The 115,343-nt window shown below is 42.1% G+C and carries 82 protein-coding genes, 1 tRNA gene and 4 pseudogenes (2 of these 87 cut by a window edge); 46 read left to right on the top strand and 41 right to left on the bottom strand.

Features of this window, described 5'->3' with window-relative positions:
• From IPJ09_18665 to IPJ09_18640, 6 genes and pseudogenes are all read right to left on the bottom strand, one after another.
• Positions 1–70 carry the 5' portion of an ABC transporter permease gene (locus tag IPJ09_18665; protein MBK7373417.1) on the bottom strand. The gene continues 1,040 nt to the left of window position 1, outside the view, so the window shows 70 of its 1,110 coding nt (coding positions 1–70); the start codon lies at positions 68–70; the stop codon falls past the left edge of the window.
• Positions 71–364: 294 nt separating this feature from the next.
• Complete coding sequence (locus IPJ09_18660; GenBank protein MBK7373416.1) at positions 365–1,099, bottom strand: ABC transporter ATP-binding protein; 735 nt, start codon at positions 1,097–1,099, stop codon at positions 365–367.
• A pseudogene (locus IPJ09_18655) lies at positions 1,096–2,010 on the bottom strand (ABC transporter ATP-binding protein). Before IPJ09_18655 ends, IPJ09_18660 begins: the two are co-directional and overlap by 4 nt.
• Complete coding sequence (locus tag IPJ09_18650) at positions 2,010–3,002, bottom strand: HlyD family efflux transporter periplasmic adaptor subunit (protein MBK7373415.1); 993 nt, start codon at positions 3,000–3,002, stop codon at positions 2,010–2,012. The pseudogene IPJ09_18655 and the gene IPJ09_18650 overlap by 1 nt, the downstream one beginning before the upstream one ends.
• 44 nt (positions 3,003–3,046) lie before the next feature.
• Positions 3,047–4,315, bottom strand: a complete 1,269-nt coding sequence (locus tag IPJ09_18645) for a TolC family protein (GenBank protein ID MBK7373414.1) — start codon at positions 4,313–4,315, stop codon at positions 3,047–3,049.
• 11 nt (positions 4,316–4,326) lie between these two features.
• On the bottom strand, positions 4,327–4,938 hold the full coding sequence (locus tag IPJ09_18640) for a TetR/AcrR family transcriptional regulator (GenBank protein MBK7373413.1): 612 nt from the start codon (positions 4,936–4,938) through the stop codon (positions 4,327–4,329).
• Positions 4,939–5,139: 201 nt separating this feature from the next.
• On the opposite strand from IPJ09_18640, the gene IPJ09_18635 reads away from it, so the two are divergent.
• From IPJ09_18635 to IPJ09_18625, 3 genes are all read left to right on the top strand, one after another.
• On the top strand, positions 5,140–5,436 hold the full coding sequence (locus IPJ09_18635) for a helix-turn-helix transcriptional regulator (protein ID MBK7373412.1): 297 nt from the start codon (positions 5,140–5,142) through the stop codon (positions 5,434–5,436).
• Between the two features lie 4 nt (positions 5,437–5,440).
• A complete protein-coding gene (locus IPJ09_18630) occupies positions 5,441–5,728 on the top strand; it encodes a hypothetical protein (GenBank protein ID MBK7373411.1) in 288 nt (95 codons plus the stop codon).
• A gap of 66 nt (positions 5,729–5,794) precedes the next feature.
• Complete coding sequence (locus tag IPJ09_18625; protein MBK7373410.1) at positions 5,795–6,373, top strand: YdeI/OmpD-associated family protein; 579 nt, start codon at positions 5,795–5,797, stop codon at positions 6,371–6,373.
• A 127-nt stretch (positions 6,374–6,500) separates the two neighbouring features.
• Here the strand turns inward: IPJ09_18625 and IPJ09_18620 are convergent, their stop codons facing one another.
• Together IPJ09_18620 and IPJ09_18615 are read right to left on the bottom strand one after the other, a co-directional pair.
• Positions 6,501–7,406 (bottom strand): TIM barrel protein, encoded by a 906-nt coding sequence (locus tag IPJ09_18620; protein ID MBK7373409.1) that lies wholly within the window; start codon positions 7,404–7,406, stop codon positions 6,501–6,503.
• A 186-nt stretch (positions 7,407–7,592) separates the two neighbouring features.
• Entirely contained in the window at positions 7,593–9,761 is a 2,169-nt protein-coding gene (locus IPJ09_18615) for a carbohydrate binding family 9 domain-containing protein (protein ID MBK7373408.1), read from the bottom strand.
• A gap of 252 nt (positions 9,762–10,013) precedes the next feature.
• On the opposite strand from IPJ09_18615, the gene IPJ09_18610 reads away from it, so the two are divergent.
• On the top strand, positions 10,014–11,339 hold the full coding sequence (locus IPJ09_18610; GenBank protein MBK7373407.1) for an amino acid permease: 1,326 nt from the start codon (positions 10,014–10,016) through the stop codon (positions 11,337–11,339).
• 48 nt (positions 11,340–11,387) lie between these two features.
• Positions 11,388–12,095 (top strand): annotated as a pseudogene (locus IPJ09_18605) (class I SAM-dependent methyltransferase).
• Between the two features lie 87 nt (positions 12,096–12,182).
• Here the strand turns inward: IPJ09_18605 and IPJ09_18600 are convergent.
• Both IPJ09_18600 and IPJ09_18595 read right to left on the bottom strand, forming a co-directional pair.
• The gene (locus IPJ09_18600; GenBank protein ID MBK7373406.1) at positions 12,183–12,686 is read right to left on the bottom strand and encodes a GNAT family N-acetyltransferase; all 504 of its coding nucleotides are present in this window, start codon (positions 12,684–12,686) and stop codon (positions 12,183–12,185) included.
• Positions 12,687–12,774: 88 nt separating this feature from the next.
• Positions 12,775–14,004: an alanine dehydrogenase gene (locus IPJ09_18595; protein ID MBK7373405.1), complete on the bottom strand. Its 1,230-nt coding sequence runs from the start codon at positions 14,002–14,004 to the stop codon at positions 12,775–12,777.
• 302 nt (positions 14,005–14,306) lie between these two features.
• On the opposite strand from IPJ09_18595, the gene IPJ09_18590 reads away from it, so the two are divergent.
• The 3 genes from IPJ09_18590 (at position 14,307) to IPJ09_18580 (ending at position 19,516) form a co-directional block, all read left to right on the top strand.
• A complete protein-coding gene (locus tag IPJ09_18590; GenBank protein ID MBK7373404.1) occupies positions 14,307–14,900 on the top strand; it encodes a sigma-70 family RNA polymerase sigma factor in 594 nt (197 codons plus the stop codon).
• Positions 14,881–16,299: a hypothetical protein gene (locus IPJ09_18585; protein MBK7373403.1), complete on the top strand. Its 1,419-nt coding sequence runs from the start codon at positions 14,881–14,883 to the stop codon at positions 16,297–16,299. Before IPJ09_18590 ends, IPJ09_18585 begins: the two co-directional genes overlap by 20 nt.
• Before the next feature lie 238 nt (positions 16,300–16,537).
• Positions 16,538–19,516: a serine hydrolase gene (locus IPJ09_18580; protein MBK7373402.1), complete on the top strand. Its 2,979-nt coding sequence runs from the start codon at positions 16,538–16,540 to the stop codon at positions 19,514–19,516.
• Positions 19,517–19,533: 17 nt separating this feature from the next.
• On the opposite strand, the gene IPJ09_18575 is transcribed toward IPJ09_18580, so the two are convergent.
• The 5 genes from IPJ09_18575 to IPJ09_18555 form a co-directional block, all read right to left on the bottom strand.
• Positions 19,534–20,085, bottom strand: coding sequence for an energy transducer TonB (locus IPJ09_18575; protein MBK7373401.1), 552 nt, complete (start codon positions 20,083–20,085; stop codon positions 19,534–19,536).
• An 83-nt stretch (positions 20,086–20,168) separates the two neighbouring features.
• Entirely contained in the window at positions 20,169–21,092 is a 924-nt protein-coding gene (locus IPJ09_18570; protein ID MBK7373400.1) for an energy transducer TonB, read from the bottom strand.
• Positions 21,089–21,409 carry a VanZ family protein gene (gene vanZ, locus IPJ09_18565; protein ID MBK7373399.1) on the bottom strand — a complete coding sequence of 107 codons (321 nt, stop codon included), beginning with the start codon at positions 21,407–21,409 and terminating at the stop codon, positions 21,089–21,091. The genes IPJ09_18570 and vanZ overlap by 4 nt, the downstream gene beginning before the upstream one ends.
• Before the next feature lie 78 nt (positions 21,410–21,487).
• Complete coding sequence (gcvH, locus tag IPJ09_18560; protein ID MBK7373398.1) at positions 21,488–21,883, bottom strand: glycine cleavage system protein GcvH; 396 nt, start codon at positions 21,881–21,883, stop codon at positions 21,488–21,490.
• Between the two features lie 22 nt (positions 21,884–21,905).
• Positions 21,906–23,228: a citrate (Si)-synthase gene (locus tag IPJ09_18555; protein MBK7373397.1), complete on the bottom strand. Its 1,323-nt coding sequence runs from the start codon at positions 23,226–23,228 to the stop codon at positions 21,906–21,908.
• Between the two features lie 185 nt (positions 23,229–23,413).
• On the opposite strand from IPJ09_18555, the gene IPJ09_18550 reads away from it, so the two are divergent.
• The 5 genes from IPJ09_18550 (at position 23,414) to IPJ09_18530 (ending at position 28,508) form a co-directional block, all read left to right on the top strand.
• Positions 23,414–23,992, top strand: coding sequence for a DUF3109 family protein (locus IPJ09_18550; protein ID MBK7373396.1), 579 nt, complete (start codon positions 23,414–23,416; stop codon positions 23,990–23,992).
• A gap of 25 nt (positions 23,993–24,017) precedes the next feature.
• On the top strand, positions 24,018–24,857 hold the full coding sequence (locus tag IPJ09_18545; GenBank protein MBK7373395.1) for a fumarylacetoacetate hydrolase family protein: 840 nt from the start codon (positions 24,018–24,020) through the stop codon (positions 24,855–24,857).
• A gap of 115 nt (positions 24,858–24,972) precedes the next feature.
• Positions 24,973–26,457 carry an IMP dehydrogenase gene (guaB, locus tag IPJ09_18540; GenBank protein MBK7373394.1) on the top strand — a complete coding sequence of 495 codons (1,485 nt, stop codon included), beginning with the start codon at positions 24,973–24,975 and terminating at the stop codon, positions 26,455–26,457.
• Between the two features lie 82 nt (positions 26,458–26,539).
• Positions 26,540–27,415: a carbon-nitrogen hydrolase gene (locus IPJ09_18535; GenBank protein ID MBK7373393.1), complete on the top strand. Its 876-nt coding sequence runs from the start codon at positions 26,540–26,542 to the stop codon at positions 27,413–27,415.
• A complete protein-coding gene (locus tag IPJ09_18530; GenBank protein ID MBK7373392.1) occupies positions 27,405–28,508 on the top strand; it encodes an agmatine deiminase family protein in 1,104 nt (367 codons plus the stop codon). The genes IPJ09_18535 and IPJ09_18530 overlap by 11 nt, the downstream gene beginning before the upstream one ends.
• Here IPJ09_18530 and IPJ09_18525 read toward each other — a convergent pair whose 3' ends face one another.
• Positions 28,509–28,943, bottom strand: coding sequence for a DUF1761 domain-containing protein (locus tag IPJ09_18525; GenBank protein ID MBK7373391.1), 435 nt, complete (start codon positions 28,941–28,943; stop codon positions 28,509–28,511).
• 344 nt (positions 28,944–29,287) lie between these two features.
• Here IPJ09_18525 and IPJ09_18520 point away from each other — a divergent pair.
• The 3 genes from IPJ09_18520 (at position 29,288) to IPJ09_18510 (ending at position 30,035) form a co-directional block, all read left to right on the top strand.
• Positions 29,288–29,360, top strand: a tRNA-Phe gene (locus IPJ09_18520).
• A 51-nt stretch (positions 29,361–29,411) separates the two neighbouring features.
• Positions 29,412–29,696, top strand: coding sequence for a GIY-YIG nuclease family protein (locus IPJ09_18515; GenBank protein MBK7373390.1), 285 nt, complete (start codon positions 29,412–29,414; stop codon positions 29,694–29,696).
• A gap of 177 nt (positions 29,697–29,873) precedes the next feature.
• On the top strand, positions 29,874–30,035 hold the full coding sequence (locus IPJ09_18510; protein ID MBK7373389.1) for a GIY-YIG nuclease family protein: 162 nt from the start codon (positions 29,874–29,876) through the stop codon (positions 30,033–30,035).
• A gap of 255 nt (positions 30,036–30,290) precedes the next feature.
• Here the strand turns inward: IPJ09_18510 and IPJ09_18505 are convergent, their stop codons facing one another.
• Positions 30,291–31,196, bottom strand: coding sequence for a tetratricopeptide repeat protein (locus IPJ09_18505; GenBank protein ID MBK7373388.1), 906 nt, complete (start codon positions 31,194–31,196; stop codon positions 30,291–30,293).
• A gap of 248 nt (positions 31,197–31,444) precedes the next feature.
• Between IPJ09_18505 and IPJ09_18500 the strand changes: the two genes are divergently transcribed.
• The 6 genes from IPJ09_18500 (at position 31,445) to IPJ09_18475 (ending at position 43,903) form a co-directional block, all read left to right on the top strand.
• Positions 31,445–35,539: a tetratricopeptide repeat protein gene (locus tag IPJ09_18500; GenBank protein MBK7373387.1), complete on the top strand. Its 4,095-nt coding sequence runs from the start codon at positions 31,445–31,447 to the stop codon at positions 35,537–35,539.
• Positions 35,540–35,545: 6 nt separating this feature from the next.
• Positions 35,546–36,268, top strand: coding sequence for a tetratricopeptide repeat protein (locus IPJ09_18495; protein ID MBK7373386.1), 723 nt, complete (start codon positions 35,546–35,548; stop codon positions 36,266–36,268).
• Positions 36,265–38,481, top strand: a complete 2,217-nt coding sequence (locus tag IPJ09_18490) for an adenylate/guanylate cyclase domain-containing protein (protein ID MBK7373385.1) — start codon at positions 36,265–36,267, stop codon at positions 38,479–38,481. Before IPJ09_18495 ends, IPJ09_18490 begins: the two co-directional genes overlap by 4 nt.
• 250 nt (positions 38,482–38,731) lie before the next feature.
• On the top strand, positions 38,732–41,848 hold the full coding sequence (locus IPJ09_18485; GenBank protein ID MBK7373384.1) for a SusC/RagA family TonB-linked outer membrane protein: 3,117 nt from the start codon (positions 38,732–38,734) through the stop codon (positions 41,846–41,848).
• A gap of 36 nt (positions 41,849–41,884) precedes the next feature.
• Positions 41,885–43,396, top strand: coding sequence for a SusD/RagB family nutrient-binding outer membrane lipoprotein (locus IPJ09_18480; protein MBK7373383.1), 1,512 nt, complete (start codon positions 41,885–41,887; stop codon positions 43,394–43,396).
• A 105-nt stretch (positions 43,397–43,501) separates the two neighbouring features.
• On the top strand, positions 43,502–43,903 hold the full coding sequence (locus tag IPJ09_18475; GenBank protein ID MBK7373382.1) for an SRPBCC family protein: 402 nt from the start codon (positions 43,502–43,504) through the stop codon (positions 43,901–43,903).
• A gap of 40 nt (positions 43,904–43,943) precedes the next feature.
• On the opposite strand, the gene IPJ09_18470 is transcribed toward IPJ09_18475, so the two are convergent.
• Positions 43,944–45,290 (bottom strand): FAD-binding protein, encoded by a 1,347-nt coding sequence (locus tag IPJ09_18470; protein ID MBK7373381.1) that lies wholly within the window; start codon positions 45,288–45,290, stop codon positions 43,944–43,946.
• A 200-nt stretch (positions 45,291–45,490) separates the two neighbouring features.
• Between IPJ09_18470 and polA the strand changes: the two genes are divergently transcribed.
• Positions 45,491–48,277 (top strand): DNA polymerase I, encoded by a 2,787-nt coding sequence (gene polA, locus IPJ09_18465; protein ID MBK7373380.1) that lies wholly within the window; start codon positions 45,491–45,493, stop codon positions 48,275–48,277.
• Between the two features lie 341 nt (positions 48,278–48,618).
• On the top strand, positions 48,619–49,902 hold the full coding sequence (locus IPJ09_18460) for a sulfatase-like hydrolase/transferase (GenBank protein MBK7373379.1): 1,284 nt from the start codon (positions 48,619–48,621) through the stop codon (positions 49,900–49,902).
• Between the two features lie 49 nt (positions 49,903–49,951).
• On the opposite strand, the gene IPJ09_18455 is transcribed toward IPJ09_18460, so the two are convergent.
• From IPJ09_18455 to IPJ09_18440, 4 genes are all read right to left on the bottom strand, one after another.
• On the bottom strand, positions 49,952–50,599 hold the full coding sequence (locus IPJ09_18455) for a hypothetical protein (protein ID MBK7373378.1): 648 nt from the start codon (positions 50,597–50,599) through the stop codon (positions 49,952–49,954).
• 153 nt (positions 50,600–50,752) lie between these two features.
• The gene (locus tag IPJ09_18450; protein MBK7373377.1) at positions 50,753–51,184 is read right to left on the bottom strand and encodes a VOC family protein; all 432 of its coding nucleotides are present in this window, start codon (positions 51,182–51,184) and stop codon (positions 50,753–50,755) included.
• A gap of 10 nt (positions 51,185–51,194) precedes the next feature.
• Positions 51,195–52,070: an alpha/beta hydrolase gene (locus tag IPJ09_18445; GenBank protein ID MBK7373376.1), complete on the bottom strand. Its 876-nt coding sequence runs from the start codon at positions 52,068–52,070 to the stop codon at positions 51,195–51,197.
• Positions 52,051–53,190, bottom strand: coding sequence for a galactose mutarotase (locus IPJ09_18440; GenBank protein MBK7373375.1), 1,140 nt, complete (start codon positions 53,188–53,190; stop codon positions 52,051–52,053). The genes IPJ09_18445 and IPJ09_18440 overlap by 20 nt, the downstream gene beginning before the upstream one ends.
• A 132-nt stretch (positions 53,191–53,322) precedes the next feature.
• Here IPJ09_18440 and IPJ09_18435 point away from each other — a divergent pair, with 132 nt between their 5' ends.
• A complete protein-coding gene (locus IPJ09_18435; protein MBK7373374.1) occupies positions 53,323–54,555 on the top strand; it encodes an MFS transporter in 1,233 nt (410 codons plus the stop codon).
• Positions 54,556–54,946: 391 nt separating this feature from the next.
• Here IPJ09_18435 and ligA read toward each other — a convergent pair whose 3' ends face one another.
• The gene (gene ligA / locus IPJ09_18430; protein MBK7373373.1) at positions 54,947–57,076 is read right to left on the bottom strand and encodes an NAD-dependent DNA ligase LigA; all 2,130 of its coding nucleotides are present in this window, start codon (positions 57,074–57,076) and stop codon (positions 54,947–54,949) included.
• Positions 57,077–57,324: 248 nt separating this feature from the next.
• Here ligA and IPJ09_18425 point away from each other — a divergent pair, with 248 nt between their 5' ends.
• On the top strand, positions 57,325–58,695 hold the full coding sequence (locus IPJ09_18425; protein ID MBK7373372.1) for a DUF5005 domain-containing protein: 1,371 nt from the start codon (positions 57,325–57,327) through the stop codon (positions 58,693–58,695).
• A gap of 33 nt (positions 58,696–58,728) precedes the next feature.
• On the opposite strand, the gene IPJ09_18420 is transcribed toward IPJ09_18425, so the two are convergent.
• Positions 58,729–59,274 (bottom strand): 1-acyl-sn-glycerol-3-phosphate acyltransferase, encoded by a 546-nt coding sequence (locus tag IPJ09_18420; GenBank protein MBK7373371.1) that lies wholly within the window; start codon positions 59,272–59,274, stop codon positions 58,729–58,731.
• 113 nt (positions 59,275–59,387) lie between these two features.
• Here IPJ09_18420 and IPJ09_18415 point away from each other — a divergent pair, with 113 nt between their 5' ends.
• From IPJ09_18415 to IPJ09_18400, 4 genes are all read left to right on the top strand, one after another.
• Positions 59,388–59,933 carry an RNA polymerase sigma factor gene (locus IPJ09_18415; protein ID MBK7373370.1) on the top strand — a complete coding sequence of 182 codons (546 nt, stop codon included), beginning with the start codon at positions 59,388–59,390 and terminating at the stop codon, positions 59,931–59,933.
• A gap of 11 nt (positions 59,934–59,944) precedes the next feature.
• Entirely contained in the window at positions 59,945–60,439 is a 495-nt protein-coding gene (locus IPJ09_18410) for a hypothetical protein (GenBank protein ID MBK7373369.1), read from the top strand.
• A 35-nt stretch (positions 60,440–60,474) separates the two neighbouring features.
• On the top strand, positions 60,475–60,918 hold the full coding sequence (locus IPJ09_18405) for a sensor of ECF-type sigma factor (protein MBK7373368.1): 444 nt from the start codon (positions 60,475–60,477) through the stop codon (positions 60,916–60,918).
• 324 nt (positions 60,919–61,242) lie between these two features.
• On the top strand, positions 61,243–62,655 hold the full coding sequence (locus IPJ09_18400) for a tetratricopeptide repeat protein (GenBank protein MBK7373367.1): 1,413 nt from the start codon (positions 61,243–61,245) through the stop codon (positions 62,653–62,655).
• 5 nt (positions 62,656–62,660) lie between these two features.
• Here the strand turns inward: IPJ09_18400 and IPJ09_18395 are convergent, their stop codons facing one another.
• The gene (locus IPJ09_18395) at positions 62,661–63,374 is read right to left on the bottom strand and encodes a UMP kinase (GenBank protein MBK7373366.1); all 714 of its coding nucleotides are present in this window, start codon (positions 63,372–63,374) and stop codon (positions 62,661–62,663) included.
• 106 nt (positions 63,375–63,480) lie between these two features.
• Here IPJ09_18395 and IPJ09_18390 point away from each other — a divergent pair, with 106 nt between their 5' ends.
• From IPJ09_18390 to IPJ09_18380, 3 genes are all read left to right on the top strand, one after another.
• Positions 63,481–64,557: an OmpA family protein gene (locus IPJ09_18390; protein ID MBK7373365.1), complete on the top strand. Its 1,077-nt coding sequence runs from the start codon at positions 63,481–63,483 to the stop codon at positions 64,555–64,557.
• A 144-nt stretch (positions 64,558–64,701) separates the two neighbouring features.
• Positions 64,702–65,400, top strand: a complete 699-nt coding sequence (locus IPJ09_18385; GenBank protein MBK7373364.1) for a hypothetical protein — start codon at positions 64,702–64,704, stop codon at positions 65,398–65,400.
• A complete protein-coding gene (locus IPJ09_18380) occupies positions 65,400–66,491 on the top strand; it encodes a beta-lactamase family protein (GenBank protein MBK7373363.1) in 1,092 nt (363 codons plus the stop codon). The genes IPJ09_18385 and IPJ09_18380 overlap by 1 nt, the downstream gene beginning before the upstream one ends.
• A 34-nt stretch (positions 66,492–66,525) precedes the next feature.
• Here the strand turns inward: IPJ09_18380 and IPJ09_18375 are convergent, their stop codons facing one another.
• From IPJ09_18375 to IPJ09_18350, 6 genes are all read right to left on the bottom strand, one after another.
• Entirely contained in the window at positions 66,526–68,973 is a 2,448-nt protein-coding gene (locus IPJ09_18375) for a T9SS type A sorting domain-containing protein (GenBank protein MBK7373362.1), read from the bottom strand.
• 50 nt (positions 68,974–69,023) lie between these two features.
• Complete coding sequence (locus IPJ09_18370) at positions 69,024–69,953, bottom strand: UDP-3-O-(3-hydroxymyristoyl)glucosamine N-acyltransferase (protein MBK7373361.1); 930 nt, start codon at positions 69,951–69,953, stop codon at positions 69,024–69,026.
• Positions 69,954–70,075: 122 nt separating this feature from the next.
• Positions 70,076–70,543, bottom strand: coding sequence for a hypothetical protein (locus tag IPJ09_18365; protein MBK7373360.1), 468 nt, complete (start codon positions 70,541–70,543; stop codon positions 70,076–70,078).
• Positions 70,540–70,827 carry a nucleotidyltransferase domain-containing protein gene (locus tag IPJ09_18360; GenBank protein MBK7373359.1) on the bottom strand — a complete coding sequence of 96 codons (288 nt, stop codon included), beginning with the start codon at positions 70,825–70,827 and terminating at the stop codon, positions 70,540–70,542. Before IPJ09_18360 ends, IPJ09_18365 begins: the two co-directional genes overlap by 4 nt.
• Positions 70,828–70,843: 16 nt before the next feature.
• Positions 70,844–71,662 (bottom strand): alpha/beta hydrolase, encoded by an 819-nt coding sequence (locus tag IPJ09_18355; GenBank protein ID MBK7373358.1) that lies wholly within the window; start codon positions 71,660–71,662, stop codon positions 70,844–70,846.
• On the bottom strand, positions 71,652–72,521 hold the full coding sequence (locus tag IPJ09_18350; protein ID MBK7373357.1) for an alpha/beta hydrolase: 870 nt from the start codon (positions 72,519–72,521) through the stop codon (positions 71,652–71,654). Before IPJ09_18350 ends, IPJ09_18355 begins: the two co-directional genes overlap by 11 nt.
• 47 nt (positions 72,522–72,568) lie before the next feature.
• On the opposite strand from IPJ09_18350, the gene IPJ09_18345 reads away from it, so the two are divergent.
• From IPJ09_18345 to IPJ09_18320, 6 genes are all read left to right on the top strand, one after another.
• Positions 72,569–73,045, top strand: coding sequence for a GNAT family N-acetyltransferase (locus tag IPJ09_18345; protein ID MBK7373356.1), 477 nt, complete (start codon positions 72,569–72,571; stop codon positions 73,043–73,045).
• Positions 73,046–73,326: 281 nt separating this feature from the next.
• Entirely contained in the window at positions 73,327–73,722 is a 396-nt protein-coding gene (locus tag IPJ09_18340) for a hypothetical protein (GenBank protein MBK7373355.1), read from the top strand.
• 36 nt (positions 73,723–73,758) lie between these two features.
• Positions 73,759–74,190, top strand: a complete 432-nt coding sequence (locus tag IPJ09_18335) for a hypothetical protein (GenBank protein MBK7373354.1) — start codon at positions 73,759–73,761, stop codon at positions 74,188–74,190.
• A gap of 292 nt (positions 74,191–74,482) precedes the next feature.
• Positions 74,483–74,716, top strand: coding sequence for a hypothetical protein (locus IPJ09_18330; protein MBK7373353.1), 234 nt, complete (start codon positions 74,483–74,485; stop codon positions 74,714–74,716).
• Positions 74,717–75,105: 389 nt separating this feature from the next.
• Positions 75,106–76,437, top strand: coding sequence for a M6 family metalloprotease domain-containing protein (locus tag IPJ09_18325; protein MBK7373352.1), 1,332 nt, complete (start codon positions 75,106–75,108; stop codon positions 76,435–76,437).
• Between the two features lie 80 nt (positions 76,438–76,517).
• Complete coding sequence (locus IPJ09_18320) at positions 76,518–76,796, top strand: hypothetical protein (protein MBK7373351.1); 279 nt, start codon at positions 76,518–76,520, stop codon at positions 76,794–76,796.
• Positions 76,797–76,872: 76 nt separating this feature from the next.
• Here IPJ09_18320 and IPJ09_18315 read toward each other — a convergent pair.
• Positions 76,873–77,751: pseudogene (locus IPJ09_18315) on the bottom strand (esterase family protein).
• Between the two features lie 77 nt (positions 77,752–77,828).
• Between IPJ09_18315 and IPJ09_18310 the strand changes: the two are divergent.
• From IPJ09_18310 to aroC, 3 genes and pseudogenes are all read left to right on the top strand, one after another.
• Positions 77,829–78,518: an outer membrane lipoprotein carrier protein LolA gene (locus IPJ09_18310; GenBank protein MBK7373350.1), complete on the top strand. Its 690-nt coding sequence runs from the start codon at positions 77,829–77,831 to the stop codon at positions 78,516–78,518.
• A gap of 225 nt (positions 78,519–78,743) precedes the next feature.
• Positions 78,744–81,007, top strand: a pseudogene (locus IPJ09_18305) (NADP-dependent malic enzyme).
• A 38-nt stretch (positions 81,008–81,045) separates the two neighbouring features.
• On the top strand, positions 81,046–82,125 hold the full coding sequence (gene aroC / locus IPJ09_18300) for a chorismate synthase (GenBank protein ID MBK7373349.1): 1,080 nt from the start codon (positions 81,046–81,048) through the stop codon (positions 82,123–82,125).
• A 164-nt stretch (positions 82,126–82,289) separates the two neighbouring features.
• Here the strand turns inward: aroC and lysM are convergent, their stop codons facing one another.
• Entirely contained in the window at positions 82,290–82,766 is a 477-nt protein-coding gene (lysM, locus tag IPJ09_18295; GenBank protein MBK7373348.1) for a peptidoglycan-binding protein LysM, read from the bottom strand.
• A gap of 180 nt (positions 82,767–82,946) precedes the next feature.
• Here lysM and IPJ09_18290 point away from each other — a divergent pair, with 180 nt between their 5' ends.
• From IPJ09_18290 to IPJ09_18275, 4 genes are read left to right on the top strand one after another with little or no spacing between them, the layout of a single operon-like run.
• Complete coding sequence (locus tag IPJ09_18290; GenBank protein ID MBK7373347.1) at positions 82,947–83,285, top strand: STAS domain-containing protein; 339 nt, start codon at positions 82,947–82,949, stop codon at positions 83,283–83,285.
• A gap of 21 nt (positions 83,286–83,306) precedes the next feature.
• The gene (locus IPJ09_18285) at positions 83,307–83,714 is read left to right on the top strand and encodes an ATP-binding protein (protein MBK7373346.1); all 408 of its coding nucleotides are present in this window, start codon (positions 83,307–83,309) and stop codon (positions 83,712–83,714) included.
• A gap of 39 nt (positions 83,715–83,753) precedes the next feature.
• Positions 83,754–85,478 (top strand): hypothetical protein, encoded by a 1,725-nt coding sequence (locus IPJ09_18280; protein MBK7373345.1) that lies wholly within the window; start codon positions 83,754–83,756, stop codon positions 85,476–85,478.
• A 20-nt stretch (positions 85,479–85,498) separates the two neighbouring features.
• Complete coding sequence (locus IPJ09_18275) at positions 85,499–87,340, top strand: SpoIIE family protein phosphatase (protein ID MBK7373344.1); 1,842 nt, start codon at positions 85,499–85,501, stop codon at positions 87,338–87,340.
• Between the two features lie 45 nt (positions 87,341–87,385).
• Here IPJ09_18275 and IPJ09_18270 read toward each other — a convergent pair whose 3' ends face one another.
• The 8 genes from IPJ09_18270 to IPJ09_18235 form a co-directional block, all read right to left on the bottom strand.
• Positions 87,386–88,336 (bottom strand): MBL fold metallo-hydrolase, encoded by a 951-nt coding sequence (locus IPJ09_18270; protein ID MBK7373343.1) that lies wholly within the window; start codon positions 88,334–88,336, stop codon positions 87,386–87,388.
• A gap of 351 nt (positions 88,337–88,687) precedes the next feature.
• The gene (locus tag IPJ09_18265) at positions 88,688–90,937 is read right to left on the bottom strand and encodes a T9SS type A sorting domain-containing protein (protein ID MBK7373342.1); all 2,250 of its coding nucleotides are present in this window, start codon (positions 90,935–90,937) and stop codon (positions 88,688–88,690) included.
• Positions 90,903–98,138, bottom strand: a complete 7,236-nt coding sequence (locus IPJ09_18260) for a hypothetical protein (protein ID MBK7373341.1) — start codon at positions 98,136–98,138, stop codon at positions 90,903–90,905. Before IPJ09_18260 ends, IPJ09_18265 begins: the two co-directional genes overlap by 35 nt.
• Before the next feature lie 10 nt (positions 98,139–98,148).
• Positions 98,149–107,364, bottom strand: coding sequence for a DUF11 domain-containing protein (locus tag IPJ09_18255; GenBank protein ID MBK7373340.1), 9,216 nt, complete (start codon positions 107,362–107,364; stop codon positions 98,149–98,151).
• A gap of 751 nt (positions 107,365–108,115) precedes the next feature.
• Positions 108,116–109,033 (bottom strand): FecR domain-containing protein, encoded by a 918-nt coding sequence (locus tag IPJ09_18250; GenBank protein MBK7373339.1) that lies wholly within the window; start codon positions 109,031–109,033, stop codon positions 108,116–108,118.
• A 139-nt stretch (positions 109,034–109,172) separates the two neighbouring features.
• Positions 109,173–109,637, bottom strand: a complete 465-nt coding sequence (locus IPJ09_18245; protein ID MBK7373338.1) for a sigma-70 family RNA polymerase sigma factor — start codon at positions 109,635–109,637, stop codon at positions 109,173–109,175.
• A gap of 500 nt (positions 109,638–110,137) precedes the next feature.
• Positions 110,138–112,072 carry a T9SS type A sorting domain-containing protein gene (locus IPJ09_18240; GenBank protein ID MBK7373337.1) on the bottom strand — a complete coding sequence of 645 codons (1,935 nt, stop codon included), beginning with the start codon at positions 112,070–112,072 and terminating at the stop codon, positions 110,138–110,140.
• A gap of 3,028 nt (positions 112,073–115,100) precedes the next feature.
• A protein-coding gene (locus IPJ09_18235; GenBank protein MBK7373336.1) for a hypothetical protein crosses the window boundary here: on the bottom strand, positions 115,101–115,343 show its 3' end. The gene runs 1,968 nt beyond the window's last position; the window shows 243 of its 2,211 coding nt (coding positions 1,969–2,211); the start codon falls outside the window, past its right edge; the stop codon is at positions 115,101–115,103.

Genomic DNA, 115,343 nt, shown 5'->3' with positions numbered 1-115,343 from the left:
ACAAGCTTCGCCCGTCCCGCAGCACGTGCTTAAATTCTTTGACGATCATGGCATAAAGTGATGATTTCATTTGTTTATTTCAGTTTTGTAAGGGGTATAGCATGAGCAATTCCGTTCGATAACTGCATTTCTCCTATTTATTAAATTTATTCATTTCGTTCAGTTTTCAGGTATCAGGTGCCCGCTTTGAGTCTTCAGGCAATTCAACAATTCTTCATTCCTTCTCCCGAAGTTTCATGATGCCTATTGCTAATTGCCTATTGCCTATTGCTTATTGATTCTTGATTTTTTCATTCATTCGACCGCACAACCCCAACCCTGAAGGGGGTCTCCCGAATCTTCGGGACGCACTATTGCCTATTCCCTATTCCCCTCTCACAGCTTTCCTCGCCAATTTTCTAAATACCTCATCCATATTTTTACTTTCATATTTTTCCTTTAGTGCAGTCGGAGTATCCAGTGCCGCTATTTGGCCATCCACCATGATGGATACCCTATGACAATACTCAGCTTCGTCCATATAATGTGTAGTGGCGAATACTGTAAGGCCATCATTAGACGCTTCGTAGATCATATCCCAAAACTGTCTTCGGGTGATAGGATCTACACCTCCGGTAGGCTCGTCCAAAAAAACGATAGAGGGTTTGTGTTGAATCGCTACTGAAAAAGCCAATTTTTGCTTCCAGCCCAGGGGTAAAGAGCTGAGCAGTTTATTGGCGTAGGCAGTCAATCCTAGCCTTTCCAGCAAAGCCTCACTTTTGAGTTTTAATTCTTTTGATGGAATATCGTAAAGACCACCATAAAATCGTATGTTTTCTCTTACTGTCAGATCATTGTACAAAGAAAACTTTTGACTCATATAGCCTATGTTTTTTTTGATGTCTTCACTTTGGGTTGCAATGTCATATCCGGCCACAGTACCTGAACCTGAGCTGGGCAATAATAACCCACAGAGCATGCGCATGGCAGTAGTCTTTCCTGCTCCGTTTGCTCCAAGGAAACCAAAAATTTCACCTTTTTTCACATCAAAGGTGATATGGTCTACTGCCGTAAATGCACCAAATGTTTTAGTCAGATCTTTTACTTCGATGGCATTCATACAGCTAGATTCATTTTTTCCATAAATATGTCTTCTATGCCCGGAGCTATTTCTTTGATCTGCGTATCGTTTATTCCTTGTTGTTCCAGAAAACCAGTAAGCCCTGCGATATCATCATCTTCCAACTGGACATGATGCGAATCTCCAAATGCATAACATGAATGCAAGGATGGATAAAGTCTGATAGATTTCATCAATTCATACATAGACTCAGCTTTGACGGCATAGATCTTATGCGCAGCATACTTAGTCACCGCAGCAGGAGTACCAGTCTCCAATATTTTACCATTTTGTATCAGAGATATTCTGTCACACATAGCTGCTTCATCCATATAAGGGGTAGACACTATGATGGTGATTCCTTTGGCTTTTAATTTGATCAGCATTTCCCAAAACTCCTTTCTTGATACAGGGTCTACCCCGGTGGTGGGCTCGTCCAGAAGTAATACTTTGGGTTCGTGTATAAGTGCACAGCAGAGCGCTAATTTTTGTTTCATACCTCCGGAAAGTTTGCCGGCGCGTCTTGATTTGAATGGTTCCAACTGGACATACAAATCTTTGATCAATTCGAAATTTTCTTTGATAGTCGTATTAAACACTGTGGCAAAAAACTGAAGATTTTCTTCTACTGAAAGATCCTGGTACAACGAAAATTTACCCGGCATATACCCGATAATAGAGCGTATTTGGAGGTAATCTGTGACTACATCAAATCCGGCCAAGGTTGCACTTCCACTATCAGCAATCAACAGGCTGGCAATGATTCGAATCAAGGTAGTCTTGCCTGCTCCGTCTGGACCGATCAATCCGTATAACTCTCCTTTATCTACAGACAAGGATATATCCTGCAGGGCTTTGATCTTGCCTTTGTCATACGATTTTTAGATATTTTTTACTTCTACGATAGCCATTACCAATTGATTTCAGCAAACATGCCTATTTTGATTTTCCCATCATTGGCCGTCTTTATTTTGACAGGATATACCAGATTGGCCCGCTCGTCTACCGTCATGATAGATTTAGGGGTAAACTCTGCTTTGTCCGAGATCCAAATGATCATACCAGGGTAGGTGCTTTTGGTATCCTCGCCTTGATTGGTGATGACTTCAACAGTTTGTCCCAACTTGATCTCTCCAAGTTGAGTGCCGGTGATATATGCTTTGAGATAAAGTGTATCGAGGTTAGCTATTTTATACAGTGCTTTACCGGGATTGGCCATTTCATAAGCATAAGTATATTGGGTAAGGACCGTGCCATTAATCGGATTGATGATATTGCATTTTTCTTCGAGATCTTTGAGTTGAGCTTCGCGGGCAGTCATGGGTGATTTTTCAGCAAGAATAGCCCTATTTTGAGTAGCTGTATTCTTTAGAGCCGCCTCCATCTGTTGTTTGTATACCCCTATTTGAGCTGTAGCGCTTTCAATTTGCTTTTGAAGTATTGCTTTATTACTTTGGATATCATCCAATTGTTTAGAAGGGATAGCCCTGGCTTCAACCAATTTCTTCAGCCTGGCTTCTTCCCGCAGCGTTGTAGCCATCTGCTCCTGTAACACATTTACCTGGTTTTGCTGGACAATGACCTGCTGCTGCAAGACTTTGATATTGGGACCTGCATCGGCAGTTTTATATTGAAGTATATTGAGCGATTCAGTCGCTTGTTTTACAGATAGCTCTTGTTGGCTACAATCGATCTTTCCTACTAACTGTCCCGCAGTCAGAGTGTATCCTTCCTCGATATTCAATTGATTTACCCTACCTCCAGCCAAAGAAGAAACGATGATTTCTTTGGCTTCGAAAATACCACTGGCCTTGTAAGAGTCACCTTTTTTGCTGCAAGCAGTAATGAGTAAAATCGATACCCCTGCGTAGCATGCCATTGAATGTAGATTTATAATTTTCATTTTCTTCTATTTTATATTTCGGATTATTTTGATGGTAAAATGGATTATTTTCCCTGGAGGAGGCTTAATAATTCTTTGGATTGCATGAGCATGGATTGATGTACATCCCGCCTGATTTTTGCTTGAGCAAGGTTATTTGCATCGTTAGAATAATCATTGATGGTAGAGATGCCGTTTTCAAATTGTGCATTGCTGCTAATGAGTATTTTTTCATACAGGGTTATCACTTTTTCGTCTTCTCGGACCAGGTCAATATAACTTTCGATTTCTGCATTTTGCGCTGCGATTTTGGTTTTCTGCTGCAGGTCAAATGCATCGGACATAGCTTGAATATTGCTAAGGTTATTGGTGAGCAGGCTTTTTTCTTTGTCTCGGTGATGCAGATAGAGATCACTGAGATTCCATTGCGCACGCAGCCCAAAGATTGAATATCCTTTAAATTTATCGGAGAGCACATTGAGGCTGGGCCTACCATATCCCAGCTGGGCGAAAGCATTCACTCTGGGACGGTACCGTGTCAAACTCTGGTCGTATTGAGCAATCTGCAGGTTTTTTTGGGCTTCAAACAATCTGAGTTCGGGCCTTTGAGCAGCACCATTTGTCATGCCCCGGATGTTGTCATTGAACCGGGCATCTGGTCCGATGCTAGTACCGCTTAGGATCTGTAGTGTATTGATTGCACTTTGTTTGTTTTTTTGAGCCTCCCGAATACCCTGCCTGGCTTCAGCAATCTTGACTTGCAGTACTTCCTGCTGATAGCCACTGGCAATGCCACCTGCGATCTGGGACTGCAACCGCTCTACTTTGTCTTCCAGGTCTTTAATCAGTATCTGCATCTGCTCCATTGTCAACTCTGCGATCTGCGCACCGAAATACGACCGGCAGATCGACTCCTTTATATTGTATAGCAGAACATCTGCATTGGCTTGCTCGACCTGGTTAGCCTGGGTGATCTGTTGTGCGCCTGATTTCAAAGCCCCTCCATCCAGCAAGGACTGGCTCAGCTCCAACACGGCGCGGTACTGATCCTTGGGCTGACCGGGTATCTCAAATCCCGGCAGAGGCACATCAATCTTGGTGACATCTGACTGCCAGGATGCCTGACCCGTCAGGTTTGCCTGTGGCAGCCCGATGCTTTTGTTGATCTGCTGCCGCAAGTCAGCATTGTTTTGTGCAGCAGTTTTGAGCCGCTGGTAGGGATGAGCTGCTGCGGCTGCATCATACAGGCCAGAGAGCGATAGCGTGTTTTGGCCCGGGAGGTAGCTGGCGCAAACCAGCAGGGCGATCAATATCCGATGTTTAACATTATGCATAAGGTCAGAGATTATACTTTGATAGAATTCCAGATGAACTCAACGATATCGTTCTTTCTTTTTTCCATAAGTTGATTAAATGATTTTTCAGTATGACCCATCCTGTGAATGAGCAAGGGTTTGGCAAGGATAGGGTAAATGGTAAGGGATTGAATATTGATCATCAATTCTTTAGCATCCATATATCGAATCAGTCCAGCCTTCACCTCCGCATTGATATCTTCCTCCAACCGACTGGTAATCTTTTTGATGGGTACATGATCCAGGTCTTTGAGAATGATCTCGGGATTGCGATAGAGCTCGCTCATGATAAACATAGGCAGCTCCGTCATGGACATCAGTTTTTCAAGGTCAACCTTCACAATCTGCCTGATCTTTTCCTTTAATGGCAGATCTTGTTGGATAATAGCCCCGATCGAAGCAAATAAATGCGCAAACTCCTCCCTGAATATCCGCGCAAATAGCCGCTCCTTACTCCTGAAATAATAATTGACCATCGACTTAGTTGTACCCGCTTGAGCTGCGATATCATGCATCGAGGTACCCGCAAGCCCTTTGGACAGGAAGAGGGACCGGGCGGACTCCAGGATACTTTGCTCTTTATTTTGCTCTGATACGGTCATTTAGGACGGATGGTTAGAACAGTCGTTCGAAGTGCAAATATAGACTTATTTTTGGGATGATGGATACTTAATATATTCAAGTAGCAAAGAAATTTTAATTCACGGAGTTTAATGGGGTGTCCTAATGCTCCGGGACTCATATCTGGGAATAAATGTTGTTTATTCTCAACATATTTCTCACATTTGTAGATAATAATAGACATGAATTCCAAAAAGCAAATACTTTTCCCCAAAAACCAGCAAATATTGGAACAAATGGGAGAGCATATTAAGCTTGCCCGTAAGCGAAGAAAACTTACCACCATTCAAGTGGCAGAACGTGCCAATATTGACAGAACTACCCTGTACCATATTGAAAAAGGAAATGGAAAAGTCTCGCTCGGAGCATATTTCAATACTTTAAGGGTTTTAGGTTTGCATGAAGATTTTTTGAAAATAGCCTCAGATGATGCATTTGGAAGGAAACTACAGGATCTGGAACTATTAAATAAAAAATAGTACCATGAGCCAAACTACTTCGATTTACGTATTTGCTGATTGGTTTAAAGATAATCCAATACTTTTAGGCGTGTTATCGGCTCAACAGGCTAATGACCAAAAAGCATTTTCATTTGAGTATAGCAAAGATTTTCTGTCCTCCGAAAGGCCGATCTACTTAAACCCGGACATTAAATACTTCCACTTGAAAACAGAGAAAATGATCAAGATTGAAAATGAAGTAAAAAAGGCAGTTTTAGCCCGGAGTGTTTTAGCAAAAAAATGGGTATGGCAAGATCTGAAATCGAATTGATGAGCAAAGCATTTGCTATCCATTCAAGGTAGTATTATTAGAAAAAAACATTACCAAATTATCCATATGAATCCCCAGGTAGACCAATATCTCCAACATGCCAAGCACTGGCAAAAGGAAATGGAACTATTACGATTGATCCTGCTGGACTGCCCCGTGACTGAACACCTCAAATGGAGCAAACCCTGCTATTGTTGGGAAGATAAAAACATCGTAGTCATACAAGGATTTAAAGCTTACTGCGCGGTATTATTTTTTAAAGGATACCTCTTAAAAGATCCCCAAGGTCTGCTGGTCAAAACCGGGGAAAACACTATCGTGGGTCGTCAGCTTCGGTTCGTCAATGTCAAAGAAGTCATTAAATTGGCGCCAGCCCTGAAAGCCTTTGCCCTGCAAGCCATCGATATAGAAAAATCCGGCCCTGCAAAACCCGTCCAGAAAAAAACAACTTTAAAATTTCCAATTGAGTTTCAAAATATATTAACAGAAAAGCCTGCTTTAAAAACTGCGTTTGGTAAATTAACTCCTGGAAGACAAAGAGCATATCTAATTCATTTTTCCCAACCAGTACAGGCTAAAACCAGGGAGTCGAGAATAGAAAAATGTATAGATCGCATCATGAAAGGCAAAGGACTTATTGAATAAAAATATCAACCTTTTATGCGTTATTTAGGTCTAGCTTCGTTGGTTTGGCGAGCCCCTAGCAGATTTGAGTCAGCTGGCGCACAGCTAGAACCTACGGAGTTTGAAGCCAAGCAGTTTTTGCGTCAGCTCAAAACCCATCACTCTCCCGATACGCTTTGATCAGCGCCTGCTCCCCTTCTTTACCGGCGATCGAATTGCCATGCTCCATACCCATGATACCGGTATACCCTTTTTCATGGATAAACTTAAAGATGTTTTTATAGTTGATCTCCCCAGTCGTAGGTTCTTTACGACCGGGATTGTCTCCGATCTGAAAGTATGCGATCTCATCCCAGCATTTCTCTATAGTGGGGATCAGATGACCGGTATTGCGCTGCATATGATAGATATCGTATAGGGTTTTACAAGCCGGGCTGGCCACTGATTTGCAGATCATAAACGATTGAGCAGCGGTACGTAGGAATAGATCCGGATTGTCTGAAAGAGGCTCCATCACCATCACCAGGCCATGAGGTTCCAAGATCGATGCACCTCGCTTCATCGCTTCGATGACATTCGCGGTCTGAATCTCGACTGGTAGGGTACGTTCAAAATACCCGGGCACAACAGTCATCCATGTAGCATTGACCCGCTTAGCGAGTTCTACTGATTTTTCACAAGTCTTGACAAACGTATCTAGAAATTCTTTTTTGCCGGTCGTCAGGGATACCTTCCAGTTATCACCTCCTTCGACGACAAAGACCCCCATTGTCATACTTAATTTGGCCAGCGTATTACCTATTTTATTTTGCTCTTCCACCGGTCTTCCCAACATACCATTATCCTCCAGAGCCATAAACCCATTGTCCGCCATAAACTTTAGTTGGTCTACCAGATCTCCACCAGCTGAGTTTTTAAACATCCCAAAGTGCGGGGCATATTTCATTTTAAACGCTGCCGCATCGTGGGATCGATCAGCCAGCCCTTTAATTGAAGTTAATCCCACCAGTGGGGTTGCCAGTGCGGTGGATTTGAGAAAATTTCTTCGTTTCATATTTAAAGATATTTTATTTTTTGATAAAGCTGGTCATTTATGACTGATACCTTCCAAGATCATACTATGCCTTATTCTTTTAGTGCAGCTAGTTACCCAGGTTGAGGGACTTTCTTACCCACTGTGCAAAATTATCTCCCCTTCTTTGCGCCTTTGCGCCTTCGCGCGACCTCTCCACTTAACCCCCTACAGATTCCACCAATAATTCATCTTAAACACGAAGGCCCTATTCTTCACATTCCATGGTGAAGGAATATAATTATCCGTGTATACCAAATATATATCTGAGGCAGGTTTGAAGCGCCACTGGAGCCTGGTATTGATATTAAGGTTATTGACCTGTTCGTTATATTGTACGAAAGAGGTAAAATAAAGACTGTTGGTAAAAGTAATATCGACCCTGGGCCCTACCAGCCAAAACACCGTTTTGTTCCAGGGAGCTTCTATATTGATCCTGTTGTAACTGGACGAAAGACCTAGTTTGACATATGGCTGAAACCGGTAGCCGATCTCTGTAGTGACATTTGTACGATGCCCATCCCGGTAATATCCCCCTACCCTGTAAGAAAAAGCATAAGTAAACAGCCGTTGAGGCGGGGATCCATAATCACCACCGGTAGACCGCCATTTATGTATACTTCCACGAGCCAAAGTATCTTTATTGGTATTGGTAGGATCAAATGGTTGTAATAGCTGCACCCAGTCATCTCCCACCCAGACATCGGCTGTAGCTGAATTTCTAAAATTAAATTTGTACATAAAAAATACAGTCCGGTCTGTGGTCTTCAGCTTTGGAGTAAAATAGGAGAATACACCCAAACTCGGTCCATGAGTCAATATTTTTCCTGCACCAGGATAAAACAAATAACTTACCGTAGGGCTGATTTTATAGTATTCTTTGCGGGGGACATATCCCACTTCGGCCGTATAGTTTTTGCTTACATATTCTTGTTGCCAATTGATCGAATAATTCCGAGTGGCATAAGCCAGATTACCTACATGAGACCAGGCATTGCTGGATTTTTTGGCATCAAAAGACCGTGCGTACATAAATTTTCCGGTCCACCGATTATTGGCTGAGGCCAGGTTGTACTCAAAGCCCAGGTTTCTGTTATACTCATTATTACTTTTCTTTAATTCGGAAGACAATTGGTCATAGGCTACAGCTTGCTTATTGATCCCAAAGATGGCGATATTGGAACGACTAAATACTTTACGTTGTAAGGCCAGCATTCCAAAATTGTACCCCGGCTGCACCGCATCTTTACGAGTCTGCATATCCAATAAGCCAATGCGCCAGTTCTTGTCTAGCTTACCACTCAACCTGGCACCAAAATCTATCGGGATACCCAGACCAATACGCCTGGAAAAAAAAGGTCGCAAAGTGCTGTTACCTATACCTGCAAACAAGTCTCCATTTTCCAAAAAAAACTGTCTACGTTCCGGAAAAAACAATTCAAACCGATCCAGGTTAGATACTTGCTGATCAACTTCTACCTGTGAAAAATCAGGATTGACAGTCAGATCAAGGTTGAGCGCACTGCCCAAAGCGACCTTGGCATCGCCACCGATTTCTTTTCTAGTGGTTGCTTTGGTGCCGGCTGCAAAATTTTTAGAAACTCCTGTCAGGGCATAAGGGATGATGGATATATTGGTCCCTACTTGTGGTGGAGCTTCGTCCCAGACTAAGGTGCCTGTATATGCTAGAGAGGCTGTAGGAAATATCCTAGGGATCGGAGTCCATGAAGATTTTTCTGTAGTCCGGATATCCAGGCGGGAAAAATTAATTCCCCATTCTGTGATGCCTTTTTTGTACCGAATGCTCTTAAATGGTATAGAGGCTTCAAACACCCATTTGTCATCATAGTTTTTGGTGACTCCCCGCCACTTATTCTCCCAACTCAGATCTACTTTGCCGCCATCATACATTGTGCCATCCCATAAAGCCCCTGCTGCGTTGGCTCCAAAAGAAAACCCATTGGTTCTATCATCATAAGGATCCATGAAAAGCAGGAAATTATCGTTTTTACCAAAAGCAAAGTCTCTTTTTAAAGACTCTACTTTGTAGTTCTTGTCGATCATATGATATGCCTCCACCAACAGGTATATGTTTTTTTGGTCATAGCACATCCTGACATCAGTACGGCCTTTGGCTTTGCTGGTATCCATAGGCAAGACCATAAAAAAATCAGTCGCTATTTGAATAGATCGCCATATATCATCATCTGGTGAGCCGTCTACCTTGACAGGCACATTAATTTGATTCATTGGATAACGGTAGGAGGCGTTCTTCTTCTGCGCCATGGAGGGAAGAGCAATGATGATTGCCAGTACGATACCAGATATTCTATTCATAAATCAGGGGATAAAAATAGAACTAATCAGCTTGAATGAAGTATCTATTTAGATTTTAAGAAAGTCTTATTAAAATTTCGCCGGCGTATAAAATATTACAGACTATATTGAATGAAAGTATCAAGTCTTTTCTAAACTTTCTTTTGCATAATGAATCTTGTTATTATCAATACTTCAGCCAATAACTTGAAAATCCTTCCCCTCTGCACTGATTCAGCCAAACCTATGTATTTTGTTTAATAATTTAATCGCTTGACCCAATTTCAAAAACGCATTACCCTCTATGGCCTCACGATGATTGCTGTAGGCTCGAGCATCGGCTCTGGTATTTTCGTCACCCCGGGGACTATAGCTAAAGAAATAGGTCATCCCTACCTCATCCTGATGGTATGGGTATTAGGGGGTATCATGGGATTGACAGGAGCGTTGACCTTTTCAGAGCTAGGGGGCTTATTTCCACAGGCTGGCGGAGTCTATGTCTACCTTAAAAATGCTTATGGAGACCTCACCGGGTTTTTATATGGTTGGGTCATGCTGATGGTGATCAATACGGGATCCCTCGCTGGGCTTTGTGTAGCATTTGCGGAGTATTTGCGATTTCTGATACCTGGCATCACGACTTCAAGCAAGCTCATCATAGCCGCCTCTACGATGGTGGTCCTCACAGGCATCAATATACTTGGTGTGCATTATAGCCAATACCTTTCCAATATCCTGACCACAATCAAACTTTCAGCCATAGCTTTGTTGATATTTGCAGGTATCTTTTATGGTCAGTCCGATGCCATCTATCAAAATTTTGAGACAGTATATTCCACCCCCAGCCACCTGATCGTCGTCTTATTCAGTGGCATGATAGGGGTCTTCTTTTCAGTTGGAGGCTGGCATCATGCTACCTATGTGGCTGGTGAGGTGATCAATCCCACCAGGAATGTCGCCAGGGCCATGATTCTGGGCATGACCATCATCACCCTGGCTTATGTATTGATTAATATTGCTTATCTCAGGTTATTACCGCTCCAACAAATCAGTCAAACTCAGACGATCGCCAGCGACGCGATGTCGGCACTGCTACCCTGGGGCGGCCGACTCATAGCAGTTGGAATAGCCCTGTCCATCTTAGGCACGATCAGTATCTATACCATGAGTGCTCCCAGGATTTATTATGCCATGGCTGAGGACGGATTGTTTTTTAAATCATTGGCAGGTATCCATGTGCGCTGGAGGACTCCGGTAGCAGCCATGTTGTTTCAGGCAGTCTGGGCACTCTGCATATTGTTTTTCTTTAGTGCCTTATTTGACAAAATCATCACCTTCGTCACTTTTATGGACGCTCTGTTTTTTGCCCTTGCAGCAGCATCTATATTTATTTTTAGAAAACGGTTTACTTCCACGCACCGACCTTATCGCACCTGGGGCTATCCGCTCATCCCTTTGATTTTTATATCACTCCAGAGTGTCTTTGCGATTAATATTTTTTTTCAGAAACCTGAGCAAGCCTTACCTGGATTGGTCTTGTTGGGATTGGGTATCGGAGCTTTTTATTGGTTTAAGAACAGCAAACACATCAAAGATTAGTATAGCCCATTTATGCTGCAAACTAAAAGTCCGAATATAATATAGCATATGAAAAAATCTACGATAGAAGAAATTAGAACACGATTTGATAAAGATGTATAGCGATTTTCTAACCTTGACTCAGGACAGCTTTCAACGATAGATGCCAAGATTTCATTGGAACTAATAACTGAATCGGCAAAAAGAATTGTTCCGCATGCTGAAAATTTACTTGACATTGGATGCGGAGCCGGCAATTACACCTTGATGATGCTCACAAAAATTCCAAACTTACATTGCACACTGGTTGACTTGAGCAAACCCATGTTGGACAAAGCATTTGAAAGAGTCCTACCACAGACCGATAATAGCGTGGAGATTCTGCAAGGTGATATCAGGGAAGTCCAGCTAGATCAAAATCATTTTGATATCATTTTGGCGGGGGCTGTGTTACATCATTTAAGAGATGATCTAGATTGGGAAACAACCTTTGATAAACTTTTTAGACTGCTCAAGCCAGGTGGTTGTTTTATGATTTCGGATTTGATCACGCAGGATACCGTATCCATAAATGATTATACATGGGAAAGATATGGTGATTACTTAGAAGCCATTGAAGGCGTATCTTATCGGAACAAGGTGTTGGATTATGTGGCTAAAGAAGATTCACCAAGATCAATGAATTATCAATTGGACCTTATGAAAAAAGTAGGATTCAGTAAAGTAGAAATCCTTCATAAGAATATGTGTTTTGGAGCATTTGGAGGAATAAAATAGAAAACAATGTGCCACGGGCAATGGATAAAGGACTGTTGTTATTAGTACCAACGAATAAGGGGTTTCCACGCTGTAAGGTGATCTTATCTATAAGTACCGCCTCCAATTGATCAGAGTTCCAGTTTTACCAATAGCGACAAATCCATTTTTTTCAAGCACTTTTGAAGAAGCGAAATTGGTTTCTTCAGAAGAAGCAACTACAGCAAGCACCCTTGTTTCGGATTTTGCCCAACGTATCAGTCCACTTACAATTTCAGTCATATAACCTCGGTCTTTATATTCATCATAGATTCCATAACCAATCTCGATTTCCCCTGCTGCATTGGGTTCACCGATGATACACAGATCTCCTACCATTGAGTTCTCTTCTTTCAAGACCGCTGTCCAAAGTGTTGAATATAAATAGTTTTTGTTCGGGTCGGCAACATTGGGTAGAATGGTTTGCTCCAAAGCCTCTTTCAATTCGGTCGATATCTTTCTTGAAGATGGCTGTAGATTGAGTTCGGCCTCCAGGGAATGGTCACAACGAATATATTTTAAAAGCTGATCGTAGGTCAGTGGTATTAGAATTAGTCGAGGTGTTTCTATCATCTTGAGGCTAAATATTTGGGATCAATAAAATAAGGTATGCCTCAAAAGCTGGTCATACTTTGTATCCTTATTAAAAATGTTCTTTTCTTTAAAAACTGGAAGTCAGTAATAAATTAATATCAGAATACTTCATATTAAACTGTTTGCCCAGGTATTCATTGGTGATATGACCCTTGAAAGCATATACCCCATGTCGGAGCCCTGGGTTGGCAAAAAGCATTTCCTCTATATTCTGTACTTCTGAGGTAGATAACAACAAAGGAGCTATAATATTGCTGATAGCAGAAGAAGCTGTACGAGGCACTTTAGAGGCGATATTGGGTACACAATAATGTATCACACCATGTTTGATGAAGGTCGGATGATCATGAGTACATACTTCTGAGGTTTCAAAGCAGCCGCCCTGATCGATGCTCACATCCACGATGACAGAGCCTTGTTTCATTTTCATGACCATCTCTTCTGTCACCACCATCGGCGCGCGACCTGTTTTAGAGTGTATGGCGCCTATGACTACATCAGCACTTTTGAGTTGATACTCGAGATATTTCGGATTGAGGACTGATGTATGGAGTGGAGTACCGACACTGTTTTGCAGACGCATCAATTTATAGATATTGTTGTCAAACACACGCACCGAAGCACCTAGCCCGAGTGCTGCTTTAGTGGCAAATTCCCCAACGACACCAGCCCCCAGAATCAATACCTTGGCAGGTGGTATGCCCGCTATACCTCCGAGGAGTACTCCCCGGCCATGACTTGTAACAGATAGCAATTCTGCTGCAGTCAGCACTGCACTCAATCCAGCAATTCCACTGAGTGTACGGACTATAGGAAAGCTGTCGTTTTTGTCTTTTAAATACTCCATGGCCACCGCAGTGATCTTTTTCTTTCGGAGCATCTGCAGGTATTCTTCGGTGACGAGAGGCATATGCAGCGGAGATATTAACATCTGATCACCTGGCATAAGCTCTATCTCTTCAATTGTCGGAGGGGCGACTTTTAATATGATACTGGCTTTAAAGATTTCCTTTCTATCACTGGTGACCTCTGCGCCTGCTTCTGAATAATCTTCGTCATTGTAAAATGATCTTTTGCCTGCGCCTTTTTCGATAATGACCCTATGTCCGCTGGCTGTTAACATAGCCACTCCGTTGGGTATCAGTGCAACCCTGTTTTCCTGCATTCTCTCTTCAACAGGGATTCCCAAAAACAGCTTGCTCTGATTATTGGCATAGTCATCCAATTTTTCCTTAGGTGAGAGCACTTCCTGCTCCATAGCTTCGCGGGCCAATTGTCTACTGAGATCTTGCATCATACACTAGGGTGAATAAAAATTAAGGACCAAAAATAAAGAATCGCATCCATTCACTAAGATAATAAACATTTATCCAAGTGTGGCAATGTTCAACGGAATGCATCCTCAGTATTGCTTTATATTAAATCCTACCCAATGTCTGACAAAGATCTCCATTTTATCAAAATCCATGACTCTACCGTAAGCATGCTACAAACAGTGAATGTCGAATGCTGGGAATTACTGGATTATGTAGTGGAATAATTCGAATACAAACAAGCAACCACAAGCCCGTATTTTGCGTATTATTAAATCGAATGGGGGTGAGTATATTGCCGGAATCGACGCTAATTTCAATCTTAGATGACTGTATCCAGCAAAAAAGGGAAGGTCAAAAGAGGTTTTATAAGCATTTTTATGGATTTGGTTATACCATTTGCCAAAGGTACCTCTCATCCCACGAAGATATTGTAGAAGTCCTCAATGATGGGTTTCTCAAGGTTTTTACTGAAGTACATCGGTTTGAAAAAAGACAGGATAGTCTGGAAGGATCGTTAAAAGCCTGGATTAGAAGAGTTTTGGTCAATACCTCCATTGACCGGTTGAGGAAAGCCAACCAGAAGAAAAAATTAACGATTGATCATTCTCACGAAATGACCAATCTAAGTATACAGTCACAAGCGATTTCCAAACTCTCCTATGATGAATTATTGAAAAGCATCAATCAACTCACTCCCTCTTATCGGGCAGTTTTTAACTTGTTTGTCATCGATGGCTATTCTCATGAAGAGATTGGTAAAATGTTAAATATCTCCCCGGGTACTTCCAAATCAAACCTTGCCAAAGCGAGAATCAACCTTCAAAAATTATTATCCTCAGAGATTTATTCTAAAAAATATGAACCAAAAGCAATCTGAAGATTTTGATGAGTATATAAAAAAGCTAGCTGCTGATGCAGACAGCCCCTTTCATGAACAGTCCTGGCATGAGATGGAATACCTGTTGAATAAAAGAAAAAGAAAAAGATTTGCCCTATTATTTTGGCCCTTAGGCCTTTTGATCATCGGAACCACATTATTGGCCATCATTAAATACTTGCCTTCTGACTCTCAAAAATCAATGCAACATCCTTTACCAGTACTTTCCAGCGAAGCTTATAATTCGATAAAACCCAATTTATATCCTTTAAAAGTAACCACTGATCGGATTTTTGGACAGGGACCAGTGACCTCAGATTTTGCACAAATAGACAATGCAAATCTTGAGGTTGAACAAAACAAAACTGGTCACGCAGACATGGCTAGCCCTATTGCCAATGCCGCTTCATTCAATCACGAATCTAAAACACTTAAGCAGAAAATTTCTGGCACTTTATCATCAACCGGAGTTAATAAAAGCCGTTTGAGTGGCCTGGACAAATCCCCTTACGCTGACAAATTTCCATTGGCCGATAAAGTCATTAGCAGGCACTCGTCTGCATCATTGACTGAATCCAAAGACCAATCTCCTTCTCCCAACCAATCTGCGAATGTACTCAAAATCGATCCTAATAATGAAACCGTGGATCCTACTATTGGTTCGTCCCAGACCACTCAAAACAAGTTACTCAACATTCAAGTCTTACCTCCCATTAATATTGAATCCATGGAGTATGACAGAGTGATTCATTTAAAACATTGGGATGATCCAATGCCTATCACAACCAAATCACCCAGGCACACTTCACTTTCTATTGAACTTGGTTGGTCTCCAGAATATACCAGCGTAGTTCAAAGATCTTACAGCCAATTAGGCAAGGCTTACGGTGTAGACCTTGGATTCAAGATGAACAGATTTACACTCAGCGCGGGGCTTCAGAAATCAACAAAATATTACAATGCTATGAAGGAAGATTACGAGATTCCCTACAATAGCTATTTTAAGAAATTAACGATTAATAATATCAAGGGTGCCTGCAGTGTACTGCAACTGCCTATCTATTTGAAGTACGACCTGATTAACACTAAATCTTTTGTTTTGGTTTTAAATGCCGGTATTAGTTCAATGCGAATGGATAGAGAGGTTTATGCTTATGATTATCTCCATGCTAATTCCAAACCTGGTCACTCTGTGGATGACTATACCCTAAAGAACTGGCATTGGCTTGCCGCGGCATCCGCGGGCGTAAGCATTCAAAAATCGATTTCACGACATTTAGGCATTTCCATCACTCCTTATTACCAACTACCCCTAAAAGGAGTTGGCGAAGGCCATGTTCGGTTAAGATCTTTTGGCAGTCAGTTTGCCTTATCCTGGACCATACCTACAAGCAAATAAGTGAGTCTGTAGACTTGCCGTTTGATTTCATTGTTTTTTAAGATTTTGGTTTCTATTTTTTTAAATTAACCTTTAGGATCTTTACTGGAATAAATACCCTACTATCATGGTTAATTCCTTATGCTCTAATTGATTTTGTATTCATTAAATGTGTATATACTTTTTAAGCATATTTATTCTTTTCATAAGACCATGAAGCATTAACTGACTTTAAATAATTATTCAATAAATTTGTAACATGCCGAAAAGTTTGTTACTCTTATCTCTATTGTTAGTTCAGTTTGTAAGTTTTGCTCCGCCTGTGCAGGTCCCTTACACACCAACCATTCCGGCGGCTGAAGCCCAATGGGTAGATTCGGTTTTCACTTCTCTTAGTGTTGACGAAAAAATTGGTCAGCTTTTTATGATCAGGGCCCACTCAGACAAAGGTCCGGAGCATATAGCTGAAGTGGAAAGACAAATAAAAAAATATCATGTAGGCGGGCTTTGTTTTTTCCAGGGCACTCCATTGAAGCAAGCTGAATTATCGAATAATTACCAGGCTATGTCCAAGACACCACTTATGGTGGCCATCGATGCAGAATGGGGGTTGGGCATGCGACATAAATCTGCTGCAATTAGTTTTCCAAGGCAATTGACCTTGGGGGCTCTTAAGGAGAACAAACTGATCTATGATATGGGTGCGGAGATAGCCGATCAGCTTAGGCGCATTGGCACTCAAATCAATTTTGCTCCAGTCGTCGACATTAATATCAATGCGGCCAATCCAGTCATCAATGATAGATCATTTGGTGAGAACAGGATAGCAGTCACTACCAAAGCTTACCAATATATGCAGGGTATGCAGGATCATGGTGTCATGGCTTGTGCAAAACATTTTCCTGGTCATGGCGATACTGATGTAGACAGCCATCTTGATCTCCCGGTGATCCCTTATAACAGGGCCAGGTTGGACTCCATAGAGCTCTTCCCATTCAGATTATTGTTTGACCAAGGTATGCAGAGTGTCATGGTAGCCCATTTGCAGGTGCCTGCTTTAGAAACAAACAAATTGCTGCCTACTTCACTTTCCAGTTCCACCATGACAGGATTGATTAAAAATGAAATGGCCTTTGATGGTCTCATTTTTTCTGATGCCCTGGAGATGAAAGCTGTAACTAAAAATTACGATCCTGGTGCTTTGGAATTAGTAGCCTTTAATGCCGGTTGCGATGTGCTATGCCTGCCTAACGATATTGACCTATCCTTTACACAGATACTTAAAGCTGTAAATGAGAGCTCTGAATTAAAATCAAAACTTGATCAAACGGTGAGGAAAATTTTGCTTGCAAAATATCGCATGGGATTGAGTCAAGATCCACGTGTTTCACTAAGCAACCTGGATAAAGATGTCAATAACCCAAAAGCGCAGGCACTCAAAAGCAAACTTTACGAACAAGCCATCACTCTGGTCAAAAATAAAAACCGGTTGATTCCGCTGACAGAATTAGATCAGCATAAAATCGCCTCTTTGTCGATTGGTAGTAAAACCAAGACTCCGTTTCAATGGAGGTTGGACAGTTACGCAAAAATCTATCACCAACAAGCCGACACTGACATCAGCGTAACACAATCCAACAACCTATTAGCCAGCTTTAAAAATTCCGATATCGTCATAGTCAGCCTTCATGGTCTTAATAAAAACATCAAGCAAAACTTTGGACTCTCTGGCAGTGCTTTAAAATTCATCAACCAGCTCAGTCTAACTACCAAAGTGATCCTGGTGTCTTTTGGAAGCCCTTATGCGCTGACTAATTTTGGCGACAGTGATTGGCTCATACAGTCTTATGAAGACGATGCCTTGATGCAAGACCTCACTGCTCAAGCTATTGTTGGCGCCATAGGCATCAATGGGCGACTGCCGGTATCATCTGGCCCTAACATGCCCTTCGGCGCAGGGCTCAACTCAGAAAGTTTAATGCGATTTGGATATGCCATTCCTGAACGGGTACGAATCGATGGGCAAAAGTTAGAGGCTTTAGATGCCTTGACCAGTGATATCGTATCTATCCATGCTGCTCCAGGTGGTCAGTTATTGGTAGCAAGAGAAGGAAAAATTGTCTATCAAAAAGCCTTTGGCTATCAGGATTATGAGCATAAAATTCCTGTAAACCTGACCGACATGTATGACCTTGCCAGTCTTACGAAAGTAGCAGCAAGCACTTTGTCAGTTATGAGATTATATGACGAAGGCAAAATCACTTTGGACCAACCTATGTCTGACTATCTACCAGATCTTAAACAATCTAACAAGTCATCACTTAATATAACCGAAATCATGAGCCACCAGGCAGGACTGCTTGGATGGATTCCATTTTACAAAGAAACCCTGGTCAAAACTGGCAAACGCACTTACAAATTAGATCCTTCTATTTACGCCACTACAGAAAGCTCAAAGTACAGCCTGCCTGTTGAAAAAGGGTTATATCTTAAGACAGGCTATGACCAACAGATCTGGCAACAAATTTTAGATTCTCAATTAAGGACTAATAAAAATTACCTCTACAGCGACTTAGGGTTTTATCTGATAGCCCAGATGGTCAAATATCAGTCAGGTCTTTCGATAGATCAGTTTGTGTCAAAATTCTTCTATACTCCATTGGGGCTCACACACACTTTATATAATCCTTACAAATTATATCCTTTATCCTCGATTGCCCCAACCGAAAAAGATACTTATTGGAGAAAAATGACTATCCAGGGTTATGTCCACGATATGGGAGCAGCCATGATGAATGGTGTAAGCGGTCATGCAGGACTTTTTAGTAATGCATTAGAACTAGGTACCATCATGCAGCTTTTTCTTAATGGAGGTCAATATGGTGGTGAAAAACTTATAAAATCATCGACGGTCAAGCTGTTCGCTACCAGGCAATTAGGTTCTACTCGCCGTGGCATTGGATTTGACATGAAAGAATTAGACCCCGCCAAACCTCAGCCAGCAGGCTATTTGGCATCCCCTGGTACTTTTGGTCACACAGGTTTCACGGGCACTTGTGCGTGGGTAGACCCTGAAAAACAATTGGTGTTCGTATTCTTATGTAATCGGACTTATCCTTCTATGAACAATAACCGGCTGCACAAAGATGAATATCGATCGAGATTATTAGATGCTGTCTACCTGGCCATGGAAGATCAAAAAATCCCACTTGACAATACAATGGAACTTGGCCAATAAAATTAGGCAATAGATATTTATTTAACCTCCTCTTCCTCAATCGGCTTGAGTTTAAAGGAAACCGGCAAATTAAATCTGACCCGAACTGCTTTGCCCTTTTGAGTGCCTGGTATCCAGCGCTGAGGCATTTGGTTCATGGAGTTCACTATGTTCAAAGAAGCTTCTCCACATCCACCACCGATATCCTTTAAGATTTTAGCTTCACTGATCGAACCATCAGTTTCAACCACAAAAGTGACTACACATCTTCCTTCAATACCATGGTCTTTGGCGTATTGAGGATAGGTGATATGACCATACAGATATTGGAGCATTTTCTGATCCGCACATTTTTTCTTTTCATCTATAGTCGATAAATCTTCACAACCCGGGAATCTGGGTGCTACTTCTACCACATGTAGAATACCTAGCTCTTCATCACTCTGTCCTGAAGGTGCGGTATTGGATTTGATTTCACTTTGTACTGTCGATTTAGCCTCTGAAATAAATAAGTTTCTAAAGATAAATGCTGCGATCACCGCTGCTATGATCAGTAGGTATTGCTTGTTGTCCAGAAAAAACCGCTTCATAATAATTAATTTGGATAAAGTTATAATAAAGAAAAAGGCTGCTTGATCCATCAGGCAGCCTCTTTCATTGTATTGTAAAATAATTAATTGAGCTTAAACGTGACTGGCAAGTTAAACTGAACCCTCACGGCATTTCCTCTTTGTTTGCCTGGTTTCCAGCGTTCTCCCATTTCATTCATAGAATTAACCACTCTTAAAGCTTCTTCGCCGCAGCCGCCTCCGATATCTCTTACTACTTTGGCGTCAGTGATTCTACCATCCTTTTCAACGACGAAGGTAACCACACATCTCCCTTGTACACCATTTTCTTTAGCGATATTGGGATACTTGATGTTTTTATATAAGTATTGCAACATTTTTTCGTCGGCACACTTCTTTTTTTCGTCCATAGACCCCTTGTCTTCGCATCCCGGAAAACGGGGAGCTTCTTCAACCACCTTAAAGATTTCATCAGGCTCATTCTTTGGAGGAGGTGGTGGGGGTGGTGGTGGGGGAGCTTCTTTCTTAGGAGCAGGTGGTGGGGGAGCCTCCACTACAGTTTCTTCCTGTATAGACTGATCCACAAACTCTACTTTTTCCTCAATCTTTTCCTCAGTTACTTTAATCTCCTGAACCACAGGTGGCGGAGGTGGTGGCGGAGGTGGTGGCGGCTCGGCGGTACGAGGTACTTCTACCTGTATTTCATCATCAAAAGCAAGAGCTCCTGTAGGTATGATTACTTTCTTGTCATAAGAAGTCCAGTTAAGTCCTATGACAGACAGCGCTAATGCAGCAGCCAAACCGTATCTGAAAATAGGACCACTCATCCCAAAAACATCCACATCCGGATACTTATAGGTGCCTTCCATCGGCGAATCCCATTTTTTGTCTTTGTATTTGCTCGCAAGATCTTCAGTCGCAGTTTTCTTAAATATGGATTTAAGAACATAGATCACTGCAACCACAGAAGCCACGATAGCTAATACCAGCCAAATGCCGATTTTACCGTCAATTTCTGTTAAATTCATATAAACTGTTTTAAAGTTCGAAAAATAATTAATCCACTAAATGACCCGATAATATTAGCAACAATATCCCATATCTCAAAACTACGGCTAGCCGAAAACATCAATTGACCAAATTCAGTCCCTATTGCTAACAGCATACAAAATAATAAGCCCTTGATTATTAATGATTTTGAACTCACACTGCCTGACTCGTAGAGGTAAAAACTAATCAGTAAAAAATAAAAACCGAAGTGAACGATTTTGTCCAGATACTTCATTTGAAGCTTTAAATCGGGGAAAGAACTTTTAGGAAGTAAGCTAAGGAATATTATGGTCAAGGTCCATAATATACTTAGTTTGTACTTTCTGATAAATAAGATGAGGTTGACTACCAATTTTGGTGTGTGCAAATAAGCCTATTGCAAAAGAGCCAGATATTCATCCCCTGATAACAGTGTATCCAATTCAGCCGGATCATTAATCTCTACACGGACGATCCAGCCCTGCCCGTACGGGTCATCATTAATTAGCCCGGGCTGATCTCCACCTTTTTCACTAATGGCTTCGTTAAACTCCTTGATAGTGCCGCCTACTGGTACAAACAGATCTGAAGTAGTTTTTACGGCCTCGACTGTACCAAAAATATCGCCTTTCCGAAGCTTTTTCCCAACAGTATTTACTTCGACATAGACCAATTCGCCAAGTTCTCCTTGTGCAAAATCGGTGATACCCACGAGAATTTCGGTGTCAGATATCGTTTTTACCCATTCGTGCTCTGGGGTATATTTGAGTGAAGAATCGATGATAGACATGGTAATGTGGTTAAATGGTCAATTAAGCTTTGGTAAGGGTATTTTGTTGTACAAAGTCGAAGATCCATTCGCTGGTCAATGACTTAGGCCTTTCAAGTGGAAATCCAAGTGCCCGTGACCAACATTGTGCCGCCATCACGCCTAATGACCTGGATACTCCAAACAACACGGTATAATAATTATATTCTGTCAGTCCATAGTGTACCAACATAGCTCCACTATGTGCATCTACATTGGGCCAGGGGTTACTAACCTTTCCTAAGCTCTGGAGTACAGGTGGTACAATGTCAAATAATTGCCACACGATTTTAATGATATCGTCGTCAGCCAGGTATCTTTCTGAAAATTGTTTTTGAGCGTAAAATCTTGGGTCGGGTTTTCTGAGGACTGCATGTCCATATCCGGGTATCACTTTGCCCTGACTGAGTGTTTCATGAATATAAGCGGTGATTTGATCTTTCGTCGGAGTACGGGTATTGAGCTTATCTACCATCTCAAATATCCATTTGATCACTTCCTGGTTGGCTAAGCCATGTAGAGGCCCTGCGAGCGCGTTCATTGCGGCGGCATAAGATAAGTAGACATCACTCAGCGTAGATCCGACTAAATGGGCAGTATGCGCTGAGGCATTACCTCCTTCATGGTCTGCATGGATGGTAAGATACAAGCGCATCAGCTCATAACTTTCCATTCCTTCCAAGCCCAGCATATGAGCATAATTTGCCGCCCACCCTAAAGAAAGGTCTGCAGGGATATGCTGATTCTCTTTAAAAGTTCGTCTGTAGATATAAGCAGCGGCATGAGGGATCCTGGCTATTAAATTCATGGCATCTTCGTACGTAGGATCCCAGTAGTCGTTTTTAGACAACCCTTCTTCATACTTTTTATGAAATATTGAATCTACCTGCATAGCATTGATCGCTATACTGAATTGAGTCATGGGGTGCACATCTAACGGCAGCGCATCGAGCACTTTTGTCACAGCATATGGCAATACCGCCCTGCGCTCCCACTCGTCTGTCAACCAAAGTACCTGGTCCCGGGAGGGTATTTCTCCTGTCAGCATGAGCCAAAATATGCCTTCAGGCAAAGGTTCAGTGCCATTATCTGCCTTGGGGAGCAATGCCTGGAGTTGAGGGATACTATAACCTCTAAATTTGATACCATCCTGTGCATCCAGCAAGGAGGTTTCCCAGATCATACTCTTTATGCCTCTCATGCCTCCATAGGCTTGTTCAAGTTTGACCTCATCCAATTTCATATTGCCATGCTCTTTAAGCAAGGACCTGATTTGTTCTTTAAGATCTTGCGATTTTTGTCTAAATATTTGCTTGAGTTCGTCCATTTCGTTCTACAAATTCTTCATAAGATTAATATACAGCCATTATTATTCGGAGCTCAAAAATATTGGATTCATCCTGATTTAAATCAATTATTTTAAAATTCCACACCTCAATTCTTACTTTTTTCAATTTTTCCTAAGTTACATGAGGGTCTCAAGGTAAAAAAATACATTAATTTGGCCCCAATATGTTAGAGGTACAAGGCAAAATAATCAGTCTTGAAGTCATAGAAAACAGGTTTGTTTGTGACCTGAAAGCTTGTAAGGGAGCCTGTTGTATTGAGGGTGATGGAGGGGCTCCTCTCGAAACAGCCGAAGTCGAGTGGCTCAATCAGAATATAGACTTGATCACTCCTGTATTAGACGAAGAAGGCAAATCATTGGCCCAAACCCAAAGAGCAACCCAGGCTGATGATGGCGCCTTTCATACACCTCTTAAAGCAGACGGAGCATGTATTTACTCCATTAGGGATGCAATGGGCATATTACAATGCAGCATCGAGCAAGTCTACAAGAAAGGCTCCACTACTTTGATCAAACCCATTTCTTGCCATTTATACCCGATCCGCATTCACAAATCAGAAAACTGGGAAGCTTTAAATTATGATCGATGGGATATCTGTAATCCGGCGTGTACTCAAGGTGCCAAACTCAAAGTGCCGGTGTATAGATTCCTTCAATCAGCCCTGATCAGGAAGTATGGGGAAGAATTTTATCAGGAGCTTGATGATATAGCTTCACAATGGATATCTGAGACACAACTTTGAATAAACAAAACTTGAATTTGATATGATTAGAATTTATCGTACCGCCCAACACATCGTAGTAGAGCACCAACAACAATTTTATTATTATCCACATCAGGATTGGGATCGCTTAGTCAACGAACCTTTTTTGCACAACCATCTGTTGGATTTTACCAAATCTGCCAAAGCAATCAATGCCGACACGTGGTTAGGATCCAAAACGAAGCTTATGGCACCCATAAACAGCCAGGAAGTGTGGGCTTCCGGTGTGACTTATCTCAGGAGCAGAGATGCAAGAATGGAAGAAAGTGAACACGCCAAATCTGCCTATGACCTTGTATATGATGCAGATCGCCCAGAATTATTTTTTAAATCTTTGGCCCACCGGGTCGCAGGCCCTGGCGAGCATGTCAATATCAGGAAAGATTCTACCTGGAACGTACCTGAACCCGAAGTCACTTTATTTGTAAACAACCAGGGACAAATCGCAGGCTATACTATCGGAAATGACATGAGCTCACGGTCTATTGAAGGTGAAAATACCCTTTATCTTCCACAAGCCAAGACTTACGAACGAAGTGCTGCTCTAGGTCCTTGCTTGATGATCAGCCCCGATCCATTACCCCCTTCGACCGGCATTGAATTAAAGATATTTAGAGAAAACAGCTGTGTCTATCATGGCCAGACGACCGTAAGCACGATGAAAAGAAACTTCACCGAGTTAAAAGAATATTTGCTTCGAGGATTGATCTTTGAAAAAGGATGTTATTTGATGACAGGTACTGGGATAGTACCTCCTTCCAGTTTTACATTGGAGTCAGGTGATATAGTGACCATACAAATAGATGGGATAGGTGAGTTGGAAAATGTCGTTCGTTGGTTTTAATACCTGAACCAACCTACAGGCGGGTTTTAATAGAAACTTGACTCTTTTTAGATTTTGAGGGATTTTTAAATACCTGGGCTCACTTCCTATTTACAAAATCACCTTATCTTTGCACATGGAAAAACAAATCAGTTCTTTCGCACCAGCCATCGAAGAGATGTTTACTTTCGATGATGTACTATTGGTCCCAGCCTATTCTCAAGTCCTGCCCAGAGAGGTCAATATAGAATCTCAATTAACTACCGGGATCAGGCTTAATGCTCCAGTAGTTTCTGCAGCCATGGATACGGTGACAGAAAAAAAACTAGCTATAGCGATTGCCCGTGAAGGGGGTATCGGTATGATTCATAAAAACATGTCCATTGAAAGCCAGGCAGACCAGGTACGCAGTGTCAAACGATCAGAAAGCGGTATGATCATAGACCCAATTACGCTCAAAGTTGGTGCCACAGTAAAAGATGCTCGGATCATTATGGACCAGTATGGCATAGGAGGCATCCCGATTATTGACGAAAAAAATCATCTCATCGGAATACTGACCAATAGAGATCTTCGGTTCGAGACCATACTTCAAAGGCCGATTACTGAGATTATGACCAAAGAGAACCTGATCACTGCCCCAAAAGGCACCACGCTGGAGCAAGCTAAAGGCATTCTTCAAAACTATAAAGTTGAAAAATTACCTGTAGTGGATGAGTATGGGCTGCTCATTGGATTGATCACTTACAAGGATATCATGAGACTGGAAGATTACCCGCTATCCTGCAAAGACACTTTAGGCAGGCTTGTGGTAGGTGGAGCCGTGGGTGTCAATAGTGAACTGCATGATCGTGTCGATGCCCTCGTACATGTCGGCGTCGATGTCATATGTATTGACACTGCACATGGCCATTCGCAAGGCGTATTGAATGCGGTTAAAAGTGTGCGATCACGATATGCCCACCTTGAGATCATTGGAGGAAATGTGGCTACAGCCGAAGGAGCTATAGCGCTCAAAGAAGCCGGTGTAAATGGAGTCAAAGTAGGAGTAGGTCCAGGAAGTATCTGTACTACCCGGGTGGTCGCTGGTGTAGGTGTCCCTCAACTATCAGCTATCATGTCCGCAGCCAAAGGCTTGCAGGGCAGTGGTATACCGATAATAGGGGATGGCGGTATTCGATTTACAGGTGATATCGTCAAAGCAATAGCTGCTGGCGCAAGCACAATAATGGCAGGGGGCCTGTTCGCAGGAGTCGAAGAAGCACCCGGCGAAACCGTATTATATGAAGGCCGCAAGTTTAAAACTTATCGTGGTATGGGGTCCCTGGGCGCAATGCAATCCGGTTCTAAAGACAGATACTTTCAGGATGCTGAGGATGACATTAAAAAATTAGTCCCCGAAGGTATAGAAGGAAGGGTGCCATATAAAGGCCAATTGTCGGAAGTAATGACGCAAAATATCGGTGGCTTGCGTGCAGGTATGGGTTATTGCGGAGCTGCCACTATCCCTGATTTACAAAAAGCCAAAATGGTGCGTATATCATCTGCTGGTATACATGAAAGTCATCCACATCACGTGACCATTACAAAAGAGTCCCCTAACTACTCTTCCATCGCATAAAAATCTGTTTAATAGAACTTTATCATTACCAAATTGGTTTGTAGGGTGTTAATTTTTATCAATTAAATACAATATCTGTCCTATGTCTTTTGTAAATATTGGTTTGGTACAAATGGCCTGCGTAGCTGACAAAGAAGAAAATTTGAACAAAGCCATCATCATGGCACGAGGAGCTGCCGAAAAAGGTGCACAGATCGTTTGTCTTCAAGAGCTGTTTACTTCCTTATATTTTTGTGATGTCGAAGACTATGATCACTTTCAATTAGCTGAGCCTGTACCAGGACCTACTACTGAAAAACTTCAGAAAGTCGCCAAAGAACTGGGGATCGTGATCATTGCCTCCTTATTTGAGAAAAGGGCCCAGGGATTGTATCATAATACGACCGCAGTGATAGATGCTGATGGGTCTTATCTCGGCAAATATCGCAAAATGCATATTCCTGACGACCCAGCTTTTTACGAAAAATTTTATTTTACACCGGGTGATCTTGGATACAAAGTTTTCAAGACCAGGTATGCCACGATCGGAGTACTTATCTGTTGGGATCAATGGTATCCCGAGGCAGCCAGGTTGACAGCTTTGATGGGCGCTGAGATATTATTTTATCCTACCGCCATTGGATGGGCCACCAGCCAGGATGAAGCTACCAATACCGAACAGTATAATGGATGGCAGACTATCCAAAGAAGTCATGCAGTGGCCAATGGAGTCCATGTGGTCAGTGTCAATCGGGTAGGCTTCGAACAAAACGGTGTTATGAAATTTTGGGGAGGATCTTTTGTCTCTAATCCATTTGGTAGAGTTATGTTCCAGGCTTCTCACGACCAGGAAGGGGTCCACGTAGAAAAGATCGATCTCAGTAAAACCGATTTTTATAGAACCCACTGGCCATTTTTGAGAGACCGAAGAATTGATTCATATAAACCGATCACTAAACGATATATAGATGGAGAATAATAGTCATCTTCCTGAAGCACATATTGTGGAAGCCAGAGTTGCAAACGCATCCAAATTGACACCAAAGGAACAAGGTTATTATTTTCCGGCAGAGTTTGCCCCGCATGAAGCAACCTGGCTTTCTTGGCCTCATAAAGAAGCCAGTTGGCCGGGCAAGATACATGCCATTTACCCTCCTTATGTTGAGTTTATCAAAGAATTGACCAAAGGTGAACTGGTGAGAATAAACGTGGCAGACTTCATGATGCAAGAGACTGCCACGAGATATCTGGTAGATGCTGGGGTCGATCTCAGTAAAGTACAGTTTTATATACATCCGACAGAAGATGCCTGGTGCAGAGATCATGGACCAGCTTTTCTGATTAATCCTGCAAGATATATTAAAAAGATCATCGTAGACTGGGGTTATAATGCATGGGGCAATAAGTATCCTCCCTATGATATGGATGATGTGATACCAACGCGCATAGCACTTGCTTTAGACTTACCGGTTTACCACCCCGGTATCGTTATGGAAGGAGGAAGTGTGGACTTTAATGGTGCAGGCACTTTAATTACTTCCACAGCCTGCCTGTTAAATAAAAATCGAAATCCTCATCTCAACCAATCTCAGATAGAGCAATACCTGGTAGATTATTATGGTGTCGATCATATCTTATGGGTAGACGAAGGGATCATTGGCGATGATACGGATGGCCATATTGATGACACCGTAAGATTTGTCAACGAGGATACTGTCATCACATCTATTGAACCTAATATGGCTGACGAAAATCACCCATTGCTCGTTCATAACTTAAAGCAACTGAAACAAATGCGATTGCGCAATGGCAAACAGTTAAACATCATCGAACTACCGATGCCAGACCCATTATATTACGAAGGCCAGCGATTGCCAGCCTCGTATGCCAATTTCTATATTGCCAATAAATCTGTGATAGTCCCTACCTATCGGTGTGCCAAGGATGAAGTTGCATTAAATATTATCCAGAATTGTTTCCCGGATCGTCAAACTATTGGAATTGATTCCACTGATATCATTTGGGGACTTGGCAGTTTTCACTGTCTTAGTCAACAAGAACCGAAGGTTTGATTACCTCCAGGCACTCAGGATACCACACATCAGGGCTAAAGTGATCAACCAATATACACAGTTGACCGCCAACCACTGCCAACTTCTTTTTTCGAAAATAGCCATAGTACCGAGAATGGGCAGCACTACCATAATGGTGTTACCAAACCCATGTAGAAGACCATGCGCAAATGTCACATAACTATGGCCATCTTCGGCTGTCCATTGGTCGGGGCCGGTGACATTGCCATGACAAAACATAGCCAGGAAAAAAGCTAATACAAGGGCACCTACATATAATATAGGCTTAGGGCCATTGCCTATGCTATCCAAAGTAAAGCCATTTGCTTTCATCCACATGCCGCCGGCGACTTTTGGATGATAGTAGATAAATCCCACAATCATGGGCATTAAAGTAGCCACAGCTACCGCTAACATATTCATTTTATGATCCATAATATTTAAAGGTTTTAGGCTTCGAATATATAAAAATTAACTAAAATTTTAAAAACTGCCTATTTATCTTATTCAATACTAGAAACAAAGGACATGACAAATTGGATATCCGAAGTAGGCATGCAGGAGCGATACATATAGCATGAATAGAATCTTAAGCTTGTGGGATAAATTTAACCAAGCCAAATTCACTAACTTCTACAATTTGAAGATATTATGTAATTAAATACCTGGTCCATAAACCCTCAGGACTTTGACAGATTTAAAATCGTCGGATAACTATGTTTTTTAAATAATACGGTTATCTTTGCCCCGCTCTTTTAAAGAAATTTGAAGGAGTTGTGGGTGCCTTAGCTCAGTTGGTAGAGCACAGGACTGAAAATCCTGGTGTCCCTGGTTCAATTCCTGGAGGCACCACCCATTTGAAAGGGCCTGTCGTGAGACATGCCCTTTGTTATTTTATGATCGATGCATTGGGTTTACATACTGTATAGTCAAAAAGCTGATAAGCATTACATTGGTGAAACCGAGGATTTATCAACTAGATTATATCAACACAATACTCATTATTTTAATACCTCCTATACCACTCAAGCGGTTGATTGGGTTGTGGTCTGGTCTTTTAACATGACTACAAGATCAAAGGCGCGGATGGTTGAATCTTTTTTAAAAAAGCAAAAGAGTAAGCAGTTTATCATTAGGTTCTTGAATTCCTCCGATTTACAGCATGACATCATTGCGAAATTTAGTTAAAAGCAGGGCCGTTTTTCCTTGGGTCCCTTATCCCCCCCCGTTCCCCCGCACCACCTCCCCGCGAAATTTACCTGAAAATCCTGGTGTCCCTGTCCCGAAGTTTCGGGACAATTCCTGGAGGCACCACCCATTTGAAAGGGCCTGTCGTGAGACATGCCCTTTGTTATTTTATGATCGATGCATTGGGTTTACATACTGTATAGTCAAAAAGCTGATAAGCATTACATTGGTGAAACCGAGGATTTATCAACTAGATTATATCAACACAATACTCATTATTTTAATACCTCTATACCACTCAAGCGGTTGATTGGGTTGTGGTCTGGTCTTTTAACATGACTACAAGATCAAAGGCGCGGATGGTTGAATCTTTTTTAAAAAAGCAAAAGAGTAAGCAGTTTATCATTAGGTTCTTGAATTCCTCCGATTTACAGCATGACATCATTGCGAAATTTACCTGAAAATCCTGGTGTCCCTGTCCCGAAGTTTCGGGACAATTCCTGGAGGCACCACCCATTTGAAAGGGCCTGTCGTGAGACATGCCCTTTGTTATTTTATGATCGAATGAAGATATTTCGTTGGCTAGCCCTTCTCCTATTTGCAAAACTTTTCCAGATAAATCCCTGCCTGGCTATGACCCAGGCTTTTAGCCATCTCCAGGTCTATACATGCTTCCGTACTTCTACGTTGATTTATTTTAGCAACAGCCCTATTAAAGAAAGCTTTTTCATGTTTGGGGTTTAATTTGATGACCTGGCTGAAATCTTCTTCCGCCTTGGCAAAGTTTTTCTGGTTAAACCAAGCCAATCCACGATCATAAAATGCTGCATATTTGCCAGGAGAAACGGTAATAGCCTGAGAAAAATCTTCCACAGCGCTCGCATAATTTCTCAGTTTGTCTTTGACTTCTCCCCGACCTATCAAACCATAATATTCCTTAGGATTCAACAAGACAGCAATGTCAAAATCTTTATACGCTAACGTTAGATCTCTTAATTTGAGGTAGCAATATCCCCGACCAATGTATGAAGGCACAAACGAACTATCCCGGCTAATGGCAGCTGAAAAATCACGAATTGCAGAAGTGATATCACCGGATTCAAATTTGACTTTGCCTCTATAATACAAGGCTTTTTGCTCATCCGATGAGTTTAAGAGCTCATCAGTAGGATTATAGATATTGTCATTAAACGTGATATTACTTTCAGAAGAGGCCCCCGGGACCAAACTGATTAGTTTTTTTCTTTTGTCCAACACTTCTGGATCACCAAGCAAATTAAGATCCTCCACCAATCTTTGATAAGCATTATAATCTGCCAAAGCCCCTTTAAAATCACCCAATTCTGTTTTTGATTCAGCACGGCTGGCATAGATATAATAAAGATTTGGGTCTAACTGCAGGGCTTTGTCATAGGCCTCCAAAGCTCCTTTAAAGTCCTTATTCAGACTCAGATCAGTACCCCTATTAAAATACACCAGTGGATCTTCCTGTGATGTCAAAAAGGCTGAAGTTTGAAAAAGAAAAAAAACACTAAATATTATTCTCAATTTTGGTTAAATTTTTATGCAAATGTAAGCCCGCTTTGAGATTGATGCTACTAAAGTTTAATTTTGAAGGGAAAAATTGAATATTTAATAGGTTGATAGTAACTTTTTGATCAATTTTTACATTGTAGATAATACATTCATTCGAAACCTCAGGGTTGATGGCTCTTTTGGTCCGGGTTTCAGAAAAAATCGAAAATTCAATGAAGTTTTTTTTAGTTCTTGTATTGACATGGGCAGTTTTTCTTGAAACGATTAGTGGACAAGCCAGCAGTGGATTAAATCAAACCGGACAAATCTCGCTTCAGGCTGTCACCACCCCTTCCCCTCATTTTTATGTCGCATCTGTAAATGCACAGGACATCAGAAGTTATGTCCCCTACGACCACAGAGACCTCATCATCGTAGAAGATAAAAATGGTAAAAGAATCAGCGAAATTCGAAATCAACTTAACGAAGCGATTGACTTGGTGTCTAATGACAAAACCGTTTTCGTACTGGATCAAAAAGAAAAAGCCATCCTGGCATATGATATGATGACCGGCAGGTTTTTGAATAAAATAGGGGCTAACCAAGCTGAAAAGATCCGAAAACCCACTTCCATAGGCATCTTACAGAATAGCCAAATCATGATTATGGATAATAGTAAAAACATGATCCATATTTTTGATCAGACGGGAAAACCAATTAAAAGCCTGGTGTTAAATGGGATCGTGTCCCCTGTCAAAGCTCAGACTAATGGAAAGGACGCAATCTATGTCCTGGATGATAAACTTCAGACCATCATTAAGTTTGATGCTGAAGGCAAAACCAACGGCCAATCCAGGTTGCAGGTAGATGCTACCAATCCAGGGGATGCAAAAGGCAAAATTGAATCCTTCATAGTAGATCCGCTGGGTTATGTGACCGTTTGGAATGGCAGCACAGGAGAGTTAGAAACTTATTCCTGGAAAGAACAGCCGGTGAAAGTCTTTGTCACTAATCCTCTCGATGGGTTGAATCTATCAAAGGCCAAATACATTGGTATTAATCCAGCAAACTATCACTTGCAAGTAACCTCTGGTGATGACAAAGTCAAGTCATTTCAATATAAAGTCCCTGTATCTACTCCTGAAAATTTATTTGGCTTTGATATCAATAAGGAGCAATTGATAGTAGCATTTAAACCAATCTCTGACGGCACTGCCAACCGATATGGGTTATTGACTCAGGACAGAAATGGCGACGATTCTCTCGCTTATACTTCGGACGAACAGCCATTCGTAATTACTGAAGGGTCTATTTTTGACAACAGGAGCAGAAGGTACAAACTGGTAGCTTTTAATCCTTCGGGCATGGGTACTCCAACCTCAGGTTTCGATAATTTTTTTGGTTTGGGCAATTACCTAAAAACCACGGATAAACCTGATGAGGCCCTGGCGGCCTATCAAAATGCCCTGAGATATATGGGGCGACCACAAAAAATGGTGCTTTACGTATCCAATGCTATGATGGAAATCGGCAAAACACTCATCGGACGAAATGTGGATATGATCAAAGGTCTCAATGCCTTAAAGACTGCCTATAATCTAAATCCCAGAGAGCCGGCTATTCAAAAAGGACTTTCTCAAGGTTTTGACAACCTGTTTTGGAGGTTTGCGGCACAGGAGAATTTTAGTGCAATCATCGCTGAGTCAGATAAAGTGATTAGTCAGACTTTCCTCAAACCACATTTATTGAGAAGTATTGATTCTATCTCTTCCACCTTAGAAAAATTGCAAACCATATCTACACTTACCAATGCCAGAATGCTGAGGACCAGGATGGTCAATTGGGCTCCCGAGCAAACCTCTGTTTGGAAAGGAGTATATCAAATCGATCTTTCTTTGTTCGAATTAAAATCCAAATCAGGTGCCCCTGAATATGAACTCCAGGCCTTAATCAATGAAGCCGGTCTTCATATTAATAAAGCGGTCGAACTTTTACAAAAAAGCAATAGACCCTTCATTGACGAATACATACAATATTTGCAAACTTTAGATCTGTCCCGTCAATATGCAGATCTTGAAAAAAATAGTCGCGCTGCCTTAGAAAGTTTTGCCAACCGCATGGATGCTAACCAGACTTTACAAACTAAGGAGTTATTGGCCTCTTCGCTCTCCGGCCAGAAAAAATATGATGATGCCTTGGTTCAATATAATTTTCTCCTTTCTCAAAAGCCCAATGAGACCCAGTGGAAACTCAAAATGGCCGATATCCAATATGCAAAAAATAACACCATGGAAGCACTTTCCCTTTACAAACAGCTGTTATTAAATGATAGGGACCAACCTAACTATATAGCCAAAATAGGTTTGGCCGAACTGGCGCTTGGCAATTATTCAGAAGCCAGTATCCAGTTGGAAAAAGCTTCACGCCTTAATCCATCTGACAAAACACTTTTCGGCCCACTTGGTGAAGCTTATGAAAAGACCAATAACCTTCAAAAGGCGATCGATCAATATAAGCTCGCGATCAATTTATATCAAACGCTCACCAGAAATAGCTCAGCGATTGGGTTCAAGGAGACCACTCAAATGACCAAATATTATGAAGTCAAATTAGCTCAGCTCTATGGAAAGTTGAGCTATTTTGATCAGGCGGCTGAAGTATATCAAAAATTAAGCATTGCAAACGCTGAAGACCCTACTATATGGTATGGTCTGGGTACGGCTAATCTTTCGCAAGGACTCGTTTATGACGCAGTGAAAGCTTTTCAAAAAGCCCAATCTCTTGAACCCAACAATGCAGAATACCAATCTGCACTCCAAAATGCCATCTCCTTGCGAAGTCAGGTATCTAAAAACGAAGACCCCTTGTCGATATCGGGGGTCAAAATTCAGGAGATCTACCCTTCTTTATATGTCAACTATGGGGATGCCTCCTTATTGCCTATAGGAGATGTAACTGTTACCAACAATACCAATCTGCCCATCAGTTATCAACAGATCACCGTCGAGATTCCCGAGATTATGAAAGAACCATCATCACAGCCTGGAGGAGTCATCGTAGGATACTCCAACAATACCAAGAGTCTTACAGCGATACTTTCTTCAAAAATATTGGACAATACCCTTAGCCAAAAGCTCCAGGCGAGGGTAACTATCAATTATATTTATAATGAAAGACCCCGCACATCCACCAAGACAGTTCCTGTCACCATTTATGGCAGGAATTCGATCAATTGGTCTGACAAAAGGAGATTGGCCTCATTTATTAATGTAGGACCTGGTCCAATGGCGGAATACGCGCTTGCCAGCAACGATATATTCAAGTCCTCTAATTTTGTTCCACTGGAAGCCAATCTTGCTAAAGCCATTCAGATATATTCCATGCTGGATCAGGAAAAATTAGTGTATACCCCAGACCCAGACTTAAGTTATTCTTCAGTATCCACTAATACGAACCTGATAGATTTTCTTCAATATCCGGGCGAAACCTTGTTAAAGAAAAGAGGAGATTGTGATGACCTGGTGACTTTATATTGTTCTGCGTTAGAAAATGCCGGTATACCCACTGCTTTCATTGATGTGCCAGGTCATATTTTTATGGCCTTTGATCTCAATATCAATCCGAGCCAGGTAGAAGTATTAGGATTTAACAACCGCGATGTGATTATTTACAATGGCAAGACCTGGCTACCTGTTGAAACCACATTATTAGGAGTCGCTTCGTTTAAAGAAGCCTGGGAATCAGCGGCTTCCAGATACCTGTTAGAACTCAATCAAGGTCATTTTCCCGAACTGGTCACTATGGCGGAAGCCCGGCAAGCTTATCGCCCTTCTTTATATCATCCCATCAACTTGGCCAAAAGTAGCGTGGACAAAACCAGTCTATTAAAGGAATACACAGACCAGGCATACCAGATCTATGGCAAGATCAATGAAGGTATCATAGCTACCATGAGGAATCAATACCTATACGAACCTTTTAACGTTTTTATCAAAAACAAGTACGCTGTATACCTGGGACAATCAGGTCGCTTATCTGAAGCCAAGGACATTTTAAAAGAGGCCCTGCGCCTGGTACCTTCCAATCCCTCGGTCCTGAATAATATGGGCAATATCCTCATGCAGGAGGGCAATACAAAAGAAGCTATCCAAAATTATGAAAAAAGCTATAGCTTTGATAACGCGGATTTCCGTACAGCGATCAATCTGGTAAAAGCATATCTTAAGGAAAATGATAAGGCAAGTGCAAGAAAATGGATGGATATTGCCAATGCTATCGATACGCGTGCCACTGAAAATTTTAAAAATTTAATCAATCAAATAAAATAGTAAATCATGAAACGCAAATCCCTAATTACCTGTTTTGCTTTCTTTTTGTGTGTGTTCTCCGTGAGTGTGTATGCCCAGGTAGGCAAATCACAACTCGGCAAGGTCACCTATCTCGAAGGACAAGCCCAGTTGACCAATGACCAAGTCACTACACCTGTCGGAATCAATACTGTATTGTATGCTAATCAATACATTAAAACTGCCCCTAAATCCGTAGTAGAAATACTGTGGTCTAATGGAGCCAAGACTTCTATAGAACCTTCTGCTACCTATGCGGTAAAAGACCTTTTTAGTCAAAGCGGTGGTCAGGCTCTGGCACAAAACGAGTCGGTTTTTACAGGATTCAAAAAAGTTTTCAGATCAGCCACCGAATCAAAACGTGCAGAGGAAGGGGGTATCAGAAGGTCCAAAGCCAAAGCGGACACTATGCTTAATCCAGATCAGCTCTATTGGAAGGAAGATAAAGAAATCACTTTTGACGAGGCTTCCACCTATTATGAAAAAGGAGATTTTGTCAAAGCAGTTTATGCTTTTAAGACTTTTCTTGATCAGCAACCCATGAGCGAAATGGCCAAATATGCCACCTTCGCGCTGGGCCATTCATACTTGAGGATCAACAATCAGGTCAAAGCCAGAGAGTTATTCGAACAATTTATTCTGAAATATAGCAATGACGAATTGCGTGTACAAGCAGAATCCGTATTAGCCAAATTCCCTGCTGTCCATTGAGTCAAAGGCAATTATTTAAGTTTTTACGGATTTTTGTTTTAACTGCTCTCAGTATTGCAGTCACTTTATTAGTTATCTGGATAAGTGACCGGTTGGTTGGAAGTCCTGTAAAAAAGCTCGAGAATTCTATTTATGATCTGGCTTTTAAAAGCAGGAGTGTAAATAAGCACAATACTCAGTTTTCACTGGAGGATATAGTGATTGTCGATATAGACAATGCCAGCATTAAAGAACTTGGCCGGGTACAAATGTGGCCAAGGCTTTATGATGCAAAAGTTTTAAAATATATTTCATCTGGCAATCCCTATGCTATTGGAATAGACTTTTTATATACCGAATCAGATAGTCTGCCACCCATATATAATTCCTTTTTAGAAGCCAAAGGGATCAATGACGGCAGTCACGTGCTTGGTGCTCTCAGTACTGATCAGGCGCTTTCAACTGCTATCGATAGTGCTCAAAATGTCTATTTGAGCCTATACGAAGAGCGCGACCCCGAAATGAAAATGGCCAATTTCAGTTCTGAGAAATACTTAAGATATTTTAAAACAGGATTAGATAAAAATATTAATTTCCCTCAGTTTGGGCAGCCACAATTGCCGATAGATGCCTTTAGTAAATATGCCAAAGCTATCGGAAGTATCAATACAGATTCGGACATTGATGGAGTCTTACGCAGTTATCAGATTTTATCAAAAGTGGATAGTATCGGCAAAGATAGCCTCCGCCTGATAGCAAATTTTCCGTTTTACATGATTCTGGACTTGATGGGTGTTCGTGACCAGGAGATCATTTTAAAAGACGGCAGATTGTATATCACAGACAGCATGTCGATCCCCCTCAATAAAGATGGAGGATTCAGAATAAATTGGTTGGGCAGCAGCGAAAACATAAGATCAATCTCCTATTATAAGCTCCTGAAGCAACTCGTACCTGCTAATTTTTTTGAAAATAAAATTGTTTTTCTTGGCACCAGTGCTTCCGGGTTAGAAGATATCAAGACCGTCCCTCAAACAGAGACCCGTCTTCCTGGAGTAGAAGTGCATGCCAATGCATTCCTTAATATCGTCAATCAATCTTTTTTAAAAGAGATAAGCCTAATCCGGTTTATCCCGATACTGTTATTGATTGGTTTTCTTACCTCTCTATTATTTACTTATGTAAAACCAATTTATGCTCTGCTGACACTTGGTGCCCTATTGATTTCTCAGTTTTATGCGATTTTCCCACTTTTTGTGAATTTTAATTTAATGATACCTATTGTAGCCTTGATGACTGGTACCGCCATCACAGGCATCGTCACCAATACCTACAATTATTTTACCGAACAAAAACAAAAACGACAGCTTAAAAACGCTTTTGGCACCTATGTATCATCAACAGTAGTCAACAAAATCATCGAAGACCCCAAGAGTCTCATGTTGGGAGGTACTAAAAAAATCTTATCTGTCCTTTTTTCTGATATCCGGGGATTTACCAAATATTCTGAAAACATGGACCCCCAGGTGGTGGTCAGTATCATCAACAAATATCTTTCAGAAATGTCGGAACCGGTCCTTGCACACGAAGGCACTATTGACAAATTTATTGGCGATGCCATCTTTGCAATCTTTGGAGCTCCACTCGAGTTTTCTGATCATGCCGACGAAGCTTGTGAAGTAGCTTTGGAAATGATTGAAAAACTCAAAGAAGTCAACCAATATTTAATAGGAGAAGGTTATGGGCCTTTGAAAATTGGAATCGGTATCAATACAGGTGAAATGACCATAGGCAATATTGGATCTACTAAACGATTTGACTATACTGCCATCGGAGACTCTGTCAATCTCGGATCTAGAATCGAAGGACTGACCAAACACTTTAATGTCAATATTCTTGTATCTGAGTTTACCAAAAACTACTGCAAGTCAGATATCTTCCTATTCAGATCAATGCCGGAAACCCAGGTACAGGGTAAAAACAAATCTGTCGGTATTTTTGAATTAGTGGGCATGAAAGCTAATAGACATTTATTTGAGCCGGCCATCTCTCTCTGGGAAGAAGCACACGCTACGTTTATGCAGAAAGACTTTATCCAGGCTCTTGAATTATTTAAAAAATACCAGATCGACCATCCCAAAGATGTGACTACTGCGATCTACATCGAAAAATGCGAGCAGTATATAGTGAATCCGGAAGAATTCACCAACAGTATTACTATGGATAATAAATAGGTGGACGGGATAATTTTTTTAATTATTAGAGGTGTCCTTTGAATCACTACATTTCCATTTTCTCCAATTGAAAAAAAAATTTTGTTAATAATATCTTCACAGTTATTAACCCTCAATCGTTTTCTAAATATTAATTTATTATCTTTATTTGACACTAATCAATCTTCTCAAGAAAACAAAACCAAATTATATGTTATATTTTTTACGTACTTCAAAAGTATATACCTTATGTATGGGTGTATTTCTTTCAATGGCTTTTACAAGTATGGTCCAAGCCCAATCTGTTTCGGGCAAAGTGACTGACAAAGATGGAGAGCCTTTGCCTGGTGCTGCCGTGCAGGTAAAAGGCACCCTCAACGGAACTGTAACCGATATAGAAGGCTATTATCAATTGACTGCCAATGCTGATGATATCCTCGTGATCTCCTATATCGGGATGGAAAACCAGGAAGTGGCAGTCCTCGGAAAATCAGTGGTCAATGTAATTATGGATTCCGATGTCAAGATATTATCTGAGGTGATTGTAACTGCTTTAGGTATCAAAGAAGACCGGAAGAACCTAAGTTATTCGGCTCAAAGTATTGGTGGTAAAGAATTGCAAGAGACACAGCGTGACAATGCTGTGATGGGCTTACAAGGAAGGGTGGCTGGCCTATCACTCACACCAACCAGTGGTATACCAGGTTCATCCATCAATATTACCTTAAGAGGTGTCAACTCGATCGGCAACAGCAATCAACCACTCTTTGTAGTGGACGGACTACCCATAAACAGCGGAACTTTTGATACTCACAATCTATATTCTGACGGCGCTGGTGTAGCAGGTAATGTGACCAACAATCGAGATGATGTGGCCAACAGAGTGACGGATATTAACCCTAATGATATCGAAAATATAACCGTACTCAAAGGCCCAGAAGCTGCAGCATTGTATGGTAATGAAGGAGCTAATGGGGTCATCCTTATTACCACAAAAAAAGGCAAAGTAGGTTCAGGGCGACTTAATTATAGCAATCGTTTTACCACTTCAGCCATCAACTTATTCCCTGAAACCCAAACCACCTATGCACGTGGCCTAAATGGTAAAAATGATCTCGCAACCTCAAGCTTTTTTGGAGAAAAAATTTCTGCAGGTACCAAACTGTATGATAATATCGGAGCATTTTACCAAAACGGGTCTAACTCCCGACATGACTTGAGTTTTGATGGTGGTACTCAAAGTTTAACTTATAGGCTTTCCGGATCATACTTTGACACCAAAGGTGTGATCCCAGAATCAGGACAAAAACAACTCAATGTAGCACTCAACATGGATGCTCAATTATTGAAAAATCTCCGAGGATCAGCGAGATTAAATTATATCAGCAATAATTCTTTTATACCTCCTGGGGGAGCAAACGGGTATCTGCTTAGTGTATTGAATTACCCACAATATATAGACATCACTGATTACCTCAATCCGGATGGCACACGAAAGCAAACAACATCGCTCAGCCCTTCAAGCGAATTGGATAATCCATTATTTCTTGTAAATAAAAACAAACGGACTGATAATACCAACCGCACCATATCCAATGTATCTCTAACATATGACCCACTGTCCTGGTTTTCAGTGACAGCAAGGATGGGAGCAGATATATACAGTTCGTTGGGCAATCGTTTTTATCACCCGGAGTCTGTGATAGCTAATGCGAGAAAAGGATTTATTGAAAACTATAGTGACGACGGTCGAATCCTCAATGGAAATATATTTGCAACTTTAAAGAAGAAAGTTGGCAAAATCGGCGGTTCGCTTTTAGTGGGTACTTCTATAGATGATAGAGAATCTGATATCAATGCTACCTATGGTGAAAATTTATTCTTACCTGATTTTAATAGCATAAATAATACCAGTCCAACTACTCAAAGAGGCAAAAGCAATCTGAAAAGAACTCGACTTCTAGGCGCTTTTGCTAAGGCTGAAATCAACCTCAACGACCTCCTGATATTCAACCTTACAGGACGAAACGACTGGTCGTCGACTTTGCCGGTTTCTAACAGATCTTATTTTTACCCATCGGCGGGTGTCTCATTTTTATTGACCAGTCTGCCTATGTTTAAGGACAATGACAGGGTACTTTCCTTTGCCAAATTAAGGGCATCCTATGCTGAGGTGGGTAACCCCGCTCCTGCCTATCAAATCCAGGCCCGATTGGTACCTCAAACCTCTACTGGTGGAGGATTTCTATTTGACTTCTATGGTGACAATCCTGCGCTCAAACCTGAGACTGTGAGTAGCTACGAGATTGGAGGAGATTTTTCATTTTACAAAGGACTGATTAATCTGGATCTGGCCTGGTTTTCAAAAAGCATCGTAGACCAGATCGTCACCCAACGGCTCAGTTATGGAACAGGGTTCATCTTCGGGCTATTAAATGGAGGAGAACTTAATACAAAAGGATTTGAAGTTCAGCTGGGATTGAATCCATTCAGAAATAATAAATTTGACTGGAATCTCAATGTCAATTTTACAACATACGCGACTAAAGTAGTATCTCTCCCCGCTCAAGTAAGTGAATATTATAATTCTGATACCTGGGTCTATGACAATGCCAGAGCTAGTGCTTTTTCCCCGGCAGACATTTTAGCAGCAAGATTTAATTCTCCAACAAACAGATTTTATGCCCCCTTAAATAGTCGCGGTGCTGGTACTGCAACTGCAATTGGTGGATTTAGCTATCTGAGAAACAGCAAAGGTGATGTGCTAATCAATGCTACGAGTGGATTACCACTCTCCAATGCCAATTTTTTACCTATAGGAGATAGAAATCCAGACTTTACAATCGGTTTGGTCAATAAATTGACACTTAATAAAAATCTAAGTCTATCTTTCCTGGTAGATATCCGAAAGGGGGGAGATATATTTAATGGAAATGCTTTTTATCTAACCAGATCAGGCTTAAGTCTAAATACACTTGACCGTGAGACACCGTTTGTAGTTAAGGGAGTACTCAAGGATGGTAAAGAAGAATCTGAAAATCCAACTGTCAATACCATTGCTATAGATCGCAATCTTTCATCTACATATTATACCACTTCTATCCAACCAGAGGATTTTGTGGAGAGGGATATTAATTGGGTCCGACTCAGAGATCTTACATTAAAATATGATTTCCCAGCTAGTATGCTGAAGGGATCGGGTGTTTTCAAATCACTGGGTGTTTTTGTCAATGGAACAGATCTCTTCCTTTCTACCAATTATAGTGGCGCAGATCCTTATGTAAGTAGCACTACACCTGCGACAGGAGGAGCTGGAGGATACGGCTTTGATTACGGTAAATTATCCTTGCCTAAAACATTCTCCGTTGGAGTTAATCTCGGCTTATAAGAAAAATGATTTATAAAACGATATAACTTAAAAATCATGAAAAACATATATAATTCAGTTTTTATACTATTCATACTGCTATTGACATCTTGTGAAAAATACCTCGATGTCAATTTTGATCCGCGTAATCCACAGGTAGCTCAGGGTTTTGCTATACTGCCACCTATTTTTTCACAGATGGCAAGGGGAGAGTCTTTTGATACCCGATACGTAGGCGCATATACCCAAAATTGGTGTACCAGAACAGCAAATAATATCTGGGATCAACATGGTTATGCCGCTGGAAGTGATGCCGCAGGAGAAATCTGGAGATCCCATTATTGGTCTATTGGTAAAAATGTAGACCTTATAGTTGACGATGCAACAGCCAAAGAACAATGGGATTATGTTGGAGCAGCCCTGGCTATCCGCGCATGGAGTTGGCAGCGCACCACTGATCAGCATGGAGAAATCATTCTCAAAGAAGCCTGGGAACCCAACCGCTATGTATTTGACTACGATACCCAGGATGAAGTATATGCTGAGGTTGTGAGAGTGGCCAATCTCGCATTGGACAACCTCAACAAAACCGGAGCTGCAGTAGATGAAGCTTCCTTAGGCAGAGGTGATCTTGTATATAAAGGAAATCGAGCAAAATGGATAAAATTTGTATATGGAGTATTGGCCAGAAATGCACATCGATTGACCAATAAATCGACCTATGATCCAGCCAAAGTCATCGAGTACGTAGATAAATCCTTTACCTCCAATGCGGATAACTTTGCTGTTCCTCATGCGGGTACCAGTTCCTCTGATGGTAATTTTTATGGACCTACGAGGAACAACCTGGCTAATTTCAGACCTACTAAATTTATTGTAGGGCTATTGGATGGTACCACTTTCAAAGGGGTAAAGGATCCACGAATTTCGTTAATGCTGGCACCTAGCCCAGATGGCAAATTCTACGGAGTCACTCCGACCAAAGTAGACTCTACCAACAATACCAATGATCCTAAAAGGATACCTTTATTGTGGGGAGGAGCTCCGACTTTAGCTGTTGCTTCGCAACCTGGTATCTATATATTTAAGGACAATGCGGATCACCAGATTATGAATTATTCTGAATTACAATTTATGAAAGCAGAGGCAGCTTTTATTAAAGGAGACAAGCCTCTCGCATATGATGCTTTCAAAAAAGGAATTATAGCTCATATGGATTTTTGTAAAGTCAGTGCCGCCAATCGAGACGCTTATATGACGAGTGCTGCTGTCCCTCAGGCCGCTGCTGATCTCAAACTAAGTGACATTATGTTGCAAAAATATATATCACAATGGGTATTGGGGTCGGTTGAAACCTGGGTAGACATGAGAAGATATCATTATGATCCTGCTGTATATACCGGATTCGAACTTCCTGCAATACTGTATAGTGGCAATAATGGCAAACCCGCATATCGAATGAGACCCAGATACAACTCCGAATATGTATGGAATCTGGAAACTCTGAACAAATTGGGTGGAGCAGACATCGACTATCATACCAAAGAGATGTGGTTTACTCAAAAATAATTTTTAGCTTGTAAAATCAACCAAAAAGGGATCCGATAATGGATCCCTTTTTTATTACATGGCTATCTTTATACCATAAGGTGAGCAACCATTTTTCCCTGGACAATGAAATTATCATTTAGAATTAAAAAACAAGCAGACTTCGTATATGATTATCTGACTGACATGCAAAAATTTGCTTCTGTTCACCCGTTGATTTCAAAAATAGACGAGATCGGCCATCAAAAATATCTCGTACATGAGTATATAAGATGGGGCATCATCCCTGTTTCATTTACCTATCCTGTGACCATTGAAAGCTACCGGGCTAAAAACTTAATACTTATGCAAGCGGTTGTTATGAAGTTGACTAAAATTGAAATGGTCTACGTACTTTCAGCAGACGATGATTTCACGGTGATTGACGAAAATATCACTGTTAAATCGCCTTTACCCATTAAATCAATTATAGAAAGAATCTTCCGCAAACAACACGGACTATTATTCAAAAATATAGAAGCGCTTTAAGCTGAATGCGAACATGAAATGCTGTTGACCGTCTCCCACTTCAACCATAAATATTCAGGTCGAGGTACTTATTTCGAAATTTGCCTTTGGGATCATATTCTTTGACCAGAGCAAGAAACTCATCATATTTTGGATACCTGGCATGTAAGCTTTTGGGGTCGACTGTAAATAATTTACCCCAGTGTGGTCTTACGCCAAATGGTGCCAACTCTGCTTCAATGATTGGTAGTAAGGCCATGACCTCCGGTATATTTTGTTTTAATGTAAAGTGGATGGCGACTGAATCTTGTTGATAGGCCGTGCTCATCCATAGATCATCTGCAGCGATAGTTCTGATCTCAGTGATCATCAATTGAGGATAGATGAGATCTCCTTTTTTTTCCAATGCTATAATGGCATCGACTGCATTTTTACGAGGGACAAAAAACTCCGCCTGCAGCTCCTCTCCACTGCTGGGTGTAAATCCCATTTTGAAGTGAGGTAGTCTTTCGTACCAGGTGCCGGCCACGCCCATTTGTTCGGTACAGTTTTCCGATGATAGTCTGGTGATGGGATGCAAGTTTTTAGTGGCTGCTCTCGCTCCAAAAAAATCCAGTCCAAGATCTTTAGTGTCACTCTCCACTTTTCTCTTAATCCATACCTGGGAGATCGCCTTATTTTGCCAATCTGTAAAAAGACTGACACTATATCCGGATGACATGATTTCATCAAAATGTTCCTGTAATGAACTTAGGGGTAGGTCCTGATACAAATCCTGACGCACCCGGTAAGTTGGTTCTACTTGCAGGGTCACTTTAGTGATGATCCCAAATGCCCCGAGACCAACTACCATAGCATTGAATTTTTCGCCATCTTTTTCTTTACTGAGTTGGTGCAAAGCGCCATCAGCCGAGATAAATTCAAATGCTTTGACCGCTGTAGCCAGGTTGCCATTGGTGACTCCAGAGCCATGAGTAGCCGTCGAAGCTGCTCCAGCCACTGAGATATGGGGTAAGGAAGCCAGGTTATGGAGGGCAAACCCCAAATGATCTAATTCAGGGGCAAACTGACCATATCTCACTCCAGACTCAACAGTCACTGATCGGCCAGTGGAATCCAAAGACACCAACTTGTTTAAATTTGCAGTTGAAATCTGATTCAAAGGGCTGTCGGCGATATCGTTAAAACAATGACAGGAACCCAATGCTTTTTGAGTAGAAAGTTTTTTTACCAGGGACTGTGTTTCTTCGACTGTCTGAGGCGTGTACAGATTTTTAGCCTGGTACTGATAGTTGCCGGCCCAGTTTTTTCTTATGACCATGGGAGTAGTTTTACAATTAGCCAAAGGTAATAACATACTTCCGGCAGCCGCCATGGCAGCATGATGGATAAAATCTTTTCTTTTCATGTACCTGATTTGTTAATCGATTGAAGATAAAAAATATTATCCAGAGGCTTGCTTAAACAAAAAAAGGGCTGAAAAATTCAACCCTTTTTAACTTTGCGAAGAAAGTTATAATGGAATTAAGAACTCAATTTGTATAAAGTGAAATGTAATCAGATCCCAAAATTTCCCCCCGACCAGCCATTTTTTCCTAATATTGCCCTATGAGCAAAAAGCTATTCCTTCTGGACGCATATGCATTGATCTATCGAGCCTATTATGCATTTATCCGCACCCCGATCGTTAACTCTAAAGGATTTAATACCTCTGCCATCTATGGATTTACTATCACCTTGATGGAAGTTCTGGAAAAGCAAAAGCCAACGCATATCGCCGTCGTGTTTGATCATTCATCACAGACCCTTCGCGAACAAGAATACAGTAACTACAAAGCCAATAGGGAGGAAACTCCACAGCCCATCAAAGATGCCAATCCCTGGATCCGAGACATCATCAAGGGGATGAATATTCCCTATTACGACATGGAGGGTTATGAAGCAGATGATATCATCGCTACGCTGGCAGCCAAAGCAGCCAAAGAGGACTTCGATGTATTCATCATGACCGGGGATAAAGACCTGGCCCAATGTGTCAATCATAAAGTCAAAATGTATCGCCCCGGCAAACAGGGAGCTCCTGCAGAAATACTCGGAATAGAAGAAGTCAAAGAGAAGTTTTCGATACAGGATCCACTTCAGATTATCGATTTATTGGGGCTTATGGGTGATGCCGTGGACAATATACCCGGCGTATCCGGAGTCGGTGAAAAAACTGCAGTCAAACTGATTGAAGAGTTTGGATCTATAGAAAATATTTATGAGCGAATCGATGAGGTCAAAGGAAAATTAAAAGACAAACTGCTCGAGGGAAAAGAAAATGCCTTTCTATCCAAAAGGCTTGCTACCGTGGTGTCGGATGTCGCCATTGACCTGGACGAAAATGCCTTGGTGATGGAAGCACCCAACCGGGAGGTGCTTTCTCCGATATTTGCCGAACTGGAGTTTCGCACGATCGGAAAAAGATTGTTTGGTGATGAATTCAGCGTCAATCGCAAAGCAGCTCCTTCTTCCACTCCTACCCTATTTGAAGATATTACTGAAGAATCCGACTCCATGGATGACGGAATCGAAGCTGCAAATACCATAGCCAATACACCTCATACCTATCATATCGCTCAGAATGAGGCAGAACACAAATCTTTGGTGGTGCTCCTCCTGGGACAAAAAGAAATCGCCTTTGATACAGAGACGACCGGGCTGGATTCGATCGATACGAATGTGATCGGGATGTCCTTTTCATATCAGGCCCACGATGCCTGGTTTGTGCCTGTTCCTATTGATTTTGATCAAGCCAAAGAGATCGTCCTCAGGTTCAAGCCCGTTTTAGAGAGTGAGACCATCACCAAAATCGGACACAATATCAAATTTGACTGGCAGGTGATCAGACAATATGGGGTAGAGATCAAAGCCCCATTCTATGACACGATGGTCGCCCATTACCTGATCGATGCCAATCAACGACACAAAATGGACTTTCTGGCAGAGACCTACCTACAATATACTCCCGTGCCCATAGAAGCCTTAATAGGCAAAGCAGGTAAAAGGCAAAAGTCCATGTCTGAGGTTGCACTTAAAGAAATAGCAGAGTATGCCGCAGAAGATGCTGATGTCACTTTTAGGTTTAAAAAAGTTTTTGACCCTTTGCTCAGTCAAAAGGAACTGACCAAACTCTACCATGAAGTTGAATTGCCTCTTGTGGAGACTTTGCAGGAAATGGAATGGCAGGGAGTCCAGGTGGATGCAGTTTTTCTCAAGGAGTATTCCGATCAATTAGGTGTAGAACTCACTGAGATCAAAGAAAAAATATTCGAACAGGTAGGAGCTCAGTTTAATTTGGATTCGCCCAAACAAATGGGGGAAATCCTTTTTGACCGCATGAAAATACCTTATACCGGACCCAAGACAAAAACAGGTCAATATCAAACCAACGAAGACACCTTGTCCAAACTCGCAGACGCACATCCCATCATCGATGCAATCGTCAATTATCGGGAGCTGGCCAAACTTAAGTCAACTTATGTGGATTCTATTCCTGCCCTGATCAATCATCGCACAGGCAGACTTCATACGACTTTTAATCAGACTATTGCAGCTACAGGCAGACTCAGTTCTATCAATCCCAATTTGCAAAACATACCTATCCGCACCGACCGAGGCAAGGAAATCCGTAAAGCTTTTATTCCACGCGATGCAGAGCATATCATCCTGTCCGCTGACTACTCTCAGATCGAGCTCCGGATCATCGCAGACATTAGCAAGGACGAAAATATGATGGCAGCATTCCAGGCAGGAGAAGACATCCATACGGCTACGGCATCCAAGGTATTTAATGTCCCCTCTGCAGAAGTAACCAAAGAAATGCGTCGACGAGCCAAGGCGGTCAATTTTGGCATTGCTTATGGTCAATCTGTATTTGGCCTCAGCCAGACATTGAATATATCCCGCGGGGAAGCTAAAGAGATCATCGATAATTATTTTACCCAGTTTCCGGGAATAAAACAATACATGACGGACACTATCGCTTTTGCTAAAAAGCATGGGTATGTGCAGACGCTTTTAGGTCGCAGACGATATCTGCCAGAAATTAATGAACGCAACTTCACCGTTAGAGGACAAGCAGAACGAAATGCGATCAATTCACCTATCCAGGGCTCAGCCGCCGATATGATCAAAGTGGCCATGGTCAAACTTCATGAAAGACTAAAAAAGGAACAATTCAAATCAGTGATGACCCTGCAGGTGCATGACGAATTGGTATTTGATGTATTGCGAACAGAGCTTGAGCGTATCAAACCTGTCATAGAACATGAAATGAAAATAGCCATACCCGGACTGACCGTACCGATCGTAGTCGAGATGGGAAGCGGGGACAATTGGTTGGATGCTCATTGAGGTCATGTAAGCATGATATTAATTGTATCTAAGCTTTTCATTTTGAGTCTCTTTAGAAATAATGTATATATGTGACTGAATCATTGATAATTATATGGATCTATTCCTGTGTCTCTTTGTAATAGGATCGGTCAAATTTAAAAATTGAGGCTGAATTCGAAAAAATATAACCCAGGCGATCAATTTCAAAATTACGTGGATATGAATTATGCCTATCATTAAACATTTGAGTTGATAGGTAGTCTAATGATCATAATTAAAATTTAGAATCATAACCCGATATGACAAGACAGGCTACAAATTACTTTTTCAGATCAATTGCCTTATCAGCCGTATTATTTTTGGCTTGCACAAAATTTGATAGCTCCATCGATGACATTCCTGGCACCGGCGCAACATCTCCCAATATCATTTTTATACTCGCGGATGACATGGGATGGGATGTGTTTGGCCATTACCCGGGGATAAGTGGTACCAAGGCCATCACGACTACTCTGGACTCCCTGGCAAGTACCGGAATTACTTTTACCAACTGCTGGGTCAATCCGGTTTGTGCTCCGACCAGGGCTTCTCTTCTGACCGGTAAGTATGCATTCCGTACAGGGGTAGGTGGAGTACAAACTCAACCTATGGCTACGTTGTCAAGCTCAGAGGTCATCGTTCAAAAGTATATCAATGCTCAAACCCCGGATAAATATGCTACCGCTTTGATAGGAAAATGGCACCTAAGCACCGGGACTCAACTTTCTGCTCCTGAGAATTTTGGCATAGGATTTTATTCGGGAATATTTACAGGAGCCGTACAAGATTATTATAACTGGACTCAGACTAGCGGAGGGATACAACAAAATATAACCACCTATACTACTACTCATATGGTCAACCAGTCGATAAGCTGGATACAACAACAAACTAAACCTTTCTTTCTTTGGCTCGCATTCAACGCACCCCATACTCCATTCCATCGACCTCCGTTAAGTCTGATTTCAAATCAATCCTTGTCTGATGACCCAATGTTGATCAATGCCAACCCCTATCCATATTATCTGGCTTCGATTGAGGCTATGGACAGGGAAATAGCCCGCTTGATTGCATCCCTGACTGCTACTCAAAGGGAGAATACCGTATTTGTATTCCTGGGAGATAATGGTACCCCTATCAGAGTGGCGCAAAATCCGTATAAATCAAACGGAACTAAAAGCACACTTTTTCAGGGAGGAGTCAATATGCCGTTGATCATTAGTGGCAAAAATATCACCAGGAAAAATGTTGTAGAAACTGCCTTAGTTCAAGCACAAGATATGTTTCCGACTTTTGCAGAAATCGCAGGCGACATCAATACAAAATACCAGGACGGTATCAGCATCAGCCCGTTGCTTTCTGATGCCGGCGCCGCAAAAAGGACCTTTGCATTTACGGAACAATTCGGACAGTCCGCACCCGATAGTGATGGCTATGCTATCAGAAATACAACCTATAAATTGATCCATCTGGAGAATGGTACAGAATATTTATTCAACCTCATTACAGATCCTTTTGAAAATACAAATCTACTCTCCAGCCAACTGACTACTATCGATCAACAAAACTATGATCAACTAAAAGTGATCAAAGCCGGACTTTAAAAGACCAATTTGTCGATGCATCGACTAAAACGAGTTCCAATTCACATAACTATAATTTTCTATCGATCTCCGGCAATATCTTTTCAATCAAATTTTTAGCTTTATAATATGTCCTCTGTTTCTGATCATTCCAGCTTTGAAACACTGTAACCAGGTTAGTAAAAGAAGCACCCTTCATCGTCTTATCAGTCAGTCCTGATCCCTGGATGAGCAGAGGAACTAATTGATCCTGCATACTTTTTACACCAATAGCATCCAGTTCCTGGATAGAAGCATACTGTCCATTGTATAGCTCTGTGAGGTCCCTGATAAAGTCCACATCTGCAAAATGAGTCAGATCACCCGAATGCAGTAAAGACAGGAAAGTAAAATTGTTGGGATGGAATATAGTTTGTACCATAATGCCGGTGATAAAATAATTTAAAGAATCACTTGGGTCAAATTGATCCTGACTGTAGCTGATGAGCCTGGTATTTTTATATTTCAGTGTATCAAGTTGCAAAATATCCGTTTGGATCAGGTCAAGATCCTTGACCAGGTCATTTTTTAAAGAAGTGAGATATTGTTTTTGCAATCGTGCCTGATCATTATTTGCCTGGTATTTATTTAAAGCAAACGCGATATAAACTCCAATAAAAACCGAAAACAAATTGACGATTTGATTTCTCCACTGGATGGCTTCTTTATTTTGGCTCATGGTAACAGGATAATATTAATTTAATACTCAGACTTATACTAAATCAAGGTGTGTCCAGACTCCCTCAATTATTAAACAAGGTAAAAACGAATTACATGTAAATATTGTGGCTCCCGGTGTTGGATATAAAATCCCTATCAGTAGTAGATTGATTCAATTTTGTAGTATTTCATTAAACTCCAATCGTTCACCGTCAGGTCCGAGAATGTGAAAAAACTTTACACCGTGATCCCAAAAGTCTAAGAATACCGGAGCAGGTTGCAGCGGCCCAAATCCTGCCTTTTTAATTTCATCATATACCTGATCGATGTTGTTTACATCAAATGCGAGGTGATCAATATGTCCGTCGCCCCGGGTGATAATGTCACGTGCTACCGCAGTACCGGGCAATTGGTAAAACTCCATTACTATACCCCCCCGTTGCATCATGACACATCTGCCTGCCCCTTCGTCGTGGTCGAAGGGCCGATCCATGGCTACTTCAAAGCCCAATAATTGATAAAACTGGATCGTTTTTTCAACATTGCTCACCGGTATCCCTATATGCTGAAGTTTTGAAAATTGAAGAGCTACTTTCTCTGGCATAATATGAAGCTTATTGATTCCAAATGGCTTGTTGCAGTGCCCTATTAAACTCACCGGGTTTTTCTATCATCGGGTAATGGCCGGTAGCATGCACCGTGAACAATTTGACCCCTTTGGCACAATAAGCATTGAGCGAATCCAGCGCCACCGGAGAAACATCACTATTGACCAATACCAGGCGATGATGAAGCTGTCGCATAAGACTTTTTTCCTGCTGGCCTATATCATCTAAAGCACGTAATACATTTACAGATAAAGCGGCAGGAGTCGCCAATATATCTTGCATCACCCTGCTTATGATAGAATCAGGAGTAGTGGGTTGGAAAAGATAGGGTTTAGCACCATTGATCACAGCAGAATCATATTGAGCCAACATGTAATCGAAGTAGGCTACTGCATTGGCTTTTGAAGTACTGTCCTGCTCACCACCAGGGCTATGTAAATTATCAATACCAATGATGCCGACTATTTTTGAGCTAGGCTTGGTATCGGCTTTTAGAATGATGTCACCAGACATAGAGTGGCCAATCAGGATGACTTTATTCAAGGCCAGCTGGTCAATGCATTGTATGACATCGTCAGCATATTGATCAAAATCATAGGAGATTCTTTGCTTTGAAGACTGACCAAAACCTGGCAGATCGATGGCTACCACTGTATATCGATCATCAAAAAAATCAAATTGGTACTGCCAGTAGTCTTTATTGATACACCAACCATGAACAAATAAAAGCGTCGTGTCTCCATGACCTGACTTTTTATAAGCGATTGTAGACTTGTCTCCGGCTAGTATACTTCCGGTCATCGGTATGGACTTCGTTTGGCAGGAAAATATCAACCCTATCCACAAATAGAAGACGAGGGTTTTACCTGACCCCAAAAGCATATACTGTAGTTTGGTGATAGGTTTCACCAGGGTTTAAAGTCGTAGTGGGAAATTGCGGTTGATTGGGTGAGTCAGGAAAATGCTGAGTCTCCAGGCAAAATCCGGCATGTTTACCATAGCGCCTGCCTCCTTTGGTATCTGCATGACCCCCATTGAGGAAATTTCCGGTGTAAAATTGTACGCCGGGCTGAGTAGTGTACATCTTCATGACCCTGCCGGAAGTGGGATCATATGCCTCGGCAGCTACTCCCTCTCCTGCATTCAAAACATAATTGTGATCATAACCACCCTTTACCTGGTCAATATCACGGCCTATCGCTTTGGCAGCCATAAAGTCCATCGGACCACCGGCCACAGGCATATTTTTTCCCAGAGGTATCAGTTCGTCATTGACAGGCGTATAAAGATCGGCCTTGATTGATAGCTCTTGCTTAAGAACATTGCTGTCAACACCAGCAGACAGATTGAAATAACTGTGGTTGGTGAGATTGATTACAGTCGGAGCATCTGTCGTAGCCATGTAATCCAGCTTTAAAGCGTTGTCGGCGGATAATGAATATTCGATACTGGCAGTCAAATTCCCAGGGAAACCTTCTTCGCCATCTTTACTGAAGTAAGTCAGCGTGATGGAACTGTCAGTCATATTTTTAACAGACCATATGACTTTGTCAAACCCTTTGAGCCCGCCATGCAAGGTGTTTTTGCCATTATTGGCTGCCAAAGGATAAGTCTTCCCATTGAGGATAAACTTGGCACCGGCAATTCTGTTAGCAAATCTGCCGACAATATTCCCAAAAAATGGATTGCCTTTCTGCAAAATACCATTCAACGAATTAAACCCTAAAAGCACATCACCGGCCACACCGTTTTTGTCTGGAGTAATGATGGAAGTAAGCGTTGCACCATAATTAGTGATCCCTACCTCCATCCCTTGATTGTTCTTTAAAGTAAATAGGCTTATACTATCCGTGCCAATGGTGCCAAAAGGCGAAACGATTATTTTTTTAAGCTGCGATGGTTCAGTTGAAGCAGTCATGTTAGATGATTCCTTTGATTTACAATGAATGAATGAAACCGCCATACCTAGTATGACAATTAATCTAGTAATGCTCCTAACCATATCTTTAAAAATTATCCGGGTCGAAGATATAAAAAAGGTAGGTACAGATAGCAGCATTTAATATATTAGATTTAATATTTTTAAAGATTGGCCTGGTAGATTGTAATTCCTGAGTACTTTTGGGGCTGCATCATGCAAAACGACCCTTTCGCTTCGCTGCGAATCAAAAAATTTCAATACTTTGTACTCGGCAGGTTATTTTTTATCACTGGCTTGCGAATGATGTCGACCATCGTAGCCTGGTGGCTATATGAAGTGACCCGGGATCCGCTTGCGATAGGTTTAGTAGGACTTGCAGAGGTGATTCCTGCAGTGGGTTTGGCACTTTATGCCGGGCATGTGATCGATACCAGGGAGCGAACTTCCATCCTTAAAGTCTCCCTGGGACTGTATGCGTTCACATTCCTTTTGATTTTCACGCTGACTACTCACTTGGTACAGCATCATTTGGAGCAAAAACAATGGATTCTGATATTATATGGGTTGATATTTATCACTGGAGGTATCAGAGCCTTTTCCGGTTCATCTTTTGTATCTATTTTGGCTCAAATAGTACCTTACGAACGACTGACCAATGCGATTACGATCAACAGTGGGGTTTTTCTGATCTCTGCTATTACCGGCCATGCAGCTGGTGGATTGTTGATTGCCTTGTCAGGAGTAGAGGGAGCATCCTTAATATCTTTTATTTTTGTGCTGACAGCAGCTTTGATCGTTTCACGCCTCGAAAAGCTACCTATATCCAATCCCGCTGTCCGAGCCGGCACTTTGGAAAGCGTCAAAGAGGGACTTCGGTTTGTCTATAAAACCAAGGATCTTTTGGCTGCGATGACCTTGGATCTATTTGCGGTATTATTTGGTGGAGCGGTGGCTATGGTGCCGGCATTTGCCAAAGATATATTAAATGTAGGGCCCTCAGCCTTCGGCTGGCTCAATGCTGCCAGTGATATCGGTAGCATGATCACCATAGTTGCCCTCACATTAAGACCGTTGGCACGCAATCAAGGCAAGATCCTGATGTATGCGGTGGCTGGATTCGGAGCGGCAATCATCGTATTTGGTTTATCAAAATCCTATTTGCTATCATTTGTAGCACTTTTCTTCAGCGGAATGCTGGATGGCATCAGCACCATCATAAGGGGCACCATCGCCCAATTAAAAACCCCCAACGAACTCAAAGGCAGGGTCATGTCCGTCAATTCTATGTTTATCAGTTCTTCCAATGAAATGGGTCAGTTTGAAAGCGGGGTGGCAGGTAAACTCCTGGGGCTCGTACCTTCGGTAGTGTTTGGAGGAAGTATGACTTTGATCGTGGTGATCATGACCTGGTGGAAGGCTCCTAAGTTGAAGAAACTGGAGTATTGAGATTTTTGAGGAACACTAAGTTTGTTTATTACTGAGTTCTTTTTTAACCACTAAGAAAACTAAGGACACTAAGTTTGTTTTGTTTCTGAGTTTTTTTACCGCTAAGGTTTTTGAGGAACACTAAGTTTGTTTATTACTGAGTTCTTTTTTAACCACTAAGAAAACTAAGGAACTAAGTTTGTTTTGTTTCTGAGTTTTTTTACCCTAAGGTTTGGGAACATAAGTTTGTTTATTACTGAGTTCTTTTTTAACCACTAAGAAAACTAAGGAACTAAGTTTGTTTTGTTTCTGAGTTTTTTTTTAACCACTAAGAAAACTAAGGATACTTTGTACTTCGAAATTTGCTGAAGTTTATGGTAGTTTTTGGATATGTGTTTTTCGCTCAAATCTGTTACTTCACCTTATCCAAAAATTCTTGCTCCGTCCAGATCTCCACAGTTCCCAGTGCTTTCGCTTTGTCCAATTTACTACCCGCATTTTCACCGACGACAAGGATACCCAACTTGCCACTCACCGCACTAATGTTTTTTGCACCCGCTTTCTCCGCCATTTCCTGGGCTTCATCGCGAGTCATTTTAGTCAGGCTGCCTGTGAATAATATGGTCTTACCAGCAAGTGGCGCATCAGCAGCGATGGCTTTGGGTTTGTCTTCGACAGTCTGATACATATTGACACCAAGGGTTTCCATCTCTTGCAACATGCTGATATGGTTAGGATCGGCAAACCAGTCCATCACATTTTTGGTCACCACCGGACCGATTTCAGGAATATCTGTAAAATTGGTCTCTGTCCAGTCTTTTAGATCCAGGACATATTGCACCCGCTCGGCGATGAGTTGAGATGCACGCTTTCCCAGGTGGTGGATACTCAAGCTGTGGAGTAGGCGTTGGATTGGATTGGATTTAGCTTTTTCGATGTTTTCCTGGAGTTTGATGGCAGATTTTTTGCCAAATCCTTCCAGCGTGGATATTTTATCGTAGTCAAGTCTATAGATATCTGCCAGATTGTGAATCCACCCCTGTCGTACAAATCGCTCCATGATAGAAGGGCCGAAACCTTCGATATCCATCGCGTTTTTGGATACATGAAAGATGTATTTCTCCAGATCCTGCGCACCACATTGGCAATCAGGGCAGATCCAAAATGCCTGATCTTCCTCCCGAATAAGCTTGACCGATTTTCCATGAGTGGCTCCTACAGGACAATAGGTGGGAAAAACTATTTTAACCTCATTTCCTTTACGGTATTCCGGCAGAGATTTTACAATATAAGGTATGACATCACCGGACCTTTCCACGATGATCATATCACCAAGATACAGGTCTTTAGCATTGATAAAATCTTCGTTGTGCAGGGATACTGAAGATACAGTGACCCCCCCCACCTGTACTGGTTCGAGTTTGGCTACCGGAGTGATAGTGCCGATTTTACCTACCTGGTATTCTACATTGATCAATCGGCTGGTGGCTTGTTTTGCTTTGAACTTGAAGGCGATGGCCCAGCGTGGGTGATGGGAGGTATAGCCACATTGTTCTTGTTGAGCGATGTCATTTACTTTGACCACCATACCATCAATCTCATAATAAAAATCATCCCGTTGGTCCTGCCATTGATGACAAAACTGAACCACTTCCCCAATACCCTGACATACTTTAAACTCAATGGTAGGCACCTTAAATCCCATTTTGTCCAGCGCATGTATACCTGCATCATGGGTTGTAAACTTTTTCACCTCTTGTCCAAAGGCATCTTCAAGGTAGCCTACCTGGTAGATCACCGCTTCGATCCCTCTCCTGGAGGTCTCTTGCGAGTCTTTAGTGCGAAGGCCCCCGGTGGCTGCATTTCGTGCATTGGCAAAGGGTGCCAGGCCATCTTCGGTGCGTTTAAGATTGATCTTCATAAAACTATCCTTACGGATCAAAGCTTCACCCCGCAGCTCTGCCCTGGCGATGCCCATTTTCTTAAAAGGCACTTTCAGCGGTATGGTGCGAATGGCCCGGGCATTGGGAGTCATCTCTTCTCCCTGGACCCCATTGCCACGAGTAGCTGCTCTCACCAGCATATCATCCTCATATATGAGCGCGATACTGCCGCCGTCATATTTAGGCTCTACACAATAGGTCACTTTGGTCTCATTGGGGAGCTTACATAATTTCTTCACCTGGGTATCAAACTCCAACAGATCCGCTTCGTCGTAAGAGTTGGCGAGTGACAGCATCGGAACCAAATGGGCTACCGTAGGTAAATCAGTGCTCAAATCGGTAGACACCCGTTGTGTGGGTGAATCGCTGGTGACCCATTCAGGCTGTTTCTCTTCAATATACTCCAGTTTTTTATAGAGTTGATCATACTCAAAGTCGCTGATCAGGGGATCATTGAGGATATAGTAGCGATGCTCATGAAATTGAAGGACAGTCTTTAGTTGATCGTAACATAGACGACCCCGGTCTAAAAGGTGATCAGAGGGTACATGAAGGAGGTCTTGTGTTAAGACTATGTTTTGATTTGATAGTGTGGGCATGCTGGAATGGTTTGGCCTGTAAAAATAATTCGAGGAGACCAGACTTGGCTACAAGTGGTAAATTTAATAAATCAATAAATCAAATAGTAATTGTATAGCCAATCATCCACATTATTTTTCCTGCCCAAAAATAATAACTCCAGTCTATTAAAATTGAATAAGAATAATAGGATTAAATGGGGTAATAGCCATAGAATCTCCTAAATTAATCTAGCTAAGTAGAGAAAATTAACTCAGAACCCTATAGCATGATCAGAAAAATATTTAGTGTTTTGATATGGTCTCTTTTCATTTTAATGGGATCAGCTCAATCTATTTCCCGGGTAGACACGGGATTTACCCAATTATTTCGGCGCACATCAGGGTGGACTGCAGGTGATGCCACCATATCGCTGGAATTGCCAGATCAAAGGTCGTTATGGTTTTTTGGTGACAGCTATCTCAATAATGTAACTTCGATAAATGGGCAGCAAAGATTACCCTGTATATTCAGTGTACGCAATGCTGTAATGGTTCAGGCTGGCAAAAACTTCAGTACTTTATTGGATACTGCTGCAAAAGGATTGGCACGAACATTTTTCAAAACCAGCGACAATGTGGCAAATGATCCGGTTATCTGGCCAAATAAGGGGTACATCCATAAAGACACTGCTTTTATATTCCTTTCGAGAGTAAATAGTTCATTTCAATATCAGGATGGCTATTTGGCAAAGATGACTATACCAGATTTAAAAATTATAAGCCTTTCAAAAAATCCTTCCATACCCGATGGCTATAATTTTGGAGTATCCGTATTAAAAAATTTAAAAGGTGACTCATTGTATATTTATGGTGTGAAACCAGGTTTTCTGAGTTTTGATGCCTTTCTGGCACGTTGTCCAATCAACAAGGTATTAGGGACTTGGGATTATTATACTGGAAAAGGATGGTCATCTTCCTCCGATGACCTTAAAAAACTCCCAGGTACTAACTTTTCAGTTTCCCCACAATATTCAATCTTCCCATTCAAAGGAAAATATTATTTAGTCACACAGGAAGTAGGATTCCTTACTTGTAATCTTGGGAGGGAGATATATGGATTCCAATCTACTTCTGCTTTTGGTCCGTTTACTGACCGCCAGGTATTGTACACTATCCAGGACACTTTATTTGGTGACTATATGAAAACCTATAATGCTGAAGTACACCTACAATTTTCAGACAGTTGTACTTTTTTGGTTTCTTATAATGTCAATGGAGCTTGCAAGTCAGAATGTAATGGATTGGTGGGATCAATACCTGCAGACAGCTATCGGCCTAAATTTGTACGGGTGCCATGGTCTATACTTGATCCGGCATTAAATTGTTCCCCAGTTACAAAATCAGTGGACTTTCCTGAATCAGAATTTTTCCAACTTTTTCCAAATCCTTCTTCAGGCCAAATAGAAATCAAAATCAAACCTGTAAATCAAACTATTAGCATCGATCTGTTCAACATCTATGGCCAACTTATCAGGACATATAATGTGCCAAACCAATCAGACCACATAAAATTGGATATAAAAGAATCAGGAGTGCTTTACCTTAGACTGAGGACAAAAGATCATTATTTGGTGAAAAAATTGATGGTGCAACATTGATCTATACCAGCAACCATAAGTTATGATTAAGTCCTAGGTGATACTCAGCTCCGGATGTTTGCCTTTCACGCCTTTAAAATAAGCCCATACTTTTGCCATATCAGCATCTTTGTCTTCAGAAGTCATGAAGGGATCGCTATAAGTCACGATTTTGTGCTCGTAATCAAACTTGGCCATAACGATAGGCACATTGGCTTTCCTGGCCATGTAATAAAATCCTGACTTGAGCTGGTCTACTTTTTTTCGAGTCCCTTCGGGGGCCATAGCAATGCGAAACACTTCATTATCCTTGAAATAATGAGCAATGGTATCCACAAGGTTGGTATTTTTGGTGCGATCCACCGGCACCCCACCCAACCATCTGAATACAAATCCAAATGGTGGTTTGAATAAAGTATGTTTTCCCATAAAACGGATATCAGTCCCCTGACTCCCCCTTGTAAATAAACCTACTATGACATCCCAGCCTGAAGTATGGGGCGCCACAATCACCAGGGCTTTAGGGATAGAATTGATATCAAAACCTTCTATTTTCCAACCCATCCACTGTCTAACCAAATTCCAAAATAACTTACCCATCTTTAAAACAACCAAATTTTGTCTTAAAAATACTCATTAGCCCTTAAACTTTGAGGGACAATGATCGTCTAAGATGTAGTTTTGGATCCGAATCAAAGAATTCATTCAAATACATGACTGACAATGAGATCGTACAACTAATGCAGCAAACCGGTAGTCAAAATACCGGTTTAAGGCATTTGATGCTCAAATATCAGGAACGCTTGTATTGGGTGATACGCAACATCGTGGAAAGCCATGATGATACGGACGATGTACTGCAAAATACGTTTATCAAAGCGTATCGCAATATCCATCGTTTTGAATCCCGAAGCTCTCTTTTCACCTGGATATACCGAATCGCAACCAATGAAGCCCTGACTTATAAGAAATCGGCTGCCAGGAAGAAAACCCAGCCGTTGCCTGCGACCGAATCAGCTTTTACCAACCATTCTTCGGAAAGTTCAAATTCGGAAGAGGAGGTGATCGAAAGATTAAAATCAGCGCTGTCTACGCTTCCCGACCGGCAAAGGCAGGTTTTCGAACTGAGATATTATGATGAGATGAGTTATGAGCAAATAGCCAAACTGTTGGATTTGTCAGAAGGCGCCCTAAAGGCATCTTATCATCATGCGGTAAAAAAAATAGAACTACACCTGGTGCATACGAGCACCCATTAAAATGACAGCATATGGAAAATACTGAGAAAAATAAGGAAATACTTGAAGAGCTGGAGGCGCTATCTCCTGGACTGCATAAACTGTTGCATCAAAACAGATCCGAAGATCTCCCTTTCAGATATTTTAATCGATTGCCTGATCAGGTTTTAGAAAAGATCCATGCACAAAAATCAAAAGGGAGCTTGCTAGATGGGATTGTGGCACTCTGGCCGGTCCGCAAACAGTGGGTACTGGCTTTGGCGAGCAGTGTGGCAGTCATACTCATCAGCATCCTGATTATATTCAGATCGACCAGAGATACTGCACCAGCTTTAGACTTCGTCAATATTCCTGTCGATGAAATCCAATCCTATTTATTGAGTCATGCTGGCGATCTGGACGAAGCACAACTTAATTTGCTCCATCAGTCCAATGAAAAAATGGAACTCTATAATGTAACAGAGGATGATCTGCAACCGGTGATAGAAGATTACCTCTACCAGGTATCAGACAATGACTTCAACTAAACTATTTAAACCAACCTATTTAACATAAATCGATCATGAAAACAATGCGCTTTATTTTGAGCTTAACCATTCTCTTGTTGAGTGCCTGGACGCTCTCAGCACAGCGGGGAGAAAAAATAGAAGCCCTTCGAATAGCATTCATCACCAACAAGCTGGCATTGACCAGCACGGAATCTGAAAAATTCTGGCCTATCTATAATGTATATAAAAACGCCTTGGCAGACACCCGGCGTCAAGCCAATTTGGATATGAATCTTGAAGCTATGAGTGATGCCGAAGCAGAAAAGGCCATCCAATCATCTATCGAAAGGATGGAAAAAGAATTGGAATTGTTTAAAAACCTAGCCCGGGACTTGAAACCGGTTTTACCGGCACGCAAAATCGCTTTACTCTCCAAAACAGAGCGAAATTTTAATGAAGAACTCATCAAAAGAAGTCAATTTGGGGACGGCATAAAACCGGCATTGAGGAGAAATTAGCAGTAAAGCAAAAAAGGTTTTTATCCATTTTGTAAAAGGTATGAATTGGCCGAAAGGCATTTCATACCTTTTTTCTTTGTTTTATCTCTTATGAAATAAAATATGTATTACACATAGACCTTTAGCGCCTTACTATTAAATTATTGTTAAGGGCAATATGTAACAGATTATTTACTAAAGCATTGCAAGATTAATATTCTTCATAATGTATTCATTATGAGTAAGTTTTGAAAATATTTTTCATCAAAAAGTTCTCTAGATTAGACTAATTATCTATTTTTCATCCCGGAAAACAAATTTTACAATTACCTATAATCCCATTGCATGGAAAATAAATACCAGCATGACCTTAATCTGACTCAGTGGGTAAATGAGTTTGAGATATTAACTCAGCAAGGCGAAAAGACCACTTTTGACATACGCATCTATCAAAAACTTATAGAATATTATCAAAATGAAGGCGATTTAAAAAAGGCGATTGAGGTAGCTGACTCAGCGTTGGAGCAGTATGGATATCGCGTCGATTTCTATCTCATCAAAGCAAAAATACTTTTGGTAAAAAAGCAGCCACTGGAAGCCATGGACTGTCTTTACCAGGCTGAACAGCTCCATCCCCAGGATACGGAAGTGTTATTGATAAAAGCTTTGATTCTATCTGAATTAAAAGATAAAAACACCGCACTTGCCCTTCTAAATAATATGAAGACCTATGTAGGTCAATCTGACCTGGTAGAAGTCCTGGCTTGTGAGACCGAAATCTACTTTCATGCAGAAGAGTACAACAAAGGGTTCGTCACACTCAAAGATGCCTTGAGAGCCAATCCATATCATGATAAAGGTCAGCAATTATTATCTGACTATATCTCCATATCCCGGCACTACAAGTCTATATCAAATTTTTTGCAGGAGATGCTCGAAAACTCTCCATACTCTCATTTTGCCTGGTACAATCTTGGCCATTGCTACTCGAACCTTGGTGAGTACGAACAAGCTATCGATGCTTTCGAATACGCTTTCCTGATCAAACCACAATTTGAACAAGCTTATATAGACTGTGCAGAGACCTGTGTGTTATTGCAGCAGTGGGACAAGGCATTGTCCATCTACCAGGAGGTGATCTCCACTTTTGGTGAGGAGTATGATGTACTGATATCCCTGGCAGAATGTGCTATTCAATTGAAAGATTATAAACTCGCCAAAAAATACCTCAACCAAAGTTTGACTCAGGATTTATTTGGAGAAGAAGCCCACTATTTGATGGGACAATGTTTTGCTGCCGAAACCAAGTGGCATAAGGCGATACAATGTTACCGCAGAGCTATCTCTATAGACGAGACCAGTGATACCTACTTTCTTGCTTTAGCCAAAGCATTTGCCCAAATCGGTGAGTTTGATAAAGCCAATCGCAATTTTAAGAAGGCTACTTCGTGTGCCCCGGAGCAAAATTCCTATTGGTTTGAACATGCATCCTTCCTGATACATCATGGCAAGGTGCAACTGGCATTAGAGATTCTGGACCAGGGAGAGATATCTTCGGTGGGCAGCGATCTTTTATATTGCAGGGCAGCGGTACATTATCTTCTTGGAGAAAAAACTAAGTCCATTGATATACTGGCAGAGGTCTTAGAAGATGATTTTAATACACACCATTGTATCTATGCTTTGGCTCCAGCCATGCAAGAAGACAGAGATATCTTATCCATCATCAATTATTACAAAGGTGAGTTATTTGAGTAATACTCTTAAGTGACCAGAGTTCCCAGGTTAGTTTCTCCCTGAATGATTTTAAGAAGATTGCCTTTGGTGGTGACATCAAACACAATTATGGGCAATTTGTTTTCCTGGCAAATGGTGAAGGCAGTCATGTCCATAACACCCAGGGACTGATCGATAGCTTCTTTGAATGAAATCTTAGAGTATTTAGTAGCATCAGCGTCCTTTTTGGGATCAGATGTATAGATGCCATCCACTTTGGTCCCTTTGAGCAATACTTCAGCATTGATCTCATTGCCGCGCAGTGCAGCAGCGGAATCTGTGGTAAAATAGGGATTGCCGGTACCTGCCGAAAAAATGACGATTCTTCTTTTTTCAAGATGCCGGATGGCTCGCCGACGGATATATGGCTCCGCTATTTGCTCCATGGATATCGCAGATACAAGCCTGGTATATAATCCGATAGACTCCATAGCGCTTTGCAATGCCATACCATTGATCACCGTAGCCAACATACCCATATAGTCTCCTTGTACCCTTTCTACACCGGACTTTTCTGCACTGAGTCCCCTGAATATATTACCTCCACCGATGACAATGGCGATCTCCACGCCGGCGTCTGCTATGGTTTTGATCTCAGCCGCATAATGTTGTAACTGATCAGATTGAATGCCAAATGGTTGATCTCCCATCAGTGCTTCGCCACTCAATTTCAAAAGAATTCTTTTATATTTTATCGACATGTATCCGGCAGTTAAGTTTTTGATAAGATGTAAAAATAACAAATGCTTGACAGATCGTGTGTAATCTGATAACTTGCATCTACCTTACTTATAAGCCAATAGAAAAATGGGGATTCGCCTGGTATTTATTATGATGATTATTGCTCCTGCAGCCAGGGGGCAAATAAAAAATCTTGTACCCAATGCCGGATTCGAAAAAATAATTGGAGCGCCAGAAAGATGGTTTTATACCGGGCAGGACTTTGACCTCGTGTTTAGCGATTGGAAAAGTCCTACTGCAGCTTCTCCTGATGTGTATCATCAAGAAATACCGGTGCCTATATACTGGCGGGAGATGGGATTTACTGCTGTATTTCCTTTCCGCGGTAAGTCTATGGTGGGGCTCACCCTCTATGGTTGCAATCAAGGTAAGCTCCATTGTAGAGAATATGTGACTGCTCCGCTCATTGATTCATTGGTCATCGGCCAGGAATATGAATTGACAATGTGGCTGGCTCCAATGCCCGGCGGGCACTATATCGATAAGCTGCAGGTCGCCATGGATAAACATCCCGCCCAGGTAATCGACGATAGGTTATTGGACTTAAAGCCCTTTTATGACCTACCAATACGGCAACTAAAAGGCTGGCAAAAAGTGATTTTAAGTTTTTTTGCCGAGACAGAAGCAAGCTACCTCACCCTCGGCAATTTTAGATCTGATGCCCATACACTGGCGCAAAAAATGTCAGCTGACTCGAGTAAACCCTATGCCTATTATTATATTGACGAAGTCAGTCTTAAAAAAATACCTCCTATACTCGACAGAGAGGATATCGAATCTTATGATTCAATACAATTGGAAGAATCGTCCATCGAGTTGAAAAATATTTATTTTGATTTTGATGAAACCAGGCTTTTGCCCGCCTCGTTTCAAGAACTCAACAGACTTTTGGCGTTTTTGACAGACCATCCATCTGTTCATATCAATGTGATAGGACATACCGACAATACTGGATCTTCAGAATACAATCAAACTTTGTCGACCCACCGGGCCAATGCCGTGGCAGACTTTTTAACAAGACATTATATCGATCCTTCACGAATAAAAACAAAAGGATATGGATATGATGTTCCAATAGCTTCTAACCAGGACGAAGTGGGCAGGCAAAAAAATAGACGGGTAGTTTTTGAGATTATCAGATGAGGTTAACTTATTTAAAGCATATAAGCTGGGATCTCGCTATTTTTTGTCTGTAGAAAAAAATCAAGTTAATTTTAGGCCTAAGATACCCCGGGATCACCTCAAACCTGAAATGTAAAGACTACTTTTATACTAACTATCTTACTATTGGAATCATCTGTTGGCAAACCAGGCAAAAAAACGCTCCTTAATTGGGCAGCACATTTCGTGTCATTAATAGTGCATCCACTTTGGTGGCCTACATATGGACTATATATATTATTAACCCTTAATCCTTATTTATTTGGAGTTGGCTCTGCCTCCGGCCAGTCCATACTTATGCTGCAGGTATTTATGTTGACATTCACCTTGCCTTTGGTGAGTATACTGATGTTGAAAAAACTGAGCTTGATATCATCCTATGACCTGAATGATCGCCTGGACAGGACAGGTCCTTATATCGTCACATTGATCTTCTACCTTTGGTTGTACATCAATATCCGACACGATCCTAAAGTGCCTTTAGTCTATAATATATTTGTGTTCGGTGCTTTGATCACACTGGTCTTGGTATTTATGATCAATTTATTTATCAAATTAAGTGCACATACTGCTGTGATGGGTGGTTTGGTGGCAATGACCTGGATCACTTTCAATGTGTTTAGCCATGAGCAGTTTTCATTAAATATACCGGGTCAGGGACTCACTATACTATCCTGGCGATCAGTTTTAATCACCTCGCTGTTGATTGGCGGACTCGTAGGTACCTGTCGATTGTATCTTAAGGCGCATACACCCAAAGAAGTTTATTTAGGATATTTGGTTGGATTTGTAGCCCAATATCTGGCTTTTAAAATTTTGTTTTGATGAGACTAATCGTACTACTGATAGTATTGACCGAAGGCTTACTGACTGCCCAGTCAGCGCTAAAGACCTCCCTGCATGATTTATTACAAACTGAATGGACTCAAAATCAATTTAGCGGGGTTCTCCTGGTAGCCAAAAATGGCAAACCAATTATATACGAAGCACAGGGTTATGCCGATTTTAAAAACAAAAAGAAGCTAACAAAAAAGAACATTTTCGAACTGGCCTCTGTATCCAAACAATTTACTTCCATGATCATCATGATGCTTAAAGAAAGAGGTTCTCTCAGCTACGATGAATCCCTGGAAAGATATATACCCGACTTGCCCTATAAAGGAATTACTATACGACAATTATTGACCCACACCAGCGGCATCCCTGATTATCAAGCCATCATGGATGAGCATTGGGATAAAAACAAAATCGCAGACAACCTGGATGTTATAGATTATTTGAAAAAATATCCTCAACCTATTTTATTTAAACCAGGCGAAAAATATCAGTACAGCAACACGGGATATCTTTTATTGGCCAGCATAGCGGAGGCCGCCGCGGGGAAAGATTTTATCGATATGGTGAAAACCCAAATCTTCAAACCACTTAAAATGAAGTCAGCTGATTTCAGAACTCCAAGCTCTCGCCTCAAAATAAGTTCCTTTGCCACCGGCCATGTCTATGATGAAAGTTTAAAATCATACCAACATGCAGATGATTATAAGGAATCCAACTATACCATCTGGTTAGGCCATAGAAAAGGCCCTGGTAGAATCAGCATGAACGCCAATGACCTGCTCAAATGGGATCGTGCCTTGTACACTCCGATCCTGGTAGCCCGTACAACCCTTGATGAAGCCTGGACACCTCAAAAATTAAATAATGGTATTCTCAGCCAGTATGGATTTGGTTGGGAGTTGAGCCAGCATTTGAAACTAGGAAAAATAGTAGCCCACAGTGGTGACAACCCTGGATACAAAACCTATATCAAGCGATATATAGATGAAAAGTACACCGTCATCTTACTCAATAATAATGCGAGTGATCGCATGCGCCCTATATTGGAGAAAATCGAAGATCTTTTGGCGAAGTACTGATCAACTGTTTTTGGAATTCAATACCCCAAGGCCATCATTGTTTGACGATCTTTATCGTTTTAGTGAAATTGCCTGATTGAAGACTTACAAAGTAAACTCCAGGAGGATAATTAAAAACCAGGTTTTCAGTAAAGGTTTTCTGATCCATTCCGTGATGACTTCTTGACCAGATCACATTCCCGTGTGCAGTGAAGATAGAGAGATTAAGATTTTCCAGGTGGCCGGTAGTATAATGAATGTTTAAGCGATCGGTCACCGGATTAGGATAGGCTTGTAGATATATGGTTGATCGGGTATCTGCTGAGATGGACACCGGCAATTCCAAATCATAGGTGTATATACCCCGGCCATAGGTGGCTGCAACTAATTTTCTAGTGGGAAAATTAAAATCCAGGTCAGTGACTATGGTCAGTGGCATACCATCTCCCAGCATCTCCCACTGCTGGCCATGATTATAGGATCGCCAAACTCCTGCATCCGTGGCCACCGCTATATGACCTGAAAAAGAAGGGTCTGCTACTATTTTATTGCAGGGTATTGGAGGCAGGCCTCTTGAAATGTCTTGCCAGCCTAAGCCATTATTGTCAGATACAAACACGTGAGGCATTGACTCTCCATAGCGATATCCTGACAAGGTCAGGTACACCCTGTTTTTTTGAATAGGATCTGCAAGGATGCTTGTGATCCACCGCTGAGGCAATCCTTCATTGATTGCTTTCCAGGAAGCTCCGCCATTGGCAGTGATCCAGACCTTGCCCACATCGGTGCCACAATAAATGATTTGTGGATCTATCGGCGATACAGAGATAGTAGTGATGGTGCCATAAGTCCTCACCCCGGTTGCCGGAGCAAGGGTAGGAGATATGGAGGTCCAACTGACCGCCCGATCATCTGATCTATAAAGGCGATCAGTGCCTAAAAATAATGTAGCTGGATTGGTGGGATGGAATACCATGGGCGAATTCCAATTTTTTCTATCCACACCATTTATTCCATTTAAAGCTGTAAAAAAAGAAGCACCTCCGTCTGTGCTACGGACGACCACACCGTATTGAGATTCTGTGTATACATATTTACTATCCTTGGGATCTACCAGACAGACGAAGCCATCACCACCAGAGATGATAGCCCATTGGTCCACTCTAGTAGTCAGGGAGCGCATGCTGCTGTTGTCCTGCGTGCCGCCATACAATCGCTCCGGATGGCTATAATCTATGTGGCAGGTATAAAACTGTGTGATGGGAAGATTATTGATTTTGCGCCAATTGCCCCCTGCATTTGCGCTAGTATACAAACCTCCATCATTGCCAAGCAACAAATTATTTGTATTGTCTGGATATATAAACAAAGCATGTTGGTCCACATGGACTTCTTCATTACTATTGTCTGCGATTGGAAAAAACTGTTGGCCTCCATTAGTAGACTTATAAGCTGTGAGACCAAGGCTATAAACGATATTGGCATCCTTAGGATCTACATAGATCTTACCGAACCACCAATCGAAGCCTGCACTATTAATCCTCCCACCTGGTTTACTCCAACTATGTCCAAAATCATCGGACCGGTAGATGCCCAAAAAATTGCCACGACTATCTACATACTGAGCAAAGATTTTATTTGGCTCAGTAGAGGATACTGCCAGACCTATTCGTCCGATATTATCACCTTCTGGCAATCCCAGAGTAGATGGGGACCAAATTTTTCCTCCATCAAAGGATCTTATAATGCCAGAACCCGCTCCACCATAATTGATTCCAAAAACATTTCTTGACCTTTCCCAGGTAGCAGCATACAAGGTATCAGGATGATGTATGTCCATCGCCATATCGATGACACCTACAGAATCTGATTGAAAATAAATAAGCTCCCAGGTGTCCCCTCCATTGATGCTTTTGTAAATACCCCGCTGAGGATTCTTGCTGAATAATTTGCCCATAGCGGCAGCATACACGATCTGAGGATTATTTGGATGGATCAAAATTTTAGAGATACTACCCGAAAACTCCAGACCCAGGTACTTCCATGATAATCCCCCATCATTGGTCATGAAGATACCATTGCCATCATAGGCCACCGAACCTCCACCGCCATTGGCTTCCCCTGTCCCAACATATAGTATTTTAGGATCCGAAGGGTGGATGGCCATATCGCCAATCGCAAGTATCGGATTTTGATCGAATATGGGTGTCCAGGTCAATCCAAAATCTTTTGTCTTAAATACACCACCTGAGGCACTGCCTATATAAATCAGACCAGGATCGGGTGCACTGGCTTCAATATCGGTGATCCTGCCTCCAATATTAGTAGGCCCAGCAAACTTCCATGGTTGAATATTTTTTCTATTTCGAGATTTGGCAAGCTTTTGCACCAGGATCACCTGCTCGTGATAAAATGATTGAGGAATAGTATCCAGAGGAAATGATCTTTGATTAAAAAACCAGTCTGAGGGTTTGTTTTCAGTCAGCTTCGTTGAATCCACCATGACTGGTTGGCTAAAAAGTAAAATGAAATAAAATAACCAGTATGGGAAAATCATGAAATTTCTTTTGCACCATCTGTCAGTCCTCTCAAGATAGCCAGTTGCCTAAAAGCCTTTCTTACAGGCTGCGCAGGGATACCATAATAAGTGATGCCCCCTGCCAAATCCTTGTCAACACCGGTTTTGGCCAATAAGATTGCGGCGTCTCCGATCCTGACATTTTGAGCGATACCCACCTGTCCATAAATCGTGACATGATCACCTATGATCACTTTACCTCCGATGGAAGTATGTGCAGCGATCAAGCAGTGTTTGCCTACAACTACCCCATGCCCGATATGTACCTGGCTATCAAGTTTAGTACCCTTTCCCAGGATGGTATCTCCACTGACTCCTCTTACGATCGTGCTGCCCGCACCCACTTCCACCTCATCTTCAATGATTACTCTGCCGATGGATCGCCACTTGGTATATTGTTTGTTGGATTTGTTATAATAAAATGCATCATTGGCGATAATGCAGGAGGGTTGGATGATCACTTGTTCTCCGATCTCCGTGTAGGACCCTATATAGGTATTGGCCTGGATATACGCTCCCGCGCCTATACGCGCGTAGGGCGCTATCACTACTCCGGGTTCGATCGTAGCGCTTGGATCTATGATAGCGAGGGAAGAGATAGATTCCATACTGTGAATAAAGGGTCTGAAGTGCCAAGCCAGGGCATTGTATGCATCGAATGGTCGCTCGTGATAAAACAATACCTTGCCCTCAGGGACCTCTATTCGTTTATTTATCAATATGCCAGTGGCAGAAGACAAGAGGCTTTTGGTAAAATATTTTTCATTGTCTACGAACATGAGATCGCCTGGGATGACTTTATGTATTTCATTAAGCCCAGACAGCAAGATATCAGGATCTCCTAATAATTCTGCCTCACACATGACAGCAAGATCCCTGGCAGCAATAGGTTGGTTAAATTTCACTTCATAAAGATATTGCGACGAAGGCACATAAAAGGTCTTTTACTTAATGACAAAGGCAATATCAATTTTTTTAACATTTATTACATGAATAGGCACCTTTGGCAAATCCGTTCTCGGCTGACTTATTCTTTAAGTCTATCAAATATTTTTGATGTAGCATGCTTATTTACTTTAATTACTAAGTCGTATAATATGGAGTACTTTTCTAATACTTTTTCAAAAACTTCATTTGTATTTTGCTTATTATATTCATGGGTAATAAAGTTACGCAGCAATCTTAGCTTAATAAACTCTTCGTTGGATGTAACGAGACCTTGTTGGACTGCAAAATTTGCTTTATCAATCAATGAACCATTGTATCCGTCAGTTAAAATCATTAGGGATCCTAATATTTTTTGAGTCAATATATCACTGATTCTACCATAACGAGCAGTAAATGCCTCCCATTTGTCTAATTCATCAAATGTATAATTTTCTTTAATTCCAATTCGAGAACAATGCTCAAAAGAATATTGAAATGTTTCTAAAGCTTGAGTGATATATTGTAATTCAATTTTTAATTCCTCAATAATGTCCATTTCAGCATTCATAATTCAATGGCATTTGAAAGTGCAATTCTTTTAAAAGGACTGTCAAGATCATAGGTGAAGTTGACAATATCTAGCTTTTGTTCACCAAACCTGGAATAAAAACCAATCATAAAGTCCATTTTCTCATCCAGGGAAATATTCTTTTCAGTCAAAACCAATAAATCTATATCACCTCCTTTGCCTGCGTCTTCTACTCTAGAACCAAATAAAAACACTGAGCTACCTTTAACCTTTGTAGTCCAAAATTTTTTTATATATGTATGCTCCTCCTTAGAAATGCGCATTTGGCAAAAATAAATACTATTTACTCAAAAACATCATGACTTCATCGCTAAACGGCCGGGTGAGCTGAGTACCTCCGTGTCTGCCTGGCACTGTTTTGTATACACACCGGGGAATCATCTCGGAGAGTGCTTTGGATGATCCGTTGTCAAAATCTTCATCCCCGGATATCACCAATACTTTGTGTTCCAGCTTTCCCAGGGTGATTTCACTGGTGTAGGGTTGCTCTTTCTGCTGCAGTGAGAGGGCTACTCTATCCAGCCCGGAGTGTTCTATTCTATCCAGCATAGGTTGCATACTTTCTACGATGGTATCACCCGCCAACACATGGTAAAAGAGTACCCTGCGGGGCCAGTCAGGATTGGTAAAGTCAGCCCCCATACCTCCCATCACCCCTTTGCCCAGCCTGGGATCAAACACCATGAGCCTGGCGAGAATGATAGATCCACGCGAATAACCGATAGCATCATACGATTTAAAATGAAGATGATTTATCAATGCGATAAGATCACGGGCTTCGGCGTCTGAGGCATAAGCGGCTGCTTCATGAGGTTTGTCAGACCGGCCATTGCCACGCATATCCACCAATACAGGCATGTATCCGTGAGCGCGTAATTCCTGAAACAGTACAGATTTTTTCCATGAAGTCCCATCGCCTGTAAATCCATGTATGAGCAATACCGGCCTGCCAGCTCCATAAGTTTCATAATATATTTTGGTACCATCAAAGGAGGCAAAAGAACCTGAGGTGCTATCCTTTTGACAAAATATAAAAAAAGGCATACCGCACATGGCCACGATGACGACCCAATAAAATGCCAATTGTTTATTTTTCATGAATAATTTTTTGAAGAAAGGAAATTACATTATCTATCAACACCGAATCGCTAAATTTTTTGCCGCCGTGCCCAGCACCATATACCCATTCTAATTGAACAGGAAGATTCAGTGCTCTATACTTTCCAAAGAGTTCGATCGATTGATTGACCGGTACCTGGATATCCTGATCACCGTGTAAGATAAATAAGGGGGGATCATCAGGAGAAACGTGCATGACGGGACTGGCATTTTCCAGTTCGGACTTGCATTGGTCCAGGGGCTTGCCAAACATCAATGCAAGCGCAGGGGTGCGCACATTGAGTCCATGTGGGGTAGATTGAGCCAGGATCGTGGTCAGATCTGAAGGGCCATAAAAATCTATAATCCCCTGGATGTCGGAGGACACATTAAGGTTATCGCCTAGAGAGCCTTCCATAGATGGGAGGCCATTGGTAACTCCAGCCAGTGCTGCCAGATGCCCACCTGCCGAAGATCCCCAAATAAAGATTTTATCCGACCGATAGCCATATTGTGTTGCATGGGCTCTTAAAAATCTAATCGCAGCTTTGATGTCAAAGATCTGGGCAGGAAAGGTGGCTTCCACAGTCAGCCTATAATCGATACTGGCAAGCGCATAGCCTCTTTGCAGAAGATCTTTGGGCGGATTCTCCTTAGAGCCACTGTGCCAGGCACCACCATGTACCCATATTATAAGATAGGGTTGACTCTGAGATTTTGGCAGATAAAGATCCAGGGCCAAAGTCCGCTCCGGAGTTTGAGCAAAAACCAGATCATTAGTAATATGGTATTGTTGGCCAAAACCACAGTTGAACCAAAATATACTGATGAACAAACAAGCTGTTATAGATCTTCCCATATATCAATTGGTATGAAACCTCTAAATTAACCTCAAATATTCAATCCATGTACCTGCGCTTAGCCACGCTTGACGATATACCCAACATGCAAAATCTTTTTGTAGACACTATCCGATCTGTCAATACGAAAGATTATAACGCTGATCAGATCGACATCTGGACTGCATCAGTATTCAATGCAGATCGATGGCTAAAATTAATCACAGACCAATATTGCATGCTGGCCTTTGATACCTCGAACACTTTGATAGGATTTGGATCCCTCATCAAAGACTATATAGACTTTATGTATGTACATCGGGACTATCAAGGAATCGGAGTGGCTACGCTGATATTAAAAGTTTTGCTGGCCGAAGCCAAGCGCCAAAAATATTTGATCATTTATTCAGAGGTGAGCATTACTGCCAGGCCATTTTTTGAAAGCCAGGGATTTAAAGCAGTTCATGAAAATGTGAAGATGGTGCGGGGGGTGGAGATCCGGAATTTTAGAATGGAACATGGTTTGGAATCAGTCAAAAGCTAAAGGTTCCTGTCCTATATTTACGAGGTGCGAAATCGAACCTTGTTTTGTTAAAAAAAAACGCAAGAATTTGTAGCTTTGAAGTATGAGAAATCATCCTGAATTAAAGTTCAACTTGAAATACTTACTCAAAATACAAGGAACAGATTGGAGAAATTCTCATCATCATTGTTATCCACTTTAACTGAAGAGGTTATATATAAGCTGAGTTTTAAGTGCCGGATGAATACTTTAAATAATTTTTACTGAGAAAAAGTATTTGAAAGATTTTAAATATATACTAAATGAAAGCAAGAGGTATTATTAAACAATACAAAAATAACTTTCCTAAAGTAACACGTAGCAGAGAGGCAATCGCTTTCTTTTTTCTTACATTTAATGTTGCCGGAAAACCTGCATATAGCTTTGCAGCCGTAGATCAATTTTCACAGTACGCATTTCACTTGGGTATCGAAATGTCTTGTGCTGATGCAGATATACTCAAGCATATCTTTCTGCTCACTGATCATCCAGAGTTCAGAAAGACTCCAAACGAATTTATAACCCTGGTAATGGATGGACCTGCACATTTGAAGGAATCAATTGAAAAAATTATAGCACCTGGCAGAGTGATTTTTGATAGTGCTTATAGAAAGTTTATTTCACTGGTATTTATGGAGGAAATGAAAGAAATGCTGTAGCCTCAATTAAACTTAAAAATACAATCCGTTCTCAATATGATACCTGAATTCTATCACAAAATAGTGCCCACTGCCATACCTGAAGATTATAAGATCGTAGTTTTTCAAAAAAGTATTTTCCCTGAAATTAGCATAGGGCTAGCCGAATCTTACTGTGTAGAAAAGAATTGTGATTGCAGGCATGTATTTATTTCTGTGATCCTAAAAAGGGAGTCACCTGAGCTCATCAGTGTCATTTCATATGGCTGGGAATCAACTAAGTTCTATGCTAAGTGGATGCATACTTCCAAAAATGATGACTCAGTAAAACAATTTAAAGGCCCAACAATTTTTATGTCATATAGCAAAGATGCTTTAAGCAGTGAAATAAATAGATACATTGTAAATTTTCTGGGATCTAATAAGGAATATCAGGATCATATAAAAAGGCACTATAAAGCTGTAAAAGATATTATAGGTAAAAGATAAAAGGTGCATACATTCGGGATTCCAAGACTTATCATTAAACAAAGAATTCGTTCGTTAATTTTAAGAACCTTCATCCGTATGAATTAACTATTACTACAGGTGAATGTCGGCAGCATTAATTGCTTTGATAGGTTTCGAGAATTTTCCACTGTATTCGCATCCAGTAAGGGTATAAAAATATCACTATTAAAATGATTATCAATATTTTACAATTATTAATATTTTATATGTATCTGCAAACCAAGCCTAAAATTATACCAAAAAATAGCATAAGATTTTATATCTTAGCTATATGGAAAACCCTCCGGAATTAAAGGCATTGATCCGTAAAAACGCCCACCTATTCTGGTATATCAAAGACAGTGCAAAGGAAGATCTGCCCTTGCCGGTAGTCCTGGAGTTTTTTATCAATTATGCCGACAAAGAAGACATTAAAGCCTTATTTGCCATAGTAGGGATCAAAAATGCAACCAGGGTATTTTTTGAGCAGGTGAATACATCGGCCAGGGCTGCCAACAATTTTTAGACTTCAGCCAGGAATTTTTTCACTTTGTGTTTTACCAAGTATGCATCTTGAAATTCTTACACCTCAGCCAGAATAATTATTAAGGCCGCAAATCTGACCTACCATTACCTGATTATTCTACTTGCTGACCTTCCATATGTTAAAAATAACTATCCCCTCGACATTTCCGCCCTTCATTACACTTTTATTCAAGCAAAAGCATTTATTAAATATGGCACTCTCTAATTCAAATGATGATCGGCCAAGGCTTCAGGCTCGATGAACCTCATTTATTTTATTTTAAAATACAAACCTCATTTATCATGAAAACAAAACAAAAAAATACGGTGCTGGAAGATTTTCTGGCCATTCACGAGGCAGCATTAAAAAGCGATGATGGTCGTCGGTGCATGATCGCACCCCACCCAAAATTGAAAAAGAAAATAGATACTGCCATGAAAAAATTAAAATCCGCCACCAGGGGAAGTGTACTCACCGATCGGATCGGTGTAGTGCCAAAGACCAGGGTGGGTTTTAATGATGGTTTGATCTACCCCGGCACCAGTTTTCCAGCAGGCACTTCTGCAGATCGGGCACGTAGTGCAGCTGCGGAAAGGGCTCCACTCTCAGGCACGGTGCGTGTGGCAGTCGTATTGGTAGATTTTTCAGACAAAGCAATGACAACCTCTAAAAGCCATTTTGAAGACTTGTTTTTTTCATTGGGAAAAATCACTACCGGCAGTGTGAGGGAATATTATAGAGAGGTGACCAATGGAAAGATAGATATACAAGGCCAGGTGGTGGGTCCCTACAGGATGCCAATGACACTCAAACAATATGCCCATGGAGAAGCCGGTACCGGAGATGTATCGCCCAATGCTCGGACCCTGGCCAGGGACGCTGCCATCAAAGCCAATCCAGTGATCAATTTTACCCCTTTCGACAACGATGGAGACGGCTATGTAGATGCCTTTATCGTGATCCATGCAGGCACAGGAGGTGAAGTCTCCGGCAATCCCAATGATATATGGTCTCATAAATGGGTGCTCGAAGGCTCTCCATATACTGCTGATGGCACCACTAAAATCTACTCCTACCTGACCGTACCGGAGGATTGTCGCCTGGGTGTATGCGCACACGAACTAGGCCATCTACTGTTTGGTTTCCCGGATTTGTATGATACAGATTACAGCAGTGAGGGTGTGGGCAACTGGTGTTTGATGGGAGGTGGTAGCTGGAACAATGACGGCAAGACACCTGCTCATCCAAGTGCCTGGTGCAAATGCAAGCAGGGCTGGGTCAGTATCAAAAACCAAACGACCAACCAAACCAATGTATCTATACCCGATGTCAAGACCGGACGCAAAGTGATCAAAATGTGGAAAAGAGGTACAGGAGCCAATGAGTACTTTTTACTGGAGAACCGGCAAAAAGTCATGTTTGATAAATTTCTACCGGGCGGAGGACTGCTTATCTGGCATATAGATGAATCGACGCCTGACAATAGAAATGAAAGCCATTACAAAGTGGGACTCGTGCAAGCAGATGGTCAAAAGGATTTGGAATTCAATCGGAATCGGGGAGATGCAGGTGACTGCTACCCAGGATCTACTCTCAACAAAAAATTTGATAAAACCAGCATACCCAATTCAAATACCTATGCAGGCTCAGATAGCCTGGTCTCGGTGAGCAATATCAGTGCACCCGCCCCTACCATGAAAGCTACGCTCAAGGTCAAATAGCTTTACCTTACTCATTATTCACCTGGCAGGGGATTGCACCTCAATCCCCTGTCACTATCACACAGACTTAGCCATTCAAGATGCCGACTATCATAGAAAATTGGGCTCAAATCACAGGAACCGTACTGGAATCAACGGCCCATCCAAAGCTAAAGGACTACACTCAATTGAAAGTGATGTTGGAGAAGAGCAAGGATATCAAAGGCTTTCCTAACCTGGCCAGGTTAGATGAACAAAATAAAATCCTGATCAATGTGCGCAACCCCTCAGCACCTCAATTCCAGGAGGGTCACAAGTTAAAGGCTGTCGTCCGAAAGGTGTTTGGCCAGGAGTATTTTATGAAGGAAGGAATCTATTAATCGTTCGTTTTATTTCACTTGTGTTTTCTTGCAAAGTCCATATTGAAAGAAGCCGATATCGCGATGAGCGTTTCAATTATTGGTGAAAGCATTTGGTGATCTCTTTGAGCACCTCCTGAATGCTATACCTCCAATAAGTCCAATTATGCACCCCATCCCGCATCCTGAATTCGTGTGGAATACCTTTTTCAAGCATCAGTTTGTGCATCTCTGCGTTGGCAGCACTTAAGAAATCATCATCGCCACAATCGAGGTAATATTTGACAGTTTTAAGAGCTTTGGTCCTGCTGGTATCACTGATGATTCTGTATGGGTCATTGGCTTTGTAGGTGTCGTTGATCCTATTAGCACCAGCTAGCCCGGGCCCATATAGCACAGCGAAAGTTCTATCGTAATTGGCTTGCGGGGTATTGATAGCTGAGCTCTCCTCAAAAAAAGCTGCACTCAATGGTGCACAATAGGAGAACATATCCGGGTGTTTAATCGCAAACATAAAGGATCCATATCCTCCCATACTTAAGCCGGACACAGCCCGGTATTTTTTCTCCTTCCTGATGCGATAAGTACTTTCGACAAAAGGCATGAACTCCTGGAAAAAATAATCTTCATAGGCATGGTACGATCAAAATTATTAATGTACCAGCTGACTCCGCCATCGGGCATGACGATGATCATCGGGGTAGCCTCGCCGGCATCCATCATTTTATTTGCTAATCTGTTCGATTTCCCCAAACTGAGTCCAACCCGTTTCGTTGTCAGTATATCCATGCAGCAGATAAAGTACAGGATAACTTCGACTGGAGGTATTATAACCTTCCGGAAGATAAATGGAATAATTCATTTTTTTGCCAATCATCCGGCTATTGAACCCAAGACTTTCGAATAACTGTCCTTGAGCACAAACCGTAGTGATCAAACTACAGCCCATCATCAATACAAAAAAGATTTTACGCATATTATTTTTTTATTTGACACCAAATTAACTACTATTTAAGAACCTGAATAGTTCTTGTTACGTTTGCATGGTATAATATGAAAGCATCCAGCCTTTTTTTAGGATTTTTATTGACCATCGTGGCTACTGTATCCACTTCTGCCCAGCCCGGAGATAAACCAATCACTTATGCATCATCCAAAGATGCTGATCCTCAAGCCAAAGCCCTGCTAAAACAAGTGAAGGACCAACTAAAGTTAGACAAAGGGGTAGTAATTAATTTTCAATTCACTTATGATCCTGCAGAGGCGGCACCTTCCACTCAAAAAGGAGTCGTTCAACTAAAAAACACCAGCTTCCGGCTTACCTTACAAGATCAGGAGATAAGTTCTGATGGCAAGACGCTTTGGACCTACTTAAAGAAAAGAAACGAAGTACAGATCAATGATGCTGCAGAAATACAAAATGATCCTTTGTCACCATATAGACTGATACAGATTCATGATTCGCCTGATTTTACTTATGTGACCGCAGGAACCTCGAAAGTCAATGGGGTATTGTGTGATGTGATCGACTTCAAACCGCTGGACAAAAACGCAGAATTTTTTAAAATCAAAGCCGAAATAGATCGGGCAAAAAAACAATATAAAACGATATCCCTCTATCTTAAGAATGGTGATCAATATACTTTGTCCCTGAGTAGCCAGGTCAATCAAAATTTTGCAGACAATACCTTTGAATGGAATGCTGCAAAATATCCGGGAGTCAAGGTAGAGGATCTGAGATAGTCTAACATACTGATATTGTTAGATTAAGTTTTCCATTTAAGCCATTTAATATATACTGGCATCCTCAACTATTCAAATGTTGCAGCTGGATTTTACTCATGTAATAGTATTTTCCGTTATTAACAAAATAATTTTTTTTTTTAACCATTTGTTCAATCTATTCTTCAAAATATCCATCATATTGGTTACCTTCGCGAGACCTAACCAAATCTATCCAACCACAGTATGTCTGATCTCAAAAAAGACGCTTTAGAATATCACCAGCAAGGTCGCCCAGGTAAAATTGAAGTCATCCCCACCAAACCTCATGCGACCCAAAAAGATCTCAGCCTGGCTTATTCGCCGGGAGTAGCCGAGCCCTGCCTGGCCATTGAAGCTAATCCGGAGGATGCTTATAAATACACTGCCAAAGGCAATCTCGTCGCAGTCATTTCTAATGGCACTGCCGTATTAGGCCTTGGCAATATAGGCGCCCTGGCCGGCAAGCCGGTCATGGAAGGCAAAGGCCTGCTCTTCAAGATCTATGCAGACATCGATGTGTTTGATATAGAGATCAATGAGACTGATCCTGACAAACTCATTGAAACTATCAAGGCGATCTCCCCTACCTTCGGTGGTATCAACCTGGAAGACATCAAAGCCCCTGAATGTTTTTACATTGAGGATCGACTGAAAAAAGAATTGGATATTCCTCTGATGCATGATGATCAGCACGGGACAGCGATCATTTCATCTGCAGCTTTATTAAACGCACTTGAAATTGTAGACAAAAAAATAAGTGAAGTAAAGATTGTCGTGAGTGGCTCCGGGGCATCTGCAGTATCCTGTACCCGACTCTATAAAAAACTTGGAGCAAAAAGTGAAAACATAGTGATGCTGGACAGCAATGGGGTTCTCAATAAAAAGCGGACAGGACTCAATACTCAAAAACTGGAGTTCGTGACCGACAGAGACATTGACACCCTGGAAGAAGCCCTGGTCCATGCAGATGTTTTTTAGGTCTGAGTATCGCCGGCGTGATGAAAAAAGAGATGCTGGCCTCCATGGCTGCCAATCCCATCGTTTTTGCACTCGCCAATCCTAACCCAGAGATTACCTATCCCGATGCGAAGGCGACCCGCGACGATGTGATCATGGCCACCGGTAGATCGGACTATCCCAATCAAGTCAATAATGTTTTGGGATTTCCGTATATATTCAGAGGGGCGCTGGATGTGCGTGCTAAAGTTATCAATGATGAAATGAAGCTAGCCGCTGCTTATGCACTGGCCAATCTTGCCAAACTGCCTGTGCCGGAAGAAGTCAACGCTGCTTACAGTAGTGCCAATCTGCATTTTGGTCCTGATTATATCATCCCCAAGCCTGTAGATCCCAGGCTCATTACCACTGTAGCTATAGCAGTCGCCAAAGCCGCCATGGATACTGGGGTAGCGCTAAATCCGATCAGTAATTGGGAAACCTATGCGGAAGAACTCACCAAGAGACTGGGGTTGTTCAAACCATTGATCCGCCAGGTCAGGTCCAAGGCCAGAGCCAACCCTAAACGGGTGGTCTTTGCAGAAGCCGAGTCTTATAAAATACTCAAAGCTGCCGAGATCTGTATCGAGGAAAATCTTGCCAAACCCATCCTGTTGGGCAATGAAGATCGGATCAAACAATTGATTGCAGAATACGAATTGTCCCTGGATGAAGCTCAAATCATAGATCCTCGAAATGACCAGGAACAATCCAGAAGACTAAAATTTGCGGATACCTATTTTAATAAAAGAAACCGCAAAGGCGTGACTCTCCGATCGGCGCAAAACCTGATGGTCGAATGGAATTATTTCGGACTAAGCCTGATAGAGCACGGTTATGCAGATGCTATGGTGAGTGGATTGACTGCCAATTACCCGGAATTTTTGCGGCCGGCCTTGCGCCTATTTGGCAAAGCGGATGATGTGCATATCGTCGCCGGTATGGATATTTTATTGACCAAAAGAGGACCTTTGTTTTTTGCTGATACGATGGTCAATTTGGATCCTGATGTAAAAACTTTGGTAGATATCACTTTGCAGACTGCCTCAGTGGTCAAAAAGTTTAATGTGGAGCCCAAGATCGCGCTGCTCTCTTTTTCCAATTTTGGTTCTGTCAAAGGTATTATACCTACCAAAATGCGGGAGGCCATCACGATTCTGCACAGGGACTATCCGGACCTCCTGGTCGATGGAGATATACAAGGCAATTTTGCACTCAATCGTGAATTAGTTAAAGAAGCATTTCCCTTTTCGAAATTGGTCAATGGGCCTGCCAATACGTTGATATTCCCTAACCTGGCAGCTTCCCATATCGCCTTCAAATTATTGAAAGAAGGTGGCAACCTGGAGTCATTGGGACCAGTACTCATGGGCTTGAAAAAATCAGTGCATATTCTGTCACTGGGTAGTACTGTGAGTGAGATCGTCAATATGGTCAGTATAGCGGTGATGGATGCCCAACAAAAATCCTAGATTACCTTTAAATTGTATTTTTACGAAAAAAAGAACAAGTGGCAGGCAATCAATTTGTAGAAATATTTAAAATCAGCACCTTTGGTGAATCTCATGGCAAAGCTGTAGGTGTGGTGATCGATGGTTGTCCTGCCGGTTTGTTAATCCCGCAGGAATACATCCAGCGGGAGATGGATCGAAGGCGTCCTGGCCAATCTAATATCGTGACGCAAAGAAAAGAAGCTGACGAGATAGAGATTTTATCCGGAGTGTTTGAAAATCGGTCTACGGGTGCCCCGATCTGTATTGTGCTGAAAAACATGGATCAGCATTCGTCTGATTATGACCATATAAAAGATAAGTTTAGACCTTCTCACGCAGATTTTACCTATCAAACCAAATGGGGCTATAGGGATCATCGGGGTGGAGGCAGATCTTCAGCACGGGAGACTGCAGCACGGGTAGCTTCAGGAGCAATAGCTAAGCTCTTATTGCATCTGCACAATATACATATCCATGCTTTTGTAAGCCAGGTAGGGCCTCTGGTATATCAACCTGATTTTGAAAATATAGATGTAGCCCAAATCGAGTCCAATCCTGTAAGGTGCCCCGATCCACAAATGGCAGAAAAAATGATCGACCTGATCAAAGAAGTCAGAAAGGAAGGAGATACCATAGGAGGCGCAGTGACTTGCATTATCAAAGGGTGTCCTCCCGGATTGGGTGAGCCTGCATTCGATAAACTACATGCTGAGCTCGGTCATGCTATGTTGAGTATCAATGCCTGCAAAGGATTTGAGATCGGATCAGGCTTTGCCGGAGTGACGATGCGAGGATCTCAGCATAACGACATTTTTTATAAAGAAGGCGAATCGATCAAAACTAAAAGCAATCATTCCGGTGGCATACAAGGCGGGATCTCCAATGGCATGGACATCATCTTCCGGGTAGCCTTCAAACCCGTTGCAACCATCATCCCAGAACAAGAATCTGTGGATATTACCGGTGAATCCGTAACGGTGACAGGCAAAGGCAGGCATGACCCTTGTGTCGTGCCCAGAGCGGTACCGATCGTAGAGGCGATGGCAGCTATCGTATTGGCAGATCATTTGCTTAGGCATCGCGCATCACAGGTATAAGTATTTGCCTATCAAATATTTATATAATTTATACTTATTGGTTCGCGGATAGTGCTCTTGCTTACCATCTATATTGAAAGTTTGAAAACCTCTGAAACAAAAAACTAAAACCTCAGCTACAGATGTAACTGAGGTGACTTTAGATGGTTTCTTATAGTGTGCTTTTATCTCGGTATTCTCAGCATCTGTCCCGGGTATATTTTGTCAGGATGGGACAATAATGGTTTGTTTGCTTCAAAAATTTCATTATATCTCATCGGATCTCCATAAAAATGTTTTGATATTTTTGACAAACTATCACCAGATTTCACCTCATACAAATCTGCTTCAGGTTCAGGAGCGGCTATTACAGACACCCGATCATCTACAGAAGCTACCCCCTGTACATTGCCCAATGCCAAAATCAGTTTTTCCTTTTCAGCCTGATTAACAGCCTGGCCATATACCGTGACCACATCCCCGTCCAGATCTATATCAAGATTCTGAACATCAAGACCTAAGCCGGTGATAAATGACTGCATTGCAGCTATTTTTTGTGTTTTCTCGGCAGCCGCAGCAGCTTCAGCGTCAACAGCCGTGGTAGATGGTTTGGAGCCGAAGAGTTTTTCTCCAGCACCTTTTAAGAAAGAAAATAGTCCCATGTTTGTTATTAGATTTTATTTGAATAATTAAGTTCTATATACATACGGGTGAAAAAATTAAAGTCACAGAAATTTTTGAAATATTGGTTACTATCGTTTAATATTTCGTCTTAAGATAGAATGTGGAGGGAAATATTATGTACCTTAAACTTTTTATTTTTTGATTTTATTCTAAACCATATGGAAATTGAAATAAGAAACCTGGAACGGCTCAAAGTAGTAAGTATCTCAGGAGATCTTAATGCTGCTACCTCTCCTGAAGCAGAATCAAAAATACAGCAACTGATTATGGGTGGCAACCACAGTATAGTCATCGACCTTAAAGATCTTAATTATATCTCCAGTGCCGGACTGCGCATATTTCTTGCAGCCAACAAGCTGGTGCGTAAGTCTGACGGCGAAATCCGTTTTTGTTGTTTTAATAAAACAGTTAATGAAGTATTTGAAATTTCCGGTTTTTTTATGATCTTCAAGCACTTTCCTGATCTGGAGAGTGCGATAAAAGACTTTCATGTATAAAGTACGCTCCTGAAGTGGCCTATGCTTATTACTATTATCAATAATATTCAAGAGATAAGCCTCGTCCACGAGACCTTGTTAACCTATATGGCCAAATTACCCCTGGATAGTGAAGATCAAAAAAAAATCTCAATTGCTGTAGATGAGATCCTGAGTAATATTATTTTTTATGGTTTTGAAGATCATCTTGAGCACCATATTACCCTTCAACTTAAACATTCTGAAGGCAACATAGACCTTGAATTTGTTGATGATGGTATACATTTTGATCCGCTCGAATTTATTCATATGCGACAATCATTACCCAAAACAGACAAAGCAGGTGGTCTTGGACTCGATATAGTAGCAAAACTTATGCATCAATTACATTATCGCCGAATTGAAAATAAAAATATTTTAACATTGAATATGAAATACCGTGCCATTTAAAATCGCTAAAATTAACCAACAAATAAGCCTTACCCATTTATGAAAAAATACATGTTTCTTACCATTGCTTCCTTCCTGGTGCAATTCAGTTTTGCACAACCCAAAGAATTTTCACCGCGCTACTTTCTGGATAAAGATTCAACACTTTATTGGAACAAAAAACTGCCAGTGTACATTAAATTGTCAAGCACACCGGACGAACCAGGAGTAAATCTTGTAAATAAAGAATTTGAACAATATACCAATCCAGTGTATTTTGATACCGAAGGCCCAAATTATATCCGCACACGTTATGCCGTAGATAAAGATACTCGCGAGGTAAAGACTCCAAAAACAGAAGTCTTATTTGAAGTCATTAGTGATGGACTAGCACCGATGTCCACCATTACATTCGTAAATGCTCCACATCATACAAACAATGATCAAGATTATTATGGCAAGGGATTGTTGTTTGAACTAAAGGCAAGCGATAAATATTCCGGCGTGCAAAACATTTATACAGCCATTGATGGAGACCAATATCTGGATTACCAATCACCCATCAGCTTGCTCAAAGAAGGCCCACATACCATTAAGTACTTTTCAACGGATAGAGTAAATAATGCGGAATCCATCCAAACTACTACCATTATAGTGGATACTTCTGCTCCCATTATTACCTACAATATAAATGGAGTATCCGAAGGAAATACCCTTGCTGGCTCTTCCACATTTTATCTAACAGCCACTGATAATATATCCGGGGTATTAAAATCTTTCTATCGATTTGATGATCAGGCCTACCTTCAATATGGAGGAAACAAATTGAATCTGACGCACCTCGAAGATGGCCCACACAGCATTGAATATTATGCGGAAGATCAAGTAGGCAATATAAGTAATTTTGACAAATTTGATTTCTATTATGATAAACTTGCACCGTTGACTGCGACAGACATACTTGGAGACAAATTCCTTTACCAGGACAAAGTTTATTTTTCTGGTCGGACAAAGATGAAGTTGACAGCCATTGACAACAAGGCCGGTGTAAAAGAAATAAAATATTCTATAGATAATGGAAATTTCATTTCTTATGAAGAACCTTTTTACCTGCCAAGCATTCAAGGCAATCACGTGATCAAATTTTATTCAGTAGATCGACTCAGCAATCAACCCAGCGGTGCTGAAGAGTACAAACACAATATCAATCTGGTATTTCTTGACCTGACCGGTCCTGATTTGAATCACACAATCTCCGGGCCATCCTTTAATTCTGCCAACGATTTATATATTGGACCTCAAACAAATATACATCTGAGCGCTACAGACCTTCAATCAGGCCTCCAGTATATCAGTTATAGTTTGGATGGAGCACAGGCAGAGACACGATACGAAAAACCATTTCAGTTAAAGACTACTTCCGGTAGCCACAAAATTGAGATGTTCGGATATGACAATGTAAACAACAGAAATATCAATCAGCTGACGGTTTTATATGACAATAATCCTCCTAAAATATTACCCAATTTCAGCGTAGGTCCTGTTGGAGAAAAAGAAGGGTTGCAGGTATATCCGAAGCATTTGGTCCTATTTTTAGCTGCTACGGATGAGATGGTCGGAAATGACAAAATTTATTATCAGTTGAATTCCGCTCCAGAACAGTTGTATAACAGTCCAATCAGCAGTTGGCAGGCAGGAAAAAAATATGAGCTTAAAATCAGAGCTATTGACAAAGTTGGCAATGAATCTAATCAGACTATTTCATTTGATATAGCTGAAAAATAAATTTATTAAAACACCAGCTTATGCAATCACAGCCAGGCCGATGGCGACCTATATGGTCTTTCCTATATATTTTATACACCTTTGGTGCTTATGGCCAAATTCAGCCCTTGTCAAGAAACGATTCAGCATTTGTAGCAGAAGCACAGGAAAAATATGAGCAATCCCTTTCTCAAAACAATTTAAAACAAGCTTCTGGTCATCTCAATGATATTGCCTTTAAGTATTGGAATCATAACGATTATAATAAAGCCATTGAGTACTATGAAAAATCACTTGGATTAAATAAAAGTATAGGCAATGAAAATGGTGAAGCGATGATCAATAGTAATCTTGGCCTGTTGTATGCCGATGTTAAAAATTTTGAAAAGTCATATAGCTATTTCCAAAGAACACTGGCCGCCAGAAAATCATTTGACCAAAAAGAAGGAGTCGTTCAAGCTATGATTAATTGTGCAGGCGCTCTCAATGCGCTGAAACGATATCCGGAATCACTGGACCTATTAGAGGAAGCCGCATCCTTAGCCAGGCAAATTAAGCGTCAGGACCTCATGTTGGAGTATTTGTTGAAATGTTATGCCAATTTATCAGAAACCTATGAAAAAGCAGGAGATCTAAAAAAATCCCGTCATTATTATGACTCTTATAAAATCTTTTTGGAAAAAAGTAAAAGTATGGACCTTGATCTGTTACGCAGTAAAGTAGATGAAGAAAGGGTACTCAAAGAACTGGCTATAGTCAATGAACAACAGAAAGAGAAAGCCCTATTACAAAAACAATATGAATTAAAAAAAGCTGAACTCGAATTAAATAACACGGATTCCATCAATCAAAAATTGTTTGAGGACCTGGACAAGTCAGCCATACAGCTATTGGCTTTAAAACAAAAGTCAACGATTGATAGCTTGAATGCAGCCCAAGAAAAGTTGCTCAATCAAGCAATCATCAACCAGGAACGATCTTTTCGTAATATATTAGGGATCATTGCCCTGGCACTTATAGCGATCAGTTTTTTTATCTATCGCAATTTTATACAAGAAAGACGATCCAAAAAAATACTTGCAGAGAAAAATCAGGTCATCGAAAAACAAAACAAAGAACTATCCGGATTAAACAGAATCATAGCCAAGCACAACGAGCGCATGAAAAAAGAATTGGATGTAGGCCAGGAAATTCAAATGAGTATGTTGCCAAAAGTATATCCCACAACTACCCTGCTGGACATGTATGCCTTGCTCAATCCTGCAAGAGAAGTAGGAGGAGACCTGTATGACTTTTTTATGATAGATGACGACCACTTATTGTTCGGTATTGGCGATGTATCAGGCAAAGGTGTGCCGGCAGCATTGTTTATGGCTGTCACTAAAACGTTGGTTAAAGCACATGGAGGAAAATTAGCTTCACCTGGTGATATTCTCACTGCAGTAAATATTGACATTTCTGCTTCAAATGATCAATCCATGTTTGTTAGTTATTTTCTGGGCATACTGGATCTAAAGTCCGGAGCCTTGACTTATTCTAATGCCGGTCATTTAATGCCATTACTTAAAATGGAAGATACTTGCCGTAAATTGACTGGATTGCACGGTCCTGTTTTAGGAGCAATAGAAAATTATCATTATACAAACAGTCTGGTAAATATCAAACAAGGTGAATTGTTTTTATTATTTACAGATGGGGTGACAGAAGCAATGAATCAAAAACATGAATTGTATTCTGACGACAGACTTTTCTCTTTTTTGCAGAAATATAAGGTAAAAGATACTAAGTCGTTAATAGAAGCATTAATCGTCGATTTGGATAAATTTACTCTACAGGAAGAGCAATCAGACGATATCACTATCATGGCTCTTTCAAGGAAATAATCTATGTAAATTATGTTCGAGTGTAATCTTTTGAAATAATTGATGTTAGGCCTCTAACAACATACCGTCATAGGCCAGGACTATATTCATCTTTGAGCCTGGTGCATAAATCTCATGATATCTTTTGCTATCAGCAAGGAATTTATCCAGTTGAATATCATCCAATAAATGATCAGCGTGAAAGAGACATAAGGTTTTGACCGCAGAGATAGTGGCCATTTCAATAGCTATCAGGTTGCTTGAATGACCCCAGTTTTGTTTAGTATACAAATGATCAGCCAGGTTAAATTGGCCATCAATAATGAGAACATCTGCATTTTGATAAAAATCGATAAATGGATTTAGTCCATCATTTGTTACTTCCTCATGCTCTACATCTGTGCTGTATACAATTTTCTTCCCCCCGGATATAAACGAATAACCATAACTCAAACCAGGGTGGGGCTGTTCCTGGATTCCAATTTCAATCCCTCCAAGGTTATATTGCTGGCCCGGAACCATACGATAAAAACTTATATTGGCGCCCATATCCGACAATCTAACCGGGAAAAATGGAGATTCCTGTTGTTTGATAAAGGACTCTTCGATATTTGGATGACATCCCCAGATCCGTATCGTAGTACCTTGAATGTAAGCTGGAATAAAAAAAGGGAACCCTTGCATATGATCCCAATGTAAATGGGACATAATAAGGTTGATGACCATATGTTTGTCACTGCGATTACTTACAAGAGATTTACCAAGATCACGCATACCGGACCCTGCATCACAAATTATATATTCACTGCCTCCGACGATTTCGACACATGGAGTGTTGGTCCCATAAGTAGATCTAATGCCAAAAGGGAGTTCTTTAATGAATTCCTCCAGATTCGTTTGATGATTGACTCCAAGTTCAACTGCTTTGTTCAATACAAACTGAATAGCTTGATGGACTGATTCTGCCTTATAAGAAGCTGGAAGAGATCCGCGGCACCCCCAAAATTTTACATTCATATCCCTATATTTAACTTCAAAACTACTGCTTCGTTAATGATTTTTAAAATAATAATCAGGTGTTTGAAATAAGCAAAAAAAAAATTAAATGCCTCGATCTCGTGAGCTGCCTTATGCTAACCGATACCTCGTTGTCTCTCTTCTGAGGCAAGGAGAGAAAACATGGCTCTTGGCTCTTGATCCGAAAGCCGGACAGTAAAGAAATATTCGGATAGTTCGGTAAGCACACTGGAGACTTGACTTCCCTTGCATAAAAAAAGCCTTCGAAAAATCAAAGGCTTTTTTGTTTGTTATAAGAGAGATTTTACTCCAATATGATCATTTTCCACGAGGCAAGCTCCTGATAAATGGTCATTCCAGAATGATCATCTTCTTGACGGCTCTGAAAGTTTTGCTATCAAAGCTGTAGTATAATACCCCAGTTGCCTGGATGTCTCTGCGATCTATCCATACTTCCTGGTAGCCTTTGCTCCAGTCCTTTTCGATCACTTTGATCGTACGACCTGTGATGTCAGTGACTTTTAAAGTACCTCGTCCTGCTTCTGCCAGGTTGAGACCAATCACGGTTCGTTGATCAAATGGGTTAGGATAGTTTTGGTACAAGGCTGATCTGCCTGCTACTTCCTGACCATTCTGACCGATGAAGCGGATAGATACATTACCTAGCTCTCCTCTGCCCTCGTAGGACTCTGCTTTGGTATGCTGTGATCCGATTCTTAAGACATCGCTCAGTTTTCCATCAGATTGTGCGGTAAAGACCATCGTAAACAAAACTTCCCGATCAGTTAGATCTACGCTTTGAGCGCTGTTCCAGCTCATGGTGATCAGACCTTCCTGCTCCCACCGGCGGCCGATATTGTCCTCCATTACTTTTATGGATCCTGCGTCAATTTTGTCTATTGCCAATTGCTTATTGCCAATGGACATTGTGCCTTGGAAACCTGACACTCCTTTGAAGTTTGGTGAAGTAAATGCTACTTCTACCCGCTCGCCTTTGCGATAGAGTTTGTCCTGTACTTCGAAGATCAGGCCGGTTTCATTGCCTCTGATCTCTGTGCCCATGAGACTATGGGACAGGGCGCTGCTGTTGACATCTCCGATCTTCACCCCTACAAAGTCACTAGTCATTTGTTCCTTCATGTCATGTATTACATCCTCCGTTGGATAACCCCATGGGTTGTCTATATCGGTGAATGTATGTGATTTCGGTACAAACTTCCAGCTGGTATTGTTAGGCAGTTTGTCATACAAGCCCAGGATCAGTTTGCGCAGTTCGATCAGGTCGAGCACGCTGATATCATCGTTGTTATTGATATCTGCAGCGATCATCTTGTACGCTGACTTCAACTTCTCGGTACCCAGGATATGCTTCTGTATCAGGATTAAGTCGAGCGTAGACACTCCGTTCATCGGATTGTCATCTCTCAGGGCTTTGATACTTTGTATACCACTCATCGGTAAGCTGCTGAACAGGTAACTTCCGTCACTCGCTGTCTTGAAGCTTGGGATACCAGCGCTGGATTGTCCTTTGACTTCGACGGTTGCAAACTCTACGCCTTCCTGGTCTTCTGTATATAACCTTCCTGTCACATTGGCGAACGATACCGTAGTGTCTTTACATACTCCTCCTGGTGTGCCTCCGTTGTCCTGCAATAAAATATATGTCCTGCAGAAGTTGGCATTGCCTGCTTCGTCTGTCACCCAGATGGATAACTCGATCGCTTGCTCTCTGCCGTTGAGGATATCGCTGCACGACAGTACTCTGCTGGCTTCGGCCGTATTGCTGCTGAAGCTAAACTTCAGTTTGTCCTTCGCTGTACAGTTGTCTTCACTGGCCCGATCGAGGTCTTTGGCCCAGATCTGGATACTTCCGGTGCTTGGCATCACGACCGTCGCTACTCCATTCAGGCAGTATGGCGTCGGTGCTTTGCAATCCTTGATCGTCAGGTTCATCTGGCAAGTATCTTCATTGCCACAATGATCGCGACCGATGATCCTCACTTTATAGATTCCTGCGGCGAATGTGCCACTGATGGCACTTACATCCACTCTGGTCTCTGTACTATTATCCGGTCTTGTGATATCTACTCTGAACAGTACTTTGTCTGCGCAATTGTCTGTGCCAACTAATGGGATATTCACATTAGCTGTACAGCCACTGGTGATACAGAGTGTACTGTCTTTGCAGGTCACTACCGGTGCCTGATGATCCGTCACTTTGATGATCTGTACGTATTTGACATATCCATCTCCGTTGTCTTTGAGATTGCGGAAGATACAAGCTCTGTCTTTGTCGTTAGCCCGCAGTCTGTCATCCACGATGACATCCGGATGGATCGTATGAGCGTTTGGATCATAGATACACCAGTCGATCAAGGTCCAGGTGCGGATGATCTTGTAGCAAGCTCCATCCGTCACTGTACTGATCTCATCTTCGTAGCGCACGCCTACCTGCTCACAATCATCATCGCTGATCTGTGGAATTCCGGTTCGACTGGTATCGGTGGCATCATTTGCCTCACAACTTACTTCCAGGTCTGCAGGGAATACTACTTCAAAATCACTTCTATGTTTGACGATCACCTTTTGGATTGCTGTCACTGGGTTTGCCACACTTGTCTGTCATCGTCCAGGTGCGTTGGATCCAGCCTTCGCCACAACCATTGATACTACCGCCATCCGTCACTTTAAGACTACCATCCTCTAATTTACAATTGTCCGTTATACTAATCTCATTATGTGCTAAAGTCCTGGAGGGTCTGTTTTTATCGAACAGGACCAGTTTGTCAAAATAATCCTTCGGATTTACTTTTCCAGCCTCATCCAAGCTATCCAGTAACAACCATGCTCTACAATAGATCGGAGCCCATTGATCAGTCGCACAACCGGTCGGATCGGCATGATCATTACCTGGAGTATGATTGACGATATACGTACTACCGCCATAATAGCCATGAATCGTGCCTTTGCCGTCTTTGACTGTACCCGGCCAGGTGGAGAATCGCTCACTTTCTGAACAGAAGGTTCTTGCATACGCACTGCCTCCCGGTGCTCCATCGCAGTATACGGTGATGTCTTGAAGACCAGCTACTACCGGTGCTTGTTTGTCATCTACCAGTACCTGTACCATACATTCATTGTACAGATGCGTTTGTGGGAAAGTGCTTCCTGCATAGTAGCCATTGGAGCCAAGTACACGGGCACCTCCATAGGTACTTTGTAAGTTGGCATACCAACCAATGCTGGATTCTTTACATAACCAGGGTCCTTTGACCTCACAATCTTTTTTCGCGGAATTGCCATAGAAATTCTGATTGTATACGATCCTGTAGTCCTGGTACGTATTGTAACAGAACCACGCATGCTCGCCACAAGACCATAGATGTGGATCTAATCTCGGCATGCTATCTGCTTCATATACTCTCATCACTACCTGGTTGCTTCCACAGTCGCTGAAATTAACCGTATCAGTGAATACATAACAATTGATCCACTGCTCTATATAGGCATCGTACCATGCTTTATTGGCCCAGTAAGCGGCTTTGCCACAACTATCGATGATGTGTTTCTCGTAGTCTGATCTCGCTTTCTCAATATCACTCATCAAAGCTGCTGCATAATGCAACTGGCTGATACAATTGTCATGACTGCCGGTATTCAAATCCCGCGCTGCTACTGCTGCCCAGCAACTTGCAGGATCTACCGTCACTTGAGTGTATTCTATACATACTGGTGTCGGTGGCGTATGGTCTATCACATTGACTGTGATTTTTCTCGTAGTAATATTATTGCACGCATCGGTCAGGGTCACAGTGATCTCTGTCCTGCCATTGCCTACCCATACACTCGCTGGCAAGCTGCCATTCGCTATCCTGGTGGCTCCTGTAGCTTCGTCCAGATAAGGATATCTATAGCTTTGGGTCACCTCACTGCAATCGGTCACTGGCAGTTTCTTCAAGTCAAATAATGCCCGACAATCGTGTGGATCAGCTGCTTTGGTTGCTAATACAGTATCTCTCGCGATCGGTGCTGTCTTGTCTTCCACCGCTATCGTCTGCTTACAGATCGTATCTCTGCCGGTACACCAGTCGGTGATGATCCAGGTGCGCAAGATCTTATACCCTCCGCCACAGACCACGATCGAATCATCTTGTTTGCCCACCGTCAACTTGCAGGTGGAGCTATTAGGCCACAATGCTTTTAACCCTTTGCTGGTTTTGACCATGGGCGCTTTGCTGCGGGCCGGATCCGTGATTCTTACTCCATTCACTTCGGCTATGCTGCAATCTACGGAGGTATCTCTTGGACACACGACACTATCTAATGTAATCTTAGCGATAAAGTATTCCTTCGTACAGCTATTGCTATTCCCCCACTGATCGGATGCGATCAACTGACGGGTCACTTTGCCTAGCAGCGTAGCACTATCACAACCATAGTCGGTGTATACTTCACTTGCGATCACTACTTTAGAGGAGTCGCCACAATTGTCTTTCACGCTGTAACTTCCTTTTGGTAGCGATGCCAACTCGAAGCAGGTGATCGTGTCAGGTCTACAATCGAGCTTTGCCCCCAACTTATCCTCTACTTTCAATGTGCCCCAACAGCTATTCTCATCACATGGAAACTTGCTGGTAATCTTATAAGTCAAGCTATATCCCAACCATTCTCTACCAATACAATTCGAGGGTAGTTTAATATTGCCTGCAAAAATTTCTATGATATAAAACTTGTCCGGCAACAGATATTTGGCTTTCAGCACATCTTTCGCTGACAGACAATGCTGACAGTTTTCATCCATGCTGATATTGACTTTTGCGATACAGGTCAACTCTTCGCAGGGTACTAAGAATCCGAAGTCTATCGTCAGATTGCTGTTATTGTCTAAAGCCCCACTACTATCATTGGATGGAACTGATGTCTCCATGGCTGCCATTGGTTCAACATTATCATCCAGATCAATCGTGTCCGATAGAATTGCTCCTGCAGGGAAGCCAGGATATCTGTTTTTTACCCCGTTGTCATCCCCGTCTATATCGCTATTGCCTGCCGGTGCTCCCGGATTTTCATATGGCCCGCTGCTTAAATCTCCTGGATTGCCTGTAGAACTTAAGAATCCTTCCAGTGGTCCTCCTGGTGCGAAATTGTCTGGCGTGATCTCTACAATATACCTGCCTGCCCGCAGACTATCGAATAAATATAAGCCATTGACATCGGTATACGTTGTATCAAGAGCGATACAGGTGACCACTCCGCCCGTCGTATCCACATAATGTAACACTACTTTCACCGGTCCAAATGGAGCCTCATCTACCCCTTGATCAAAAACACCATTGTTGACATAATCCAGGAATACCTGGTTCCCAATACTATGTAAGGGCACAAAGCCAAAGTCTATCGTCAGGTTACTATTGCTATCCGGTGTATTGTGCATCAAAGTATTGCCTGGTGAATATGGCGCCCCCGTCGTATCATATTCAGGATCGAACTCTGCCCCCATGGACGGTTCTTTTCCGGAGATGATTGTCACTGTGTCACTGGCTACTGACCCGAATGGAAACGTATTGTTCAAGTTCGTAATCCCGTGATCTGCATCATCCACATCCCTATCCCCATCAGTCAATGCAGGGTTGCCTCCTTCATAAGGTCCACTGGTCAAATCATACCCTGCCGTGCTGCTGGCAAATCCTTGCAATGCTCCCCCTGGCTGGAAGTTTTTTGCGGTAATTTCTACAATATATTTTCCTTCTAATAAATACCCAAATAAATACCTGCCGGTAGCATCTGTCAGTACCGTATCAAGTGCCACACAAGACATGGCATCTTCATTGTACCAATGCAACACCACCTCCACGCTATCCAATGGTATTTCTGTCCCCCTGTCATACAAGCCATTGTTATTGGCATCCCACCAAACCTGGTTACCTATGGAATTCAATGGTATCAGTCCAAAATCGATCGTAAGATTATTGTGATCATCTGTCACCGTGGTATCATTATATGGATTTTCTGTCAATGGCTCAGGTGCGTCTCCAAGGTCTATCGTATCTGATGCTATCAGTCCATCTATGGCACTGCCGGGTGCGTTCATCAATGATCCATTGTCATTATTGTCCGTTGTTTGATCCATCCAATTGGCATTCGTTTGGTCTTCATAGGGTCCGTTAACCGGATCAAATGAGTTGCCATCACCCGTGCTGCTGGCAAATCCTTTTGCCAAGGCTCCCCCTGGTGCAAAATTGCTTCCTGAGATAGCCACGATGTATCGTCCCATGAGTAAACTGTCAAACACATACAATCCATTGGCATCCGTCGTATCATAGCCTATCAACCGGCATATCGTAACAGGCGTATTTTCGTCATCAAGCGTATCGATGACTTTATGAAGTTCCATGACTACGCCGCTGATGACCTGTTCACGGGATGGATCATATAATCCATCATTATTGCGATCTGCCCACACCATATTGCCCAGGCTGAAAATCTCCATAAATCCAAAGTCCATATGCAGATTACTATTGGCATCCAATGCGGTCGTATCAAATGGCTCTCCCGTAGGTTCGTCCTCTCCCAGATGCAAGGTATCGCTGATGATGCCCCCTGCAAATGCTCCTGATGGAACATAAACTCCATGATCCACACTATCTGCCGGTGTATCTGCATCGATCGGCATACCGGGCACTTCATTCGGCCCTGAACTCGTATTATCACCTCCTCCGGTGCTGCTGATATAATTTTCTAAAGGTTTGCCCGGAGCAAAATTGCTCGCGGGTATCTCTACCAGGTATTGACCGGCGATCAAACTATCAAATACATATTTTCCATCGGAGTCGGTGTCAACGCTGTCTATCGTCACGCATACTGACATACCTCCGGTAGTATCCACATAGTGTAATATCACCTTGACGCCAGGGATCGCCGATTCTCCCAGATCCATTTTCCCGTTATTGTTCGCATCGACAAATATTTGGTTACCGATACTGTGTAATGGTACAAAGCCAAAGTCTACCGTAAGATTGCTATTGATGTTTCTGGCTCCACTCATATCATACGTAGTATCAGTCGATCCTGTACTACCATCTATTTCTGCTATGGGCTCATTGCCATTCAGTGAAATCGTATCACTGGTCACCGAGCTGGCAAAATTTGTATTGCCTCCACGTATACCATTGTCATCATTGTCTGTATCATCATCCGGATCATTGGGTACATTTTTGTCTTCATACGGACTGCCTGTCTTAGTCGTCAGATCAGAGCCCCCTCCTGTACTGCTGGCATATTTTTCCAATGGCTCACCCATTGCAAAATTATTGGCTGTGATCTCGATGATATAATCTCCCGCTATCAGGGTATCGAACAGGTATTTTCCTGACCCGTCTGTGATCTGCGTATCTACTGCTACACATCCACTTTGGGTCACTATATGCAGCACCACTTCTACTCCCGGTATACCCATTTCTCCTCCATCTACCAGGCCATTGTTATTGGCATCAATCCATACCAGATTGCCTATGCTGTGCATGGGTAGGAGACCAAAATCTACGGTCAGATTGTTATTGATATCTGAGGTCGTATTGTCATTGTATGGGTTTTCATTCAATGGCTCTCCATTGCCCAAATCTATCGTGTCCGTAGCTATCAAACCGGTTAATGGTCCTACTCCATATTTATTGGTGATGCCATTGTCATCCAGATCGGATGGTACTGCATCCGGATCATTGGTGAGACCTGCAGGGTCATCGTAGGCACTTCCTATTTTCGTAGTCAGATCTGACAATCCGCCCGTACTACTGATATACCCTCCATAGGCTCCTCCACTTACAAAATTGGATGCTGAAAGGGCTAAAATGTACTTGCCTGCTAATAAACTATCAAACAAGTATAATCCATTGACATCTGTCGTATCGTAGCCTATCAGCTCACAATCCATGGTCGCTGGATTATAATAATGTAATTCTACTATCACCCCGGTCAACGGCATTTCCCCTCCATCATACAGGCCATTGTTATTCGCATCTTCCCATACCAGATTTCCTAAACTATGTAGCTCGAAAAAGCCAAAGTCCATATGCAGGTTGCTATTCATATCCGGCGCGGTTGTATCAAATGGTTCATTGATCGGCTCGTCTTCTCCCAGGTGCAGCGTGTCACTAATCACTCCGCCTGCAAATGGACCCGAGGACACGAAAACTCCATGATCCACACTATCTGCCGGCGTATCTGCATCGATAGGCATACCGGGCACTTCATTCGGGCCGCTGGTCGTATTGGTTGCTCCTCCTCCGGTGCTGCTATTATAATTTTCTAAAGGTTGGCCCGGAGCAAAATTGCTCGCGGGGATCTCTACCAGGTATTGACCGGCGATCAAACTATCAAATACATATTTTCCATCCGAGTCGGTGTCCACACTGTCTATCGTCACGCATACTGACATACCGCCCGTCGTATCCACATAATGTAAGATTACTTTGACTCCATGGATCGCTGATTCTCCAATATCCATTTTCCCATTATTGTTCGCATCTACAAATAGTTGATTGCCAATACTGTGCAGGGGTACAAAGCCAAAGTCTACTGTAAGATTGCTATTAATGTTTCTGGCTCCACTCATATCGTAGGTGGTGTCGGTCGATCCTGTGCTACCATCGATTTCGGTGGTGGGCTCATTGCCATTCAGTGAAATCGTATCACTGGTCACCGACATGGCAAAATTGGTATTGCCACCTCGAATACCATTGTCATCATTGTCTGTATCATCATCCGGATCATTGGGTACATTTTTATCTTCATACGGACTGCCTGTCTTGGTCGTCAGATCAGAGCCCCCTCCTGTACTGCTGGCATATTTTTCCAACGGCTCACCCATTGCAAAATTATTGGCTGTGATCTCGATGATATAATCTCCGGCTATCAAGGTATCGAACAGGTATTTTCCTGACCCGTCTGTGATCTGCGTATCTACTGCTACACATCCACTTTGGGTCACTATATGCAGCACCACTTCTACTCCAGGTATACCCATTTCTCCTCCATCTACCAGGCCATTGTTATTGGCATCAATCCATACCAGATTGCCTATGCTGTGCATGGGTAGGAGACCAAAATCTACGGTCAGATTGTTATTGATATCTGAGGTCGTATTGTCATTGTATGGGTTTTCATTCAATGGCTCTCCATTGCCCAAATCTATCGTGTCCGTAGCTATCAAACCGGTTAATGGTCCTACTCCATATTTATTGGTGATGCCATTGTCATCCAGATCGGATGGTACTGCATCCGGATCATTGGTGAGACCTGCAGGGTCATCGTAGGCACTTCCTATTTTCGTAGTCAGATCTGACAATCCGCCCGTACTACTGATATACCCTCCATAGGCTCCTCCACTTACAAAATTGGATGCTGAAAGGGCTAAAATGTACTTGCCTGCTAATAAACTATCAAACAAGTATAATCCATTGACATCTGTCGTATCATAGCCTATCAGCTCACAATCCATGGTCGCTGGATTATAATAATGTAATTCTACTATCACACCGGTCAACGGCATTTCCCCTCCATCATACAGGCCATTGTTATTCGCATCTTCCCATACCAGATTTCCTAAACTATGTAGCTCGAAAAAGCCAAAGTCCATATGCAGGTTGCTATTCATATCCGGTGCAGTCGTATCAAATGGTTCATTGATCGGCTCGTCTTCTCCCAGGTGCAGCGTGTCACTAATCACTCCGCCTGCAAATGGACCCGAGGACACGAAAACTCCATGATCCACACTATCTGCCGGCGTATCTGCATCGATCGGCATACCGGGCACTTCATTTCGGGCCGCTGGTCGTATTGGTTGCTCCTCCTCCGGTGCTGCTATTATAATTTTCTAAAGGTTGGCCCGGAGCAAAATTGCTCGCGGGGATCTCTACCAGGTATTGACCGGCGATCAAACTATCAAATACATATTTTCCATCGGAGTCGGTGATCACGCTATCTATCGTCACGCAGACTGACATACCTCCCGTCGTATCCACATAGTGTAATATCACCTTGACGCCAGGGATCGCCGATTCTCCCAGATCCATTTTCCCGTTATTGTTCGCATCAACAAATATTTGGTTGCCGATACTGTGTAATGGTACAAAGCCAAAGTCTACTGTCAGATTGCTATTGATGTTTCTGGCTCCACTCATATCATACGTAGTATCAGTCAATCCTGTACTACCATCTATTTCTGCGATGGGCTCATTGCCATTCAGTGAAATCGTATCACTGGTCACCGAGCTGGCAAAATTGGTATTGCCTCCACGGATACCATTGTCATCATTGTCTGTATCATCATCCGGATCATTGGGTACATTTTTGTCTTCATACGGACTGCCTGTCTTAGTCGTCAGATCAGAGCCCCCTCCTGTACTGCTGGCATATTTTTCCAATGGCTCACCCATTGCAAAATTATTGGCTGTGATCTCGACGATATAATCTCCCGCTATCAAGGTATCGAAAAGGTATTTTCCTGCCCCGTCTGTGATCTGCGTATCTACTGCTACACATCCACTTTGGGTCACTATATGCAGCACCACTTCTACTCCAGGTATACCCATCTCACCTGCATCTACCAATCCATTGTTATTCGAATCGATCCATACCAGATTTCCGATACTATGCATGGGTAATAATCCAAAATCAATCGTCAGGTTATTATTGGCATCTGATGTAGTGCCATCATTATACGGGTTTTCATTCAATGGCTCTCCGTCACCCAAATCAATCGTGTCCGTAGCAATCAATCCGGCTAACGGACCTACCGTATACTTATTGGTTATACCATTATCATCCAGATCGGATGGCTCTCCATCCGGATCATTGGCAAGACTTGCTGGATCATCATATGCACTGCCCGCTTTTGTCGTCAGATCCGATAAGCCTCCAGTGCTACTCACGTATCCTGCATAGACTCCTCCTGCATCAAAATTAGATTGCGATAGCGCTAAAATGTACTTTCCGGCCAATAAACTATCAAACAAGTATAAACCATTGACATCTGTCGTATCATAGCCTATCAGCTCACAATCCATGGTCGCTGGATTATAATAATGTAATTCTACTATCACCCCGGTCAACGGCATTTCCCCTCCATCATACAGGCCATTATTATTCGCATCTTCCCATACCAGATTCCCTAAACTATGTAACTCGATGAAGCCAAAGTCCATATGCAGGTTGCTATTCATATCCGGTGCAGTCGTATCAAAAGGTTCATTGGTCGGCTCGTCTTCTCCCAGGTGAAGGGTGTCACTGATCACACCCCCTGCAAACGGTCCTGTCGGTACGAAAACTCCATGATCTGTACTATCTGCCGGCGTATCTGCGTCGATCGGCATACCGGGTACTTCGTTTGGCCCATTGGTCGTATTGGTTGCTCCTCCTCCTGTACTGCTATTATAATTTTCTAAAGGTTTGCCCGGACCAAAATTGCTCGCGGGGATCTCTACCAGGTATTGACCGGCGATCAAACTATCAAATACATATTTTCCATCCGAGTCGGTGATCACGCTATCTATCGTCACGCATACTGACATACCTCCCGTCGTATCCACATAGTGTAATATCACCTTGACGCCAGGGATCGCCGATTCTCCCAGATCCATTTTCCCGTTATTGTTCGCATCGACAAATATTTGGTTACCGATACTGTGTAATGGTACAAAGCCAAAGTCTATCGTCAGATTGCTATTGATGTCCAGTGCGCCACTATTATCATCCAGTCCCGAAGTGTCATTGGGAGCAACAGGTTCATTTCCAAACAAATCCAGGGTGTCTGAGAAGACTGAACCAGGAAAATTGAGATTGCCATTCTTAGTTCCGTTATCATCATTGTCAATATCGTCATCCGGATCTGGTGCCCCTTCATATGGGCCGGAACTCAAATCAGTAGCTCCATTGCCTGTACTCGATACATATCCTGCTAAAGGTCCACCAGGATTAAAATTAATTGCCGCGATCTCCACCAGATACTTGCCTGCTATCAGGCCACTGAATATATATCCACCGAAAGGATCAGTATATTGGGTATCTACTACGGTACAAGTCATGGAATTGGGATCATAATAATGCAGGATAACCATTACATTATTTACTCCTAGTTCAGAAGGTTCTTTGAGTCCATTATTATTCACATCGATCCATACCTGGTTACCAATACTGAATTGGGACAACATAAAGGATGCCGGATCTTCGTCATCTTCATCGGTAGCGGCAAGTGTATCTCCGGGCATACCGGTTCCAATACCATCAATCGCATCATCGGATCCCTTACCTGGATTGCCTCCTCCATCATTGGTTAGAATAGTATCTGGCCATGAATCTGCATCCTTCAAAGGATCGCCATATATATCAAAAAATGAACTGATCTCAGCTACATTGGTATAGATCTGAGATAAGCTGGGAAGTATCCTGACATAAATAAAAACAGTTACGCTCTCACCCGGATACAACGTGTCGCCAGCACCCCAATTGTACGTAGCTACTGAGCCAGATGGAGTCCACCCTGAATTTAAAGCGCCGGTAACAAAAGATAGTCCTGTATACAATGAATCTGTTACAATGAAACTATCCACAGGAATATTACCCTGGTTGAAGATTTGAATGGCATACTTGATCGTGTCTCCGTAATTCAACGATGCATCACCGAGCGTATCGGAAATACTCTTACGAAGTGCCAGATCGGCAACTTCTACTAATAGAGGGTCATGGTTATCCTGATCTGTGGCGGCTATTCCATCACCAATCATTCCAGTACCATTACCATCTACATAATCATCTGCAGGGCTACCTGGTTTACCACCCTTGTTATCATATGGATTATTATTCCAGGGGCTGTCTTTGTCCTCGCTGCTGACTTCATTCGGCCCCTCATATCCCCGGCTTATTTCTGCATAATTCGTCCAGGCACTATCCACCTTGGTAAGGTTATTGACTGGCTGCAATACCAGGTATAAAGGCAAGTAGGCATTAAGTCCGGGACCGATTGGTGATTTATAAACATTTACCAAATTGGGTCCAGAAACAGACCAACCTGAATTTAAAGTAGGATCAAATACTAATCCCGAAGGTAAATAATCGGTCACTTCTATACTATCCATGGTGATGGTTCCCTGATTGGAAATTACAATCAACAAAGCCACCGTATCACCATATTCAAAAGGTCCAGATGATTGATTGACTTTGCTCAAAGCCATATCCACTATTCTGGGGAAGACAGCAGCCGGATCTTCATTATCCTGATCAGTAGCTGCAACATTTCCTCCAATAGCACCAGTGCCATTTCCGTCAATATAATTATCAGCTGGACTATCAGCCTGTCCTCCTGCATTATCATCATTGATATTGTTTAAGGGGCTATCTGCATCATTAGCACTTTGATCTACTTTGCTGGTATCGGAAGCAAAACTGATTTCAGCACTGTTGGTATACTTGGCCAGCGTGGGTTCACCAACCTGGATTAATTGCAAATAAATGCAAACAGTGGCACTATCGCCAGGCAATAAATTAGTGGAAGCACCCCATTCATAAATTGGGGTTGGGGCAGACCCGCTCCAACCCGGGTTGAAACCAGGTAAAAAGGCAAACCCATCTGGAACATAATCTGATATCACCAGGCTATCGATGATGACATTGCCCTGGTTAAAAATTTGAATATTGAATTTAAGGGTATCACCATATCCCAGGATGACATCACCCAGCGTATCTGCAATTGTTTTTCTCAGGGCTACATCGACTACTGGGACGAAGGCCGGGTCAGCATTGTCCTGATCGGTAGCAGCCACTCCGCCACCTACAGCTCCTGTCCCGTCACCTAATATAAAATCATCTGCCGGGCTGCCAGCAAGACCACCTTTGTTATCGATAGGATTGTTATTCAATGGACTGTCAAAATCCTTTGCACTCATATCCATTCCCAAGGTATCATATGCTTTACTGATTTCTGCCTGGTTGATCCAGGCGCTATCCAGTTTTGATTCGTTCGTTTCGGCCTTAAGGATCAGGTTGATGCTGATAATGGTGTCCTCTGCAGGTAACAGCCTGGCATGAATCACCCTCACTGCATTTGGTGCTGAAAATGTCCAGTCCGTATTGATACCAAACGTAAATCCGCTAGGGATATAATCGGTAACTTCGATACTATCCAGGGGTATCGTACCCTGGTTGGATACTGTGATATCAAACGTGACGGCATCACCGTATTTATAAGGCCCGGGAGTGGTCGATGAGATCGATTTTTTCAAAGCCACATCGACTATCGGTACGAGAGCAGGATCCTGATCATCTTCGTCCGTGGCTGCTACGCCATTTCCAGGTGTACCGGTGCCGTTACCAAAAATCTGATTATCTGCAGGTGATCCGACCTGGCCTCCGGCATCATTTTTAAAATTAGAATCATATCGAGAATCTGCATCTTGTGCGAAGGTGTCTCGAACAGAATTGACGATCGTGATGGCTGATGCAATCTCAGAGATATTGGTATATGCAGGTATGCCTCCTAATGTATGTACCACTCTCAAAAAGATAGATACGGTGGTATCCTCATCACCTTTCAAAGTATCAGAGCTCAAATCAATCCATCTTTGATATTCATTTACTTCTGCACCAGCTAGCCAGTTTAAACCTACATTATCTGATGCTGAATAACTCAATCCTGCCGGTATGGTATCCACTACAAGTATGCCGACAGCAGGCAGATTACCCTGGTTGTGTAGTGTAATATCAAACTGGATCAAATCATTAACGTTATAGGGACCCGGATATCCAGATGTCATTGTCGAAACCACTTTTTTGAGTGCTAAATCAAAAATCAATAACTCTGCAGGATCCTGATCATCTTCATCTGTGGCAGCAACCTCACCTCCCGGTACTCCCGTACCATCACCGGTGATCACATCATCACTTTTTGAATTGACTTTGCCTCCACCATCATTGCCAAAATTTTGATCGTAAGATCCGTCTATATCTCCTGTCTGGGGATTTCCGTTATTATCCTGAGCACCACTGATCTGGGCATAATTGACAAAATAATTGCAGGAATTATTGATAATTAATCGGATTGGAACGATTAAAGACTGACCAGGTAATAAAGGACCAGGGGCCGTATAAGTGGTCATAGGACTCGGGACTGACCAGGCCACACTTTGACTAGCGCTAAAAGTAAAACCACAAGGCAAGGTGTCCGTGATTTGAATATTTTTTGCTGTGATAGTGCCCTGATTGGTAATCGTAATATTAAATTGTATCGTATCTCCAATGGCATATCCGCCATTTTTAATACTAACTGTATCGACTGTTTTCTTGAGCGCCAGGTCGAATATATCCAGGAATGCAGGGTCGGCATTGTCCTGGTCCGTTGCTGCGACGCCGCCACCAATAGCTCCCGTACCATTACCGTTGATATAATCATCAGCAGGGCTACCGGCTTGGCCTCCTTTATTGTCATTGGGATTATTGTTTAAAGGACTATCGATATCATTTGCACTTTGATTGACCCCAAGCGTATCGCGGGCATAGCTGATCTCAGCCACATTAGTAAAGTCTGCTTTAACAGGATCACCTGGTACGTGTTGGAGGGTTGCATAAAGACAAATATCTATTGTATCACCTCTTCTAAATGTAGCTGGTTTGATAGAAACTGCCCCCATGCCCCAATCCTGACTGGCTATATTAAAAGAAGAAGTGACGGTACTCGCACCATTTTCTAAAACAGCCACCCCTGTTATATTAACGTCAGAATTATTGAAAACGGTCGTTTGCCCTGAACCTCCTGGAAGAGCGACACTTCCATCTTCATCCTGAGCCAAGAGGGTATACAAAACTTCCCCTGGGGCAGAAACAAAAGGAATAGCCAGGCTCGTAGAACCAGGCTGATCAGCAGCTGCCTGGAAAGGACCCAGTGGATTGACCTGATCAACGCCATTAAATGTCAGAGCCTGTGCAACAATTCGTCCCGTGCCAGATAAGGTAATATTAATATTTCCAATTCCGGTCGGATTGACAAGCTGATATATATACGCCCTGGCATTGTTTCCTCCTATTCCAGATCCTCCGCTGACCGTGTCCCCCACGATCGTAAGAGGTTTCCCTCCGAATGTAACTGCAGTAACAGTAGGTGGTGTACCGCTGGTCCCATTATTTCCAACTGCTATTCCAAGGAGCAATAATCTATTGCTTCCACAGCCCGGATCATAATTCACTATGCTCAGAGAGGAAACACCGCCAGATCCTGTCGCAGCGGTCAAAGGTAAAGCTTGAACTGGTGAGATATTACCCTTCCATCGATAGACAGGATTGAGCGGATCTGTTGCAAGCCATCCTTCATTGTATTGACCACAATTGGTAGCATTGACAAATTTAAACCCATTGGGTAGATAGTCCGTGACATTGAGGCTATCCATCGATACCTTTCCCTGGTTGAACAATTGCATTTTAAATTTAATGGTGTCTCCATTATTCAGTCCGAGATCACCACTGTTGTGTAAGGTATCGACGATCGTTTTCCTCAAAGCGAGATCCACGGTATCAATAGCTGGTGGGGGAGAATTATAAAAGCCAAAATCAAGGGTGTGATTGTTTTCTCCCCAATTTCCAGTCGTATAAGTAATGGTAGGAATGTTAGACACCAGACCGGCATCATTATCTCTTAAGTCAGGATTGGCAGGACCACCTGCAAAATCGGTAATCGTGAGAGAATAGCCTGTCAAATCACCGGCACCAACACCCATACCTGCATTCCAGTCGACAGCACCAATCCGGATAGTATATGTTCTATTTGGCTGAATTCCCTTTTGATTGCCTCCCAGGGATTTATTGCCATCGGCGATATTGGTCGTGTCGAAATAATAATTGCCACTAGCATCCGTAACATCGGTACCAATGAGCATACCCATATCGTATATTTCCACGGTGACATTGGGGATGGCAGCCTCACCGGGATCCTGGATACCATCATGATCAAGATCTAACCATACCCGATTACCTATTTCTAGTGGGGGTTCTATACCGGTTATCTCGATATCCCCCAGACCGTTGGCTTTTCCAAAAGTACCGGTAGAAATATCATTGGCCGATACAAACAATCGATAGCCGCTGGACGCTGTACCGTTAGTTGTAGAAAATTTGATGGTTCCGCCTTCTCGAATGACTGTTGGGTCCATAGCATTAGTGATTACTTTTCCGTCCCCTTTCAGTACAGCAACCGCTCCCAGGTGGGTTTCATTATGACAACACGCAATATTTTCGAAGTTAAAAAATTCATCACCTCCCGGCCCTTCACCATTATTAGATCCTGTATTATTATTTAGCACTCCATCACTAGTATACATTCCTCCATTTTCCAAGGTATAGACTCCTGTACCACAATTGAGACCGGCTACTAATATATCGCCTCCCGAGACTGTAAGTATAATATCACTCGTATTACCACTGAGCCATCGGTAGTTGCCCCAACCATATTGATTGGCAGTCCGGTCAGAAAATGATAACAAAAGATCTCCACGATCCGTAAATTCTAAATCAGATAAAATCGGAGTTGGATAAGTCCTGTCTTTAGCTGCGGCGTCCGTTCCCTGAGTTCGAAGGGAATCAGTCCATGGATTCCAACCCTGACCAAAATCAGGAGTAGTCCAGGTCATGGATGCCCCCTTGGTATAATTCAAAGGCATCGTAAATACAGGGGAAGCAGAAAGAGTCGGAGTAACCCCTGTTGGGGTCAATAACTCGAATACATAAGCTGTCATTTGACTTGTAGTACCATTATTTTCTCCGGTACAGACAGCTCCTATATATAATTTATCCCTATAGAACTTGGTAGCATATGGACGAAGCACTCCGTTAGTACATGGAGCAATGGGCATAGCAAAACTATCTACAGCTGTCACCGCTGTCGGTGTATAAGGGTCATTTAATGTCAGCCGGTACAACAGTCTGCTGTACAAATTCATAGAGAACAGATATTTTCCGTCATCACTGATTTCAAGGTCACCCAACCCTACCTTACCAACCTGGTCGAAAGCAGCCGGGTCATAATTAGATGTATTAGTGGATGGGAGTCCTCTTTCGGCATTGGTGCCTACCACACCAAGACCGGAAGGTTTACCGGTCAATGGATCAACTGCCCCAAGGTAAGTTATTTTTTTCCCAGGGCTTCCAATTATACTATAGGACATTCCTGATCCATATGTCGGAGCACCTGCACCTGCACGCGTGCGATGTCCGTTGGCATCCATATTGTAGAAACTGTTTGCAACAAAAGAAGTAGCTGTGGGCGTCAGAACATATATGCCCCCGGAGCCCAGTTTGCCAAGACCAACATGTCTTTTTATAAATGCAGAAGTGAAGATCTTTTTTGCCTGTTTGCTGTAAGCGACACCCCAGGTTGCTCCAATAGTATCGCCTGTTAATTTTTTAGCCGGAGTGGTGGTGCCGCTGTTGTTATAAGGAAAACCTACAAACCAGGTACCCGCTGCAACAACTCCACCTGCAAGGGGGTTCCCATTAGTATAACATGGTACATATACAGTAGTAGCTCCAGCACCTTTATTGTAGTCAGCTGGGTTATTTAAAGCAAAGTTTACAGTCGGCATCAAACTCGCGTTTACAAATTGAACTGAAGAGCCATAAGCCCCACCATTTGTCGATGTGAAATCTAACAACGGGTTCAGACAATCAGTTGTAGAATTAATAGTAAATTCCACCCGCACCTGACCAGTACAGGTCATGATGGAATAGTTTGGAACACTGCCTGAAGTCGTTGTAGTAGAACCACAAGGTGACCCGGTTGCATCAAATGCAGTTACAGTGACTCCGGGTACTAATGGTTCTCCTGCTTGCTTTATTCCATCCCCATTAAAATCACGGAAAACAGTACCGCTGATTCCGCCAGCCATCATCAAGTTAGTGTGAAGAGCACTATTGAATGAGTTTTTTAAATAGTAACCTCCGGCAGCCGCCAATATCGATGCAATTAAAATCAGTAGCGTAGAAATTCTGTTCATAATCCTTATTTGCTTAAATAATTATAAATCAATTACTTAAAAGTTTATTTAATTAAATTATTCTCAATTTTAGTCGATTTTAACATTGACTATCAATCAATTAATTGTTACAAATCTATTATTTGGTTAGAAAAATTTTATATCAATAATTAAATATATTTTTTAATTATAATAATATTTTTAATATGTAGCCAAAATAAAATATGCTCAATTTCTTTATATATAAATTTTAAATATCTTATATTAGCAAGGTCAGTCAGGCATAAATTAGAAATATGAATAATGGGTTTTGGAAAGGACATAGCGTGAGAGAGATATTTATAAGCCCTGAATCTACCTGACATCAGGCTGGAATAACCTCCAAAACCTGGCAAGGAAAAGCAGAACAAAATCATATTTGGTTAATTAGGTTTATATATATATTTGGTACATAAACCATGCCAGAAATAAAAATGCTCTCGTCAATCCGGGAAGGCTTCGATTTCCCTTTGATCAATTTTCCTTTTATAGGCTGTTAAATTTCTGGTCAGCAGTTTGAATGACTCGACAACACTGCCCATGCCAAGCTCCCTGCTGATCATGTTCGATCAATTCAATCCTACAGCCGGTCCGAAGTCTTGAGGATGTTGCGCCTGCCACAGTAAGGTCGATACCATTCGGGAACGGAGCAGGTAAGGAAAGTTTGTTTAAATCAGGTTTATTTTTATTTACCTGGATTATAGGACCAAAGGGGGTAATTAGCCAATATTGATTAATTTTTGTCGGAGTATATTTCAATACATCCGTTGCATTTACCGGGTCTTGATTTTAAACCAGTTTGGTCTAAAAGCTTCTGAAGGATATATTCAGTGTCTTTGGATAGATCATTTTTAACATTAGCTTTTTCCTCATACTTTGTTTTACGGGCAAGTTTAATTTTACCTTTAGATTGTCTCTCCAGAAAATCAACGAGGCTTTTTGCGCGGTACACCCTTAAATTTTCAATGGGCGGTGTCTCTGGTTTACGCTTGGTGATTTCAGGTACCGGTAAGCTAGAAGCCGTGTCAATGGGTGGAACCAGCTTGTGAAACAGTCTACCTGAATATACAAATTCATCTCCTGCTTTGAGTATCACTTTGTTATTTCTATTGTCGAGTTCTACTACTTCGATGCGGCCTTCTATGCCTTTAATCATGGTTTGAGTATCCTGCTCCTCTAATAAAAAAACAGTACCCAGTGCAGTAACTGCCAACCCACCACATTCTACCACAAAGGGCTTGGTTGCATCTTTAGCAACATCAAATATGGCGCCGCCTTTAAGGCTAATTTGGCGAATGGTTGCTTTATCGAGCCTGATGGGATAAGTAATCGACGAATGAGGTTGTATATAAGCCACTGATCCATCTGTCATGCGGATCGTATCGGCCTTTTCAATAGTTGTTTTTATTTCAAATTGTTTTACCGGACTTGAGAGAAAATAAATTATTAGAGAGATTACGCCCACAGCTAATACAGCAAACAATATTAATAGCCTGTGTCTATGCAAAATACTATTGGAACTGGGTGATGACAGTTCAACTGGCATCACCCCGATGTTAGATTTAAAATCGGCCCAGGAACGATCCAAATCAACCTCATGATAATCTTTGGTCTCCTGAATATTTTTTCGTATAAAATTCTCTAAATCCACTTTTTGGTTATATCATTTGGAATAAAAAACAGTTATTGCAAATATAAGTTTACCCTTTTTTGCCATATTTCTTATATAAAGACGAAGTATTTCTTAATTGTCGCATATTTCTAAATGTTTTATCGCAATATTGTTTTGTCTATTTATTAAAAAATGTATCCATGTTTTTGAGTTCATCACGCAAAATATCCAGCGCCAGAGCCATCTGGTACTCGACTTTACGTTTGGAGACTTTTAGGTGACTGGCTATTTCCTCCTGGTTGAGCCCTTCAAAATAATAAAGATGGAAAATTTCATGAGTGATAGGTTTGAATTTTTTTGAAACTTTTTCCACAGATTGCCTGAAAATAAATGGATCCAACGAGCTCTCTTCTAAATCCAAAAAGTTTTTATGGTCGCCTGTAACAAGCGACTCATTATGATCATATTTTTTGTTTCGGCGGGTAAAATCGATCATAGCATTTTTTGCGGATTGGAACAAATACGATTTTACAGGGCCGGTAATATTCAACTGATTTTTGTTTTCCCAAAACCGCAAAAAAACATTTTGAACTACCTCCTCACTGTTCTCCTTGTTAGAAAGGTAACCATTAATAAAATTCACTAACGGATTGAAAAAATGCTTATATATTTTTTCAAATTCTTCAAGCGATTCGTATGACTCAACCGGCAAAATTTTTATTGAGTTAATTTTTTTCAAGACGAATATACTAAAAGATGAAAACTATTTGGAAAATAGAAACAAGCTGAACGGATATTCTATCTATGTAAACAAAGAGCATGATGATTTTGCCCTTTGTTTCTCCTTTGTACTTAGTTATGATGTTCAATCGTTTCACTAATTTCATTAAGAAGCTGAAAACTCTTTACCAGCCTATCTGATGCCCAAATAAGTAAAGAGCTTGTCCCCCGGAGGATGCTTAGATATGACTTTTCCTGCGCTTACGAACAGCATGTGTTGCCTGCTAAAATCACCTATAAAAAAGCCCTCGACGAATCGAAGGCTTTTTTATACTGTTCTTATTTTCTTAGCTGCTTTGAAAGTTTTGCCATCTAGGGGTGTCCTATCATACTGACGCTTCGGTCAGCATGATAATTATGGAATTATTCCAGAATGATCATCTTCTTGACGGCTCTGAAAGTTTTGCTATCAAAGCTGTAGTATAATACCCCAGTTGCCTGGATGTCTCTGCGATCTATCCATACTTCCTGGTAGCCTTTGCTCCAGTCCTTTTCGATCACTTTGATCGTACGACCTGTGATGTCAGTGACTTTTAAAGTACCTCGTCCTGCTTCTGCCAGGTTGAGACCAATCACGGTTCGTTGATCAAATGGGTTTGGATAGTTTTGGTACAAGGCTGATCTGCCTGCTACTTCCTGACCATTCTGACCGATGAAGCGGATAGATACATTACCTAGCTCTCCTCTGCCCTCGTAGGACTCTGCTTTGGTATGCTGTGATCCGATTCTTAAGACATCGCTCAGTTTTCCATCAGATTGTGCGGTAAAGACCATCGTAAACAAAACTTCCCGATCAGTTAGATCTACGCTTTGAGCGCTGTTCCAGCTCATGGTGATCAGACCTTCCTGCTCCCACCGGCGGCCGATATTGTCCTCCATTACTTTTATGGATCCTGCGTCAATTTTGTCTATTGCCAATTGCTTATTGCCAATGGACATTGTGCCTTGGAAACCTGACACTCCTTTGAAGTTTGGTGAAGTAAATGCTACTTCTACCCGCTCGCCTTTGCGATAGAGTTTGTCCTGTACTTCGAAGATCAGGCCGGTTTCATTGCCTCTGATCTCTGTGCCCATGAGACTATGGGACAGGGCGCTGCTGTTGACATCTCCGATCTTCACCCCTACAAAGTCACTAGTCATTTGCTCCTTCATGTCATGTATTACATCCTCTGTCGGATAGCCCCACGGATTGTCGATGTCCGTGAATGTATGTGATTTCGGTACAAACTTCCAGCTGGTATTGTTAGGCAGTTTGTCATACAAGCCCAGGATCAGTTTGCGCAGTTCGATCAGGTCGAGCACGCTGATATCATCGTTGTTATTGATATCTGCAGCGATCATCTTGTACGCTGACTTCAACTTCTCGGTACCCAGGATATGCTTCTGTATCAGGATTAAGTCGAGCGTAGACACTCCGTTCATCGGATTGTCATCTCTCAGGGCTTTGATACTTTGTATACCACTCATCGGTAAGCTGCTGAACAGGTAACTTCCGTCACTCGCTGTCTTGAAGCTTGGGATACCAGCGCTGGATTGTCCTTTGACTTCGACGGTTGCAAACTCTACGCCTTCCTGGTCTTCTGTATATAACCTTCCTGTCACATTGGCGAACGATACCGTAGTGTCTTTACAGACTCCTCCTGGTGTGCCTCCGTTGTCCTGCAATAAAATATATGTCCTGCAGAAGTTGGCATTGCCTGCTTCGTCTGTCACCCAGATGGATAACTCGATCGCTTGCTCTCTGCCGTTGAGGATATCGCTGCACGACAGTACTCTGCTGGCTTCGGCCGTATTGCTGCTGAAGCTAAACTTCAGTTTGTCCTTCGCTGTACAGTTGTCTTCACTGGCCCGATCGAGGTCTTTGGCCCAGATCTGGATACTTCCGGTGCTTGGCATCACGACCGTCGCTACTCCATTCAGGCAGTATGGCGTCGGTGCTTTGCAATCCTTGATCGTCAGGTTCATCTGGCAAGTATCTTCATTGCCACAATGATCGCGACCGATGATCCTCACTTTATAGATTCCTGCGGCGAATGTGCCACTGATGGCACTTACATCCACTCTGGTCTCTGTACTATTATCCGGTCTTGTGATATCTACTCTGAACAGTACTTTGTCTGCGCAATTGTCTGTGCCAACTAATGGGATATTCACATTAGCTGTACAGCCACTGGTGATACCGCCCAGAGTGTACTGTCTTTGCAGGTCACTACCGGTGCCTGATGATCCGTCACTTTGATGATCTGTACGTATTTGACATATCCATCTCCATTGTCTTTGAGATTGCGGAAGATACAAGCTCTGTCTTTGTCGTTAGCCCGCAGTCTGTCATCCACGATGACATCCGGATGGATCGTATGAGCGTTTGGATCATAGATACACCAGTCGATCAAGGTCCAGGTGCGGATGATCTTGTAGCAAGCTCCATCCGTCACTGTACTGATCTCATCTTCGTAGCGCACGCCTACCTGCTCACAATCATCATCGCTGATCTGTGGAATTCCGGTTCGACTGGTATCGGTGGCATCATTTGCCTCACAACTTACTTCCAGGTCTGCAGGGAATACTACTTCAAAATCACTTCTATGTTTGACGATCACCTTTTGGATTGCTGTCACTGGGTTGCCACACTTGTCTGTCATCGTCCAGGTGCGTTGGATCCAGCCTTCGCCACAACCATTGATACTACCGCCATCCGTCACTTTAAGACTACCATCCTCTAATTTACAATTGTCCGTTATACTAAACTCATTATTTGCTAAAGTCCTGGAGGGTCTGTTTTTATCGAACAGGACCAGTTTGTCAAAATAATCTTTCGGATTTACTTTTCCAGCCTCATCCAAGCTATCCAGTAACAACCATGATCTACAATAGATCGGAGACCATTGATCGGTCGCACAACCGGTCGGATCGGCATGATCATTACCTGGAGTATGATTGACGATATACGTACTACCGCCATAATAGCCATGAATCGTGCCTTTGCCGTCTTTGACTGTACCCGGCCAGGTGGAGAATCGCTCACTTTCTGAACAGAAGGTTCTTGCATACGCACTGCCTCCCGGTGCTCCATCGCAGTATACGGTGATGTCTTGAAGACCAGCTACTACCGGTGCTTGTTTGTCATCTACCAGTACCTGTACCATACATTCATTGTACAGATGCGTTTGTGGGAAAGTGCTTCCAGCATAGTAGCCATTGGAGCCAAGTACACGGGCTCCTCCATAGGTACTTTGTAAGTTGGCATACCAACCAATGCTGGATTCTTTACATAACCAGGGTCCTTTGACCTCACAATCTTTTTTCGCAGAATTGCCATAGAAATTCTGATTGTATACGATCCTGTAATCCTGGTACGTATTGTAACAGAACCACGCATGCTCGCCACAAGACCATAGATGTGGATCTAATCTCGGCATGCTATCTGCTTCATATACTCTCATCACTACCTGGTTGCTTCCACAGTCGCTGAAATTAACCGTATCAGTGAATACATAACAATTGATCCACTGCTCTATATAGGCATCGTACCATGCTTTATTGGCCCAGTAAGCGGCTTTGCCACAACTATCAATGATGTGTTTCTCGTAGTCTGATCTCGCTTTCTCTATATCACTCATCAAAGCTGCTGCATAATGCAACTGGCTGATACAATTGTCATGACTGCCGGTATTCAAATCCCGCGCTGCTACTGCTGCCCAGCAACTTGCAGGATCTACCGTCACTTGAGTGTATTCTATACATACTGGTGTCGGTGGCGTATGGTCTATCACATTGACTGTGATTTTTCTCGTAGTAATATTATTGCACGCATCGGTCAGGGTCACAGTGATCTCTGTCCTGCCATTGCCTACCCATACACTCGCTGGCAAGCTGCCATTCGCTATCCTGGTGGCTCCTGTAGCTTCGTCCAGATAAGGATATCTATAGCTTTGGGTCACCTCACTGCAATCGGTCACTGGCAGTTTCTTCAAGTCAAATAATGCCCGACAATCGTGTGGATCAGCTGCTTTGGTTGCTAATACAGTATCTCTCGCGATCGGTGCTGTCTTGTCTTCCACCGCTATCGTCTGCTTACAGATCGTATCTCTGCCGGTACACCAGTCGGTGATGATCCAGGTGCGCAAGATCTTATACCCTCCGCCACAGACCACGATCGAATCATCTTGTTTGCCCACCGTCAACTTGCAGGTGGAGCTATTAGGCCACAATGCTTTTAACCCTTTGCTGGTTTTGACCATGGGCGCTTTGCTGCGGGCCGGATCCGTGATTCTTACTCCATTCACTTCGGCTATGCTGCAATCTACGGAGGTATCTCTTGGACATACTACACTATCTAATGTAATCTTAGCGATAAAGTATTCCTTCGTACAGCTATTGCTATTCCCCCACTGATCGGATGCGATCAACTGACGGGTCACTTTGCCTAGCAGCGTAGCACTATCACAACCATAGTCAGTGTATACTTCACTTGCGATCACTACTTTAGAGGAGTCGCCACAATTGTCTTTCACGCTGTAACTTCCTTTTGGTAGCGATGCCAACTCGAAGCAGGTGATCGTGTCAGGTCTACAATCGAGCTTTGCCCCCAACTTATCCTCTACTTTCAATGTGCCCCAACAGCTATTCTCATCACATGGAAACTTGCTGGTAATCTTATAAGTCAAGCTATATCCCAACCATTCTCTACCAATACAATTCGAGGGTAGTTTAATATTGCCTGCAAAAATTTCTATGATATAAAACTTGTCCGGCAGCAGATATTTAGCTTTCAGTACATCTTTGGCTGACAGACAATGCTGACAGTTTTCATCCATGCTGATATTGACTTTTGCGATACAGGTCAACTCTTCGCAGGGTACTAAGAATCCGAAGTCTATCGTCAGATTGCTGTTATTGTCTAAAGCCCCACTACTATCATTGGATGGAACTGATGTCTCCATGGCTGCCAATGGTTCAACATTATCATCCAGATCAATCGTGTCCGATAGAATTGATCCTGCCGGGAAGCCAGGATATCTGTCCTTTACTCCGTTGTCATCCCCGTCTATATCGCTATTGCCTGACGGTGCTCCCGGATTTTCATATGGCCCGCTGCTTAAATCTCCTGGATCGCCTGTAGAACTTAAGAATCCTTCCAGTGGTCCTCCTGGTGCGAAATTGTCTGGCGCGATCTCTACGATATACCTGCCTGCTCGTAAACTATCGAATAAATATAAGCCATTGACATCGGTATACGTTGTATCAAGAGCGATACAGGTGACCACTCCGCCCGTCGTATCCACATAATGTAACACTACTTTCACCGGTCCAAATGGAGCCTCATCTACCCTTGATCAAAAACACCATTGTTGACATAATCCAGGAATACCTGGTTGCCAATACTGTGTAAGGGTGCAAAACCAAAGTCTATCGTCAGGTTACTATTACTATCCGGCGTATTGTGCATCAAAGTATTGCCTGGTGAATATGGCGCCCCCGTAGTATCATATTCAGGATCAAACTCTGCTCCCATAGAAGGCTCTTTGCCAGAGGTGATTGTCACCGTATCACTCGCCACTGAGCCTAT

The sequence above is a fragment of the Saprospiraceae bacterium genome, assembly GCA_016709995.1.
GTDB lineage: Bacteria > Bacteroidota > Bacteroidia > Chitinophagales > Saprospiraceae > JADJLQ01.
Note: the sequence above shows the minus strand (reverse complement) of the source record. Positions and strands in the feature narration are given on the sequence as shown.

Excerpts from the sequence above, each read along its gene's own strand:
- gcvH (MBK7373398.1), bottom strand. The coding sequence starts at position 21,883 with ATGTCTATCATCGATTCTTCACTCAAATATACCCCAGAGCACGAATGG.
- IPJ09_18480 (MBK7373383.1), top strand. The coding sequence starts at position 41,885 with ATGAAAAACATATATAATTCAGTTTTTATACTATTCATACTGCTATTG.
- IPJ09_18650 (MBK7373415.1), bottom strand. The coding sequence starts at position 3,002 with ATGAAAATTATAAATCTACATTCAATGGCATGCTACGCAGGGGTATCG.
- IPJ09_18555 (MBK7373397.1), bottom strand. The coding sequence starts at position 23,228 with ATGGACGAACTCAAGCAAATATTTAGACAAAAATCGCAAGATCTTAAA.
- IPJ09_18325 (MBK7373352.1), top strand. The coding sequence starts at position 75,106 with ATGATCGCACCCCACCCAAAATTGAAAAAGAAAATAGATACTGCCATG.
- IPJ09_18445 (MBK7373376.1), bottom strand. The coding sequence starts at position 52,070 with ATGCTTTTGGGGTCAGGTAAAACCCTCGTCTTCTATTTGTGGATAGGG.
- IPJ09_18380 (MBK7373363.1), top strand. The coding sequence starts at position 65,400 with ATGAGACTAATCGTACTACTGATAGTATTGACCGAAGGCTTACTGACT.
- IPJ09_18390 (MBK7373365.1), top strand. The coding sequence starts at position 63,481 with ATGGGGATTCGCCTGGTATTTATTATGATGATTATTGCTCCTGCAGCC.
- IPJ09_18375 (MBK7373362.1), bottom strand. The coding sequence starts at position 68,973 with ATGGTGGATTCAACGAAGCTGACTGAAAACAAACCCTCAGACTGGTTT.
- lysM (MBK7373348.1), bottom strand. The coding sequence starts at position 82,766 with ATGGGACTATTTTCTTTCTTAAAAGGTGCTGGAGAAAAACTCTTCGGC.
- IPJ09_18625 (MBK7373410.1), top strand. The coding sequence starts at position 5,795 with ATGAATCCCCAGGTAGACCAATATCTCCAACATGCCAAGCACTGGCAA.
- IPJ09_18475 (MBK7373382.1), top strand. The coding sequence starts at position 43,502 with ATGAAATTATCATTTAGAATTAAAAAACAAGCAGACTTCGTATATGAT.
- IPJ09_18330 (MBK7373353.1), top strand. The coding sequence starts at position 74,483 with ATGGAAAACCCTCCGGAATTAAAGGCATTGATCCGTAAAAACGCCCAC.
- IPJ09_18515 (MBK7373390.1), top strand. The coding sequence starts at position 29,412 with ATGCATTGGGTTTACATACTGTATAGTCAAAAAGCTGATAAGCATTAC.
- IPJ09_18630 (MBK7373411.1), top strand. The coding sequence starts at position 5,441 with ATGAGCCAAACTACTTCGATTTACGTATTTGCTGATTGGTTTAAAGAT.
- IPJ09_18415 (MBK7373370.1), top strand. The coding sequence starts at position 59,388 with ATGACTGACAATGAGATCGTACAACTAATGCAGCAAACCGGTAGTCAA.
- IPJ09_18420 (MBK7373371.1), bottom strand. The coding sequence starts at position 59,274 with ATGGGTAAGTTATTTTGGAATTTGGTTAGACAGTGGATGGGTTGGAAA.
- IPJ09_18340 (MBK7373355.1), top strand. The coding sequence starts at position 73,327 with ATGAAAGCAAGAGGTATTATTAAACAATACAAAAATAACTTTCCTAAA.
- IPJ09_18570 (MBK7373400.1), bottom strand. The coding sequence starts at position 21,092 with ATGAATTTAACAGAAATTGACGGTAAAATCGGCATTTGGCTGGTATTA.
- polA (MBK7373380.1), top strand. The coding sequence starts at position 45,491 with ATGAGCAAAAAGCTATTCCTTCTGGACGCATATGCATTGATCTATCGA.
- IPJ09_18290 (MBK7373347.1), top strand. The coding sequence starts at position 82,947 with ATGGAAATTGAAATAAGAAACCTGGAACGGCTCAAAGTAGTAAGTATC.
- IPJ09_18535 (MBK7373393.1), top strand. The coding sequence starts at position 26,540 with ATGTCTTTTGTAAATATTGGTTTGGTACAAATGGCCTGCGTAGCTGAC.
- IPJ09_18270 (MBK7373343.1), bottom strand. The coding sequence starts at position 88,336 with ATGAATGTAAAATTTTGGGGGTGCCGCGGATCTCTTCCAGCTTCTTAT.
- IPJ09_18615 (MBK7373408.1), bottom strand. The coding sequence starts at position 9,761 with ATGAATAGAATATCTGGTATCGTACTGGCAATCATCATTGCTCTTCCC.
- IPJ09_18350 (MBK7373357.1), bottom strand. The coding sequence starts at position 72,521 with ATGGGAAGATCTATAACAGCTTGTTTGTTCATCAGTATATTTTGGTTC.
- IPJ09_18530 (MBK7373392.1), top strand. The coding sequence starts at position 27,405 with ATGGAGAATAATAGTCATCTTCCTGAAGCACATATTGTGGAAGCCAGA.
- IPJ09_18275 (MBK7373344.1), top strand. The coding sequence starts at position 85,499 with ATGCAATCACAGCCAGGCCGATGGCGACCTATATGGTCTTTCCTATAT.
- IPJ09_18365 (MBK7373360.1), bottom strand. The coding sequence starts at position 70,543 with ATGAATGCTGAAATGGACATTATTGAGGAATTAAAAATTGAATTACAA.
- IPJ09_18360 (MBK7373359.1), bottom strand. The coding sequence starts at position 70,827 with ATGCGCATTTCTAAGGAGGAGCATACATATATAAAAAAATTTTGGACT.
- IPJ09_18485 (MBK7373384.1), top strand. The coding sequence starts at position 38,732 with ATGGCTTTTACAAGTATGGTCCAAGCCCAATCTGTTTCGGGCAAAGTG.
- IPJ09_18595 (MBK7373405.1), bottom strand. The coding sequence starts at position 14,004 with ATGATGCAAGATCTCAGTAGACAATTGGCCCGCGAAGCTATGGAGCAG.
- IPJ09_18580 (MBK7373402.1), top strand. The coding sequence starts at position 16,538 with ATGCCGAAAAGTTTGTTACTCTTATCTCTATTGTTAGTTCAGTTTGTA.
- IPJ09_18470 (MBK7373381.1), bottom strand. The coding sequence starts at position 45,290 with ATGAAAAGAAAAGATTTTATCCATCATGCTGCCATGGCGGCTGCCGGA.
- IPJ09_18525 (MBK7373391.1), bottom strand. The coding sequence starts at position 28,943 with ATGGATCATAAAATGAATATGTTAGCGGTAGCTGTGGCTACTTTAATG.
- IPJ09_18410 (MBK7373369.1), top strand. The coding sequence starts at position 59,945 with ATGGAAAATACTGAGAAAAATAAGGAAATACTTGAAGAGCTGGAGGCG.
- IPJ09_18395 (MBK7373366.1), bottom strand. The coding sequence starts at position 63,374 with ATGTCGATAAAATATAAAAGAATTCTTTTGAAATTGAGTGGCGAAGCA.
- IPJ09_18645 (MBK7373414.1), bottom strand. The coding sequence starts at position 4,315 with ATGCATAATGTTAAACATCGGATATTGATCGCCCTGCTGGTTTGCGCC.
- IPJ09_18310 (MBK7373350.1), top strand. The coding sequence starts at position 77,829 with ATGAAAGCATCCAGCCTTTTTTTAGGATTTTTATTGACCATCGTGGCT.
- IPJ09_18335 (MBK7373354.1), top strand. The coding sequence starts at position 73,759 with ATGATACCTGAATTCTATCACAAAATAGTGCCCACTGCCATACCTGAA.
- IPJ09_18510 (MBK7373389.1), top strand. The coding sequence starts at position 29,874 with ATGCATTGGGTTTACATACTGTATAGTCAAAAAGCTGATAAGCATTAC.
- IPJ09_18635 (MBK7373412.1), top strand. The coding sequence starts at position 5,140 with ATGAATTCCAAAAAGCAAATACTTTTCCCCAAAAACCAGCAAATATTG.
- IPJ09_18575 (MBK7373401.1), bottom strand. The coding sequence starts at position 20,085 with ATGAAGCGGTTTTTTCTGGACAACAAGCAATACCTACTGATCATAGCA.
- IPJ09_18425 (MBK7373372.1), top strand. The coding sequence starts at position 57,325 with ATGATCAGAAAAATATTTAGTGTTTTGATATGGTCTCTTTTCATTTTA.
- ligA (MBK7373373.1), bottom strand. The coding sequence starts at position 57,076 with ATGCCCACACTATCAAATCAAAACATAGTCTTAACACAAGACCTCCTT.
- IPJ09_18640 (MBK7373413.1), bottom strand. The coding sequence starts at position 4,938 with ATGACCGTATCAGAGCAAAATAAAGAGCAAAGTATCCTGGAGTCCGCC.
- IPJ09_18280 (MBK7373345.1), top strand. The coding sequence starts at position 83,754 with ATGAAAAAATACATGTTTCTTACCATTGCTTCCTTCCTGGTGCAATTC.
- IPJ09_18320 (MBK7373351.1), top strand. The coding sequence starts at position 76,518 with ATGCCGACTATCATAGAAAATTGGGCTCAAATCACAGGAACCGTACTG.
- IPJ09_18500 (MBK7373387.1), top strand. The coding sequence starts at position 31,445 with ATGAAGTTTTTTTTAGTTCTTGTATTGACATGGGCAGTTTTTCTTGAA.
- IPJ09_18435 (MBK7373374.1), top strand. The coding sequence starts at position 53,323 with ATGCAAAACGACCCTTTCGCTTCGCTGCGAATCAAAAAATTTCAATAC.
- IPJ09_18440 (MBK7373375.1), bottom strand. The coding sequence starts at position 53,190 with ATGGTTAGGAGCATTACTAGATTAATTGTCATACTAGGTATGGCGGTT.
- IPJ09_18260 (MBK7373341.1), bottom strand. The coding sequence starts at position 98,138 with ATGCCGATCGATGCAGATACGCCGGCAGATAGTGTGGATCATGGAGTT.
- IPJ09_18600 (MBK7373406.1), bottom strand. The coding sequence starts at position 12,686 with ATGATAGAAACACCTCGACTAATTCTAATACCACTGACCTACGATCAG.
- IPJ09_18405 (MBK7373368.1), top strand. The coding sequence starts at position 60,475 with ATGAAAACAATGCGCTTTATTTTGAGCTTAACCATTCTCTTGTTGAGT.
- guaB (MBK7373394.1), top strand. The coding sequence starts at position 24,973 with ATGGAAAAACAAATCAGTTCTTTCGCACCAGCCATCGAAGAGATGTTT.
- IPJ09_18255 (MBK7373340.1), bottom strand. The coding sequence starts at position 107,364 with ATGAACAGAATTTCTACGCTACTGATTTTAATTGCATCGATATTGGCG.
- IPJ09_18620 (MBK7373409.1), bottom strand. The coding sequence starts at position 7,406 with ATGAAACGAAGAAATTTTCTCAAATCCACCGCACTGGCAACCCCACTG.
- IPJ09_18585 (MBK7373403.1), top strand. The coding sequence starts at position 14,881 with ATGAACCAAAAGCAATCTGAAGATTTTGATGAGTATATAAAAAAGCTA.
- IPJ09_18550 (MBK7373396.1), top strand. The coding sequence starts at position 23,414 with ATGTTAGAGGTACAAGGCAAAATAATCAGTCTTGAAGTCATAGAAAAC.
- IPJ09_18285 (MBK7373346.1), top strand. The coding sequence starts at position 83,307 with ATGCTTATTACTATTATCAATAATATTCAAGAGATAAGCCTCGTCCAC.
- IPJ09_18450 (MBK7373377.1), bottom strand. The coding sequence starts at position 51,184 with ATGCCAGAGAAAGTAGCTCTTCAATTTTCAAAACTTCAGCATATAGGG.
- IPJ09_18660 (MBK7373416.1), bottom strand. The coding sequence starts at position 1,099 with ATGAATGCCATCGAAGTAAAAGATCTGACTAAAACATTTGGTGCATTT.
- IPJ09_18345 (MBK7373356.1), top strand. The coding sequence starts at position 72,569 with ATGTACCTGCGCTTAGCCACGCTTGACGATATACCCAACATGCAAAAT.
- IPJ09_18355 (MBK7373358.1), bottom strand. The coding sequence starts at position 71,662 with ATGAAAAATAAACAATTGGCATTTTATTGGGTCGTCATCGTGGCCATG.
- IPJ09_18400 (MBK7373367.1), top strand. The coding sequence starts at position 61,243 with ATGGAAAATAAATACCAGCATGACCTTAATCTGACTCAGTGGGTAAAT.
- IPJ09_18495 (MBK7373386.1), top strand. The coding sequence starts at position 35,546 with ATGAAACGCAAATCCCTAATTACCTGTTTTGCTTTCTTTTTGTGTGTG.
- IPJ09_18455 (MBK7373378.1), bottom strand. The coding sequence starts at position 50,599 with ATGAGCCAAAATAAAGAAGCCATCCAGTGGAGAAATCAAATCGTCAAT.